At 66.0% G+C, this 113,598-nt stretch carries 103 protein-coding genes and 1 other RNA gene; 66 read left to right on the forward strand and 38 right to left on the reverse strand.

The genetic code is table 11. The annotated features are described in order from the left end of the window. Window positions 1-485 precede the first annotated feature (485 nt). The gene (locus tag ACH2CY_RS15825; protein WP_395020271.1) at window positions 486-1,073 is read left to right on the forward strand and encodes a GNAT family N-acetyltransferase; all 588 of its coding nucleotides are present in this window, start codon (window positions 486-488) and stop codon (window positions 1,071-1,073) included. Between the two features lie 41 nt (window positions 1,074-1,114). Here the strand turns inward: ACH2CY_RS15825 and ACH2CY_RS15830 are convergent, their stop codons facing one another. Next, on the reverse strand, window positions 1,115-2,095 hold the full coding sequence (locus ACH2CY_RS15830; protein WP_395020272.1) for a threonine/serine dehydratase: 981 nt from the start codon (window positions 2,093-2,095) through the stop codon (window positions 1,115-1,117). Between the two features lie 378 nt (window positions 2,096-2,473). Here ACH2CY_RS15830 and ACH2CY_RS15835 point away from each other — a divergent pair, with 378 nt between their 5' ends. Together ACH2CY_RS15835 and ACH2CY_RS15840 are read left to right on the forward strand one after the other, a co-directional pair. Then, window positions 2,474-4,402 carry a PAS domain S-box protein gene (locus ACH2CY_RS15835; RefSeq protein ID WP_395020273.1) on the forward strand — a complete coding sequence of 643 codons (1,929 nt, stop codon included), beginning with the start codon at window positions 2,474-2,476 and terminating at the stop codon, window positions 4,400-4,402. 200 nt (window positions 4,403-4,602) lie between these two features. Beyond that, entirely contained in the window at window positions 4,603-6,546 is a 1,944-nt protein-coding gene (locus tag ACH2CY_RS15840; protein ID WP_395020274.1) for a PAS domain S-box protein, read from the forward strand. A 51-nt stretch (window positions 6,547-6,597) separates the two neighbouring features. Here the strand turns inward: ACH2CY_RS15840 and ACH2CY_RS15845 are convergent, their stop codons facing one another. The 4 genes from ACH2CY_RS15845 to ACH2CY_RS15860 all read right to left on the reverse strand — a co-directional run bounded on the left by ACH2CY_RS15845 (window position 6,598) and on the right by ACH2CY_RS15860 (window position 14,097). After that, window positions 6,598-8,112 carry an aldehyde dehydrogenase gene (locus ACH2CY_RS15845; RefSeq protein WP_395020275.1) on the reverse strand — a complete coding sequence of 505 codons (1,515 nt, stop codon included), beginning with the start codon at window positions 8,110-8,112 and terminating at the stop codon, window positions 6,598-6,600. Between the two features lie 165 nt (window positions 8,113-8,277). Further along, window positions 8,278-10,827 (reverse strand): cation:proton antiporter, encoded by a 2,550-nt coding sequence (locus ACH2CY_RS15850; RefSeq protein WP_395020276.1) that lies wholly within the window; start codon window positions 10,825-10,827, stop codon window positions 8,278-8,280. 164 nt (window positions 10,828-10,991) lie between these two features. Beyond that, window positions 10,992-13,265, reverse strand: coding sequence for a CHASE2 domain-containing protein (locus ACH2CY_RS15855; protein WP_395020277.1), 2,274 nt, complete (start codon window positions 13,263-13,265; stop codon window positions 10,992-10,994). A gap of 94 nt (window positions 13,266-13,359) precedes the next feature. Further along, window positions 13,360-14,097: a hypothetical protein gene (locus ACH2CY_RS15860; protein WP_395020278.1), complete on the reverse strand. Its 738-nt coding sequence runs from the start codon at window positions 14,095-14,097 to the stop codon at window positions 13,360-13,362. 136 nt (window positions 14,098-14,233) lie between these two features. Here ACH2CY_RS15860 and leuD point away from each other — a divergent pair, with 136 nt between their 5' ends. From leuD to ACH2CY_RS15895, 7 genes are all read left to right on the forward strand, one after another. After that, window positions 14,234-14,857: a 3-isopropylmalate dehydratase small subunit gene (gene leuD, locus ACH2CY_RS15865; protein ID WP_395020279.1), complete on the forward strand. Its 624-nt coding sequence runs from the start codon at window positions 14,234-14,236 to the stop codon at window positions 14,855-14,857. Window positions 14,858-14,923: 66 nt separating this feature from the next. Further along, complete coding sequence (leuB, locus tag ACH2CY_RS15870; RefSeq protein WP_395020280.1) at window positions 14,924-16,033, forward strand: 3-isopropylmalate dehydrogenase; 1,110 nt, start codon at window positions 14,924-14,926, stop codon at window positions 16,031-16,033. Window positions 16,034-16,152: 119 nt separating this feature from the next. After that, a complete protein-coding gene (locus tag ACH2CY_RS15875) occupies window positions 16,153-17,034 on the forward strand; it encodes a universal stress protein (protein WP_395020281.1) in 882 nt (293 codons plus the stop codon). A 131-nt stretch (window positions 17,035-17,165) separates the two neighbouring features. Beyond that, window positions 17,166-17,321, forward strand: a complete 156-nt coding sequence (locus tag ACH2CY_RS15880; protein WP_395020282.1) for a hypothetical protein — start codon at window positions 17,166-17,168, stop codon at window positions 17,319-17,321. Window positions 17,322-17,411: 90 nt separating this feature from the next. Beyond that, window positions 17,412-18,437: an aspartate-semialdehyde dehydrogenase gene (locus tag ACH2CY_RS15885; RefSeq protein WP_395020283.1), complete on the forward strand. Its 1,026-nt coding sequence runs from the start codon at window positions 17,412-17,414 to the stop codon at window positions 18,435-18,437. Window positions 18,438-18,441: 4 nt separating this feature from the next. After that, window positions 18,442-18,783 carry a hypothetical protein gene (locus tag ACH2CY_RS15890; protein WP_395020284.1) on the forward strand — a complete coding sequence of 114 codons (342 nt, stop codon included), beginning with the start codon at window positions 18,442-18,444 and terminating at the stop codon, window positions 18,781-18,783. Next, complete coding sequence (locus ACH2CY_RS15895) at window positions 18,780-19,256, forward strand: GNAT family N-acetyltransferase (RefSeq protein WP_395020285.1); 477 nt, start codon at window positions 18,780-18,782, stop codon at window positions 19,254-19,256. Before ACH2CY_RS15890 ends, ACH2CY_RS15895 begins: the two co-directional genes overlap by 4 nt. Before the next feature lie 12 nt (window positions 19,257-19,268). Here the strand turns inward: ACH2CY_RS15895 and pdxY are convergent, their stop codons facing one another. After that, window positions 19,269-20,117, reverse strand: coding sequence for a pyridoxal kinase (gene pdxY / locus ACH2CY_RS15900; RefSeq protein ID WP_395020286.1), 849 nt, complete (start codon window positions 20,115-20,117; stop codon window positions 19,269-19,271). Between the two features lie 110 nt (window positions 20,118-20,227). Here pdxY and ACH2CY_RS15905 point away from each other — a divergent pair, with 110 nt between their 5' ends. From ACH2CY_RS15905 to ACH2CY_RS15955, 11 genes are all read left to right on the forward strand, one after another. After that, entirely contained in the window at window positions 20,228-20,563 is a 336-nt protein-coding gene (locus ACH2CY_RS15905) for a DUF6883 domain-containing protein (protein WP_395020287.1), read from the forward strand. A 9-nt stretch (window positions 20,564-20,572) separates the two neighbouring features. Continuing rightward, window positions 20,573-20,791, forward strand: a complete 219-nt coding sequence (locus ACH2CY_RS15910) for a DUF4926 domain-containing protein (RefSeq protein ID WP_395020288.1) — start codon at window positions 20,573-20,575, stop codon at window positions 20,789-20,791. Between the two features lie 27 nt (window positions 20,792-20,818). Then, window positions 20,819-21,880 carry a MaoC family dehydratase gene (locus tag ACH2CY_RS15915; RefSeq protein ID WP_395020289.1) on the forward strand — a complete coding sequence of 354 codons (1,062 nt, stop codon included), beginning with the start codon at window positions 20,819-20,821 and terminating at the stop codon, window positions 21,878-21,880. Window positions 21,881-22,045: 165 nt separating this feature from the next. Continuing rightward, a complete protein-coding gene (sdhC, locus tag ACH2CY_RS15920; RefSeq protein ID WP_395020290.1) occupies window positions 22,046-22,441 on the forward strand; it encodes a succinate dehydrogenase, cytochrome b556 subunit in 396 nt (131 codons plus the stop codon). Continuing rightward, window positions 22,441-22,851 carry a succinate dehydrogenase, hydrophobic membrane anchor protein gene (sdhD, locus tag ACH2CY_RS15925; RefSeq protein ID WP_395020291.1) on the forward strand — a complete coding sequence of 137 codons (411 nt, stop codon included), beginning with the start codon at window positions 22,441-22,443 and terminating at the stop codon, window positions 22,849-22,851. Before sdhC ends, sdhD begins: the two co-directional genes overlap by 1 nt. Before the next feature lie 26 nt (window positions 22,852-22,877). Next, window positions 22,878-24,704, forward strand: coding sequence for a succinate dehydrogenase flavoprotein subunit (gene sdhA / locus ACH2CY_RS15930; RefSeq protein WP_395020292.1), 1,827 nt, complete (start codon window positions 22,878-22,880; stop codon window positions 24,702-24,704). A gap of 9 nt (window positions 24,705-24,713) precedes the next feature. Then, a complete protein-coding gene (locus ACH2CY_RS15935) occupies window positions 24,714-25,490 on the forward strand; it encodes a succinate dehydrogenase iron-sulfur subunit (RefSeq protein ID WP_395020293.1) in 777 nt (258 codons plus the stop codon). 28 nt (window positions 25,491-25,518) lie between these two features. Then, the gene (locus ACH2CY_RS15940; protein ID WP_395020294.1) at window positions 25,519-26,565 is read left to right on the forward strand and encodes a diguanylate cyclase domain-containing protein; all 1,047 of its coding nucleotides are present in this window, start codon (window positions 25,519-25,521) and stop codon (window positions 26,563-26,565) included. Between the two features lie 316 nt (window positions 26,566-26,881). Continuing rightward, complete coding sequence (gene rnk / locus ACH2CY_RS15945; RefSeq protein WP_395020295.1) at window positions 26,882-27,307, forward strand: nucleoside diphosphate kinase regulator; 426 nt, start codon at window positions 26,882-26,884, stop codon at window positions 27,305-27,307. 231 nt (window positions 27,308-27,538) lie between these two features. Next, window positions 27,539-29,116, forward strand: a complete 1,578-nt coding sequence (locus tag ACH2CY_RS15950; protein ID WP_395020296.1) for a hypothetical protein — start codon at window positions 27,539-27,541, stop codon at window positions 29,114-29,116. A gap of 132 nt (window positions 29,117-29,248) precedes the next feature. After that, window positions 29,249-29,686 (forward strand): hypothetical protein, encoded by a 438-nt coding sequence (locus ACH2CY_RS15955; RefSeq protein ID WP_395020297.1) that lies wholly within the window; start codon window positions 29,249-29,251, stop codon window positions 29,684-29,686. A gap of 57 nt (window positions 29,687-29,743) precedes the next feature. Here ACH2CY_RS15955 and ACH2CY_RS15960 read toward each other — a convergent pair whose 3' ends face one another. After that, complete coding sequence (locus ACH2CY_RS15960) at window positions 29,744-30,394, reverse strand: TetR/AcrR family transcriptional regulator (protein ID WP_395020298.1); 651 nt, start codon at window positions 30,392-30,394, stop codon at window positions 29,744-29,746. A 69-nt stretch (window positions 30,395-30,463) separates the two neighbouring features. On the opposite strand from ACH2CY_RS15960, the gene ACH2CY_RS15965 reads away from it, so the two are divergent. The 14 genes from ACH2CY_RS15965 (at window position 30,464) to lpdA (ending at window position 49,878) form a co-directional block, all read left to right on the forward strand. After that, window positions 30,464-31,372 carry an NAD(P)/FAD-dependent oxidoreductase gene (locus ACH2CY_RS15965; protein WP_395020299.1) on the forward strand — a complete coding sequence of 303 codons (909 nt, stop codon included), beginning with the start codon at window positions 30,464-30,466 and terminating at the stop codon, window positions 31,370-31,372. Between the two features lie 55 nt (window positions 31,373-31,427). Beyond that, the gene (locus ACH2CY_RS15970) at window positions 31,428-32,291 is read left to right on the forward strand and encodes a class I SAM-dependent methyltransferase (protein WP_395020300.1); all 864 of its coding nucleotides are present in this window, start codon (window positions 31,428-31,430) and stop codon (window positions 32,289-32,291) included. 117 nt (window positions 32,292-32,408) lie between these two features. Then, on the forward strand, window positions 32,409-32,846 hold the full coding sequence (locus ACH2CY_RS15975) for a MarR family winged helix-turn-helix transcriptional regulator (RefSeq protein ID WP_395020301.1): 438 nt from the start codon (window positions 32,409-32,411) through the stop codon (window positions 32,844-32,846). Between the two features lie 66 nt (window positions 32,847-32,912). Then, window positions 32,913-33,728, forward strand: a complete 816-nt coding sequence (locus ACH2CY_RS15980; RefSeq protein ID WP_395020302.1) for an oxidoreductase — start codon at window positions 32,913-32,915, stop codon at window positions 33,726-33,728. Window positions 33,729-33,798: 70 nt separating this feature from the next. After that, on the forward strand, window positions 33,799-34,908 hold the full coding sequence (locus ACH2CY_RS15985) for an efflux RND transporter periplasmic adaptor subunit (RefSeq protein WP_395020303.1): 1,110 nt from the start codon (window positions 33,799-33,801) through the stop codon (window positions 34,906-34,908). Next, on the forward strand, window positions 34,905-38,003 hold the full coding sequence (locus tag ACH2CY_RS15990) for an efflux RND transporter permease subunit (RefSeq protein ID WP_395020304.1): 3,099 nt from the start codon (window positions 34,905-34,907) through the stop codon (window positions 38,001-38,003). Before ACH2CY_RS15985 ends, ACH2CY_RS15990 begins: the two co-directional genes overlap by 4 nt. A 269-nt stretch (window positions 38,004-38,272) precedes the next feature. Continuing rightward, entirely contained in the window at window positions 38,273-39,418 is a 1,146-nt protein-coding gene (zapE, locus tag ACH2CY_RS15995) for a cell division protein ZapE (RefSeq protein WP_395020305.1), read from the forward strand. 174 nt (window positions 39,419-39,592) lie between these two features. Further along, window positions 39,593-40,555 (forward strand): malate dehydrogenase, encoded by a 963-nt coding sequence (gene mdh, locus ACH2CY_RS16000; RefSeq protein WP_395020306.1) that lies wholly within the window; start codon window positions 39,593-39,595, stop codon window positions 40,553-40,555. A 394-nt stretch (window positions 40,556-40,949) separates the two neighbouring features. Further along, a complete protein-coding gene (sucC, locus tag ACH2CY_RS16005) occupies window positions 40,950-42,116 on the forward strand; it encodes an ADP-forming succinate--CoA ligase subunit beta (protein ID WP_395020307.1) in 1,167 nt (388 codons plus the stop codon). Window positions 42,117-42,118: 2 nt separating this feature from the next. Continuing rightward, entirely contained in the window at window positions 42,119-42,994 is an 876-nt protein-coding gene (sucD, locus tag ACH2CY_RS16010; protein WP_395020308.1) for a succinate--CoA ligase subunit alpha, read from the forward strand. 341 nt (window positions 42,995-43,335) lie between these two features. Continuing rightward, window positions 43,336-46,197: a 2-oxoglutarate dehydrogenase E1 component gene (locus ACH2CY_RS16015; protein WP_395020309.1), complete on the forward strand. Its 2,862-nt coding sequence runs from the start codon at window positions 43,336-43,338 to the stop codon at window positions 46,195-46,197. A gap of 163 nt (window positions 46,198-46,360) precedes the next feature. Then, window positions 46,361-47,617: a 2-oxoglutarate dehydrogenase complex dihydrolipoyllysine-residue succinyltransferase gene (odhB, locus tag ACH2CY_RS16020; protein ID WP_395020310.1), complete on the forward strand. Its 1,257-nt coding sequence runs from the start codon at window positions 46,361-46,363 to the stop codon at window positions 47,615-47,617. Beyond that, window positions 47,578-48,282 carry a peptidase C39 family protein gene (locus ACH2CY_RS16025; protein WP_395020311.1) on the forward strand — a complete coding sequence of 235 codons (705 nt, stop codon included), beginning with the start codon at window positions 47,578-47,580 and terminating at the stop codon, window positions 48,280-48,282. The genes odhB and ACH2CY_RS16025 overlap by 40 nt, the downstream gene beginning before the upstream one ends. A 186-nt stretch (window positions 48,283-48,468) precedes the next feature. Further along, complete coding sequence (lpdA, locus tag ACH2CY_RS16030; RefSeq protein ID WP_395020312.1) at window positions 48,469-49,878, forward strand: dihydrolipoyl dehydrogenase; 1,410 nt, start codon at window positions 48,469-48,471, stop codon at window positions 49,876-49,878. Here lpdA and ACH2CY_RS16035 read toward each other — a convergent pair. Further along, complete coding sequence (locus tag ACH2CY_RS16035; protein WP_395020313.1) at window positions 49,875-50,114, reverse strand: hypothetical protein; 240 nt, start codon at window positions 50,112-50,114, stop codon at window positions 49,875-49,877. The genes lpdA and ACH2CY_RS16035 overlap by 4 nt on opposite strands. A 140-nt stretch (window positions 50,115-50,254) precedes the next feature. On the opposite strand from ACH2CY_RS16035, the gene ACH2CY_RS16040 reads away from it, so the two are divergent. Then, complete coding sequence (locus ACH2CY_RS16040) at window positions 50,255-51,100, forward strand: exodeoxyribonuclease III (protein ID WP_395020314.1); 846 nt, start codon at window positions 50,255-50,257, stop codon at window positions 51,098-51,100. A 42-nt stretch (window positions 51,101-51,142) separates the two neighbouring features. On the opposite strand, the gene ACH2CY_RS16045 is transcribed toward ACH2CY_RS16040, so the two are convergent. Together ACH2CY_RS16045 and ACH2CY_RS16050 are read right to left on the reverse strand one after the other, a co-directional pair. Next, window positions 51,143-51,445 (reverse strand): GIY-YIG nuclease family protein, encoded by a 303-nt coding sequence (locus tag ACH2CY_RS16045; RefSeq protein WP_395020315.1) that lies wholly within the window; start codon window positions 51,443-51,445, stop codon window positions 51,143-51,145. 244 nt (window positions 51,446-51,689) lie between these two features. Next, window positions 51,690-54,182, reverse strand: a complete 2,493-nt coding sequence (locus tag ACH2CY_RS16050) for an excinuclease ABC subunit A (RefSeq protein WP_395020316.1) — start codon at window positions 54,180-54,182, stop codon at window positions 51,690-51,692. 120 nt (window positions 54,183-54,302) lie between these two features. On the opposite strand from ACH2CY_RS16050, the gene ACH2CY_RS16055 reads away from it, so the two are divergent. From ACH2CY_RS16055 to ACH2CY_RS16070, 4 genes are all read left to right on the forward strand, one after another. Then, complete coding sequence (locus tag ACH2CY_RS16055; RefSeq protein WP_395020317.1) at window positions 54,303-55,967, forward strand: M20/M25/M40 family metallo-hydrolase; 1,665 nt, start codon at window positions 54,303-54,305, stop codon at window positions 55,965-55,967. Window positions 55,968-56,068: 101 nt separating this feature from the next. After that, window positions 56,069-57,307: an ABC transporter substrate-binding protein gene (locus tag ACH2CY_RS16060; protein ID WP_395020318.1), complete on the forward strand. Its 1,239-nt coding sequence runs from the start codon at window positions 56,069-56,071 to the stop codon at window positions 57,305-57,307. Window positions 57,308-57,312: 5 nt separating this feature from the next. Further along, on the forward strand, window positions 57,313-58,203 hold the full coding sequence (locus tag ACH2CY_RS16065) for a carbohydrate ABC transporter permease (protein WP_395020319.1): 891 nt from the start codon (window positions 57,313-57,315) through the stop codon (window positions 58,201-58,203). Next, window positions 58,200-59,024 (forward strand): carbohydrate ABC transporter permease, encoded by an 825-nt coding sequence (locus tag ACH2CY_RS16070; RefSeq protein ID WP_395020320.1) that lies wholly within the window; start codon window positions 58,200-58,202, stop codon window positions 59,022-59,024. The genes ACH2CY_RS16065 and ACH2CY_RS16070 overlap by 4 nt, the downstream gene beginning before the upstream one ends. Here ACH2CY_RS16070 and betC read toward each other — a convergent pair. Continuing rightward, the gene (gene betC / locus ACH2CY_RS16075; protein WP_395020321.1) at window positions 59,021-60,538 is read right to left on the reverse strand and encodes a choline-sulfatase; all 1,518 of its coding nucleotides are present in this window, start codon (window positions 60,536-60,538) and stop codon (window positions 59,021-59,023) included. The two genes, ACH2CY_RS16070 and betC, sit on opposite strands and share 4 nt — an antisense overlap. 76 nt (window positions 60,539-60,614) lie before the next feature. On the opposite strand from betC, the gene ACH2CY_RS16080 reads away from it, so the two are divergent. Then, window positions 60,615-61,541, forward strand: coding sequence for a LysR substrate-binding domain-containing protein (locus tag ACH2CY_RS16080; RefSeq protein ID WP_395020322.1), 927 nt, complete (start codon window positions 60,615-60,617; stop codon window positions 61,539-61,541). On the opposite strand, the gene ACH2CY_RS16085 is transcribed toward ACH2CY_RS16080, so the two are convergent. Genes ACH2CY_RS16085 through fsa form a run of 4 tightly spaced genes read right to left on the reverse strand, consistent with a single transcriptional unit; the run spans window position 61,531 to window position 64,382 of the window. Beyond that, window positions 61,531-61,992 (reverse strand): GNAT family N-acetyltransferase, encoded by a 462-nt coding sequence (locus ACH2CY_RS16085; RefSeq protein WP_395020323.1) that lies wholly within the window; start codon window positions 61,990-61,992, stop codon window positions 61,531-61,533. The two genes, ACH2CY_RS16080 and ACH2CY_RS16085, sit on opposite strands and share 11 nt — an antisense overlap. Window positions 61,993-62,005: 13 nt before the next feature. Then, window positions 62,006-62,980: a tyrosine recombinase XerC gene (locus tag ACH2CY_RS16090; RefSeq protein WP_395020324.1), complete on the reverse strand. Its 975-nt coding sequence runs from the start codon at window positions 62,978-62,980 to the stop codon at window positions 62,006-62,008. Then, window positions 62,956-63,687, reverse strand: coding sequence for a DUF484 family protein (locus ACH2CY_RS16095; protein ID WP_395020325.1), 732 nt, complete (start codon window positions 63,685-63,687; stop codon window positions 62,956-62,958). Before ACH2CY_RS16095 ends, ACH2CY_RS16090 begins: the two co-directional genes overlap by 25 nt. A gap of 38 nt (window positions 63,688-63,725) precedes the next feature. Beyond that, window positions 63,726-64,382 carry a fructose-6-phosphate aldolase gene (fsa, locus tag ACH2CY_RS16100; RefSeq protein WP_395020326.1) on the reverse strand — a complete coding sequence of 219 codons (657 nt, stop codon included), beginning with the start codon at window positions 64,380-64,382 and terminating at the stop codon, window positions 63,726-63,728. Between the two features lie 144 nt (window positions 64,383-64,526). Here fsa and ACH2CY_RS16105 point away from each other — a divergent pair, with 144 nt between their 5' ends. Beyond that, the gene (locus tag ACH2CY_RS16105) at window positions 64,527-66,677 is read left to right on the forward strand and encodes a primosomal protein N' (RefSeq protein WP_395020327.1); all 2,151 of its coding nucleotides are present in this window, start codon (window positions 64,527-64,529) and stop codon (window positions 66,675-66,677) included. Window positions 66,678-66,999: 322 nt separating this feature from the next. Here ACH2CY_RS16105 and ACH2CY_RS16110 read toward each other — a convergent pair whose 3' ends face one another. Then, window positions 67,000-67,188, reverse strand: coding sequence for a hypothetical protein (locus ACH2CY_RS16110; protein ID WP_395020328.1), 189 nt, complete (start codon window positions 67,186-67,188; stop codon window positions 67,000-67,002). A gap of 435 nt (window positions 67,189-67,623) precedes the next feature. Here ACH2CY_RS16110 and ACH2CY_RS16115 point away from each other — a divergent pair, with 435 nt between their 5' ends. The 6 genes from ACH2CY_RS16115 (at window position 67,624) to ACH2CY_RS16140 (ending at window position 73,454) form a co-directional block, all read left to right on the forward strand. Continuing rightward, entirely contained in the window at window positions 67,624-68,184 is a 561-nt protein-coding gene (locus tag ACH2CY_RS16115) for a F0F1 ATP synthase subunit delta (RefSeq protein WP_395020329.1), read from the forward strand. Beyond that, the gene (atpA, locus tag ACH2CY_RS16120; protein ID WP_395020330.1) at window positions 68,184-69,713 is read left to right on the forward strand and encodes a F0F1 ATP synthase subunit alpha; all 1,530 of its coding nucleotides are present in this window, start codon (window positions 68,184-68,186) and stop codon (window positions 69,711-69,713) included. The genes ACH2CY_RS16115 and atpA overlap by 1 nt, the downstream gene beginning before the upstream one ends. A 33-nt stretch (window positions 69,714-69,746) precedes the next feature. Next, a complete protein-coding gene (locus ACH2CY_RS16125; RefSeq protein WP_395020331.1) occupies window positions 69,747-70,628 on the forward strand; it encodes a F0F1 ATP synthase subunit gamma in 882 nt (293 codons plus the stop codon). A gap of 15 nt (window positions 70,629-70,643) precedes the next feature. Beyond that, window positions 70,644-72,062 (forward strand): F0F1 ATP synthase subunit beta, encoded by a 1,419-nt coding sequence (gene atpD, locus ACH2CY_RS16130; RefSeq protein ID WP_395020332.1) that lies wholly within the window; start codon window positions 70,644-70,646, stop codon window positions 72,060-72,062. A 5-nt stretch (window positions 72,063-72,067) separates the two neighbouring features. Further along, a complete protein-coding gene (locus ACH2CY_RS16135; protein WP_395020333.1) occupies window positions 72,068-72,484 on the forward strand; it encodes a F0F1 ATP synthase subunit epsilon in 417 nt (138 codons plus the stop codon). A gap of 157 nt (window positions 72,485-72,641) precedes the next feature. Further along, window positions 72,642-73,454, forward strand: a complete 813-nt coding sequence (locus ACH2CY_RS16140) for a ferritin family protein (protein WP_395020334.1) — start codon at window positions 72,642-72,644, stop codon at window positions 73,452-73,454. 3 nt (window positions 73,455-73,457) lie between these two features. On the opposite strand, the gene ACH2CY_RS16145 is transcribed toward ACH2CY_RS16140, so the two are convergent. From ACH2CY_RS16145 to ACH2CY_RS16155, 3 genes are all read right to left on the reverse strand, one after another. Further along, window positions 73,458-74,189, reverse strand: coding sequence for a DUF599 domain-containing protein (locus ACH2CY_RS16145; protein WP_395020335.1), 732 nt, complete (start codon window positions 74,187-74,189; stop codon window positions 73,458-73,460). 10 nt (window positions 74,190-74,199) lie between these two features. Continuing rightward, on the reverse strand, window positions 74,200-74,562 hold the full coding sequence (locus tag ACH2CY_RS16150; RefSeq protein WP_395020336.1) for a PilZ domain-containing protein: 363 nt from the start codon (window positions 74,560-74,562) through the stop codon (window positions 74,200-74,202). Between the two features lie 115 nt (window positions 74,563-74,677). Next, a complete protein-coding gene (locus tag ACH2CY_RS16155) occupies window positions 74,678-76,441 on the reverse strand; it encodes an ArnT family glycosyltransferase (protein WP_395020337.1) in 1,764 nt (587 codons plus the stop codon). Between the two features lie 103 nt (window positions 76,442-76,544). Between ACH2CY_RS16155 and ACH2CY_RS16160 the strand changes: the two genes are divergently transcribed. Further along, a complete protein-coding gene (locus ACH2CY_RS16160) occupies window positions 76,545-78,005 on the forward strand; it encodes a leucyl aminopeptidase family protein (protein ID WP_395020338.1) in 1,461 nt (486 codons plus the stop codon). On the opposite strand, the gene ACH2CY_RS16165 is transcribed toward ACH2CY_RS16160, so the two are convergent. The 8 genes from ACH2CY_RS16165 to ACH2CY_RS16200 form a co-directional block, all read right to left on the reverse strand. Next, a complete protein-coding gene (locus tag ACH2CY_RS16165) occupies window positions 78,002-78,307 on the reverse strand; it encodes a hypothetical protein (RefSeq protein WP_395020339.1) in 306 nt (101 codons plus the stop codon). The two genes, ACH2CY_RS16160 and ACH2CY_RS16165, sit on opposite strands and share 4 nt — an antisense overlap. A gap of 48 nt (window positions 78,308-78,355) precedes the next feature. Next, window positions 78,356-79,291, reverse strand: coding sequence for a 2-hydroxyacid dehydrogenase (locus ACH2CY_RS16170; RefSeq protein WP_395020340.1), 936 nt, complete (start codon window positions 79,289-79,291; stop codon window positions 78,356-78,358). After that, on the reverse strand, window positions 79,288-80,901 hold the full coding sequence (locus ACH2CY_RS16175; protein ID WP_395020341.1) for an ABC transporter ATP-binding protein: 1,614 nt from the start codon (window positions 80,899-80,901) through the stop codon (window positions 79,288-79,290). Before ACH2CY_RS16175 ends, ACH2CY_RS16170 begins: the two co-directional genes overlap by 4 nt. After that, a complete protein-coding gene (locus tag ACH2CY_RS16180; protein ID WP_395020342.1) occupies window positions 80,898-81,968 on the reverse strand; it encodes an ABC transporter permease in 1,071 nt (356 codons plus the stop codon). Before ACH2CY_RS16180 ends, ACH2CY_RS16175 begins: the two co-directional genes overlap by 4 nt. Next, window positions 81,965-83,074, reverse strand: coding sequence for a microcin C ABC transporter permease YejB (locus ACH2CY_RS16185; protein ID WP_395020343.1), 1,110 nt, complete (start codon window positions 83,072-83,074; stop codon window positions 81,965-81,967). The genes ACH2CY_RS16180 and ACH2CY_RS16185 overlap by 4 nt, the downstream gene beginning before the upstream one ends. A 32-nt stretch (window positions 83,075-83,106) precedes the next feature. After that, on the reverse strand, window positions 83,107-85,173 hold the full coding sequence (locus ACH2CY_RS16190) for an extracellular solute-binding protein (protein WP_395020344.1): 2,067 nt from the start codon (window positions 85,171-85,173) through the stop codon (window positions 83,107-83,109). A gap of 118 nt (window positions 85,174-85,291) precedes the next feature. Further along, window positions 85,292-86,077, reverse strand: coding sequence for a histidinol-phosphatase (gene hisN, locus ACH2CY_RS16195; RefSeq protein WP_395020345.1), 786 nt, complete (start codon window positions 86,075-86,077; stop codon window positions 85,292-85,294). Window positions 86,078-86,081: 4 nt separating this feature from the next. After that, window positions 86,082-87,122: a c-type cytochrome gene (locus ACH2CY_RS16200; protein WP_395020346.1), complete on the reverse strand. Its 1,041-nt coding sequence runs from the start codon at window positions 87,120-87,122 to the stop codon at window positions 86,082-86,084. A gap of 221 nt (window positions 87,123-87,343) precedes the next feature. On the opposite strand from ACH2CY_RS16200, the gene ACH2CY_RS16205 reads away from it, so the two are divergent. Continuing rightward, entirely contained in the window at window positions 87,344-88,081 is a 738-nt protein-coding gene (locus ACH2CY_RS16205; protein WP_395020347.1) for a 3-deoxy-manno-octulosonate cytidylyltransferase, read from the forward strand. Between the two features lie 16 nt (window positions 88,082-88,097). Next, on the forward strand, window positions 88,098-88,946 hold the full coding sequence (locus tag ACH2CY_RS16210; protein ID WP_395020348.1) for a prephenate dehydratase: 849 nt from the start codon (window positions 88,098-88,100) through the stop codon (window positions 88,944-88,946). Window positions 88,947-88,955: 9 nt separating this feature from the next. On the opposite strand, the gene ACH2CY_RS16215 is transcribed toward ACH2CY_RS16210, so the two are convergent. Genes ACH2CY_RS16215 through nudC form a run of 3 tightly spaced genes read right to left on the reverse strand, consistent with a single transcriptional unit; the run spans window position 88,956 to window position 92,183 of the window. Beyond that, window positions 88,956-90,830, reverse strand: a complete 1,875-nt coding sequence (locus tag ACH2CY_RS16215) for a hypothetical protein (protein WP_395020349.1) — start codon at window positions 90,828-90,830, stop codon at window positions 88,956-88,958. Beyond that, window positions 90,827-91,273, reverse strand: coding sequence for a GtrA family protein (locus ACH2CY_RS16220; protein ID WP_395020350.1), 447 nt, complete (start codon window positions 91,271-91,273; stop codon window positions 90,827-90,829). Before ACH2CY_RS16220 ends, ACH2CY_RS16215 begins: the two co-directional genes overlap by 4 nt. Window position 91,274: 1 nt before the next feature. Further along, window positions 91,275-92,183: an NAD(+) diphosphatase gene (gene nudC, locus ACH2CY_RS16225; protein WP_395020351.1), complete on the reverse strand. Its 909-nt coding sequence runs from the start codon at window positions 92,181-92,183 to the stop codon at window positions 91,275-91,277. 131 nt (window positions 92,184-92,314) lie between these two features. Between nudC and ACH2CY_RS16230 the strand changes: the two genes are divergently transcribed. The 9 genes from ACH2CY_RS16230 to ACH2CY_RS16270 all read left to right on the forward strand — a co-directional run bounded on the left by ACH2CY_RS16230 (window position 92,315) and on the right by ACH2CY_RS16270 (window position 99,419). After that, window positions 92,315-92,947, forward strand: coding sequence for a DUF6134 family protein (locus ACH2CY_RS16230; RefSeq protein WP_395020352.1), 633 nt, complete (start codon window positions 92,315-92,317; stop codon window positions 92,945-92,947). A gap of 13 nt (window positions 92,948-92,960) precedes the next feature. Beyond that, window positions 92,961-93,668 (forward strand): DUF6134 family protein, encoded by a 708-nt coding sequence (locus ACH2CY_RS16235; RefSeq protein ID WP_395020353.1) that lies wholly within the window; start codon window positions 92,961-92,963, stop codon window positions 93,666-93,668. A gap of 82 nt (window positions 93,669-93,750) precedes the next feature. Then, window positions 93,751-93,849: signal recognition particle sRNA small type (gene ffs / locus ACH2CY_RS16240), an RNA gene on the forward strand. Window positions 93,850-93,932: 83 nt separating this feature from the next. Then, window positions 93,933-95,696, forward strand: coding sequence for a DNA polymerase III subunit gamma/tau (locus tag ACH2CY_RS16245; protein ID WP_395020354.1), 1,764 nt, complete (start codon window positions 93,933-93,935; stop codon window positions 95,694-95,696). Then, complete coding sequence (locus tag ACH2CY_RS16250) at window positions 95,693-96,016, forward strand: YbaB/EbfC family nucleoid-associated protein (RefSeq protein ID WP_395020355.1); 324 nt, start codon at window positions 95,693-95,695, stop codon at window positions 96,014-96,016. The genes ACH2CY_RS16245 and ACH2CY_RS16250 overlap by 4 nt, the downstream gene beginning before the upstream one ends. Next, entirely contained in the window at window positions 96,016-96,609 is a 594-nt protein-coding gene (recR, locus tag ACH2CY_RS16255; RefSeq protein ID WP_395020356.1) for a recombination mediator RecR, read from the forward strand. The genes ACH2CY_RS16250 and recR overlap by 1 nt, the downstream gene beginning before the upstream one ends. A gap of 4 nt (window positions 96,610-96,613) precedes the next feature. Further along, a complete protein-coding gene (locus tag ACH2CY_RS16260) occupies window positions 96,614-97,294 on the forward strand; it encodes a phytochelatin synthase family protein (RefSeq protein ID WP_395020357.1) in 681 nt (226 codons plus the stop codon). 2 nt (window positions 97,295-97,296) lie between these two features. Continuing rightward, complete coding sequence (locus tag ACH2CY_RS16265) at window positions 97,297-97,752, forward strand: thiol-disulfide oxidoreductase DCC family protein (RefSeq protein ID WP_395020358.1); 456 nt, start codon at window positions 97,297-97,299, stop codon at window positions 97,750-97,752. A gap of 2 nt (window positions 97,753-97,754) precedes the next feature. Beyond that, window positions 97,755-99,419 carry a DUF4166 domain-containing protein gene (locus ACH2CY_RS16270; protein WP_395020359.1) on the forward strand — a complete coding sequence of 555 codons (1,665 nt, stop codon included), beginning with the start codon at window positions 97,755-97,757 and terminating at the stop codon, window positions 99,417-99,419. Here the strand turns inward: ACH2CY_RS16270 and ACH2CY_RS16275 are convergent. Beyond that, window positions 99,408-100,160 (reverse strand): SDR family NAD(P)-dependent oxidoreductase, encoded by a 753-nt coding sequence (locus ACH2CY_RS16275; RefSeq protein WP_395020360.1) that lies wholly within the window; start codon window positions 100,158-100,160, stop codon window positions 99,408-99,410. The genes ACH2CY_RS16270 and ACH2CY_RS16275 overlap by 12 nt on opposite strands. A gap of 86 nt (window positions 100,161-100,246) precedes the next feature. Here ACH2CY_RS16275 and ACH2CY_RS16280 point away from each other — a divergent pair, with 86 nt between their 5' ends. Continuing rightward, the gene (locus ACH2CY_RS16280; RefSeq protein WP_395020361.1) at window positions 100,247-101,029 is read left to right on the forward strand and encodes a cyclase family protein; all 783 of its coding nucleotides are present in this window, start codon (window positions 100,247-100,249) and stop codon (window positions 101,027-101,029) included. Window positions 101,030-101,032: 3 nt separating this feature from the next. On the opposite strand, the gene ACH2CY_RS16285 is transcribed toward ACH2CY_RS16280, so the two are convergent. From ACH2CY_RS16285 to ACH2CY_RS16295, 3 genes are read right to left on the reverse strand one after another with little or no spacing between them, the layout of a single operon-like run. Next, window positions 101,033-101,713: a B3/4 domain-containing protein gene (locus ACH2CY_RS16285; protein WP_395020362.1), complete on the reverse strand. Its 681-nt coding sequence runs from the start codon at window positions 101,711-101,713 to the stop codon at window positions 101,033-101,035. A gap of 14 nt (window positions 101,714-101,727) precedes the next feature. Continuing rightward, on the reverse strand, window positions 101,728-102,153 hold the full coding sequence (locus ACH2CY_RS16290; RefSeq protein ID WP_395020363.1) for a hypothetical protein: 426 nt from the start codon (window positions 102,151-102,153) through the stop codon (window positions 101,728-101,730). A 30-nt stretch (window positions 102,154-102,183) separates the two neighbouring features. Continuing rightward, window positions 102,184-102,789 carry a helix-turn-helix domain-containing protein gene (locus ACH2CY_RS16295; RefSeq protein WP_395020364.1) on the reverse strand — a complete coding sequence of 202 codons (606 nt, stop codon included), beginning with the start codon at window positions 102,787-102,789 and terminating at the stop codon, window positions 102,184-102,186. Between the two features lie 108 nt (window positions 102,790-102,897). Here ACH2CY_RS16295 and ACH2CY_RS16300 point away from each other — a divergent pair, with 108 nt between their 5' ends. Further along, the gene (locus ACH2CY_RS16300) at window positions 102,898-103,542 is read left to right on the forward strand and encodes an FMN-binding negative transcriptional regulator (RefSeq protein WP_395020365.1); all 645 of its coding nucleotides are present in this window, start codon (window positions 102,898-102,900) and stop codon (window positions 103,540-103,542) included. Between the two features lie 18 nt (window positions 103,543-103,560). Here ACH2CY_RS16300 and ACH2CY_RS16305 read toward each other — a convergent pair whose 3' ends face one another. Beyond that, window positions 103,561-104,226: an O-methyltransferase gene (locus tag ACH2CY_RS16305; RefSeq protein ID WP_395020366.1), complete on the reverse strand. Its 666-nt coding sequence runs from the start codon at window positions 104,224-104,226 to the stop codon at window positions 103,561-103,563. 94 nt (window positions 104,227-104,320) lie between these two features. On the opposite strand from ACH2CY_RS16305, the gene ACH2CY_RS16310 reads away from it, so the two are divergent. Then, complete coding sequence (locus ACH2CY_RS16310; RefSeq protein WP_395020367.1) at window positions 104,321-104,959, forward strand: TetR family transcriptional regulator; 639 nt, start codon at window positions 104,321-104,323, stop codon at window positions 104,957-104,959. On the opposite strand, the gene ACH2CY_RS16315 is transcribed toward ACH2CY_RS16310, so the two are convergent. The 3 genes from ACH2CY_RS16315 to ACH2CY_RS16325 all read right to left on the reverse strand — a co-directional run bounded on the left by ACH2CY_RS16315 (window position 104,926) and on the right by ACH2CY_RS16325 (window position 106,701). Continuing rightward, entirely contained in the window at window positions 104,926-105,213 is a 288-nt protein-coding gene (locus tag ACH2CY_RS16315; RefSeq protein WP_395020368.1) for a hypothetical protein, read from the reverse strand. The genes ACH2CY_RS16310 and ACH2CY_RS16315 overlap by 34 nt on opposite strands. A 291-nt stretch (window positions 105,214-105,504) precedes the next feature. Next, entirely contained in the window at window positions 105,505-105,981 is a 477-nt protein-coding gene (locus tag ACH2CY_RS16320; RefSeq protein ID WP_395020369.1) for a tetratricopeptide repeat protein, read from the reverse strand. Between the two features lie 45 nt (window positions 105,982-106,026). Beyond that, window positions 106,027-106,701: a sulfite oxidase-like oxidoreductase gene (locus tag ACH2CY_RS16325; protein ID WP_395020370.1), complete on the reverse strand. Its 675-nt coding sequence runs from the start codon at window positions 106,699-106,701 to the stop codon at window positions 106,027-106,029. A 234-nt stretch (window positions 106,702-106,935) separates the two neighbouring features. On the opposite strand from ACH2CY_RS16325, the gene ACH2CY_RS16330 reads away from it, so the two are divergent. The 3 genes from ACH2CY_RS16330 to ACH2CY_RS16340 all read left to right on the forward strand — a co-directional run bounded on the left by ACH2CY_RS16330 (window position 106,936) and on the right by ACH2CY_RS16340 (window position 113,542). Next, window positions 106,936-110,412: an FAD-dependent oxidoreductase gene (locus tag ACH2CY_RS16330; RefSeq protein ID WP_395020371.1), complete on the forward strand. Its 3,477-nt coding sequence runs from the start codon at window positions 106,936-106,938 to the stop codon at window positions 110,410-110,412. A 272-nt stretch (window positions 110,413-110,684) separates the two neighbouring features. Next, window positions 110,685-112,856, forward strand: coding sequence for a catalase/peroxidase HPI (gene katG / locus ACH2CY_RS16335; RefSeq protein WP_395020372.1), 2,172 nt, complete (start codon window positions 110,685-110,687; stop codon window positions 112,854-112,856). Between the two features lie 68 nt (window positions 112,857-112,924). After that, window positions 112,925-113,542 (forward strand): glutathione S-transferase family protein, encoded by a 618-nt coding sequence (locus tag ACH2CY_RS16340; RefSeq protein ID WP_395020373.1) that lies wholly within the window; start codon window positions 112,925-112,927, stop codon window positions 113,540-113,542. The last annotated feature ends 56 nt before the right edge of the window (window positions 113,543-113,598 follow it).

The raw sequence follows: 113,598 nt of genomic DNA on the forward strand, positions 1-113,598 counted from the left end.
GCTTCTTCAGCCGATCGCTGCTCCGACATGCCTGGCTGGCTACATTGGTACAATCACCACCGACCCCATGCCGGGATCATGGCCGCTCCCCCAGCTCACCGACTGAACAACCTGCTTGGCAACGACATCTAGCGCGGGCAGACGCGTTTGATCGGCGGGTGGGGTTGGCGACAGCCCCGCCCGTTTCTTTTCCGCAACACTCGCGCCGTGCCTGGCGCAAGAATTCGTGAAGAAAGTCGGATACCTTCTTGACCCGGCAGGCTTTCTCGCTATATACGCAAGCATCGCCAACAGCCGAAAGGCTACAAGGTTGTCCAGTCTGCGCCTCCGACGACGATACATGGCGCCCGTTGCTACGGGCCGCGAAGTCGGGTGCGCGCATGACTGTGGGAGAACCTTGAGCTGACCGCCTCGGCGGGATCCCACAGCGGCGCACCGGCTCCAAAGCCCGGTCCGATCACCGCTTTAAACCAGAGGATCCTGCGATGAACACCACCGAAGCCCAGTTCACCATCAAGCCTGAATCCGCCGCGCTGGCCCCGCGCGTCGAGTTGCTGCTCGACCGGGTGTTTGGCGCGGAACGACGCGAGAAGGCCTCCTATCTTTTCCGCCAGGGCGTTGCTCCGGTGGCCGCCCTCAGCTGGGCGGCGTTCGACCGCCACAAGAAGCTGGTCGGCTCGATCCGCTACTGGCCGATCCAGGTCGGCGAGACCGGCCATCCCGCCCTGCTGCTCGGGCCCCTGGCGATCACGCCGCAACTGGCCGGCAAGGGCATCGGCCGCGCGCTCACCTTCCGCACTTTGGAGATCGCCGCCGAGATGGGCTACGACCTGGTGCTGCTGGTCGGCGACTATGACTACTACAAGAGATTCGGCTTCGTGCCGGCGACGCCCTACGGCTTCGTCATGCCGACCGAGAAGCGGCCGGAACGGTTGCAGGTGACCGAGCTGCGCCCCGGCGTGCTCGGCCGCGTCAGCGGCGAGATCCGCCATGTGAAGGAAGAGAACGGCTCGGTTGTCGCGATGCCGGTCCAGCCCCGGAGGCGGGTTCGACGAACCGCCGCGCGAGCCTGAGTGATGAGCTGGATGCCCGGGTCAAGGCCCGGGCATCCCGCCTAACTGACTGATACCCCGAACCTCTGCACCCAGCCCGCGACGTCGCTGAAGGCGACGTTGCCGCCGCAGATGACGAGGCCGAGCTTGGCCTCCGCACCCACGCGTTCGATCACCTGCTCGGCCGCCGGGATCAGGCACCCGGCCGCCGGCTCGGCGAAGAGCTTCGCCTCTTCCGCCAGGGTGAGGACGCCGCCGACCGCTTCCGCATCGGAGACGGTCAGCACGGTCTCGACCAGCGCCTGCACGTGAGAAAGCGTGCGGTCGGTGACCGAGGGTGCCCCCAATGTCGTTGCGATCGAGGTCACCGCGATCTTCTCCGGGGCGCCTTTCGCCAGCGCCTTGGTCATCGCATCGGCGCCCTCTGTCTCGACGCCCCAGATCCGGATCGCGGGGTTTGCCGCCTTCAAAGCCACCGCGCAGCCCGAGATCAGCCCGCCGCCGCCGATCGAGACCAGGACATCGGTCAGGTCCGGCTGGTCGGCGATGAACTCGCGCCCGACCGTGCCGTGCCCGGCGATGATCTTCGGGTCGTCGTAGGAATGGATATAGGTCATGCCCTTTTCGGCGCATTCCTTCTCCGCCAGATCGAAGGCGGCGCCGGCATCGGGGGTCAGCAGCAGAGTGGCGCCGCTGGCCTTGATCCGCGCCTGGGAGCGCAGCGGCGCCTTCTCCGACATGACGACCGTGATGGCGATCCCCATCTCCTTGCCGATCGCGGCGATGGCGATGCCGTGGTTCCCGCCGGAGACGGTGATGAGGCCGCGCTTCTTCTCCGCGTCGCTGAGGGAGAGCAGCTTGTTGGTGATGCCGCGCGGCTTGAAGCAGCCGGTCTTCTGCATCAGCTCCAGTTTCAACGCCACGCGCGCGCCGAGCCTGGCGCCCAGCGCCGGGCTCCAGAGGCTGGGGGTGCGCTGCACCCAGCCTTCGATGACGCGCTCCGCCGCGACGATGTCGTCGTTGGTCACCAGATTCATGGACATGCAGTCGTACCCCAACCTGATCCTTCCCCGAATCGGGAAAGGGAATTGTAGCGAGCCTGCCGACCCAAAGAAAAACCTCCCGCGCCGGGAAAGCCCAATCCTCCTCCTCGAATCGGGGGCGGGGCTGCAGCCGGCGCGGGATCGATTCGCAAGCCGGCACAACGCATTGCCGGATATGCCGGGCGGGATAATGGCCGGATTTGATGCAAAAGCCCCGCGTGATCTGCGGCGGCGAAGAACCCTCTCTTAAGGAATCCCGTCATATACGGAACAAGCGATCTGACGGATGATGGCGATCCGCTCAACAAAGAGCGTGGGCGACGGGGGATGCGGAGGGCTGGGGCCGGTCAGATAAATCGGGCGCGGCCGACGGGAGCGATGTCGAAGGACACCAAGCATTTCGGCCCCGAGCCGACCGATCTTTATGCGCAGCCGCCCTTCGCGCTCGACCTCGGCCTGTTCCGCGACGCCTTCGAGCAGGCGGCGATCGCCATCTGCATCTGCAGCCTCGACGGCCGCTTCCGCCACATCAATCCCAAATTCGCCGGCCTGCTCGGCTACACCGCGGCCGATCTGTTTGGCCGGCATTTTCAGGACATCACCCATCCCGACGACCTGGCGGACAGCCTCCGCGTCCTGGACCAGCTGCGCGCTGGCCAATCCCGTTCGCTCGCCCTGGACAAGCGCTACCTGCAGAAGACCGGCGCCGTGGTCTGGGTGCATCTCACCGTCTCGATCGCGGTGACGGAATCCGGCGAGCCCAGCTGCCTGGTGGTCACGGCCGAGGACTTCACCGAGAAGGAGCTCATCTCTCAGCGCCTCGAGGCCAGCCTGCTCCGGAACAGCGACATCCTCTCCAGCATGAACGACGGCTACTTGGCGCTCAACGGCGACTGGGTCTACACCGACCTCAACGACCGCGCCGCGGAGCTGCTCGGCAAGACCCGCGCGGAAATGCTGAACCGCCATATGTGGGACGTCTTCCCCGAGGCGCGCGAGAGCGTCTGGCTGCGCCGGTTCCGCCTGGTCAGGGAAACCGGCCAGCCGATGCAGACCTATGAATACTATGCCGGGATGGACCGCTGGTATGCGGCCAGCATCAACCCGTTCGGCGACGGCGTCTCGGTCTTCTTTCGCGACATGACCGATCTGCGGCGCAACGAGAAGGCGCTGCAACAGCGTGAAAGCCTGCTGCGGCAGGGCGCCCAGCTGGCGCGTTTCGGCACCTGGGTCTGGGACATCACCGAGGATCGCTGCCTGGTCTGCTCGGATGAGATGGCTGCCCTGTTCGGCATGTCGGTGGAGGAGTACCTGGCGGACCGCGGCACCCTGCGCCAGATGCGCGCGCGCATCCACCCGGAGGACCGGCCGATCTTCGACTCGACGGTCAGCGTGGGGCCCGGCGACACCTACAGCATCGAGTTCAGGATCGCCAACAAGTCCGGCCTGTGGCGTCACGTCCGGGAAATCGGTCGCGCCTATCGCGAGGAAGACGGCACGCATGTGCATTGCATCGGCGTTTCCCAGGACATCACCGATATCAAGGCCACCGAGTTCGAGCTGCGCCACCTCGCCGAGGAAGCCTCGCAACTGGCCCGGCTCGCCGAGGAGGCCAACCGCGCGAAGTCGGATTTCCTCGCCAGCATGAGCCACGAGCTGCGTACCCCGCTCAATGCCATCATCGGCTTCTCCGAGATGCTGCTGCTCGAGGACACGCTCGGCCGGGACCAGGTCAAGGATTACCACCTCACGATCCGCGAAAGCGGCCGGCACCTGCTGGACCTTATCAACGACATCCTGGACCTGGCCAAGGTCGAGGCGGGCCGGGTCGAGATCGGCGTCGATCACGTGGATCTCGCCGCCGTGGTCACCGAATGCGCCAAGTATCTCGATCACTCGGCGCGCCAGCGCTCGGTCACCATCGCTACCGCCATCGACTGCCCCGGGCTGCGCAGCGACCGGCGCCTGGTGAAGCAGATCCTGCTGAACCTCGCCGCCAACGCCGTGAAGTTCAACCGGCCCGGCGGCCGTGTTGCCATCGTGACGCGCCGCCGCGGCAACATGGTCGAGCTCGAGGTCACCGACACCGGCATCGGCATGACCGAGGACGATCTGAAGCGGGTCCTCAAGCCCTTCGTCCAGCTGGAATCCGCCTATCAGCGCAGCCGCGAGGGCAGCGGGCTTGGACTCTCGCTGGTCGATCGCTTCGCCCGCCTGCTCGGCGGGCGGCTCGAAATGCGCTCCGAGCCCGGCGTCGGCACCGCCGCCTGCGTCTTCCTGCCGGTCGAGGACGAGTCCGGCGACTAGCTGCAGGCGCGCCCCGCGATGCATCTGCCGATATGCCGGACAGGGATACCGGCAGATGATCTACATCAAGCACACGGAATGTCGCATCCCTGACCCTGCGCTGGCCTCGGGATTGGAATCCTGGATAGAATGCCGAACGCTCGGGAGGCCAGCCATGTCACGCGCAATTGCTGGGATGCCACCGGCGCCGGGGGACTGACGTGTCGCGACATCAGGGTGGACGTGACCCGACGAGCGCCGCGGTTCGGCTCGCCGCCAGCGAGACCTGGCTGTTTCGCGCCATCTTCGAGCAGGCGGCGATCGGCATGTGCTGCTGCGATTTCGAGGGCCGCTTCCTGCTCGCCAATCGTCCCTTCTGCGCGCTGACCGGTTACAGCGAGGCCGAGCTGGCCAACCTCAGCTTCGGCGAGATCACCCATCCCGACGATCTCCAATCCAATCTCCATCTGGTGGAGGAGTTGCGCAGCTGTGGCCGCGAGACGGTGAGCATCGAGAAGCGCTACGTCCGCAAGTCGGGCGAGACGGTCTGGTCGCGCACCTCCCTGTCGCTGGCCCGGGTGCCGGGCGAGCGGCCGCGCTACGTCATCGTCACCGCCGAGGACATCACCGACCAGAAGGCGGTCGAGCAGCGCCTCGCTGCGAACGAGGCCCGGCTCGCCAGCGCCCAGCGGATTGCCGGCGTCGGCTCCTGGGACCTGGACCTGGCGACCCGTCGCGTGATTCTCGATGAGATCGCCATGCAGATCTACGATGTCGATCCGGCCGGATTCGACGGCAGCTACGATGCCTTCATCGACCTGGTTGACCCGATCGACCGGGAGCGGATGCGCCGCGCCGACATGCGTGCGATCGAAACCGGCGAGCCGGCGCAGAACGAGTATCGCGTCATCGACCGCCAGGGACGCGTGCGCTATGTGGTGGAGCGCAGCGGCCCGGGGCTGAACGCACAGGGCCGGCGGGTCGCGGTGCGCAGTGCGGTCCAGGACGTGACCGAGCTGCACCGCATCGAAGCGGCGCTGCGCGAGCGCGAAAGCCTGCTGCGCCAGGGCGCGGCGCTCGCCCGGTTCGGCACCTGGGTGTGGGACACCACCGCCGACTGCTGCCTGTTCTGCTCGGACGAGCTGGCCGCCCTGTTCGGGATGACCCCGCGCGAGTTCGTGCTCGAGCGCGGCAGCAGCCGCCAGATGCGCGCCGCCGCGCCGCCCGACGACCGCGCCGCCTTCGATGCGATCATGACATTGGATTCCGGCCAGACCTATGACATCGAGTTCCGCAACCCGACCAAGGACGGCGCGCTCCGGCACTTCCGCGAGGTCGGCCGAACCTATCGAGACGACGCGACCGGCCATGTCCACAGCCTGGGCGTCACCCAGGACATCACCGCCGCCAAGCAGACCGAACTAGACCTGCGGCGCGCGCTCGACGACACCGAGGCGGCCAACCGGGCGAAATCGGAATTCCTGGCGACCATGAGCCATGAGCTGCGCACGCCGCTCAATGCCATCATCGGCTTTTCCGACATGCTGCTGACGCTGGGCGGCGGCCTGGCTTCGGACAAGCTGCAGGACTATTACCAGAGCATCCACGAGAGCGGCCAGCACCTGCTGGCGGTGATCAACGACATCCTCGATCTCGCCCGGATCGAAGCCGGGCGGGTGGAGACCAGCCGCGAAGCGGTCGACCTCGCCGCGGTGATCGGCGAATGCGCCGGCTACCTGGAGGGCCTGGCCGCGGAACGGCAGGTCGCGATCGAGACCGACATCGCCTGTGCGCCGCCGACCACCGACCGCCGCCTGGTCAAGCAGATCATCCTGAACCTCATGGCCAATGCGGTGAAATTCAACCGCGCCGGCGGCAAGGTCCGGGTCGAGGCGCGGACGGTCGGTTCAAGCGCGGTCATCACCGTGTCCGACACCGGGATCGGCATGACGGCGGAAGAGATTGCGCGCGCCCGGCAGCCCTTCGTCCAGCTCGAGCCCGCCTATCACCGCAGCCAGGAGGGCAGCGGGCTCGGCCTCACCCTGGTCGACCGCTTCGCGCGGCTGCTCGGCGGGCATCTCGACATCCGTTCCGAGAAGGGCGTCGGCACCACGATGTCCATCACCTTGCCGCTCGCGCCCGGTCCCGGTCGATCACCGCAATGAAAACGGACGGGACCGCCGGTCCCGCCCGTTGGCTCAGCGCCTCTATCGATCTCAGCCGAGATGCATCCAGACCGACTTGGTCTGGGTGACGGTGGTCAAGGTCTCCAGGCACTTGTCGCGGCCCATGCCGGACTGCTTGAAGCCGCCCCAGATCGAGGTCATGTCGCCGTGGTCGAAGCAGTTGACCCAGACGATGCCGGCCTCGATGTCGCGGGCCGCCTTGTGCGCGGTCGAGACGTCCGAGGTCCAGATCGAAGCGGCGAGGCCATAGATCGAGTCATTGGCGATGGCGATCGCGTCTTCCAGCTTCTTGTAGGGAATGACGCCGGTCACCGGGCCGAAGATCTCCTCCTTGGCGATCCGCATGCTGTTCTTCACCCCGGTGAACAGCGTCGGCGAGACATAGCAGCCGGCATCGAGTCCCTTCGGCCGGCCGCCGCCCAAGGCCACCTTGGCGCCTTCCTTCTTGCCGATGTCGATATAGCCGAGCACGCGCTTCTGCTGCTCCTTGGTGACCAACGGGCCCATCGTGGTCGCGGGATCGAGCGGGTCGCCCGGGTTGAAGCTGGCCTTGGCCTTCTTCAGGAACAGGTCGACAAAGTCGTCGTGGATCTTCTGGTCGACGATCAGCCGCGAGCCCGCGTTGCAGACCTCGCCCTGGTTGCCGTAGATGCCGTTGACCGCATATTGGACCGCGGTCTCGAGATCCGGCACGTCGCCGGTCACGATCTGCGGGGTCTTGCCGCCGCATTCGGTGGTGACGCGCTTCATGTTCGACTGGCCGGCATAGACCATCATCAGCTTGCCGATCTCGGTCGAGCCGGTGAAGCCGATCTTGTCCACGTCCATGTGCAAGGCCAAAGCCTTGCCGGCTTCCTCGCCGAGGCCCTGGACCACGTTGAAGACGCCGGCCGGGCCGCCCGCTTCCATGAACAGCTTGGCCATCAGCGCGCCGGAAAGCGGCGACTGCTCGGCGGGCTTCAGGATCACGGAGTTTCCGGCAGCAAGCGCCGGCGCCACCTTCCAGGAGGCCATCATCAGCGGATAGTTCCAGGGCACGATGCAGCCCACCACGCCCAGCGGCTGGCGCAGGATGTAGTGGAACTCGCTCGACGCCGTGGCGGTGACCTGGCCCTCGATCTTGTCGACCGTCTCGCCGAAGTAGTTGAAGGTCATCACCGCGCCGGGGATGTCGATGTTCAGCATCTCGCTGATCGGCTTGCCCATGTCGGTGGTGTCGAGCAGCGCGAATTGCAGCGCGTTGTCCTCGATCAGCTTGGCGAACTTGTAGATCACCGCCATCCGGTCGCGCGGCGCCATCTTCGACCAGACGCCCGACTTGAACGCCGCGCGGGCGGCTTTCACGGCGGCGTCGACATCGGACGCATCCGAGCGCGCGACGCTGGCGATGACTTCGCCGGTCGCGGGGTTGATGGTCTCGAACTTGCGGCCCTTCTTGGCATCGACGAACTTGCCGTTGATGAAGTTGCGGGTCTCGGGCTTCAGCTTGCCGGCGAATTTCTGGAATGCCTTCTTGTCCAAGCCACGCGCTTGTTCAAGGTTCATGGTCGTCTCTCCTCTTCGAAAGGCGTCTCCGTCGTTATGGGCCGTTCAAATTGAGAATGACGGCGGCGGAGATCGCGAAAATGGGCAGGTGCAGAGCTTATAGCACCGCCATTTCAACCCGTCATCGCCGGGCTTGACCCGGCGATCTATTGCCGCATGGGACGGCTATTTTGCCGCAGCGACGCTGACGCCGAGGCGTTGGTTGGCGACGCTTTCGATCTGCGCCTTCAAGGCCGGGTCCTTGGCCAGCAGGGCGCGGAAATCGGCGGCGCCCAGCTCCAGCAGCTGGCAGAAGCCGAGCGAGATCACGTCGGTGACGCGCGGCCGTCCGGTGATCAGCGCCAGCTCGCCGAAGAAGTCGCCGGAACCCAGCTCGACGTCGCCGTCCGGGATCACGATCCGGACCGCGCCCGAGGCGATGAAGAACATCGACTCCCCGCGCTCGCCTTTGCGCACGATCAGCTCTTCCGGCAAGGTCAGCCGCGGCCGCAACTGGCGCACGATGCGGCTCGACGCGTCCTCGGAGAGGTTGGCGAACAGCGGAACGCCGGCGACCAGGTCGCGGGCGCTCATCCGGGTGTCGAGGCGCGGGCGGCGGTCGATGTCGGGATAGCGGTCGGCGGCCTGCTCGGTCAGCGCCTGCGCCACCTCGCCGCCGATCACACCCTGGCTCAGCAGCGCGTGATAGCCGCGGTCTTCCCAGACCCGCGCCAGGCGTTCGAGATGCTGGCGCTGCAGCGCCTCGGCATAGATCGGGTATTGCAGTTTCAGCGCCAGCAGCGCGTCCTCGACCGCCTTGGCCCGGTCGGCGTTGAGGGCGATCAGCTTCTCGGTCGCTTCTTCGCCGAGCAGCGCGCCCAGTCGGTCGCGGGCGAACGGCCCCATCTCGCCCAGCAGCCGGCGCTGGTTCACCAGCAGCTCGAAACGCTCGGCCAGGGCATTGGCCAGGATCCGATCGAAGCCCAGGCGGTTCTGCAGCGCGAGCGCCAGACGGAACGCGGGTCCATAGCGCAGGTTGCGCTTCCAGGCCTTGGCGAAGGCCTTGTCGGCCTCCCAGCGCTTGCGCTCGGCCTCGGCGCCGCGCCCGGTCGCGCCCTGCTGCCGGACGCTGTCCCGCAGCGTCTGCGCATGGGCCAGCAGCTGCTCGGCGATCCGGCGATCGACCACCCGGGCATGCAGCAGCTCGAGGCAGCGCGCGCTTTCCCGCGCGGTCATGACGGTGAGGCCGACCCGCATGGTCTGGCGCTTGCCGAGCACGCCGCCTTCGGCGCCCAGCGGTGCGCAGTCCGAGCGCTCGACGGCGAGCCGCGCATCGAGATCGCCGAGCACGGCGTCGGTCACGTTGCGGTCGAACCGGCCGGTCTCGGCGGCCTCGGCCACATGGTCGCGGACCTCCGCCAGGGTCATCACCGCGGCGCGGTCGCGCACGCCGGCGCCCACCGCGGAAAGGCGGTTGAGCTGGAAGAAGCGGATCAGCGGCCGGAGCGTGGTGCCGTTGATGAACAGCGTCATCAGCACCAGCCCGGTGACCGAGGCGGCGACGAAGTCGCGGATCGCTTCCGGCAGGGCGCGGTTCTCGGTCACCGCCAGCGCCAGCGCGAGGGAGATGGCGCCCCGCAACCCGCCCCAGAGCATCGCGCCCTTGAAGCGGCTGTCGATCTGCTGCGAGAGGCGCAGCCGCTCGAACAGCGGCAGCAGGCCGAACACCGTGACCGCCCGCGCCGCCATGACCGCGAAGTAGAGCAGGATGACAAGGCCGATATCGGTCCAGGTCATGTTGCCGACGAAGCGCGGCACGAACATCGCGGCCAGCAGGAAGATCAGGGAGTTGGCCCAGAAGCCGATCTGGCCCCAGGCACCTTCGAGCTGCTCCGAGGTCTCCTGGGTGAGGCGGGTCTTGCGCGCGGCGCCGATGACCAGGCCCGCGGCGACGCAGGCGACCACGCCGGAGAGATGCAGGTAATGCTCCGAGATGAAGTAGGAGAGATAGGCCAGTGCGATGGTGAGCGTGATCTCCGCCCGCGGCCAGCCGTTCAGGATGCGGAACAGGCTGGTGGTGGCGATCCCCATGCCGAGCCCGACCACCGCGCCGCCGATGGCGCTCACCAGGAAGGAGACCACGGCGCCCGCCGGACCGACGCTGCCGGGATAGAGGATCGCGGCCACCAGCAGGGTGAAGATCGAGATCGCCGCGGCGTCGTTCAGCAGCGACTCGCCCTCGACCAGTGTCAGCAGCCTTCGCGGCGCGCCCACTTCCTTGAAGATGCCGATGACCGCGGCGGGATCGGTGGTGGCGACGATGGCCCCCAGCAGCAGGCAGGCCAGCAGCCCGTAATCGGAAGCACCCGCCAGGGAGAAGCCGACCACCAGGGTGCAGATCACCACGGCGACCACGGCCATGGTGAGGATCGGCGCGATGTCCTCGAGCAGGCTGCGGAGATCGACCGAGAGCGCCGCCTCGAACAGCAGGGCGGGCAGGAAGATGACGATGATCGCCTCGGCCGAGATCTCGAACTGCTGCAGCGCGGTCATGAGATCGCTGGCGACCGCGGAATGCGATTGCGGCTGGACCTGGATCAGCAGCCCCAGCGCGCAACCGGCCAGCGCCAGCAGCACCGAATAGGGCAGCTTCACCCGGGCCGCGAGCGGCGGCAACAGGCTGACCAGGCCGAGCAGGGTGACCAGGCCGAAGACGATGAGCGCGGCTGAGGACATCTTTATCCTCCCTCCCCCGTCCGCGAATGCGGACATGCGTCCGCGGTCTTCGGGGGAGGGCACTCTTTTTCTCCCTCCCCCGTCCGCGAATGCGGACATGCGTCCGCGGGCTTCGGGGGAGGGCTGGGGTCGGGGTGCCACACACTCAATTCCAACAAACTACTTCACCCGGTCTTCGATTGTGCGACGTAGACGCCGTCCCAGCCGGAGCCGGGCGGAGAGATCTTGAACTCGCCGATCCGCGTGCCGTAGAGCGTGTAGAACGGATGCAGCCGCTCCGGCCCGACCTTCAGGCATTCGTCGCGCGCGGCCTCGGCCGCCTCCCAGTCCTGGCGGCGATAGGCCTCCAGCATGCGGTCGTGCTGCGCGCGCAGAGCCCGGTATTCCGGGCGCGCGGCATAGCCTTCGGTGCCGAGGCAGGTGAAGATCCGGATCGGGACCGCCTTGCCCTTCACCTTGACCTGGTCGAGCTCGAGCAAGGCGAAGTCCTGGACGTCGGCCGCCGTCTCCTCGCCGATCACCAGGTCGACGAAATAGGCCGGCGACAGGGATTCCAGGCGCGAGGCGATATTGACGGTGTCGCCGAGCGCCGAATAGGCCAGCCGCTCCTCCGACCCCATGTTGCCGACGCAGCCGATGCCGGTGTTCAGGCCCACGCCGGCCCTGAGCTTGACCGGCTTGCGCCCGGCCGCGGTGGCTTCCGCCGCGAACTGCTCGTTGAGGCGCTTCAGGGTGCGGCGCATCTCGACTGCCGTCCGCACCGCCTCGCGGGCGTGATGCGGCACGTCGAGCGGCGCGTTCCAGAACGCCATGATGCAGTCGCCGATATACTTGTCGATCGTGCCCTGGTGATCCTTGATCAGCTTGCTCATCGGCGTGAGGAAGCTGTTGATCACATGGGTCAGTTCCTGCGGGTCGAGTCCTTCCGAGAGCTTGGTGAAGCCGCGGATGTCGGAGAACATGACGGTGAGCTCGCGATTCTCGCCGCCGAGCTTGGCGAGCTCGGGCCGTTCCGCCAGCTGCTCCACCATCGCCGGCGACAGATACATCGAGAAGGTGCCGCGGATGCGCGCCTTGTCCTGCTCGGTGCGGATGAAATTGATCGTGGTCGCCGCCATCACCAAAATCAGCGCCGTTCCGGCGGGATAGAGCGGATCGACCAGCCAGCCGCGGGTGTGGAACAGATACCAGCTGCCGCCGACGGCGAGAGTGATGGAGCCCACGGCGACGGCGATCCCGAGAATGGCGCCGGCCCGGAAGGCCAGGCCGATGACCAGCAGGCCGAACACCACGAGGAGGCTCTTCTCCGCGAAGTCGCTCCAATAGGGGCGCCACAAGCCCGTCGCGCCGCCCATCGCCGCTTCCAGGATCTGCTCAATGGTCTCGGCATGGATTTCCACGCCGGCGATGCGCGCTTCCAGCGGCGAGGTCTGGATATCCTTCAGCCCTTCCACCGTCGTGCCGATCAGGATGATATGCCCTTCGACCAGCTTGCGCGGGAAGTCTGCGTTGAACAGGTCGGCGATCGAGACGAAGCGCTGCGCCTGATGCCCGGTGTCGTGCAGCAGCAGTTGCCCGGCGCGGTCGGTCCGGATCACCACCGGCGTGTCCTCGATGCGCAGCGCGCCGATGCCGTCGGCGACGGCGCTGGCCCAGACGTCGCCGCTCGCGCTGGACGAACGGATTGTGTAGCCGGACGCCTTGTTGCTGGGATCGACCATGGCGACTCGGAGCGCCTCGAGCGCCAGCGCCGGCAACAGGCCGTCGATCGGGTTTTCCACCTTGTCGGCGTTGTAGTCCAGGATCAGCGGCACGCGGCGGATGACGCCGTCTCGATCGGGAGCGGCATTGACGGCGCCGTTGCCCAAGGCCGAGGCCTGCAGCACCGGCAAGGCGGCGACCACATAAGGCAGCTTCGCCGTGAACGTGAGCGGGCTGGCGCCGGCGGCGGCGAAGCCGCCGACCGGCTTGGGCCGGGCTTGCGGCCGCTGCGGGTCGTAATCCAGCAGGGCGAATCCCAGGACGCTCCGGGTGCGCGCAATGGATTCGGCCAGTTGCGCATCCGGATCCGGCAGGGCGGTCATCCGGGCCTTCACCTCGGCGAAGGCGGAATCCGCCGGGAGATTGGCGATCAGCGCCTGGGGCGAGGTGCGATCCGGCTCGGCGTACAGAACGTCGAAGGCGATCACCCCCGCGCCGAGCTCGCCCAGCCGATCGACCACCTTGGCCATAGTGGCGCGCGACCAGGGCCATTGCCCGAACTTGAGCAGGCTCTTTTCGTCGATATCGGCGATGCGGACCGGCAGATCGGGATTGTAGGGCCGGGGCTCCAGCCGCTGGTAGTTGTCGAAGACGAAGTTGCGGACGGCTTGGATCGGCGCCGGATCGGCCTCGCGCAGAAACCAGGCGCCGACCAGCAGCAGACCCGGTATCGCCATCCCCCAAGCTTTGTGCATCCGGCCTGATTCGTCTCGCTATTTCAGCTCGCGCGGTAGTCTAATCAGGCCTACCGGCAAAGGACAGTGGCCCTCGTCACTCCGCCGTATTCGCGATCCGGGTGATGGACAGGTATTTGCCGGGGAACAGGTCCAGAGTGGCCCCCACGATATGGTCCTTGTCGGCGCCGTAGAGCTGGCCGCAGGTCATCTGCGCCCGCCCGTCGATCGAATCGACGCAGACCTTCTCGCCCTTCAAGGACCAGGTCGCCTGGTGGAACCCGTCGCCGGTATCCCAGAGATAGGCCCTACTGTCGCCGCGCAGACTGATGATCATCTGGCCGTCCGGCGTCATCGCCGCAAAACGTCCGGGTGCAATCTCCGCTGGGTCCTTCACGCTCAAGACCGGCGGGGCCGGGTTCGGGGTGTCGAAATCGCCGTCGCTCCAGGTGCGATAGGGCTGGTTGACCTGGCCGTTGCGGTCGAAGACCAGGCAGCGGTTGGCGGGGTCCTTCTGCGGCACGCCGAGATTGCAGCGTGAGATCGCGCGATCCGCGACCTCGTCGTCGGAGAGCAGGCAGTCCGGGTGGCGGCAGAAGCGGTATTCCACCCGGTTGCCGTTGGGCGAGATCGCGAAGACGCCGCTGACATCGGGCGAAAGCTGCTCGAGATAGCCGGCATAGATCCCGGCCACCCGGGGGCTGATCTGGATCGGCGCCGGCGCCTGCCTTGCAATGTCGGCGGGGCTGATCTGCGCCTTGGGGGCGGGCGGCGATCCGCAACCGGCGAGGAGGAGGGTGGCGAGGAGGCCGAGAGCCGCAAATTTCCTAGGCAATTGAGCGTATTCCTGCTTGTTCTGCCGCCTGCGCCTGAATTCGAACCGGTGAATCGGCGCCCGGCGGGGGCTCTTGAGAGCCGGTCATACCCATGCCATAACAGCCGCCGCTTTGTCACCGGAAGGCGCTCTAAAGATGGACAAGTTCAAGACCTTGACCGGGGTTGCGGCCCCGCTGCCGATGATGAATGTCGATACCGACATGATCATCCCGAAGCAGTTCCTGAAGACCATCAAGCGGACCGGTCTCGGCAAGAACCTGTTCGACGAGATGCGCTACACGCCCGAGGGCAAGGAGATTCCGGACTTCGTCCTCAACAAGCCGGCCTACCGGCAGGCGAAGATCCTGGTGACCGGCGACAATTTCGGCTGCGGCTCCTCGCGCGAGCATGCGCCCTGGGCACTGCTGGATTTCGGCATCCGCTGCGTGATCTCCACCAGCTTCGCCGACATCTTCTACAACAACTGCTTCAAGAACGGCATCCTGCCGATCAAGGTCTCCAAGGAAGAGCTCGACAAGCTGATGGACGATGCCTCGCGCGGCTCGAACGCGATCATCAGCATCGACCTTGAGAAGCAGGAGATCACCGGCCCCGACGGCGGCCGCATCCGCTTCGACATCGACGCCTTCCGCAAGCATTGCCTGCTGAACGGCCTGGACGACATCGGCCTCACGCTGGAGAAGCGCAAGTTCATCGACGGCTTCGAGGAGAAGAACCAGCTCTCCCAGCCCTGGCTCTGGCAAGGCACCGCCGCTTAAACGATTCGTTTTGATATCCACGGCCCGGCGCAATGCCGGGCCTTTTCTTTTCTGAAAGACAGGAAAATGGCCGCCAACAAGAAACTGCTCATCGTCGCCGGCGACGGCATCGGCCCCGAAGTGATGACCCAGGTGAAGCGCGTCATCCAATGGTTCGACAAGCGCCAGGGCCTATCCTTCGATGTCGGTGAAGAGCTGGTGGGCGGCATCTCCTACGACAAGCACAAGACTCCCCTGACCGACGAAGTGATGGAGAAGGCGCTGCAGGCCGACGCGGTGCTGCTGGGCGCGGTCGGTGGCCCGAAATGGGACAACCTGCCCTTCGCCGACAAGCCAGAGCGCGGGCTGCTCCGCCTCCGCAAGGACATGGAGCTGTTCGCCAACCTGCGCCCCGCGCTGGTCTTCGACGCCCTGGCCGAGGCCTCGTCGCTGAAGACCGAGCTGGTCAAGGGCCTCGACATCATGATCGTCCGCGAGCTGACCGGCGGCGTCTATTTCGGTTCCCCGCGCGGCATCGAGACGCTGCCGAACGGCGAGCGCCGCGGCATCAACACCCAGGTCTACACCACCTCGGAGATCGTGCGCGTCGCCAAGGTCGCCTTCGAGCTGGCGCAGAAGCGCAGCAAGAAGCTCTGCTCGGTCGAGAAGGCCAATGTGATGGAAAGCGGCGTGCTCTGGCGCGAGGAAGTCACCAAGCTGGCGCCGGAATACAAGGACGTGGCTCTGAGCCACATGTATGCCGACAACTGCGCCATGCAGCTGGTGCGCCAGCCCAAGCAGTTCGACGTCATCGTCACCGACAACCTGTTCGGCGATCTCTTGAGCGATTGCGCCGCGATGCTCACCGGCTCGCTCGGCATGCTGCCCTCGGCTTCCCTGGGTGCCGCCGACCAGCAGGGCCGCCGCCGCGCGCTCTATGAGCCGGTCCACGGCTCGGCGCCGGACATCGCCGGCCAAAGCAAGGCCAATCCGCTGGCCGCCTTGCTCTCCTATTCGATGATGCTGCGCTATTCCTTCGACCTCTCCAAGGAAGCCGACCTGCTCGACAGCGCCGCCAAGAACGTGGTGGCCAAGGGCTTCCGCACCGGCGACATCATGAGCCCCGGCGCCACCCTGGTCTCGACCGTGGGCATGGGCGACGAGATCCTGAAAGAACTGGATCGCCTGGGCGCCTGACAGGTTCCGCGGCCGCTCGCGTCGGCATGTTGATTTGTGTCAAGATGCGCGACGGCGGGATTGTCTAGAAAGAATCGGACTCCCGATCCCCATTGCCCCGCCCAAGTCGGAGGACGACCATGGCTTTCAAGCACATCCTGGTTCCGGTCTTCGGTTATGACGCCGACCGCACCGCGCTCGACGCCGCGCTGACCCTGGCCAAGCGGGGCGGCGCGCATATCTCCGCCCGCCACATCAAGGTGGACCCGATGGAATCGGTGCCGCTGATGGTCGATGTCGGCGTGGCCGCGACCGAGCTCATCGAGGCGGTCGAGCGCCATGCCGAGACTCGCGCCAAGGCAGCGGCCGCGACCTTCGAAGCCTGGCGCAGCGCCCACAACCTCAACGTCGACGACACACCGAGCCTGCGCACCAACACGATCAGCACCGCCTTCAAACTGCTGGAAGGCGCGGAAGACGAGCTCATCATCAAATACGGCCGCCTGACCGACATCGTCGTCATGGGCCGTCCCAGCGGCGAGGAAGCCGGCGACCAGGTGCTTAGCCGCATGGAAGACGCGCTGTTCGGGGCCGGCCAGCCGGTGCTGCTGATGCCGAACGGGATGGCGCAGGCGGCACTCGACAAGCTGGTCACCGGACCGGCGCTCATCTCCTGGAACGGCAGCATCGAGGCGACGCGGGCGATCTCGCAGGCGCTGGATCTGCTGCGCGGCATGAACGACGTGCGTGTGCTGTCGGTGGTCGAGGGCAAGAAGGACCGCCACCCGGCCTCCGACCTCGTCCGCTATCTCGCCTGGGAAGGCGTCACCGCCGCGATGATCGAATCCTCGCAGAGCACCGGCAGCGCCGCCGAGCAGATCCTCGCCACCGCGAAGTCGCTGGGCGCCGGCTTCGTGCTGATGGGCGGCTACAGCCACGGCCGCCTGCGCCAGCTCATGCTGGGCGGGGTCACCAGCCATATGATGGACCACGCCGACCTGCCTGTGCTCATGGCGCACTAGGCCGGAGGATTCGGGGTCGGAAGGCCCGAAACCCGGCGAATCGCCGGGTTGACCGTCAAAATAACGCTTCTCCCCCGGGATGACCGGGGGTAGACTGCGCTCCCTTGAAAGATCGGGCGGAGGGCCGGATCATGGTGCGTAGACTCGTTCTGGGACTGGTGACGCAGCTGGCTTTGGCCGATGCCGCGTCCGCTTGCCCGTTCAGCGCGTCCAACACCACCGACGACAGCACGTCGACCAGCCAGCTGCCGACCACCACCCAGACCGAGACCAAAACCGGAGGGTGACCTGCGGCCTGTCGAGTTTTCGAACGGCCGCACCCTCGTGCGGCCGTTTTGCTTTGCGTGAAATGATTCTGAGAAAGATGTGAGGAAGAGATGAGTTACCGAGTGGCAGTGGTGGGCGCGACCGGCAATGTGGGTCGCGAGATGCTGAATATCCTGGCCGAGCGCCAGTTTCCGGTGAAGGACGTGATCCCGCTCGCGTCCGAGCGTTCGATCGGCTCCGAGATCTCGTTCGGCGAGGACGACGTCCTCAAGGTCCGCGCCCTGAACAACTTCGACTTCAAGGGCGTGGACATCGTCCTCAGCTCCGCCGGGGCGAAGATTTCGGCGGACTTCGCGCCGAAGGCCGCCGCGGCCGGCGCCATCATCGTCGACAACACCAGCTTCTTCCGCATGGACCCGGACGTGCCGCTGGTGGTGCCGGAGGTGAACCCCGAGGACATCGCGCTCTATCGCAAGAAGGGCATCATCGCCAACCCGAACTGCTCGACCATCCAGATGGTGGTGGCGCTGAAGCCGCTGCATGACCTGGTGAGGATCAAGCGCGTCGTGGTCTCGACCTATCAGTCGGTCTCGGGCGCGGGCAAGGAGGGCATGGACGAGCTCTTCAACCAGACCCGCAACGTCTTCACCAACGGCTCGCTCGACCACAAGAAGTTCACCAAGCAGATCGCCTTCAACGTGATCCCGCATATCGACGTCTTCATGGAGGACGGCTACACCAAGGAAGAGTGGAAGATGGCGGTCGAGACCCGCAAGATCCTCGATCCGGATATCCCGGTCTCGGCGACCTGCGTGCGCGTGCCGGTGTTCATCGGCCATTCCGAGGCGGTCAACGTCGAGTTCGAGAGCGAGCTGTCGGCCGAGCATGCCCGCGCCGCGCTGAAGACCGCGCCAGGGGTGAGCGTCATCGACCACCGTGCCGACGAAGGCTATGTGACCCCGGTCGAAGCCGCCGGCGAGGACAAGGTCTATGTCAGCCGCATCCGCAAGGACCCGACGGTGAAGCACGGCCTCAACCTCTGGGTGGTCTCCGACAACCTGCGCAAGGGCGCCGCCTTGAACGCGGTTCAGATCGCGGAAGTGCTGATCCGCGACCACCTGAAGAAGGCGGCCTGACGTGATGACGCGGCGCCGGCTGCTCCTGGCCGGCGCCGTTCTCATCCTTCTGTTCAGCGGCAGCGCCGGCGCCACGCAGCTCTGCAGCGAATCCGTCGCCCGCGAACGCCTGGCCCAGCTGCGCCAGGCGCTGACGCGGCCGGAGGCCATGGCGGCGATCGACTCGGCCAAGGCCGATTTCGCCGTCGACGGCGACTACGACAACCTGCGCAACGCGCGCGTGCTCGCCGCGGCCAAGCTCTATTTCAAGCTGGAAAGCCAGCTCGATGCCGGTGATGTCGCGGAAGCCTGCCTGTTGCTGGGACAGGGCCGCTCATTGATCGACGGGGTCGTGTCCGGCAAATGACCGCGCCATCCTTCACCATCCGCCCGGCGGTAGCGGCCGACCGCGCCTTCCTGGAATCGCTGAACGACCGGCTGGTCGCGGAAGCGTCGGGACCGGGCCTCACCCGCGAGAATTTCGCGGCCTTCCAGGCAGCTTACACGAAATCCGCCCTGGACCAGTCCTCGCCGCGGTCGGCGACACTGATCGCCCTCGACGAAGCCGGCACGCCGCTTGGCTACATCCACCTGGAATCGACCGACGACATGCTCTCCGGCACGACCGCCGGCTATGTCTCGATCCTGGCGGTCACCGCCGAAGCGGAAGGAAAGGGCGTCGCGACCCGGCTGATGGAAGAAGCCGAAGCCTGGGCGCGCGCCCAGGGCTATCGCTTCCTGCTGCTCGATGTCTTCGGCAGCAACGCGACCGCGCAGCGCTTCTACGCGCGCAAGGGCTATGCCGCGGATTCGCTGCGGCTGCGCCGGCCCATTGATTAGCAGACTCGGCGACTAGCCGATCTTCTGCGCGACCGCGTTCGGATCCTCTTTCGACCAGATTTCCTGGCTCTCGACGATCCTGAGCTCGTCGGCGTTGGTGGACGCAGTCAGCGCCGCGATCTTGCTCATCCCCTCTACCGCGTTACCGAGCGCCACCGGCAGATCGCGATGGCCGAGATAGCGGCCGAGAAACAAGGCTGCGAAACAGTCGCCGTTGCCGGAGGCGCCCATCGGATGCCGCTTGGCCTTGGCCTGCCAGAAGCCGCTGTCGTCCAGCGCCAGCGCGGTGATCAGCCCGCGATCCGCCTCGTCGGGAATGCCGGTCGCGATCACCAGGGCGTTACGGGTCTTCTTGCGCAAGGCCTCCATCGCCGGCCGCACGTCCTTCAGGCCGGTCACGGTCAGCCCGGTCAGGTGCTGCAGCTCGAAGATGTTGGGGAACAGGATGTCGGCCCGCGGCACCAGGTCGCGGGCGATCGATTCCGCCAGCGCCTGCGAGACATAGAGTGCGCCGTCGTCGCCCATCACCGGATCGCAGGCGAACACCACCTCGGGCTTGGCCGCCCGCGCCGCCTCGAGTGCGGCGATCGCCATCGGCACGATCGGCGCGTCGCCGAGATAGCCGGTCAGCACCGCGTCCAATCGCCCCAGCAGGTCGAGCTTCCGGAGGCCCTCCAGCAACTCGTCGATGAAATGCGCATCGAGCTTGCGCCCGGTGAAGGAGGGATGCGCCAGGTGGTTGGAATAGAGCACGGTCGGCAGCGACCAGACCTCGTGCCCCAGCCGCTGCAGCGGAAAGGTCGAAGCCTGATGCCCGACATGGCCATAGACCACGTGGGACTGGACGGAGAGGATGTTCATGACGGGCTGGTAGGGATCCTTGGCGAGGCGAGACCCCCGCACTCTTTAGAAACTCAGGGTCGATTTCAAGGACCGGATTGTTCGCGTACAATGGGTCCAGAGAGAGGGACGTGGCCCAGCAATTCTTCAAGATCGCCGTTTCAGTCGAGAAGCTGCGGGATTATTGCCTGTCGGAGATGCATCCCCGTGGCCGGCACAAGGCGAGGGTCTTCAAATCCCGGCTGGGCATTGGGGCCGACGATGCAGAGCTCCTCGCGCTCGCGCTCGAAGAGGCCGCGTCCGAGCGGCAGGACCAGATGCTCCGTGGCGAGATCGACGCCTTTGGTGCGCGCTATACAATCGATTTTCCCCTGGTCACCGCCTTCGGCAGCGGCACGATCCGTTCCGCCTGGATTGTTCGCACCGGCGAGGACGTGCTAAGGTTTGTCAGTTGTTTCGTCCTCTAGGAGCGCTGGATGCCTAGCCAAATCAAATTGCTCGACGTGGTGGCCCTCACCGTCGACCTGCCGGAGAAGCAACTCCTGCGCGGTCAGGTCGGGACCGTCGTTGAGATGCTGGCGCCGGCCGTTCATGAGGTTGAATTTTCCGACGATCAGGGCCGGACTTATGCCGCTGTGGCCGTCCGCGCAGACCAGCTGATGGTGCTGCATTACCGGCCTGAGAAGGCAGCTTAGAAACTCGGCCCGCGCCGAGAATCGAGTATGAAGACCAATCCCGGGAATTTCTTCGAGGATTTCAAGCTCGGCCAGGTGATCCGGCATGCGGTGCCGCGCACCATCACGGCAGGCGATGTCGCGCTCTATATCGGCCTCACCGGATCCCGGTTCGCGCTGCCGTCCTCCGACAGCTTCGCCCAGTCGATCGGCTTTGCCCGGGCGCCGGTCGATGACCTGCTGGTCTTCCACATGGTGTTCGGGCGGACCGTCGCCGACATCTCGCTGAACGCCGTCGCCAATCTCGGCTATGCCGATTGCCGCTTCGGCGCGCCGGTCTTCACCGGCGACACTTTAAGTGCCACTTCGATCGTGATCGGGCTCAAGGAAAATTCCAACAAGGAAACCGGCGTCGTCACCGTGCGCTCGACCGGTGTCAATCAATGGGACGAGACGGTGCTCGACTACATCCGCTGGGTGATGGTGAGGAAGCGCGACAAGGCCGCCCTCGCGCCGGAAGCGGTGACGCCAGATCTCCCGCCGGAAGTCGGCGCCCGGAATTTCACCGTGCCGGCCTCGCTGGACTTCCAGGATTACGACATGGATCTCTCCGGCTCGCGGCATCTCTGGGATGATTATGCGGTCGGCGAGCAGATCGACCATGTGGACGGGATGACCCTTGAGGAATCCGACCATATGACCGCGACAAGGCTCTACCAGAACAATGCCAAGGTGCATTTCAACCAGCATTCCGAGGCCAAGGGCCGGTTCGGCAAACGGCTGATCTACGGCGGCCACATCATCTCGCTGGCCCGCGCGCTATCCTTCAACGGTCTCGGCAATGCCTTTCGGATCGCGGCGATCCACGGCGGCCGGCATGTCGCCCCGAGCTTTGCCGGCGACACCGTCTATGCCTGGAGCGAGGTCACCGCCAAGACCGAGCTCCCCGGGCGGAATGACCTCGGCGCGCTGCGCCTGCGCACCATTGCCGCCAAGGACCACCCTTGCACGGATTTTCCGAAACCCGGCAGCGATGGAAAATACCCCGAGGCTGTGGTGCTGGACCTCGACTACAGCGTGCTGATGCCCCGGGGGAAGCTCAGGCGCTGAGGACAGGCGCGGTTAACCAGAGGTTTACCATCTACCCCCGTATGATTGACGCTCTGAGGTGAAAGGCGTATCTGTCGGGGGCTTTGCTGCACTGCAATCGCGCCCGTCCGGCGCACCGCTGCCTAACCCCCGAATTGCCTCAAAGGGACGAGCAGAAGCACGATCATGGCCGGCCATCCCAGACCGCTGTCGCCGCATCTCCAGATCTATCAGCGCCAGCTCACTTCCGTCACCTCGATCCTGCACCGTTTCACCGGTATCGGTCTCGCGGTCGGGCTGCTCTATCTCGTCTGCTGGCTCACCGTCGCGGCGAGCGGGCTCGACGCCTTCGACAGGCTGCAGAGCTTCAACGGCTCGATCATCGGCCGGCCGCTGCTGCTCGGCTGGACCGTCGCCTTCTTCTATCACCTGCTGAACGGCATCCGGCACCTTGCCTGGGATGCCGGCTGGGGCTTCGAGCTGCCGACCGCCTACAAGTCCGGCTACGCGGTCCTGATCGGCACGGCTGTGCTGACCATCGCCGCCTGGGTGATCGGCTACTACCAGATGGGTGCGTTCTGATGGCCGAGGCATCCCACAAATCCCACGGGACATCGCTGCGGACTCCGATCGCGCGGGTGCGCGGCCTCGGTGCCGCCAAGGAAGGCGTCGGGCATTGGTGGATGCAGCGCATGACCGCGCTGGCGCTGATCCCGCTCGGGCTCTGGTTCGTGGCCTCGGTGGTCTGCCTCGCCGGCGCCGATCACGCGGCGATCACCCAGTGGCTCAGCGCGCCGTTCACCTTGGGCGCGCTGGCGCTGACGCTGTTCGCGGCCTTCTATCACGCGGTGCTGGGCTTGCAGGTGGTGGTCGAGGACTACGTCCACGGCAAGTTCGCCAAGCACGCGCTCGTCATCCTCATTCAATTCGCCGGCTTCGGCTTCGCGACCGCGGCGATCATCGCGCTGCTGGTGGCGGCTTTCGCCGGCTGAGCCCAACAACGAAGTCCTGACCTGCCATGGCTGACACCCCGAGCAACGGCGCACCCAGAATCAACGGCGACGCCTATCCCTTCGTCGATCACCAATATGACGTGGTGGTCGTGGGGGCCGGCGGCGCCGGCTTGCGCGCGACCTTCGGCATGGCCGAGAAGGGGCTGAAGACCGCCTGCATCTCCAAGGTCTACCCGACCCGCAGCCATACCGTCGCGGCACAGGGCGGCATCTCGGCCTCATTGGGCAACATGGGGCCGGATGACTGGCGCTGGCACATGTACGACACCATCAAGGGCTCGGACTGGCTCGGCGACCAGGACGCGATCGAATACATGGTGCGCGAGGCGGTGCCTGCGATCATCGAGCTCGAGCATTACGGCGTGCCGTTCAGCCGCACCGAAGCCGGCAAGATCTACCAGCGCCCGTTCGGCGGCATGACCACCGAGTTCGGCAAGGGCATCGCGCACCGAACTTGCGCCGCCGCCGACCGCACGGGACACGCGATCCTGCACACGCTCTACCAGCAGGCCTTGCGCCATCACGCCGAGTTCTTCGTCGAGTATTTCGCCATCGACCTCATCATGGATGAGAGCGGTGCCTGCGTCGGCGTGGTGGCCTGGAACCTCGACGACGGCACCATCCACCGCTTCCATGCCAAGCTCGTGGTGCTCGCGACCGGCGGCTATGGCCGGGTCTATTTTTCCTGCACCTCGGCGCATACCTGCACCGGCGACGGCAATGCCATGGCCTTGCGCGCGGGTCTCCCGCTCCAGGACATGGAATTCATCCAGTTCCACCCGACCGGCATCTACGGCGCCGGCTGCCTGATCACCGAGGGCGTGCGCGGCGAAGGCGGCTATCTCACCAATTCCGAGGGGGAGCGCTTCATGGAGCGTTATGCCCCCTCGGCCAAGGACCTGGCGTCGCGCGACGTGGTCAGCCGTTCCATGACCATGGAGATCCGCGAAGGCCGCGGCGTCGGCGAGGGGAAGGACCACATCCATCTCCACATCGAGCACCTGGACCCGAAGGTGATCCACGAGCGCCTGCCCGGCATTGCCGAGACCGCGCGCATCTTCGCCGGCGTCGATGTGACCCGCGAGCCGATCCCGGTGCTGCCGACCTGCCACTACAACATGGGCGGCGTGCCGACCAACTACCGCGGCGAGGTCGTGACCAAGAACGGCGACGACGCCAACGCGGTCGTCCCCGGCCTGATGGCGATCGGCGAGGCGGCCTGCGTCTCGGTGCACGGCGCCAACCGCCTCGGCTCCAACTCGCTGCTCGACCTCGTGGTGTTCGGCCGCGCCGCGGCGATCCGCGCCGCCGAAATCCTTTCCCAGAACGAGCCGCACCGCCCGATGCCCAAGGACGGCGGGCAATACGCCCTGCACCGGCTGGACAAGCTCCGCAACGCCAAGGGCGATATGCCGACCGCGAAGCTCCGCCTCGAGATGCAGAAGACCATGCAGAACGACTGCGCGGTGTTCCGCACCGGCGAATCCCTTGGGGTCGGCGTCAAGAAGATGCGCGAGATCTTCGGCATGAAGGACCGGGTCAAGGTCGAGGACCGGTCGCTCATCTGGAACAGCGATCTCATGGAGACCCTGGAGCTGGACAACCTGATGGTCCAGGCGGTGGTCTCGATCGAATCGGCGGCGAATCGGGAAGAGAGCCGCGGCGCCCATGCCCGCGAGGACTTCCCGGACCGCAACGACCAGACCTGGATGAAGCATACGGTGACCTGGATGGACGGTGAGGGGAAGACCCGGATCGACTACCGCCCGGTCCACCTGCAGCCGCTCACCAACGACGTGCAATCCTTCCCGCCCAAGGCGCGGGTTTACTGAGCGAAGATCATGGCCGAACTCGTCCTCCCCGCAGAGAGTCGTCCCAAGCCCGGCAAGAGCTTCAAGGCGCCGGCCGGCGCGAAGCGCGTCAAGACCTTCAGGATCTATCGCTGGGATCCGGATGTCGGCGGCAACCCGACGATCGATTCCTACGAGATCGATCTCGATCAATGCGGGCCGATGGTGTTGGACGCGCTCATCAAGATCAAGAACGAGATCGATTCCACGCTGACCTTCCGCCGCTCCTGCCGCGAGGGTGTCTGCGGCTCCTGCTCGATGAACATCGACGGCTCCAATACCCTGGCCTGCACCAAGTTCATCAGCGAGATCAAAGGCGACGCCAAGATCTACCCGCTGCCGCATATGTCGGTGATCAAGGACCTGGTGCCGGATCTGACCCAGATCTTCGCCCAGTACCAGTCGATCGAGCCCTGGCTGAAAACCGAGACCCTGCCGCCGGAACGCGAAAGGCTGCAGACGCCGGAGGACCGGGCCAAGCTCGACGGCCTCTGGGAATGCATCCTCTGCTTCTCCTGCTCGACCTCTTGCCCGAGCTACTGGTGGAACGGCGACCGCTATCTCGGTCCGGCGGTGCTGTTGCAGGCCTACCGCTTCATCGCCGATTCCCGGGACGAGGCGACCGGCGAGCGGCTGGACCAGCTCGAGGATCCGTTCCGGCTCTACCGCTGCCACACCATCATGAACTGCACCAAGACCTGCCCGAAGGGCCTCAACCCGGCGAAGGCGATCGCCGAAATCAAGAAGCTGATGGTGGAGCGGCGCTGAGCCGAGCTTCCAAGGATCGGGGCGACGGTTGAACGAGATCTCCGACAAGAAACTGATCTCCCAGCTTTCCTCCGCCCTCGCGGAGGAGACCTCCTTCGAGGGCCTGGTCCGCGAGCTGCTGGGTTTGCTCGAGCTGGTGACCGACCTCGAATCCACCTATCTCACCAAGATCGATCTGGTCGCCAACGCGCAGCAGATCCTGTTCTCCCGCAACAGCAAGAAGATGGTGATCCCGGAAGGGCTTTCGGTGCCCTGGGGCGACACCCTGTGCAAGCGGGCGATCGACGAAGGCCGGCCCTATACCGACGACGTCGCCGGCTGCTGGGGCGATTCCCAGGCGGCCAAGGCCCTCGGCATCACCACCTATGCCAGCGTGCCGGTGCGCCTGGAGGACGGCAGCCTCTACGGCACGCTGTGCGGCGCCAGCTCCGAGAAGAAGCCGATGACCGAGCGCGGCGCGCAGGTCCTGAAGCTGTTCGCCAAGCTGATCTCGCAGCAGATCGAGAGGGACCTGCTGGTGAAGGAGCTGCAGGCCGCCAACGCGGCCCTGCGCAACCAGTCCTACACCGATGCGCTGACCGGCCTGCCCAACCGGCGCGCGGTCCTGGAAAATCTGACCCGGCAATTCGCCACCGCCCAGCGCAACAAGCAGCGCGTCGTGCTGGCCTTCATCGACCTCGACTACTTCAAGCAGATCAACGACCAGTTCGGCCACGACACCGGCGACGCCTTCCTGATCGAGGTCGGGCACAAGCTCACCGCGGCGATCCGGACCGACGACCTGCTCGGCCGGCTGGGTGGCGACGAGTTCGTCGTATCGGGCTTTGTGACCCCGCCGGGTGAGGTGGATTCGCTCGGCGCGGTCAGGCGGCGCCTGCAAACCGCGTTGCAGAGCCGCTTCGATCTTCCCGGCCTCAGCTTCGAATATCTCGGCGCCAGCATCGGCGTCATCGCCGTCGAGCCCGGCAAGGCGAGCCCGGCGCAGGCCCTGAGCGATGCCGATGCGGCGATGTATTCGGAGAAGAAGACGCGCAAGGAACAGGGCCTCGCCGGGCTTCGCCGCATCGGCGGCTGAGCCGCGGCGTTGACATTGCGGAGCGGATGACTATCTCTAGGTGATCATGTTGCGCAAAGCTGCATTCCGACGAGGCCTGTGTCACGCAGGCAATCCGATCGCGGGCCAGTAGCCCCGGGCTCAGCGTGCGCCGTCGCACCCCGAGTTCGGGGGGCTCCACAACACAGGCTGGATTTCACCCTCCCGGAGTTTGCGGTTGCGCCCACAACTGCATCCGGCCTGCCTGCACGGCGCGATATCCAGAACAACCAGACGATGTGATTTCCGGAGGCCGCCGCGCGAGTTTGCGCCGCCCTGGAAGAAGGAGATTGAATTGATGTCGATGAAAGACAAGGCGACGGCGCGCGCTGGCCAGGTCAAGCCGCGGATCCTCCTCACCGCCGAGGACTACGACCGGCTCTCGGATTTGGCGCGCGCGGCAGCCGACGCCATGCCCGACCAGGTCGCGGTGCTGACCGAAGAGCTGGAGCGCGCCGAGATCGTTGCGGTGGGCCGTCCGGAAGAGACCGTCTGCATGGGCGCCGAAGTCACTTTCCGCGACGACTCCACCGGCAAGGTCGAGACCATAACGCTGGTCTATCCAGGGGATGCCGACATCTCGCGGCGCCGGATTTCCGTGATGACGCCGATCGGCACGGCGCTGATCGGCCTCGCCACCGGCCAGTCGATCACCTGGGCGACCCGCAGCGGGGAGGTCCGGCTGCTGACGGTGCTCGACGTCGGACTGCCGCAACTTGCTTGAGATCATGCAGCATGCCGATCGCATCGGTGGCGCGGAGCGTGAACCATCCGCCCGCCGGTGCGACAATTCCCAAGACTTGATGCATCTGGTGAGCGCGATTAACCAAAGCCGGGAGAGTGACAAGCATCGCTAGGCTGCGGTCGCGGCTTTGCTATAGTGCCGCCGAATCGATGACGCAGCCTGGGCTTCCCTGGCTTCAACCGGGACCAGGCTTTTTCTTTGGGGATTGGAATGAACAGGCTCGAGCTCGACACCCGCAACCGCTTCGGCAGCAAGATCTGGCGCGGCATGGCCGCGGCGAGCCTGGCCGCCTTGCTCCTCGCCGGCTGCGGCGATTCCGGCGCGGAGCGCCAGAAGGAGGCGGCCGAGATCGCCAAGGGCATCGAGGATTACCTGGCCCTGATCGAAGTCCCCAGCCAGCCGATCCGCATCCGCCACGACAAGGTCACCGTCACCCCGACCGTCGAGGGCAAGAGCTTTGACGTCGCCATCACCGGCATCCGCTACGGCACGGAGCAGCAGGCCCAGGCGACATTCGGCGAGATCGACTATCGCCTGACTCCCGACGGCGCCGACCAGTACCAGGTCAGCGACCTCAGGATGCCGGGCGAGTTCGCGCTCAACGGTCCGGACGGCAAGCCGGAAGCCAACGTCAAGTTCCAGACCACCGCTTTCACAGCGACCTGGTCGAAGCCGCTGCAGAACTTCCTGAAGTTCGACTGGCAGGCCAAGGACATCGCCGTCACTTCGGCCGCCGACCCGAAGGAGACCTTCACCATCGCCACCGCCTCGATCACCGGCGACGGCAAGGAGAACGGCAAGGGCCTGCTCGACCAGGTCTCGACCATCACCTTGAGCAGCCTGGCCGGGACCGATCCCATGGACGGCACCACGGTGAAGCTCGACAAGCTGCTGGGCACCGTTACCGTCGCGCAGCTCGACTTCCCCGCCTATCGCAAGATGATGGCGAAGATCAACGAGTTCGCGGCGAAATACGAGCCGATGGCCGAGGCCGGCGCCTCGGTCCCGCCGCCGGCCATCACCGACGAGGACCGCAAGGCGCTGGCCGACCTGGTGCGCGGCTTCCCGAAGCTGATGGCGGCCTACGGCTATGACTTCAGCGGCGAGGGCCTGACCGTCACCGATGCCAACGGCGCGGTGACGGTGCAACTCGCCCGGGGCGGCATGGCTCTGGGCTTCAAGGGCATCAACACCGACCAGGCGCAGGCGAATTTCAGCATCAACCACGACGGCCTGGTGGTGAACGACCCCACCTTCCAGGACCCGATCGCCAAGGCGGTGCTGCCGAAGAAGGGCAACCTCTCGCTGCTCGCGACCGACATCCCGGTGCCGAGCCTGGTCGAGGGCCTCGCCCAGGCCTTGCCCGAGATGACCAGCGCCGATCCGCAGGTCGCCCAGGGCGGCCAGTTCATGATGATGGGCGCGCTGATGTCGGCGCTCTCCAAATCGACCCTCAAGCTCACCATCGAGCCCTCCGGCATCGAGACCGAGAAGGCCAAGCTCTCCGCCGACGGTGCGCTGAAGCTCGCGCTGGAGACGCCGCAGAAGGCGGTGGGTGTCGTCAACTTCGCGCTGCTCGGTCTCGACGACCTGATCGCGCTGGCCCAGGGCATGGCGAATGAGAGCCCGGAGGCGCAGCAGGCGATAGGCATGCTCTCGATGCTGCAGGCGCTGTCGCAACGCGAGACCGGTGCCGACGGCAAGCCGGTCGACAAATACAAGGTCGATCTGACCGAGACCGGGAAGGTCCTGGTCAACGGCAAGCCCCTGGACGGTATTGCGCCCTGACGCCGGGGCGCGACATCCGGAGCAATTAGCCTGCATTTGCAACAAGATGATCTCGTTCGGTGCTAACGCCTTCTTCATCTCTCGGGCGTGGAATTGATCTCCATCAGCGGGTGCTCCCGCATGGAGGTTGAGATGTTGCGGCGTTCCAGGATGGCGCTCATCCGCGTCGTGTTGCTCACAGTCCTCACGACGTTGATCGCCGGCTGCGGCGATCCGGTGAAGGAAGCCAAGACCGCGGCGCAGCTGCGCGGCCAGATCGAGAAGGCGCTCTCGCGCATGGAGGGGACCGGCGAAGTGCCCGGCCTCGCCCATCGTCATGTCACCGTCGATCCGGATTCCGAGGTCGATGGCTTCGCGATCAAGATCTACGACCTGAAGCTCGGCACCCCGGAGATCGGCTTCCAGGCATTCAAGGCCATGACCTTCAGTCTCTCGCGCAGCGGCGAGACGCATTTCATGGCGTCGAACTTCAAGCTGACGCCGCCGCCGGTCGCCAACGGCCCGAAGACCAGCGCCGAAACGCTGATCGAGCAGCTGAAGAACGAGACCGCGACGATCAAAGCCGAGTGACGCGGATCCGCCGGCGCGGCCGCGGAAAGACGGCGATCCTTCCCGGCCTCGTCTAGGCTATCCGCCCGCGGGGTCCTTGCTACCGTGCGCGCCGATGAACATGGCGACGGCCGACCGGCAATAGGATTCAATTTCGTTGTCGTCCTCTGCTCTCGCCTGATCGAAGCGTGCGATCATGAGGAGATCGCATCCTTTGAAAAGCGCGGCAAACAGGCGGGCGGACCGGAGAGGATCGGGCACGTTCAGAACTGCCTTCGCGTGCAACTGACGCAACAGAGCCTCGATTTCGGCGATGACATGGGCGGGGCCGGCTTCGAAATGGAGCTTGCTTAACGAGCTTTGGCTCGTTTTGTCGGCCATGACCATGGCTTCGACACTGCGGACGTCCGGGCTCAACAGCGTGCGAAGCAGCAATGATCCCACCACCATGAGCTGGTCTTCGACCGAACCGTCGGCTTCTTCAAGAAGCGCCTGTGGTGCAAACAACTGACGGCATCCGGCCGCCATGGCCGCGCTGAACAGCGCCTCCTTGTTCTCGAAGTGCCGATAGATGCTGAGCTTGGAGATCTTCGCGCGCTGGGCGACCTTGTCCAAGGTCGTCGCTTGAAAACCCAATTCCACAAAGAGCTCGCGGGCGGCGTCGACGATCGTTTGGCCAAGCGCCTCGTTGGCGGGCCGGCCGCGCCGGACCTGGCTGTTTTCGGTCACGACAATTCCAGTACTTGACAGTATCTAAATTCTCGCATTATGATACCACGCAGTATCTGAAATATGCAAGTGAACCCGTTCACCATGGATGACGTCATTATCATCGGCGGCAGCTTTGCCGGTCTCGCCGGTGCCTTGCAGCTCGGCCGTGCCCGCCGCAAGGTCACCGTTCTGGATACCGGCCTGCCGCGCAATCGATTCGCCGGCCACTCGCATGGTCTGCTCGGGCACGATCACAAGCCGCCGCTCGACATCCTGGCCCAGGCGCGGCACCAGCTGGCGCGTTATCCCACGATCAAGCTGGTCAGTGCCCGGGCCGACAGCATCTCCGGCGCCATCGACGATTTCTCCGTCCTGACCGGCGATGGCAAAAGCCTTGGGGCGCGCCGCCTGATCCTGAGCTATGGCGTTGTCGACCAGATGCCGGATGTTCCGGGCTTTGCCGAAAGCTGGGGCACGTCCATCGTGCCCTGCCCCTATTGCGACGGCTTTGAAGTCGCCGGCGAGCATTGGGGTCTCGTCTGGTCCGGCCCGCCTTCGCACAATTATGTCCGGCTGTACCACGATTGGACCGACAGGTTGACGGTCTTCGCCGATGGTCACGATATTGCACCCGATGTCCGGGCCGATCTGGCGCACCGCAAAATTCCTGTCGTCGATGGCCGCATCATCGAGATCGCCCGTTACGGGGGCCATAACGCCACCGTCAAGCTCGGCACCGCTCCCAATGTCGAAGTCGACATCCTGTTCGCCCATCCGCGCACCAAGCCGTCCGCAAGCCTGCATGAATCGCTGGGCCTCGCCACGGTCGATACGCCCGTCGGCATCGTCCTCAAGGTCGACGAGCGTCGCCAAACCAGCATGCCCGGCATCTATGCCGCCGGCGACCTCGCCACGCCCTTCTTGCCCTCGGTCACCCAGGCATCATCGCAGGGCGCGATGGCGGGCATCTTCGCCCAACAGTCGATGCTGGTTTGAGAGCTCTCGCGTGAGGGGAGCGCCTACCCAAGATCGATCAGGACAAGGATAAATCATGGCGGAGCAAAACGCCGATCGGGTCGCCGATTGGACTGACCAAAGCGGGGAGCGCTGGGTCGCCCACCAGGACCGGCTCGACGCCATGCTGGCGGTGTTCGGCCAGGCCGCGATCGAAGCCGCCGCGCCCGCGACAGGCGAGCGCGTGCTGGACGTCGGCTGCGGCTCCGGCGCGTCGAGTCTGGCTCTGGCCGCGCGCGTCGGCGCGGGCGGCCAAGTGCTGGGCGTGGACATATCCGAACCGCTGATCGCCCGGGCGCGCGCGCTTGCGCCACAGGATACGCCGGCTCAGTTCCGGGTGGCCGACGCCAGCAGCGCCGAGCTGCCCGAGGGCGCGTTCGACATCCTGTTCTCGCGTTTCGGGGTAATGTTCTTCGACGATCCGACGGGCGCCTTCGCCCACATGCGCCGCGCGCTCCAGCCGGGTGGGCGGGTCGCCTTCGTCTGCTGGCGCGGCGCGGCCGAGAACGATTGGATGCGCCTGCCGATGGGCGCGATCAAAAGCATCGTGCCGCCGACCGCGCCGCCCGATCCCGAAGCGCCCGGGCCGTTCTCGTTCGGCGGCCGGGGGCGGGTGGTGCGCATCCTGACGGCGGCGGGCTTCACCGATATCGCACTCGCGCCCTTCGATGCTTCCGTCCCGTTCGGCGAGGGCGCGACGCGGGACGCGGCGCTCGACGACGCGGTGCAGATGGCGCTCGAGGTCGGTCCGCTGTCGCGCATGCTCGCCGATCGGACCGACGACATCCGCGCCCGCGCCGCGGCTGCGGTTCGCGCCGCCTTCGCGGGGCGTCCCGGCGAGCGGTCGGTGATGATCGACGGCGCGGCGTGGATCGTCATAGCGCGCAATCCGGCAAGCTGACGGGGATCAACAGGCGAGACCGTCCCGCCGAGTCTCAAACATTGTCGGATCAGCTCTTGACATATGCGCATATACGCACATATTCGGCGTATATACTCTCAATATTGGGCCAGCAAGATGACGCCGGAAGCCGCAAAGAAGTATGAATACTGCAATTGCCTGGCTATTCGTCAGGCCGCCCGATACCTCACGCAATTCTACGACCAGTTCCTGGCGCCATCGGGATTGCGCTCCACCCAGTTTTCTATCCTCGGCAAGTTGATGGGTTACGGCCCCCTTTCGATCAACGCGCTGGCGAAGGAGTTGGTCATGGATCGGACGACCTTGGGGCGGAATATGCTGCCGCTGCGGCGCGAAGGCCTGATCGAAATCGTTGCCGGCACGGCGGACCGTCGCACCAAGGAATTGCGGCTGACGGAGGCCGGTGTCAAACGGTTGCGCGCGGCGGCCCCGGGATGGGCTCAAGCCCAGGCCCGATTCGAGCAAGCATTCGGACGAAAGCGATCGGCGGAGCTGCGTGCTCTATTGGGCGAAGTCGTGGCTTCCGAGCTCTGAACGACGCAAATCCTTCACCGAAGACGTTGTGAAACAGCGGGCAGAAACCCTGCCATTGGAGAAACCATGAACGCGCATTCCGGGAAGACGGCCATCGTGACCGGCGCATCCACCGGTATCGGCCGGGCCACTGCCGAAGCCCTGGCGAAAGCGGGCTTCCGGGTTTTCGGCACCAGCCGCCGGGCGGTGGAGGATGAACCGCGTGGCGTCGCCATGCTGACCTGCGATGTCACCGACGACGCGGCAGTGCTGGCCATCGTCTCGACGGTACTGTCGCGAACCGGCCGGATTGACCTCCTGGTCAACAATGCCGGCATCGGCTTGCTGGGCGGCGCCGAGGAATCCTCCATCAGCCAGATCCAAGCGCTGTTTGACGTGAACCTGTTTGGCGTCATTCGCCTGACCAACGCCGTCCTGCCCCTGATGCGGCAGCGCGGACAGGGACGCATTGTCAACATCAGCTCGGTGCTGGGCCTCATACCGGCCCCTTACTCTGCGCATTATGCGGCGACCAAGCATGCGCTCGAGGGTTACTCGGAATCGCTCGACCATGAAACGCGCGCCTTCAATGTGCGCATTGCCCTGGTGGAGCCGGCCTATACGCGCAGTGCCTTCGAGCAGAACACCCTCGCGGCAGATTCCACGCTGAAGGATTACGAAGATGCCCGCGCCCGAGCCCGCGCGGTGATGAAGGAGGCGACGGCCATCGGCGATACGCCGGAGAGCGTGGCCGCAGCCGTGCTGCTGGCCGCAACGGACGAGCACCCGCGCCGGCGCTATCCCGCCGGCAAGATGGCGCGGCAAGTCAGCGTGCTGCGGCGCCTCGTGCCCGCGAAGGCTTTCGACAAGAGCCTGCGCAAGCAGATGCGCCTGCCCGTCTGAATCGCATCGCGATCGACAAGAACCAGCCGAGGATTCTGGATTGAGCAAACTCCCACATAGGGTGCGGATCGTGCTGCCCGATCGCAGTCTCGCCGCGCGCGCGCTTCTGACACTGGGTGCCGTTTCAGCCCTTTTTGTCGCCGGCTGCGACCATCCGATATCGGCAGCGAAGCCCCCCGAAACACTGGTGCGGATCGTCTTGGTGGCGCCGGCCGCGGCCGAGGCAACCGCCTTCTCCGGAACGGTCGCGGCACGGGTGCAAAGCAACCTGGGTTTCCGAGTCAGCGGCAAGGTCATCGCGCGCCTGGTGGATACCGGCCAGATGGTTCGAGCCGGAACGCCGCTCTATCGGATCGACCCGACCGACTACCAGCACGCGATCGCCGCCCAGCTCGGCAATGTCGCCGCCGCCAAAGCGCGGCTCATTCAGGCGACGGCGGATGAGAAGCGCTATCGCAACCTGCTGCCGACCAAGGCCGTTTCGGCCTCGGACTACGATGCCGCCAAGGCCGCTATGGACAGCGCGCGCGCCCTGCTGGATGCCGCCCAAGCGCAGCTCCAGGTCGCGCAGGACGACCGCGGCTACACTACCCTCCTCGCCGATGCGGATGGCACCCTGGTGGAGACGATGGCCGAGCCCGGCCAGGTGGTCAGCGCCGGGCAGATCGTGGCGCGCATCGCGCATACCGGCCCGCGCGAAGCATCGATAAACCTCCCCGAAACCATGCGGCCGGCCATCGGCTCAACAGCGCAAGCCCAGCTCTATGGCAGCGAGGGTCGCTGGCCTGCGCGTCTGCGGCAGCTCTCGGATTCGGCCGATCCGCAGGCCCGCACCTTTGAGGCGCGCTATGTGCTCGAAGGCGATGCGGCGGCAGCGCCCTTAGGGGCCACCGTGACCATTCTTCTCCCCAACGGCGCGTCGGCTCAGCAGACATCCGTGCCGCTCGGCGCCCTGACCGACGAAGGCAAGGGGCCCGGGGTCTGGGTCTTCGACGGGAAGACGTCCACTGTGGCCTTCCGGCCGGTACGGATCGATCAGCTCGGCGCCGAGACCGCCGTCCTGCACGGCGGGCTTTCGGTCGGCGAGCCGATCGTGGCGCTCGGCGCGCATCTGCTGCATGACGGGCAACGCGTCCGCACCGACCCAGCGACCGGCGAAGCCCAGGCGAGCCTGCCGTGAGCCGGTTCAATCTCTCGGCCCTGGCGGTCCGGGAACGCGCCATCACGCTGTTCCTGCTGGTCGCCATCAGTGCCGCCGGCGCCTTCGCCTTCCTGCAGCTCGGCCGCGCCGAGGATCCCGCCTTCACCATCAAGGTGCTGACCGTCACCGCCGCCTGGCCCGGCGCCACCGCCGAAGAGATGCAGAACCTGGTCGCGGAGCCGATGGAGAAGCGTCTCCAGGAGCTGCGCTGGTATGATCGGGTGGAGACCTCCACCCGGCCCGGCCTCGCCTTCCTGACCCTGTCGCTCCAGGACAAGACCCCGCCGGCCGCGGTCGAGGGCGAGTTCTATCAGGCCCGCAAGAAGCTCGGCGACGAGGCCCGCAATCTGCCCGCCGGCGTGCTGGGGCCGTTCATCAACGACGAATATTCCGACGTCCAGTTCGCGCTCTATGCGCTCAAAGCCCCGAGCATGCCGCCGCGGCAGCTGACCCGGGAAGCGGAGTCCTTGCGCCAACGCCTGCTGCATGTTCCCGGCGTAAAGAAGGTCGATCTCTTCGGCGAACGGCCGGAACGGATCTTCGTCGAGTTCTCCTATGCCCGGCTGGCCAACCTCGGCGTCAGTGCGCAGGAGATCTTCGCTGGATTGCAGCGCCAGAACCTGGTGACACCGGCGGGCTCGATCGAGACCCAGGGACCGCAAGTCTTCATGCGCGTCGATGGCGCCTATGACGATCTGCGGAAGATCGCGGACGCACCCATCGTCGCCGCCGGACGGACGCTCAAGCTGTCGGATATTGCCGACGTGCGGCGCGGCTACGAGGATCCGGCAACCTTCCTGATCCGGCATGAAGGCGAGCCGGCGATGGTGCTCGGCGTCGTCATGAAGGAAGGGTGGAATGCTCTCGACCTGGGGAAGGCGCTGGATGCGGAGGAGGGCAAGATCGCGGCAGAGCTGCCGGCCGGCCTCTCGTTCACCAAGATCAGCGACCAGGCGGTGAACGTCACCGAAGCGGTCGACGAGTTCATGCTCAAGTTCTTCGTCGCCTTGGGCGTGATCATGGTGGTGAGCCTGGTCAGCCTCGGCTGGCGGGTCGGCATCGTCGTGGCGGCCGCCGTGCCGCTGACCTTGGCCGCCGTGTTCGTGATCATGCTGATCACCGACCGGGTGTTCGACCGCATCACCCTCGGCGCCCTCATCATCGCGCTCGGACTCCTGGTCGATGACGCCATCATCGCCATCGAGGTGATGGTGGTGAAAATGGAAGAAGGGTGGGACCGCATCAAGGCCGCCGCCTATGCCTGGAGCCATACCGCAGCACCCATGCTCTCCGGCACCCTGGTCACCATCATCGGTTTCCTGCCGGTCGGTTTCGCGCGCTCGACCGCGGGCGAGTATGCCGGCAACATCTTCTGGATCGTCGGCTTCGCCTTGATCGCTTCCTGGGTCGTGGCTGTGGTCTTCACGCCCTATCTGGGCGTCAGGCTCCTGCCCAATATCGAACCCGCTGCGGGCGGCCACGAGGCCATCTATGCGACGCCCCGATATGAAAGGTTCAGGCGGGTAGTGACCTGGGCGGTCAATCACAAATTCCTGGTCGCCGGCGCCGTCATCGTCGCCTTCATGGCGGCCGGTGCGGGCATGGGGCTGGTGAAGCAGCAGTTCTTCCCGGCCTCGGACCGGCCGGAAGTGCTGGTCGAAGTGCAGATGCCCGAAGGCACCGGCATCGAGGCGACGACCGCCGCGGCGAAGAAGGTGGAAGACTGGCTGAAGCAGCAGCCGGAAGCGAAGATCGTCACCGCCTATATCGGCCAGGGCGCGCCGCGCTTCTTCTTCTCCTACAATCCCGAGCTCCCCGACGCGTCCTTTGCCAAGCTGATCGTGCTCACCCCGGATGCCGCGTCACGCGAGCGCCTGAAGCTCCGGCTGCGGGCTGCTGGGGCGGAGGGCCTGGTCCCGGAAGGGCGGCTCCGGGTCACCCAGCTGGTGTTCGGGCCCTATTCGCACTTCCCGGTCACCTTCCGGGTGATGGGACCGGATCCCGCCAAGCTGCGCGACATCGCCGACGAAGTGCAGGCGGTGATGCGCGCCAATCCCAACACCCGGCAGGTCAATCAGGATTGGGGCGAGCGGGCGCCGACCGCGCGCTTCGTGCTCGACCAGGACCGGCTGCGCGCGATCGGCCTCAGCTCTGCGGATGTGGCGCAGCAGCTGCAATTCCTGCTGACCGGCGTCCCGGTCACCCAGATGCGCGAAGATATCCGCACCGTCGAGATCGTGGCGCGGAGCGCCGGCCCGGAACGGCTCGATCCCGCCCGGCTCGGCGACCTCACCCTGACCAGCCAGGATGGCCGGATCATTCCTCTGAGCCAGATCGGCAATATAGAGGTCCAGCCCGAGGATCCCGTGCTGCGGCGGCGGGATCGCACGCCCACCATCACCGTCCAATCGGACATCGCCGAGCGGCTGCAGCCGCCGGAGGTCTCGCAGGAAATCGCGACCGCGCTGAAGCCGGTCATCGATCGTCTGCCCTCAGGCTACAGAATCGAAATGGGCGGCAACATCGAGGACGCCGGCAAGGCGAACAGCGCACTCGCCCCGGTCTTCCCCGTCATGATCGCCCTCACCCTGCTGGTCCTGGTCATTCAGGTCCGGTCGCTGTCCGCGATGGTCATGGTCTTCCTGACGGCGCCGCTCGGCTTGATCGGGACGGTGCCGATCCTGCTGCTGTTCCACCAGCCGTTCGGCTTCAATGCCATTCTCGGCCTGATCGGCTTGTCCGGCATCCTGATGCGCAACACCCTGATCCTGATCGGGCAGATCCAGACCAATCGTGAACAGGGTCTCGACCCCTATCGCGCGGTCATCGAAGCCACCGTGCAGCGCGCCCGCCCCGTCGTCCTGACCGCACTGGCGGCCGTGCTCGCCTTCACGCCGCTGACCCAATCCGTGTTCTGGGGCTCGATGGCCTACACGCTGATCGGCGGCACCGCCGTGGGCACAATTCTGATCCTGCTATTCCTGCCGGCGCTCTACGCCATCTGGTTCCGGATTCGCCCTGTCTTCGTTGAGCAAAGGGGTAGCGTCGCAGGCGAGATTCGCACGGCGACCTGAGGGCCAAGATCAGCTTTGTCTACTCCTTCGCTCGACTGATCGAGCTGCCGCGCGATATGCCTTCAACCACAGCGCCAATCGATTGCGGCGCCGATTTCTTGCGCGGCGTTCTGTTGCACCGATGACTCATGCGCGCGGCATTCGGGTCGGTACGGAAAGCGTTTGTTAACTTCGCAATGGATAAAAATAAAAAAATATGTTCACATCCGCGCAATATGCATATTGACCGAGTCGCAAATCTGCATTCCCTCGGACCTCTGGTCGCTTCAATGACGACGGAAGACGGACCGCTCGCCGCCTATCGCGCCTTGAAGTCGAGCGGTCGTCTGGAGCATGACGCGGCGCAGGAGCTCGCGGCCGAGAAGCTGCAGTCCGTTGCGAATGCGCTGAAGGGTTATCAGCCGAGCGGCAACGGCAACTGGCTGGAGCGCTGGGGTGCGCGCCTCGGCATCGGCCGCCGCCGCGACGATGTCGAAGGCGATCTGCCGAACCAGGGCCTCTACATCTACGGCGCGGTCGGCCGCGGCAAGTCGATGCTGATGGACATCTTCTTCGGGACGGCACCGGTCGAAAAGAAGCGCCGGGTCCATTTCCACGCCTTCATGCTGGAAGTGCACGAGAGCCTGCACCGCTGGCGGCAGGACAAGCAGGCGGGAGCCGAGTTGATCCCGGCTTTGGCCGACAAAATCGCCGCCGAGACCTGGCTGCTCTGCTTCGACGAATTCCACGTCACCAACATCGCCGATGCGATGATCCTCGGCCGCCTCTTCACCGAGCTGTTCGAGCGCGGCGTCGTGGTGGTGGCGACTTCGAACTGGGCGCCCGACGATCTCTATTCCGGCGGGCTGCAGCGCGACCGCTTCCTGCCCTTCATCGCGCTCCTAAAGCAGAAGCTCGACGTGTTGGAGCTGGATGGCGCCCGCGACTACCGGCTGGCGCGCCTGAAGGACCTCGCGCTCTATCACTCGCCGCTGGGCGCCGCGTCCGAGGACAAGATGCGCGCGGCCTTCACCCGCCTCTCCGGCGGCCTTGCCCCGCAGCCGGGTTCGCTGACCGTGCAGGGACGTCGACTCGACGTCTCACGCCAGGCGGGACCGGTCGCCTGGTTCGACTTCGAGGAGCTCTGCGCCCGGCCTTTGGGCGCCGCCGACTACATGGCGCTCGCGACCCATTATCCGGTCATCCTGATCGACCGGGTCCCGCGCCTGACGCCCGAGGTTCGGGACCAGGCGCGGCGCTTCATGACCTTGATCGACGAACTCTACGAACATCGCGTGACAGCCGTGATTTCAGCGGCTGATCGGCCCGAGCGGCTCTATCCGGAAGGCGAGGGTTCGATCGAGTTTCAGCGCACGGTTTCGCGCCTCAATGAGATGCAGTCGACCGACTATCTGGGCCGACCGCATTTGACGTGACGAACGCTGTTGACGGTAGTCGATGGCGGGATTGGAACAGACTCCGTTAATAAGTCTTGTGCTTGTGGTGAAATGAGAGTATCTACTCTAGATCTAGGGTCATCTAATATGGGGCGATGTGCCTTGCCGTTTTGGGGATACGGCAATGCGTAAGCTGATCGGAATCAAACCCTAATGGCACGGAAGAAAATAGCGCTCATCGGCGCCGGCCAAATCGGCGGCACCCTCGCGCTCCTGGCGGGTCTGAAGGAGCTGGGCGACATCGTCATGTTCGACGTTGTCGACGGCGTTCCCCAGGGCAAGGCGCTCGACATCGCGGAAGCCTCGCCGGTCGAAGGCTTCGACGCGGTCTATTCGGGCGGCAGCAATTACGCCGGCATCAAGGGCGCCGACGTGGTGATCGTCACCGCCGGCATCCCCCGGAAGCCGGGCATGAGCCGCGACGATCTCATCGCCACCAACGCCAAGGTGATGGACACGGTCGGTGCCGCGATCAAGAAGCATTGCCCGAAGGCCTTCGTCATCTGCATCACCAATCCGCTCGACGTCATGGTCTATGTGTTGCAGCAGGCCTCGGGCCTGCCGACCAACCGGGTCGTCGGCATGGCGGGCGTGCTCGACTCCGCGCGCTTCCGCTATTTCCTGGCCGAGGAATTCAAGGTCTCGGTCGAGGACGTCACCGCCTTCGTGATGGGCGGGCACGGCGACACCATGGTGCCGCTGACGCGCTATTCCACGGTCGCCGGCATCCCGGTCCCCGATCTGGTGAAGATGGGCTGGACCACCAAGGAAAAGCTGGATGCGATCGTGCAGCGGACCCGCGACGGCGGGGCCGAGATCGTCAATCTCCTGAAGACGGGTTCCGCCTTCTATGCGCCGGCGGCTTCGGCGATCCAGATGGCCGAATCCTATCTGAAGGACAAGCGACGCGTGCTTCCCTGTGCCGCCATGCTGAATGGCGAATATGGGGTGAAGGGACTCTATGTCGGCGTGCCGGTCGTGATCGGCGCTGGCGGCGTAGAGCGTGTGGTCGAAATCGACTTGAACAAGTCTGAAAAGGCGATGTTCGACAAGTCGGTTGCGGCCGTTAGGGGCCTCATCGATGTGGTGAGGAAGCTTCAAAGAGGAGAGAAGTAAATGGCAAAGTTGATGGAACTGGCTGCGAAGAAAGCGGCCAAGAAGTCGGGCAAGAAGGTGGCGAAGAAGGCTGCCAAGAAGTCCGCGAAGAAGAAGAAGAAGTAGTCATCTAGGCGACGCCCCCCGCGAACGTAGGTTCGCCTGCGTAAAGGGGAAGGGCGTCGCACCTGCTTCGCGACGGCGACAGCCCTGCTATCCGCGAGGGCGGGTTCAAGTTCAATTGGCTTGAACCCGTCGGTCAAGGTGGTAGAGTGCGGCTTGCTGCACCACAGCATTCCGCCGGTTGTCGCCGTCGTTTGCTTTTTGAGGGAACGCTCTCCAGCGTGCAAAAAGCGACCCGCCAGAAGACCCGGCTGTTGACGTCTCCAGTTCGCTTCTCGGGAACCCGCACCGCATGAACATTCACGAGTATCAGGCCAAGGCCCTGATCAGTAAGTATGGCGTCGCGACGCCGCCGGGCCATGTCGCCTACACGCCGGAAGAGGCGGTCCAGGCGGCCGAGAAGCTCGGCGGCAAAGTCTGGGTGGTGAAGGCCCAGATCCACGCCGGCGGCCGCGGCAAGGCCGGCGGCGTCAAGGTGGTGAAATCGGTCGCCGACGTGAAGACGGCCGCCCAGGCCATGCTCGGCATGACCCTGGTGACCCACCAGACCGGCCCGGCCGGCAAGGTGGTGAAGCGGATCTATGTCGAGGGCGGCTGCGACATCAAGCGCGAGCTCTATCTCGGCATGCTGGTCGATCGCGCCACCTCGCGCATCACCATCATGGCCTCCTCCGAGGGCGGCATGGAGATCGAGGAGGTCGCCGCCAGGACCCCGGAGAAGATCCTCAAGGTCGCGGTCGATCCCGCCACCGGCATCCAGCCCTTCCATACCCGCAAGATCGCCTTCTTCCTCGGCCTCGAAGGCAACCAGATCGCCTCGGCCGCGAAGTTCATCACTGCGCTCTACACCACGTTCAACGCGCTGGACTGCTCGATCGTCGAGATCAACCCGCTGGTGGTCACCGGCGCGGGCGACGTGCTGGCGCTCGATGCCAAGGTGAACTTCGACGACAACGCGCTGTTCCGCCACAAGGACGTCGAGGAGTTGCGCGATCCCGACGAAGAGGATCCGGCCGAGCTCGAGGCCGCCAAGCACAGCTTGAACTACATCAAGCTCGACGGCTCGATCGGCTGCATGGTGAACGGCGCCGGCCTCGCCATGGCGACCATGGACATCATCAAGCTCTATGGCGGCTCGCCGGCCAACTTCCTCGACGTCGGCGGCGGCGCCACCAAGGAGCGCGTCACCGCGGCCTTCAAGATCATCCTCTCGGATTCCAACGTCGAAGGCATTCTGGTCAACATCTTCGGCGGCATCATGCGCTGCGATGTCATTGCCGAGGGCGTGGTCGCCGCGGCCCGCGAGGTCTCGCTGCACGTGCCGCTGGTCGTGCGTTTGGAAGGCACCAATGTCGAGTTGGGCAAGAAGATCCTGGCGCAGTCGGGCCTGAAGATTCTCTCCGCCGACAACCTGGCGGACGCCGCTGAGAAAGTGGTCAAAGCGGTGAAGGAGGCCTGAGAATGTCGGTTCTGGTCGACAAGAATACCAAGGTCATCTGCCAGGGCTTCACCGGCGCGCAGGGCACCTTCCATTCCGAGCAGGCCATTGCCTATGGCACCAAGATGGTCGGCGGCGTGACGCCCGGCAAAGGCGGCACCAAGCATCTCGATCTCCCGGTGTTCGACACGGTCGGCGAGGCGGTCGCCAAGACCGGCGCCAATGCCAGCGTCATCTATGTCCCGCCGCCGTTCGCGGCCGACGCGATCCTGGAAGCGATCGACGCCAAGATCCCGCTCGTCGTCTGCATCACCGAGGGGATCCCGGTCCTGGACATGCTGCGGGTCAAGCGCGCGCTGGGCAATTCCGGCACGCGGCTGATTGGCCCGAACTGCCCCGGCATCATCACGCCGGAAGAATGCAAGATCGGCATCATGCCCGGCCATATCCACAAGAAGGGCAAGATCGGCATCGTCTCCCGCTCCGGTACGCTCACCTACGAGGCGGTGGCGCAGACCACCGCGGCGGGCCTCGGCCAATCGACCTGCATCGGCATCGGCGGCGACCCCGTCAACGGCACCAACTTCGTCGATTGCCTGGACCTGTTCCTGGGCGATTCCGAGACCCAGGGCATCGTCATGATCGGCGAGATCGGCGGCAGCGCCGAGGAAGAGGCCGCGGCCTTCCTGAAGGCTTCCAAGGTCAAGAAACCGGTGGTCGGCTTCATCGCCGGCGTGACCGCGCCCCCGGGCCGGCGCATGGGCCATGCCGGGGCGATCATCTCCGGCGGCAAAGGCGGGGCCGGCGACAAGATCGAGGCCATGAAGTCGGCCGGCATCAGCGTCGCGGAAAGCCCCGCCTCGCTGGGCAGCGCCATGCTGAAGGCGCTCGGCAAGTAAGCCGCGTCCTCAATCAGATGAAATCATTGTGGGGCACCCCCACCCAACCCTCCCCCAAAGTTGGGGGAGGGCTCTCTTCTCCCTCCCCCATCTTTGGGGGAGGGTCGGGGAGGGGGTGCCCCAAACTCCGCGCGCGCCAATCCGGGCTAATATCCCTCAGGACTGTCGAAAAACCGTCGCGATTTACCTATATTTAATCAAACCGCCGTCTTGTGACGTGCAGGGGTTGCATAGCTGTACGACCATTGGACCGATTGTCGGCCGGACCCCGACTGGCAATAAACGGGCCCGGCCATAACCGGTCTCCAACCGGAACTCACTGCCAACGCACGAGTGTCCTCATGAGCACCATTCCCGCCTCCTTCCTGTCCGGCCCCAACGCCCCCTTCATCGAAGAGCTCTACGCCAAGTATCTGGAGAACCCGGCGACGGTCGATCCCAGCTGGCGCAAGTTCTTCTCCGAGCTCCAGGACGACAGCGCGATCGTCCTCCAGGACATCCGCGGCGCCTCCTGGGCGCCCCGCGACCGCAGCGTCGAGATCGGCAACGGCAGCGAGGAGAGCTACGCCTCGACCGAGACCAGCGTCCGCCCGGCCCCCGCGGTCAAGGACCTGACCCGGGCCGCGCGGGATTCGCTGCGCGCCATGATGCTGATCCGCGCCTACCGCGTGCGCGGCCATCTCGAAGCCAACCTCGATCCGCTGGACCTGAAGCCCCGGCACAAGCATTCGGAGCTCGACCCGCGCAGCTACGGCTTCACCGACGCCGACATGGACCGCGAGATCTACATCGACAACGTCTTCGGCTACCAGCAGGCGACGCTCCGCCAGATCGTCCACGCCGTGCGCGAGACCTATTGCGGCTCGATCGGCGTCGAGTACATGCATATCGAGAATCCCGAGCAGAAGAAGTGGCTGCAAGCCCGCATCGAGGGCTCGCGCAACCAGCGGGAATTCACCCCGCGCGGCAAGCAGGCGATCCTCGAGCGCCTGACCGCCGCCGAGATGTTCGAGAAATTCCTCGACAAGAAATACACCGGCACCAAGCGCTTCGGCCTCGACGGCGGCGAAAGCATGATCCCGGCCTTGGAGCAGATCATCAAGCGCGGCAGCCAGTTGGGCGTCAAGGAGGTGGTCATCGGCATGACCCACCGCGGGCGCCTGAACGTGCTCGCCAACTTCATGAACAAGCGCTTCGCCGCGATCTTCTCCGAGTTCCAGGGCAACGCCGCGAATCCTGAGGACGTGCAGGGCTCGGCCGACGTGAAGTATCACCTCGGCACCTCGGCCGACCGCGAGTTCGACGGCCGCGTGGTCCATCTCTCGCTCACCGCCAACCCGTCGCATCTGGAATGCGTGAACACCGTGGTCCTGGGCAAGGTCCGCGCCAAGCAGGACCAGCGCAAGGACAAGAACCGCGAGCAGGTCATGGGTCTGCTGCTGCACGGCGACGCCTCCTTCGCCGGCCAGGGCCTGGTCCCCGAAGCGCTCGATCTCTCGGAGCTCGACGGCTACAAGACCGGCGGCACCATCCATTTCATCGTCAACAACCAGATCGGCTTCACCACCAACCCGGTGGCGTCGCGCTCCGGCCCCTATTGCTCGGACATCGCCAAGGGCGTGCAGGCGCCGATCTTCCACGTGAATTCCGACGACCCGGAAGCCGTGCTGTTCTGCTCGGGCCTCGCCGTCGAGTTCTGCCAGGAGTTCAAGCGCGACGTCGTCATCGATCTCTTCTGCTATCGCCGCTTCGGCCATAACGAGAGCGACGAGCCGGCCTTCACCCAGCCGCTGATGTACCAGAAGATCGCCGCGCATCCGACCACGCGGCAGATCTACGCCCAGCAATTGCTGGAAGAAGGCTCGATCTCCCAGGAAGAGGCCGACAAGATCATCCACGACTTCCAGTCCCGGCTGGATTCCGAGCTCGAAGTCTCGCAGAGCTACAAGCCGAACAAGGCCGACTGGCTGGAAGGCGCCTGGAGCGGCCTGGAGATCGCGTCCGGCGACGACCGCCGCGGCGCCACCTCGGCCGAAAACGACAAGCTGGAGTTGGTCGGCAAGGCCCTGACCACGGTTCCCGCCACCTTCAACGCCAACCGCAAGATCGCCCGCCAGCTCGCCCAGAAGGAAGAGGCGCTGAAAAAGGGCGAGGGCATCGACTGGGCGACCGCCGAAGCATTGGCCTTCGGCACCCTGCTCGACGAAGGCTATACCGTCCGCCTCTCCGGCCAGGACTGCAAGCGCGGCACCTTCAGCCAGCGCCACGCGGTGCTGGTCGATCAGGAGAACGAGGATGAATACATCCCGCTGAACAACATCCGCGACGGCCAGGCCCAGCTCGAGGTCATCAACTCGCCGCTCTCCGAAGCCGGCGTGCTCGGCTTCGAATACGGCTTCAGCCTCGCCGACCCCAAGGCATTGGTGCTCTGGGAAGCGCAGTTCGGCGATTTCGCCAACGGCGCCCAGGTCATCATCGACCAGTTCATCTCGTCGGGCGAAAGCAAGTGGCTGCGGATGAGCGGTCTCGTCATGCTGCTCCCGCACGGCTACGAAGGCCAGGGCCCCGAGCATTCCTCGGCAAGGCTGGAGCGCTATCTGCAGCTCTGCGCCGAGGACAACATGCAGGTCGTGAACGCCACCACCCCGGCCAACTATTTCCATGTGCTGCGGCGCCAGCTGCACCGGGCCTTCCGCAAGCCGCTGATCATGATGACGCCGAAGTCGCTGCTCCGGCACAAGAACGCCGTCTCGAAGCTCGCGGAGATGGGGCCGAACACCAGTTTCCACCGCGTGCTCTGGGACGACCGCGCGGGCCTGGACGAGAAGCGGATCCGCCGCGTCGTGCTCTGCTCCGGCAAGGTCTATTACGACCTGCTGGCCGAGGCCGAGACCCGCGAGCAGGACCAAGTGTACATCATGCGCGTCGAGCAGCTCTATCCCTTCCCGGCCAAGGCGCTGGCGACCGAGCTCGCACGCTTCCCCGGCGCCGAGGTGGTCTGGTGCCAGGAAGAGCCGAAGAACATGGGCTCCTGGACCTTCATCGCGCCGGAGATCGAATCCGTGATGGAGAGCCTGGGCTCGAAACAGGCGCGCCTGCGCTATGTCGGCCGCCCGGCCGCGGCCTCGCCCGCGACCGGCCTCTTCAAGCGGCACGTCAAGGAACAGAACAAGCTGGTGAATGAAGCTTTGACGCTGAGCTAGTCATGAATCTGATGGAGCGAGTCTGCGGCACCCCCTCCCAACCCTCCCCCAAAGCTGGGGGGCTCTTGAGTTCGGTGTCGCCGGCTCCCTCCCCCGTCTGCGGGGGAGGGTTGGGGAGGGGGTGCCCCGCAATGACTCCGTCGAGCCAACAAAGGACGAAACGATGAGCGTTCAGATCGTGGTGCCCGCCCTGGGCGAATCGGTGACCGAAGCGACGGTCTCGAAATGGATGAAGAAGGTCGGCGATGCGGTGAAGGCCGACGAGCCGCTGCTCGAGCTCGAGACCGACAAGGTCACCCAGGAAGTCTACGCGCCTTCCGCCGGAACCCTGGGCGCCATCAATGCCGAGACCGGAGCCGTGGTCCCGATCGGCGCCGTGCTCGGCACGATCAGCGAAGGCGGTGCCGCTGCTGCTCCTGCTGCACCCGCTCCGGCAGCGCAAGCCGCCGCGCCGGCCCCGGCACCCGCCGCGGCACCTGCACCCGCTGCCGCGCCGGCCGCGAATGACGACCGCAACGGCCCGGCCGTGCGCAAGATGACCGCGGAAGCCGGCATCAACCCGGCCGATGTCCCCGGCACCGGCAAGGACGGCCGCGTCACCAAGGCCGACGTCATCGACTTCAAGGCCAAGCCCGCCGCACCCGCTGCTGCACCGGCCCCCGCCGCGCGTCCCGCCGCGCCCGCGGCACCGGCCGAGCCGCATGTGCCGCGCCCGCTGGGCGAGCGCGAGGAGCGCGTGCCGATGTCGCGGCTCCGCCGCCGCATCGCCGAGCGCCTGAAGGCGGCGCAGAACACCGCCGCCATGCTCACCACCTTCAACGAGGTGGACATGGGTGCCGTGATGGCGCTCCGCGACAAGTACAAGGACGGCTTCGAGAAGCGCCACAAGGTGAAGCTCGGCTTCATGGGCTTCTTCGTCCGCGCCTGCATCCAGGCGCTGAAGGAGATCCCCGCCGTCAACGGCGAGATCGACGGCAACGACATCATCTTCAAGAACCACTATGACATCGGCGTCGCAGTCGGCACCGAGCAGGGCCTGGTCGTCCCCGTCGTGCGCGACGCGGACCGCATGTCCCTGGCCGAGGTCGAAGGCAAGATCGCCGAATTGGGGCGCCGCGCCCGCGAAGGCAAGCTCTCGATCGACGAGCTGACCGGCGGCACCTTCACCATCACCAACGGCGGTGTCTTCGGCTCGCTGATGTCGACGCCGATCCTGAACCCGCCGCAGTCGGGCATCCTCGGCATGCACAAGATCCAGCAGCGGCCGATGGCGGTCGACGGCAAGGTCGAGATCCGCCCGATGATGTATCTGGCGCTCTCTTACGATCACCGCATCATCGACGGCCGCGAAGCGGTCACCTTCCTCGTGCGAGTCAAGGAATGCCTCGAAGATCCGCAACGCCTGCTGCTCGAACTCTGAAATCCAAAGTCGCGAAGCGCGCGGCCGGCGCAAAAGTCGGCCGCAAGCTCCCGTACTACAACCAGAGCACCGATTTCACCTGCGGGCCTTCGTCGCTGATGATGGCGATGACCGCGCTCGACAAGAGCCAAGCGATCGACCGCGCCCATGAACTCCAGCTCTGGCGCGAGGCCAACACCGTCTTCATGGGCAAGGGCCATCCGGGTTCCAGCCCTTACGGCCTGGCGCTCGCCGGCTGGCGGCGTGGTTTCCAGATCACGCTCTGGCTCAGCAAGCGCGGGCCCTATCTCCTGAAATACCAGAAGCAGGCCGAGCGCCGGAAGGTCTCGGACCTGATGCAGCGCGAGGACGAGAAGCTGGTCAAGGCGGCGCGAGTCCCGATGCTGCTGAAGAAATGGACGATCGCCGACCTGAAGGCCGCGATCGAGGCGGGCGCGGTGCCGCTGGTCCTGGTCTCGACCAACGTCTTCCACGGCGACAACGGCCCGCATTGGGTGGCGATCGCCGGCGTCGATGACGAGCACGTCTATGTCAACGATCCCTGGATCACGAAGAAGAAGCGCCAGACCGCGAAGTCGCAGACCGCGCGCCCCGCGAGCCACGCGGATTTCCTGAAGATGGCGATCTACGACGGCGAACGCGCCGTCGTGCTGGTTTCCAACTGATCATGCGCGGAGCTTGCGGCACCCCCACCCAACCCTCCCCCAAAGATGGGGGAGGGCTTCGCATCGCACCCCTAACTCCCTCCCCCGTCTTCGGGGGAGGGCCTTTATCTTCTCCCTCCCCCGTCTTCGGGGGAGGGTGGGGGAGGGGGTGCCCCGCAATGACTCTCTCCAACACGGAATAACCAAATGCCCGAACAATCCTTCGACGTGGTGATCATCGGTGGCGGGCCGGGCGGCTATGTCTGCGCCATCAAATGCGCACAGCTCGGCCTGAAGACCGCCTGCATCGAGAATCGCGGCGCGCTCGGCGGCACTTGCCTCAACGTCGGCTGCATTCCCTCGAAGGCGCTGCTGTCCTCGTCGGAGGAATTCGACAAGGTCTCGCACCATCTCGCCGCCCACGGCATCACCGCCGAGAAGATCGGCCTCGACCTCGCCAAGATGATCGGCCGCAAGGACAAGGTGGTCGCCGACTTCACCAAGGGCGTCGAGTTCCTGTTCAAGAAATACAAGGTGACCTACCTGAAGGGCACCGGCCGCCTCCTGGGCGGCGGCCGCGTCGAGATCCTCTCGGCGCCCGGCCAGGCCGAGCAGGTCTCGGCCAAGCATATCGTCATCGCCACTGGTTCCGAGCCGACTCCGCTCCCCGGCATCGAGATCGACGAGAAGAAGATCGTCTCCTCGACCGGCGCGCTCACGCTGGAGAAGGTGCCGAACCACCTGGTGGTGATCGGCGGCGGTGTCATCGGCCTGGAGCTGGGCTCGGTCTGGCGCCGCCTCGGCGCCAAGGTGACCGTGGTCGAGTTCCTCGACCGCATCACGCCCACCATGGATCTCGAGATCGGCGCGCAGTTCCAGAAAGTCCTCACCAAGCAGGGCCTCGCCTTCAAGCTCTCGACCAAGGTGACCGGTGTTAAGTCCAACGGCGACGCGCTCGACGTCGCCATCGAGCCTGCGAAAGGCGGCGCTGCCGAGACCATGCAGGCCGACGTCGTGCTGGTCGCGATCGGCCGCCGGCCCTACGTCATGGGCGTCGGCCTGGAGATGGCCGGGGTTCAGCGCGACGAGAAGGGCCGGGTGAAGACCGACGGCCATTTCAAGACCAACATCGACGGCATCTACGCGATCGGCGACGTGATCGCCGGCCCGATGCTGGCCCACAAGGCCGAGGAGGAGGGCGTCGCCCTGGCCGAGATGATCGCCGGCCAGAAGGGCCATGTGAACTACGAGACCTGCCCCAACATCGTCTATACCGCGCCGGAATTGGCCTCGGTCGGCAAGACCGAGGAGGAGCTCAAAGCCGCCGGCATCGAATACAAGATCGGCAAGTTCCCCTTCATCGCCAACGGCCGCGCCAAGGCCGCGGGCGAGACCGACGGGTTGGTGAAGCTGCTGGCCGACGCCAAGACCGACCGTCTCCTGGGCGCGCATATCCTCGGCCCGCAGGCCGGCACCATGATCCACGAATGCGTCATGGCGATGGAGTTCGCCGGCTCCGCCGAGGACGTCGCGCGGGCCTTCCACGGCCACCCGACCCACAGCGAAGCCATCAAGGAAGCCGCGCTGGCGATCACCAGCTCGACGATTCACCTCTAGAGACCGAGCGACCCCTGGCCCCAAACCTCTCCCGCAAGGGGAATTAAATACTTGAAGAGTGCGAAGCTGCCGGAGGCAAAGAAGTGATGCTGAAGGAGTTTGAGAGAGAGCGGGATGGACATATCCGGTCCAGAAAAACGCGGCACCTCTCTCCCGGCACGAAGATATTTATCAATCTCACTCTCATCGCGCTCGGCGCGCTTGCTTTCCATTTTCTTGAAACCGAGGGCGCGCAATCGCACTCCGCCCCTAAGGCAATCGACGCGCCAACCTCAAACTGAACTCGGCTCTCCCGTAGCTGGATACGTCTATGCGTTTGTAAAAGAGATAACTACCCCCGCAAGGGGAGAGGGCTAGGGTGAGGGGTCGAAGACTCGTGCCGACGTTGCGCATCGCCACCTACAACATCAACGGCATCACCGCCCGTCTCGACAATCTCCTCGCCTGGCTGAAGGAGACACAGCCCGACATCGCCTGCCTCCAAGAGCTGAAATGCCCAGACGAGCGCTTCCCCGCCGCCGCCCTGAAGAAAGCCGGCTACAACGCCGTCTGGCACGGCCAGCAATCCTGGAACGGCGTCGCCATCCTCGCGCGCGGCGCAACACCCGTTGAAATCCGCCGCGGCCTCCCCGGCGATTCGCGCGACACCCACAGCCGCTACCTCGAAGCGAAAGTGGGCGACCTCACCATCGCCTGCCTCTATCTCCCCAACGGCAATCCCGCGCCCGGGCCGAAGTTCGACTACAAGCTCATGTGGTTCGCGCGGCTGATCGTCCATGCGAAGACTCTGGTGAAGAGCAAACAGCCCGTGATCCTCTGCGGCGACTTCAACGTCATGCCGACCGATCTCGATGTCTACAAGCCGGAGAACTGGGAGGGCGACGCGCTGTTCCGCCCCGAGGTGCGCGAGGCCTATCGCCTCCTGCTGAAGCAAGGCTGGACCGATGCCATCCGCAAGAAACACCCGAAGGAACGCATCTACACCTTCTGGAAATACTGGCGGAATTCCTTCGCCCGCGACGCCGGCCTGCGCATCGACCATCTGCTGCTGACGCCGGATCTCGCGAAGAAGCTGAAAGCCGCCGGTGTCGACAAGGCGACCCGCGGCCAGCCCCACAGCAGCGACCACGCCCCGGCCTGGATCGAGCTCGGCGTGACGGCGAAGAAGAGGGCGGCGAAGAAGGCGAAGAAGCCAGCCGGTACACCTAGAAAGCCCAAATAAAAGTTCGTCGTGGTCCGCGAAGGCGGACCACCCACGAGTTTGTCACCGCTGCAGGGTCGAAGCGATTATGAGATCAAAGAGATCATCCCATGCGGGATTGTCTCGATTGATCAGCCGCACCTTCCAAGCACGATTCCAAGTTTTCAATCGCTTCTCGCGCGCGATCGCCAAAGGCATTGTGGCATGCGCCTCAACATAGACGAGCCGACGCAAGCGGTGCTGTCTAACAAACTCCGATCCAACACCATTTCGATGATCGAAGATTCGCCGAGCCAAGTCGGACGTTACGCCGATATACAGCGTCCCATTCTTCCAATTGGTCATGATGTAGACCCAGGCGCTCATTCACACCCACCAAACTCGTGGGTGGTCCGCCTTCGCGGACCACGACGAAACTAGGGAGGGGAGAGGGGGCCGAGGAGGCGCAGCGGAAGCCCGGATTCTTCTGGGATTCCCTTTCGCAACTCCGGAGGTCGACAAGACCGTACCCGATATGTTCTCAGATGTCAAGTGCCGCCTAAGTCCTTGACCAGGCTCGCCAACCCGCCGTGCTGGACGCAAGATTGTTTCGCGCCCGCGCGAAGCGGCGTCAAAGCACCTTGGCGAGATAGCCCGCGGTCCGGCTGCCCTTGGCCGCCGCCAGCTTCGCCGGGGGGCCGGCCGCGACCAGCTTGCCGCCTTCGTCGCCCGAGCCCGGACCGATGTCGATCACCCAGTCCGCCGCCGCGACCAGGCTCATGTCATGCTCGACCACGACCACCGTGTTGCCTGCATCCACCAGCCGCCGCAGCTGCTCGATCAGCCGCACCACGTCCGACGGGTGCAAGCCGGTGGTCGGCTCATCCAGCACATAGAGCGTGTTGCCGTGCTGGATCCGCTGCAGCTCGGTCGCGAGCTTGATGCGCTGCGCCTCGCCGCCGGAAAGCTCGGTCGCCGGCTGCCCCAGCCGCAGATAGCCCAAGCCCACCTCCTGCACCACGGCGAGCGCCCGCTGCAACGTCGGTTCGTCTTTGAAGAACTCGGCCGCTTCGTCGACCCGCATGCCGAGCACCTCGGCGACATTCTTGTCCTTGTACTGGATCTCGAGCGTCTGCTTGTTGTAGCGCGTGCCGGCGCAGACTGGGCAAGGCGCGTAGACGCTGGGCAGGAACAGCAGCTCGACCATGACCCAGCCCTCGCCCTTGCAATTCTCGCAGCGCCCCTTGGCGACATTGAACGAGAAGCGTCCGGCATCGTAGCGCTTGGCCTTCGCCGCCTTGGTCGCGGCGAAGAGCTTGCGCACATGGTCGAACAGGCCGGTATAGGTCGCGAGGTTGGAGCGCGGCGTGCGGCCGATCGGCTTCTGGTCCACGACCACCAGCCGCTTCACCCGCTCGAGATCGCCGCCGATCCTGCCCTCGGTCGGGATCGCGGTCTCTCGCTCCAAGAGATCGACCTCTTCCTCTTCCGTCGCATGGCCAAGCCTGGCCGCCACCAACTCGACCATCGCCTGGCTGACCAGGCTCGACTTGCCCGACCCGGAAATGCCGGTGACCGCGGTCAGCACGCCGACCGGCACATCGACATCCAGCTTCTCCAGGTTGTTCCGGGTGATGCCTTGGAGCTTCAGCCATTGCTTCGGGGCGATGGGTGCGCGGCGCGGCGCTGTCTTCTCCGCGAAGAGATAGCGCCTTGTCTGCGACGGCTCGATATGTTCCAGCCCTTCCAGCGGCCCGCTGTAGAGAATCCGCCCGCCTTTCTCGCCGGCGCCGGGACCCACATCGACGATCCAGTCGGCGGCGCGCATGACATCGACCTCATGCTCGACCACGAACAGCGAATTGCCGGCGGCCTTGAGCTTGCCGAGCGCACGCAGCAGCGATTCGGTATCGGCCGGATGCAACCCGGCCGAAGGCTCGTCCAGCACATAGACGACGCCGAACAGGTTGGACTTCACCTGGGTCGCCAGCCGCAGCCGCTGCAGCTCGCCTGGGGAAAGCGTCGGCGTGCTGCGCTCCAGGGTGAGATAGCCAAGCCCAAGGTCCAGAATGACGCCGATCCGTCCCACCAGGTCCTCGGCGATACGCTGCACCACGGTCGCCTGTTCCGGATGGTCATGGCTCATCTTCGGCACGGTCTTGCCCGCGGCGTAGGGCGCGAAGACGGCCGCAACCCGCTTCAGCGGCAGCCGCGACATTTCGGTGATGTCGAGCCCGGCGAACTTCACCGACAAGGCCTCGCGCTTCAGCCGCTTGCCGTGGCAGAGCTTGCATTCGCTGTTGATCATGTATTGCATCGCCCGTTTCTTCATCATCGGGCTTTCAGTATTGGCGAAGGAACTCAGCACATGCCGCCGGGCGCTGGTGAACGTGCCCATGTAGCTCGGCTCTTCCTTGCGCTTCAGCGCGCGCCTTGTCTCCGCCGGCGTGTATCCGGCATAGACCGGCACCACCGGCTGCTCCTCGGAGAACAGCAGGAAATCGCGATCCTTCTTCGGCAGGTCGCGCCAGGGGATGTCGACGTCGATCCCCATGGTGACCGCGATGTCGCGCTGGTTCTGCCCGCCCCAGGCCAAAGGCCAGGCGGCGATGGCCCGCTCGCGGATGGTCTTCGAGGGGTCCGGCACCATCGACTGCTCGGTGACGTCGTAGATCCGCCCCAGCCCATGGCATTTCGGGCAGGCGCCCTCCGCCGTGTTGGGCGAGAAGCCCTCGGCGTAGATCAGCGCCTGGCCTTTCGGATAATCGCCGGCCCGCGAATAGAGCATGCGCAGCAGATTGGAGAGCGTGGTCACGCTGCCGACCGAGGAGCGCGTGGTCGGCGAGCCGCGCTGCTGCTGCAAGGCGACCGCCGGCGGCAGCCCGTCGATCTCGTCCACCTCCGGCACCGACATCTGGTGAAACAGCCGCCGCGCATAGGGCGAGACCGATTCCAGGTAGCGCCTTTGCGCCTCGGCATAGAGCGTCGAGAAGGCGAGCGACGACTTGCCCGAGCCCGAAACGCCGGTGAACACCACCAGCTTCTCCCGCGGAATCGCGACGTCGATATTCTTCAGATTGTGCTGCCGCGCGCCGCGGACGCGCACCATCCCGTGATCCGACATTCAGGTCCTCTTATCCCCGGAGGAACGCTATTCCCGCGGGGTCGTTGCCGTTGCGCGCTTTGCATAAGGCAAATCGTGGCGCCCCGACTAGTCTCTTGCCAGAATAAGGGGAGGACTTGCGTGCAAACGACCCATAACCTGGAGCCGGCGCTGCAGACCCGGCCCGACCGCGCCGAATATTGGGCGCTCCGCATGACCGAGCTGCCGAGCGTCAGCGGCAGCGCCGAGGAAGCCGCCTTCCCCCAGAAGCTGACCGAGCTGCTGCGCAAGGCGCCGCCTTTCCGGGACCATCCGGAAAACGTCTGGACCATCCCGGTGCCGGGCGGCAAGCACCAGCGCGGCTGCGTCGCCGCCCTGGTGCGGGGCAGGGGCCGCCGCACCGTCGTCCTCACCGGCCATTTCGACACCGTGCCGATCGAGGACTATGGCGACCTGAAGCCGCTCGCCCGGCAGGCGGAGGATCTTCGGCAAGGGCTGCTGTCGCGCTTGCGGCAGAACGCCGTCACCCGCGCCGAGAAGCTCGCCTTGCTCGATCTTTCGACCTCGGACTACCTGCCGGGCCGCGGCCTGCTCGACATGAAGGCAGGGCTGGCTGCCGGCCTCGCCGTGCTCGAAGCCTTCGCCGAGCTGCCGGAGCGCGAGGGCAACCTGCTCTTCCTCACCGTGCCGGACGAGGAAGTGAACTCCGCCGGCGCCCGCGCCGCGGCGCCCGCTCTGCCCGAGATCTGCGCCAAGCACGGCCTCGACATCGTCGCCGCCATCAATCTCGACGCGATCCACGACGAGGGCGACGGCTCCACCGGCCGCGCGGTCGCCCTGGGCACGATTGGGAAGCTGCTGCCGAGCGCCATGGTGGTGGGGCTCCCGACCCATGCCGGCTATGCCTTCAACGGCCTCAATGCCTGTGTGCTGGCGGGCGCCCTGGCCGCCGAAGTCGAATGGGCCGAAGCGCTCACCGAACGCGCCGGCGAGCAGACCGGCGCGGGGCCAACACTCCTCGGCATGAAGGACTCCAAGACCGCCTATGACGTGACCATGCCGGACAAGGTCTGGATGTTCTGGAACGTCATGCTCTACCGTCACACCGCCGCGGCAATCCTCGAGGCGCTGCAAGGCCTGGCCGAAAGCGCGGTTGCGAAAGTGCAAGCCGCACTCGCACGACGCCGCATCGCGGCGCTGGGCACCGCGGCGCTGCCGGAAGTCACGGTCACGACCTTCGAGGCCCTGCGCCGCGAAGTCTGTGCCGCACGCCCGGATGCCGCTGCCGCGCTCGATCGCTATGCCAAGGAGATCGCCGCGCAGAACCTCGATCTTCCTGAGCAATGCCGGCTCATCACCAGCGAGCTCTGGAAGCTCAGCGGCCGCGGCGATCCGGCGATCATCCTCGGCTTTGCCTCGACCCCCTACCTCGCGACGCAGCTCGGCGCGGACGCCGATGCGCGCAACCTCGCGCGGGCGACCGAGACCGCCGCCGAGATCATCGCGGCGCGCCACAACACCACCATCGCGCTGCCGGCCTATTTCCTGGGAATCTCCGACATGAGCTTCCTCGGCCAGGCCGACGAGAGCGAGATTCCGCTCGTCGCCGCCAACACGCCGGCTTGGGGCGCCGGCCTGCACTGGCCGCAAGGCAACGCCTTCGCCGGGATCCCCATCGTGAATGCCGGACCCTGGGGCCGCGACTATCACACCGTGCTCGAACGGTTGCACACGCCTTATGCCTTCAAGGTGCTGCCGGACCTGATCGGCGAGATCGTGAGCGGGGTTTTTCGGAGCAAGCGCTAGGTCTTTCACACCCCGGTTGAGCGGAACCGAACCAAGCCCGCGCGGTTTCCCCTAGGCCGCCGCGCCGAGAAGAGCGCGCGTGACCGAATGGGAGAATCTCCATGCTGCGCACCGCTTCGCTGCTCGCCGCTTCGCTTGCGCTCTCCGCCGCCCTCATCCATCCGGCGCAGGCCAAGGTCACCGTGTCGATCTCCTGCTCTTCGCTCGGCATCGAGATGGAGCTTTGCCGCGACGGCGCGCAGGCCTGGGCGAAGCAGACCGGCAATGAGGTGAAGCTGGTCTCGACGCCCGCCGATGCGCAGGAACGGCTGGCGCTCTACCAGAGCCTGCTCGCGGCGAAATCCGACAAGATCGACATCTTCCAGATCGACGTGGTCTGGCCCGGCATCCTCGCCAACCAGTTTCTCGATCTCAATCAGTTCATCGAGCCCGCCAAGCTCGACGGCTATTTCCAGACCCTGATCGCCAACAATACGGTCGACGGCAAGCTCGTTGCGGTGCCGTGGTTCGTCGATGCCGGCATGCTCTATTACCGCAAGGACCTGCTCGACAAATACGGCCTCAAGGCGCCGGAGACCTGGGCGGATCTCGAAGCGGCGGCGAAGCAGGTGATGGCAGGCGAGCAGGGCATCGAGGGCTATGTCTTCCAGGGCCGATCCTATGAAGGCCTGGTCTGCAACGCGCTGGAATGGATCGTCAGCAATGGCGGCGGCGGCCTGCTCGACAACGGCGGGCAGGCGAGTTTCAACAACCCGCAGGCCACGGCGGCGGTCGATCGCGCCAAGACCTGGATCGGCGGGATCGCGCCGCAAGGCGTGCTCTCCTATGACGAGGAACAGGCCCGCGGCGCCTTCCAGTCCGGCAAGGCGGTGTTCATGCGCAATTGGCCCTATGCCTGGGCGCTGGTGAACGCGCCGGATTCCCCGGTCAAGGACAAGGTCGGCGTGGTGCCGCTGCCCAAGGGCGACGGCGACAAGGCTGTGCATACCGGCACGCTCGGCGGCCAGTCGCTCGCGGTCTCCAAATACTCCGCGAACCCCAAGGAGGCGGTCGACCTGGTCCTCTATCTCGCCGGTGCCGAGGAGGAGAAGCGCCGTGCGGTCAAAGGCGCGTTCAACCCGTCCTTGAAGAGCGTCTACAATGAGCCCGAGCTCAAGGACGATGCCTTTTTCTCGACCTTCAGCAAGATACTGGAGAGCGTCGCCACCCGGCCGGCCGCCGTGGCCGGCAAGGGCTACAACCAGTTCTCCAGCCAATTTGTCCGCGCGGTCCACGCCACCCTGCAGGGCCAGGGCAGCGCCGCCGATAACTTCGCCAGCATTCGCACCAGCTGGAAATAGGAAAGATGCGCACGCTCGCCGGCCGGCGGGCGCTGACCGCCTGGGCGTTCCTCACGCCGATGCTGCTCGTGCTGGCGCTGGTCGCCGGTTGGCCGCTCCTGCGCACGATCCTCTTGGGCTTCACCGATGCCGGCCTCGGCGACTTCGCCGAATCCCAGTTCATCGGCTTTGCCAACTACCGCGGCCTCGCCTCGGACCCCGCCTGGTGGCGCGCGGTCTGGAACACGCTCGGCTTCACGCTGATCTCGGTCTCGATCGAGACAGTCCTGGGCCTCGTCATCGCGCTCACCTTGAACGCGCATCTCAAGGGCCGCGGGCTGGTGCGCGCCGCGATGCTGATCCCCTGGGCGATCCCGACCGTGGTCTCGGCGCGGATGTGGGGCTGGATGCTGAACGACCTCTACGGCGTGGTGAATGCCGTGCTGCTGGGGTTGGGGGTGATCGACAAGCCCTGGGCCTGGCTCGCCGATCCGGTCCTCTCGATCGCCTCGGTGATCGCCGTCGATGTCTGGAAGGGCACACCCTTCATGGCCCTGCTGACCCTGGCCGCGCTGCAGGTCCTGCCGCGCGAGATATACGAGGCGGCGCGGGTCGATGGGGTCTCGCCGGTGAAAGTCTTCTTCCAGGTCACCCTGCCGCTGATCCGCCCGGCCTTGCTGGTCGCGATCCTGTTCCGCAGCCTAGACGCGCTGCGGGTCTTCGACGTGATCTACGTGCTGACCGGAGACAACCCCGCTACCGCCTCGATGTCGGTCTATGCCCGCCAGCAGCTGATCGACTTCCAGCAGGGCGGCATGGGCTCGGCCGCGGCGACCGCGCTTTTCCTGATCGTCGCGGTCTTCGCCACCGCCGTGGTCACCGCCGGCCGCCTCAAGATCGGCGGGGTGGCGCGATGAGGGTGTTGGGCCGGATCGGCCTCTACCTGCTGGTGGCGCTGATCGTGTTCTACGCGGTCTTCCCCTTCTATTGGGCGATCGTGACTTCGCTGAAGACCGGCAGCGGCCTCTTCGCCGCCGATCTCATTCCCGCCAGCCCCACGGTCGAGAACTATGTCGCCCTGTTCCGCGAACAGCCCTTCACTGCCAACATCCTGAACTCCGCCATCGTCGCGATCGTGACCACCGCGATCTCGCTCGGCCTGGCGGCAACCGCGGCCTATGCGCTCGGCCGCATGGCCTTCCGCGGCCGCACCGCGATGTCCTTCGGGATCCTCTCCGTCTCGATGTTCCCGCAGATCGCGGTGCTGACCGGCATGTTCGAGCTGATCCAAGTGACCGGCCTCTATGACAGCCTCACCGGCCTGATACTTGCCGACCTGATCCTCACCTTGCCGTTCTCGGTCTGGGTGCTGACCGCCTTCATGGGCGACCTGCCGCGCGAGCTGGAGGAGGCCGCGATCATCGACGGCGCGCCGCCCTTGCGCATCCTCACCGACGTCTTCGTCCCGGTGATGGCGCCGGCCTTGGTCGCGACCGGGCTGCTCGCCTTCATCCTGGCCTGGAACGAGTTCCTGTTCGCGCTGACCTTCACCCTCTCGCCGGAGCAGCGCACGGTCCCGGTGGCGATCGCGCTGATCTCCGGCGCGGGCGGCTACGAGATCCCCTGGGGCCGCATCATGGCCGCCTCGGTGATCGTCACCGCGCCGCTGATCCTGCTGGTGCTGGCGCTGCAGCGCCGGATCGTGTCGGGGCTGACGGCGGGGGCGGTGAAGGGCTAGGAGACCCGCGGCAGCCTGGTGCGCGCCTCGAGGTCGTCCAGCACCACGTTGTTGCGCATATAGGCGGTCCCGGCGTCGCGGATCGGCTGGTAGTCCCAGCTCCGGTGCCGGCCCTGGGCCAGCGCCTCGTAAACGATGCGGCGGCGGCGCTGGCTGTCGATCACCTGGTCCTTCAGCTTGGCGAGGTCCCAGCGCTGCTTCACTTCCTTGCGGAAGGCCTCGACGGTCGCGGCGTGTTTCGGATCGGTGGCGAGGTTCTGCTTCTCCAGCGGATCGGCCTTCAAGTCGTAGAGCTGGTCGGGATCGCTCGGCGTGTGGACGAACTTGAGGCTGCCGCGACGAATCATCACCAGCGGCGCGATCGCACCCTCGCCGCAATATTCGCCGATCGCCTCGTCGTGGCCCTGGCCGCCGGAAAGCGCGCCCAACAGGCTCCTGCCGTCGATCTCGGCCGCGGGCTGGAAGGCGCCGCCTTCGTTGGCGATCTCCGCCAGGGTCGGCAGCAGGTCGAGATGCGAGGCATTGCTGGCGATGCGGCCCGCCTTGAACTTGCCGGGCGCCGAGATGATCAGCGGGATGCGGCAGGCATTCTCGAACCAAGTCATCTTGTACCAGAGCCCGCGCTCGCCCAGCATGTCGCCGTGATCGGCGGTCAGCATCACCACCGTGTTGTCGGCGAGGCCGGATTCCTTCAGCGCCTGCATCAGGATCCCGACTTGGCGGTCGACATAGGAGATCGAGGCGAAATAGGCGCGGCGGGCGCGGCGCACGTCGGCATCGGTGATCGTATAGCTGTCCATGTCGGAGACATGGCGCAGCCGCGCGCTGTGCGGGTCCAGGGGCACGTCGCTCTGCTTCACCGACGGCATCGGGATGTCTTCGTCGCGATAGAGGTTGAAGAGCTCCGGCAGGTTGGCATAGGGATCGTGCGGATGGGTCCAGGAGACGGTCAGGAAGAACGGTCGCTCCTCGCTGCTGCGCGCAAGATCGTAGATCTGCCGGCGCGCGGCATAGGTGACCTCGTCGTCGAAATCGAGCTGGTTGGAGCGCACGCATGTCCCGCTCTCGGTGACCGAGCCCATGTTGTGGTACCAGCTGGGGCGGATACCCGGCTGCTCCCAGTCGGGGGTCCAGCCGAAATCGGCCGGGTAGATGTCGGTGGTCAGCCGCTCCTCGAACCCGTGCAGCTGGTCGGGCCCGCAGAAATGCATCTTCCCGGCCAGCGCCGTGCGATAGCCCGCCGCCCGCATGTAATGCGCGAAGGTCGGCACTTCCGAGGCGAACTCCGCCGCGTTGTCATAGGCGCCGATCCGCGAGACATGGGCGCCGGCCATCATGGTGAAACGCGACGGCGCGCAGAGCGGGCTGGCGCAATAAAAGCTGTCGAAGGTGACCCCCTTCTCCGACAAGGCGTCGATATGGGGCGACTTCACCACCTTGTTGCCATAGGCCGGCAGGAAGGCCGCCGCCAGCTGGTCGGCCTGGAGCAGGAGGACGTTCAGACGCTTAGCCATTGCTCGGGTGGTCCTGTCATGAGTTATGCTTATGAGTGTATCCGCAGAAACCAAGGCGTCCAGGCGTGGTCGGCTCATGAGGGATATGATCAAGGATTATGTCAGGGGCGATTTGCCGTCGCTCTCGTCCCTGCTGGCGGTGGTCGCGGCGGGCGAGCGCGGCGGCTTCACCGCGGCGGCCCAGGCGCTCGGCGTCACCCAATCGGCGGTCAGCCGCGAGATCCGGCAGATCGAGCAGCGCTTGGGCTGCGCCCTGTTCCGCCGCAGCCCACGCGGCGTCGAGCTGACCCCGGAAGGGAAGCAGTTCCTGGAGGCGGCGCAGCAGGGGCTGCAGGTCATCGGCGAGGCGGTGGCGCGGGTCCGCGCCCAGGATGCGCCGCGGCAATTGACCATCGGCGCCGACTTCGCCTTCTCGGCGCATTGGCTGGTGCCGCGCTTGCCGCTGTTCACTGCGCTGGAACCGCAAGCCGATGTTCGCGTCATCACCGCCCAGCATGTCGAGCGGGCGATCGCCGATTGCGACATTGCGATCATCTTCGGCGCCGGCGCCTGGCCCGGCATCGAGGTGAAGCGCCTCAATCAGGAGGCTGTGTTCCCGGTCTGCGCGCCGAACTACCCGAGCGGCCCCGCCGACGGCAAGCCGGACTGGCTCACGGACGCAAACCTGCTGCGCCTGATCGACACCGCCGACGGCAGCGACTGGTTCGACTGGCCGGGCTATTTCAGCGCCGCCGGTGTGACACCGCCGGAGCGCATCCGCGGCCAGGGCTACAGCAACTATCCCCTGGTGCTGCAGGCGGCCTTGGCGGGGCAGGGGATCGCGCTCTCCTGGTCGCCCTCGATCGACGATCTGCTCGAGGCCGGCCAGTTGAAGCGCGCGCATAATTTCACGGCGCGTTCGACCCGCGGCTATTTCCTGGCCCGGCCGCAGAATGCCGGCCCCAACCCCATGGCCGAGGCATTCGAGCGCTGGGTGCTGGCGGAGTTCGGCACTAAACCTTGAGGGTCATCCAGTCGAGCTCGGCGGTCTCCTGGCCGCCGATCCTGTCGTAGAACTGCCGCGCCAGCGTGTTCGGCTTGTAGACCGACCAGAGCAGGTAGCCGCAGTTGCGCTGCCGCGCGAGATCGGCGGCGGCCCCCATCAGCTTCCGCCCGACGCCCAGGCGCCGGGTCCAGGGCCGGACCCAGAGGTCGATCACGAACAGCACCCGGCAGGCCATGTCGCTGTCATAGGTCGGGGTGTGCAGCAGATAGCCGAGCGGCTGCGCGGCCTCCTCGGCGATGAAGCCGCCGAAGGCCGGGTCGGCGCCGAAACCGTCCTCGATGAACCGCGCCTCGGAGAATTGCGGAGCCCACCGGTCGCCGAGCGAGATCAGATAGGCGCCGAACTCCTTGGTCATGCCGGTGACGGCCTCGGCGTCCTCGCGCCGGATCGGGCGGATGGTGACGGTCATGGGGTGGCTCTCGCTATCGGGCGCGGGGATGCGCGGCGTTATAGACGGCGAGAAGCTGCGCCGCGTCAACCTCGGTGTAGCGCTGGGTGGTCGAGAGCGAGGAATGGCCGAGCAGCTCCTGGATCGCCCGCAGATCGGCGCCGCCGGCCAGCAGATGGGTGGCGAAGGAATGCCGCAAGGCATGCGGCGTCGCGGTCTCCGGCAGGTTGAGCTGCATCCGAAGCTTCTGCATGGCGAGCTGCACCAGCCGCGGCGAGAGCCGCTTGCCCTTGGCGCCGAGGAAGAGCGGGCCTTCGGGCTCGCAAGGTATCGGCAATGCCTTTAGGTAATCGTCGATCGCCTCGGCGACCACGGGCAGCACCGGCACCACCCGGGTCTTGTTGCCCTTGCCGCGGATGCGCAACGTACCGTTGGGCTTCGGCGCATCGCGCCGTGCCAGGCCCAGCGCCTCCGAGATGCGCAACCCGCAGCCATAGAGCAGGGTCAGCACCGCGAGATCGCGGCGGCCGATCCAGTCGGTCTCGTGGAGATCGGTCACCGCCTCCAGCGCATCGTCAGCCTCGACCGCGTTCAAGGGCTTCGGCACGGAGCGCGGCAGCTTCGGGTTGCGGATGGCCGCGAGGGCCATGTTCTGGCCCAGCCCGCGTTTCACCGAGAAGCGGACGAAGTTCTTGACGGCGCTCAGCGCCCGCGCGGTGGAGGCGGGCTCCAGCCGGCGCTTGTTGCGGTCGGCCATCCAGGCGCGGAAGTCGTTGCGGTCGGCGGTGGCGAAGGCGGCGAGGGTCGAGGTCTCGCCGCGATACTGCTCCAGGAAGCGCAGCAGGTCCTTGAGGTCGCGCGCATAGCCGTCGACGGTATGCGCCGAGCTGCGGCGCTCATGGGTGAGCCAGCTCAGCCATTGCTCGATGGCGGAGGCAAGGTCCGGGCGCGCCGCGAACCGAAGATCGCGGGCTGCGTCTTCTTCTATGGTTTGGGCAGGTCCAGCCATGTGCGGATGCCGAACTCGATCACCCGTCCGAGGAAGCTCATGAGCTCGGTGCCCTGGCCGGCATGGAAATAGCCGGGATGCCGCGCGCCGAAGGCGATCAGGCCGGCCGGCGCATGGGAGCTGATGTTGAGCCGCAGCAGCGCGTCGGAGCGGACCAGCTCTGCCCCGGCGCCGAAGATCTCCGGGTCGCCGATTGCCTCGTCGCGCAAGACGACATGCTTGTCCTTGCCGCCCAGCGCGCGATCGACCGCGCCGCGGCCGAGGAACTGGATGCCTTCATGCTTCGGGCGCTTGGCGGTGTGATCGGAGAGCTCGACGCAGAGACTGACCACGTCCACTTCCAGCAGCAGGCCGAGATCGCCGGTGATGATGTCGATGAACTGCTCGAAGCTCTCGGCCTCCAGCAGCTCGACCACCGCCTTGTGGATCCGCTCCTGGGTCGAGAGATTGTCGCGGGTATTGGCGAGGATCTCGTCCTGGTCGTTCCTGAGCTTGTTGATCTCGCCGCGCAGGCGCTCGACCATGAACTGCTGCAGATCGACCACACCCTTGCCGGATTCATTATGCCGGCCCGGTGAGAGCTGCAGGTCCAGAAGCTCGGGATGCCGCGCCAGGAAATCGGGATGGCGGCGCAGGTAGGCGACTACCTGTGCGGCCGTGGCCGTGGTGGTGCCGGTCTTGCTGCGGTCCGCTGCCTGGTCCGCCATCGTGGTCCCCGATCGCTTCGCCACTATAAGAACCGCCCCTACAAAATGGACTGGCCGGTCTTGGCCCAATCCGCGAGGAAGGCGGCCAGGCCCTTGTCGGTCAGCGGGTGATTGAACAGCTGGCGGAGCACGGCGGGCGGCAGGGTCGCGACATGGGCGCCCATCTTCGCGCTCTCGATGATGTGGATCGGGTGGCGCACCGAGGCGACCAGCACCTCGGTGTTCAAGTTGTCGTAGGCGTTGTAGATCTGGACGATGTCCGAGATCAGCAGCAGGCCTTCCTGGCCGATGTCGTCGAGGCGGCCGACGAAGGGCGAGATGAAAGTGGCGCCCGCTTTCGCGGCGAGCAAAGCCTGCGCCGCCGAGAAGCACAGGGTGACGTTCACCTTGGTGCCGTTGTCGGAGAGCGCCTTGCAGGTCTTCAACCCATCGACGGTGAGCGGCACCTTCACGCAGACATTCTTCGCGATCTTCGCCAGCTTCTGGCCTTCCTGAAGCATGGTCTTGTGATCGGTCGCGGTCACTTCGGCGCTGACCGGCCCTTCGACCACTTCGCAGATCTGCTTGATCACATCGAGGAACTTGCCGCCCGACTTCGCGACCAGCGAAGGATTGGTGGTGACGCCGTCCACCAGACCGGTGGCGGCGAGGTCCTTGATCTCGTTGATGTCGGCGGTGTCGATGAAGAACTTCATCCGTCTGCTATCCGTGCGTGAGAACTCGAGGTCTGCCCCTTCGCCGCGGCGGCTTTGCAGTCTCGCTTGCCGGGGGGCGCGAATCGGGAAAGATTCTAGACGATGGATTCCGAAACCGCCAGTTCGTTGCCGCGAGAAATCAGAATGTCGAGACGCGTGAGCGTCCTGATACCGCTGGCCTTGTTCACGGCCTATGACTACGCCATTCCGGACGGTCTCTCGCTGGCGCCGGGCGACTTCGTCGCGGTGCCGCTCGGCCGCCGCACGGTGATGGGTGTCGTCTGGGGCGCGGGCGACGACAGCGTGCCGCCGGAGAAGCTGCGCGCGGTCGAAGCGCGGCTCGAGATTCCCGCGATGCCAGAGGTTTCGCGGCGTTTCATCGACTGGGTCGCGAACTACTGCATGGCGCCGATCGGCTCGGTGCTGCGCATGGCGATGAGCGTACCCGAAGCGCTAGAGCCTGAGAAGCCGATCAAGGCTTGGCAAATTGGCAATCCGGATTCGGGGAAAATGACAGCGGCGCGGCAGCGCGTGCTCGACGTCCTGCGGGATGGGCCGCCGCTGACCTCAGGCGATCTTGCGCGCGCCGCGAGTTCTTCTCCGGGCGTTGTTGCCGAAATGGCACGGTTGGGCATGCTTCAGGCCGTCGCCTTGCCGGCGCGTCGCCCTTTCGGACGGCCCGACGCCGATCGAGCCGGCCCCGCGCTCTCCAAGGCGCAGCAGGATGCGGTCGACGCGCTGCGTCCGCAGACGCCGGGTGTGACGCTGCTGCACGGTGTGACCGGATCGGGAAAGACCGAAGTCTATTTCGAGGCGATCGCGGCCTGTCTTCGCGCCGGTCGGCAGGCGCTGGTGCTGCTGCCGGAGATCGCATTGAGTGCGCAATGGCTCAGCCGTTTCGAGGACCGCTTCGGCACTGCGCCCGCGCAATGGCATTCCGAGCTCACGCAAGTCGAGCGGCGCGTCACCTGGCGCGCCGTGCTCGACGGCGAGGCCAAGGTCGTGGTCGGTGCGCGCTCCGCGCTGTTTCTTCCCTATGACAATCTCGGCCTGATCGTCGTCGATGAGGAACATGAATCCGCCTTCAAGCAGGAGGACGGCGTCATCTACCAGGCGCGCGACATGGCGGTGGTGCGCGGGCATCTGGCGAAGATCCCGGTGGTGCTCGCCTCGGCGACGCCGTCGCTGGAATCAACCGTCAATGCCGAGCAGGGCCGCTATCGATTCCTGGAACTGCCGGACCGGCACGGCGACGCCGAATTGCCCGAGGTGACTCTGATCGATCTCCGCCGCGACAAGCCGGAGCGGCAGCAATGGCTCTCGCCAAGCCTGATCCGCGCGGTCAACGAAACGCTCGCCGACCACGGTCAGGCGATCCTGTTCCTCAATCGCCGCGGCTACGCCCCTCTGACCCTGTGTCGCGATTGCGGGCATCGGATGCAATGTCCCAACTGCACGACTTGGCTGGTCGAGCATCGCTATTCGCAGCGGCTGCAATGCCATCACTGCGGCTACCAGATCCAGATGCCGAAAGCCTGCCCGGCCTGCCAGCATGAAGGCACCTTCGCCGCCTGCGGGCCCGGGGTAGAGCGGCTGGCGGAGGAGGCGGCGACGCTCTTCCCCAACGCGCGGCGGCTGATCCTTACCAGCGACACGGTGGGCGGGCCGAAGAAGGCGACCGAGCTCATCCGCATGGTGACCGAGCGCGAGGTCGATCTCATCATCGGCACCCAGATCATCGCCAAGGGGCACCACTTTCCGCATCTGACGCTCGTGGGCGTGGTCGATGCCGATCTCGGCCTCTCAGGCGGCGACCTCCGGGCGGCGGAGCGCACCTATCAGCTCCTGCACCAAGTGGCGGGCCGCGCCGGTCGGGCGGAGCGGGCGGGAAAGGTGCTGGTCCAGACCTATGATCCCGGCCGCCCGGTCATGCAGGCGCTCAAAGACCACGACCAGGCCGCCTTCCTGAAGATCGAGGAGGAGGACCGCCGCATCGCCGGCATGCCACCCTTCGGCCGGCTCGCCGCTCTTATTGTCTCGGGCAGTAATGACGCCGCGGTCGAGACCCAGGTGCGCGCGATGGCGGCACATGCGCCCAGGGTAGAGGGCGTTTCGGTGCTCGGCCCGGCCCCCGCGCCGCTCGCAATGTTGCGGGGGCGACACCGGCGCCGCTTCCTCATCAAATGCCGCCGCGACGTGGCGCCGCAGGGCTTTATCCGGCAGTGGTTGCGGGGCCTGAAATGGCCCGGCGACCTCAGACTTCAGATCGACATCGACCCTTATAGCTTTTTGTGAGGACCGCTCGCGGCTAGCCGGCGTTTCCGCGTTTCTGTCCCGGGCCAAAAACGAGTTCGACGATGACGCTCCCGTCTGACTGAACCGTAAACCTCACGGCATAGCGATGGATGATTGCCAACCGAGAGCCGGGTTGATCTGGGTCGACGGGATGCCGTGACGCGCTCATTGCCAGACCCGCGATGCCTTGGTGAATATCTCTAAAGTTGCGGTGCGCGACGACGCCGGAGCCTGGTTGCGTCAACCATTCCACCACGTCGCTCAGGTCATCAAGCGCGCGGCGGCCGTCAGTACGACGGGCTTCGACATGAGACTGGCTAAACTAGAGTTTGCGCGCCTTCGGCTTCGGTCGCTCGATCCCGTCGACTTTGTCGTGGAGCCAAGCAAAAGCCTCATCGAGCGGGATGCCGATGCCGGCCTTGGCGTCGCGCTTTGCTTCCGCGTCCCGGCGGGTATCTTCCACCGGCGTGAGGGCAGGCATCTGTTGGGTGCGTTGCTTGAGATTTGCCATAGATTCTCTCAGGTTAGGCTTTCGACTATACCACCGGCGCTTTCACGGCAAAACAACTCTCCCCAAGAGAAATGGGTTGCCGGGTGAGTGAATCACGCTGTTTCCGGGATGCCGGCAGCCGATCGTCAACGGCACCCGCGACGTGGCGCCGCAGGGCTTCATTCGGCAGTGGTTGCGCGGCCCGAAATGGGGAGATGATCTGCGAGTTCAGATCGACATCGACCCCTATAGTTTCTTATAGAAATCAGATTCTTAAGTCCCCTGCCGCAGTGCGTTAAAACTTGCTTACCACGCGGTTGATTAGCCCCAATCCATATGTTACACACCGCGCGCCTGACGCGGGGAGCCTCGCGCCAGGGGGTGAAAATGCGGCCGCGGTAACTCACCGATAAGGCCGCTCCAGACAACGACTTTTTGACCGGGAACGGGGGCAACTTGGCGGCCCAGACATCAGAACAAGGCGGGCTGGCGACGCGGTATGCCGCGGCGCTGTTCGAATTGGCGGATTCCAAGAAGGCGCTCGACGCCGTCGCCGCCGACCTCACGTCGCTCCAGAAGATGGTCGCGGATTCCGACGATCTCCGTCGCCTGATGAACTCCCCGGTCCTCGGCCGCGCCGAGCAGACCAAGGCGATCGGCGCCGTGACCAAGGCCGCTGGTTTCAACGACCTCACCCAGAAATTCACCGGCCTGGTGGCGCAGAATCGCCGCCTGTTCACGCTCAGCGCGATGATCAAGGCCTTCCTGAAGCTGCTGGCCGACCGCCGCGGCGAGATGTCGGCGGAAGTCACCGCCGCGCGTCCGCTGACGGCTGACCAACAAGCGGCTGTCGCCGAGGCGATCAAGCGCGCCGTCGGCTCCAAGGTTTCGATCGACGTCAAGGTCGATCCCAGCTTGCTCGGCGGGCTCGTCGTTCGGGTCGGCAGCCGCATGATTGATTCTTCGCTCAAGACGAAGCTGCAGAAGCTGCAGCTTGCCATGAAAGGGGTTGCCTAATGGAAATCCGCGCCGCCGAAATCTCTGCGATCCTCAAGCAGCAGATCGAGAATTTCGGCAACGAAGCCGATGTCACCGAAGTGGGCCAGGTGCTCTCGGTCGGCGACGGCGTCGCCCGCGTGCATGGCCTGGACAAGGTCCAGGCCGGTGAGATGGTCGAGTTCCCCGGCGGCATCCGCGGCATGGCGCTCAACCTCGAGAGCGACAATGTCGGCGTCGTGATCTTCGGCGACGACCGCACCATCAAGGAAGGCGACACGGTGAAGCGCACCGGCGCCATCGTGGACGTGCCGGTCGGCAAGGGCCTCTTGGGCCGCGTGGTCGACGGCCTCGGCAACCCGATCGACGGCAAGGGCCCGATCCAGGGCGCCGAGCGCAAGCGCGTCGAAGTGAAGGCCCCCGGCATCATCCCGAGAAAGTCGGTGCATGAGCCGATGCAGACCGGCCTGAAGGCGATCGACAGCCTGGTTCCGGTCGGCCGCGGCCAGCGCGAGCTGATCATCGGCGATCGCCAGACCGGCAAGACCGCCGTCATCATCGACACCATCCTGAACCAGAAGGCGATCAACGCCTCCGGCGACGAGTCGAAGAAGCTCTATTGCATCTACGTCGCGGTCGGCCAGAAGCGCTCGACCGTCGCGCAGATCGTGAAGACCCTGGAAGACCAGGGCGCCATGGAATATTCGGTGGTGGTCGCCGCGACCGCCTCCGAGCCGGCGCCGCTGCAGTTCCTGGCGCCCTACACCGGCTGCACCATCGGCGAGTTCTTCCGCGACAACGGCATGCATGCCGTCATCTTCTACGATGATCTCTCCAAGCAGGCCGTCGCCTATCGCCAGATGTCGCTGCTGCTGCGCCGTCCTCCCGGACGCGAAGCCTATCCGGGCGACGTCTTCTACCTCCACAGCCGCCTGCTCGAGCGCGCGGCGAAGATGAACGACAAGAACGGCAACGGCTCGCTGACCGCGCTCCCGGTCATCGAAACCCAGGCCGGCGACGTCTCGGCCTACATCCCGACCAACGTCATCTCGATCACCGACGGCCAGATCTTCCTCGAGACCGGCCTGTTCTACCGCGGCATCCGTCCGGCCATTAACGTCGGTCTCTCGGTCAGCCGCGTCGGCTCGGCCGCGCAGATCAAGGCGATGAAGCAGGTTGCGGGCCGCATCAAATTGGAACTGGCTCAGTATCGCGAAATGGCGGCCTTCGCGCAGTTCGCTTCGGACCTCGACGCCTCGACCCAGAAGCTGCTGGCGCGCGGTGCGCGCCTGACCGAGCTGCTGAAGCAGGGCCAGTATCAGCCGATGCCGGTCGAGGAGCAGGTGGTCTCGATCTTCGCCGGCGTCCGCGGCTTCCTCGACACCGTCGCGGTCAACGACGTCAACCGCTTCGAGGCGGCGGCGCTGGAAGAGATCCGCGCCAAGCACGGCGACATTCTGAAGTCGATCCGCGAGGAGCGCGAAATCTCCAAGGCGACCGAGGACAAGCTGACGGCTTTCTACACTGCGTTCTCGAAGACCTTCGCCTGATCCACGAGAGACGGCGAAAGGAAAGGGTGAGGGATGCCCAGCCTTAAGGACCTCAAGGTCCGCATCAACTCGACGAAGAGCACGCAGAAGATCACTTCGGCGATGAAGATGGTCTCCGCGGCCAAGCTGCGCCGGGCCCAGGAGCAGGCCGAGGCGGCCCGCCCCTATGCCGAGCGCATGAACCGCGTGCTCGGCCGTCTGGCGGCCGCCGCCGCCGGCAAGGACGGGGCGCCCGCTTTGCTCGCCGGCAACGGCCGGGACCAGACTCACCTGATCGTGGTGATGACTTCCGACCGCGGCCTCTGCGGCGGCTTCAACTCCTCGATCTCGCGCGGCGCGCGCAAGCTCGCCCGCGATTTGAAGACCCAGGGCAAGACGGTCAAGATCTTCTGCATCGGCCGCAAGGGCCGCGACCAGCTGAAGCGCGAGTTCGGCGCCGACATCATCGGCACCGTCGAGGACGTGGGCAAGCCGCGCCTCACTTTCGCCGCCGCCGAGGCGATCGCGACCAAGATCCTGCACATGTTCGAGCATGGCGAGTTCGACGTCTGCGAGCTGGTCTACAACCAGTTCAAGTCGGCGATGACCCAAATCGTCACCATCCAGCAGCTGATTCCGTTCGCGCCCGCCGCGGCCAACGAGAACGAGCCGGGTGGCAGTGCCTATTACGAGTACGAGCCGGACGAGCTCGAGATCCTCTCGGCGCTGCTGCCGAAGAATCTCGGCATGCAGGTGTTCCGCGCGCTGCTCGAGAACGCCGCATCGGAGCAGGGCGCGCGCATGACCGCGATGGACAGCGCCACCCGCAACGCCGGCGACATGATCAACAAGCTCACCATCACCTACAACCGCTCGCGCCAGGCCGCCATCACCAAGGAGCTGATTGAAATCATCTCCGGCGCCGAAGCCCTGTAAGGAAGGACGTAACTCATGGCTCAGAATCGTGTCGGCAAGGTCACCCAGGTGTTGGGCGCCGTGGTCGACGTTCAGTTCGACGGCGACCTGCCGGCGATCTTGAACGCGCTGCATGTCGATAACCAGGGCAAGAAGCTGGTCCTGGAAGTGGCGCAGCATTTGGGCGAGAACACCGTCCGCACCATCGCCATGGACACCACCGACGGCATGGTCCGCGGCCAGGAAGCCGTGGACACCGGCGCTGCCATCACCGTGCCGGTCGGCCCGGAGACCCTGGGGCGCATCATCAACGTGATCGGCGAGCCGGTCGATGAGCGCGGCCCGGTCGTCGCCAAGAAGAGCTACGAGATCCACCGCCCGGCTCCCGAGTTCGTCGATCAGGCGACCGAGCCGCAGGTCCTCGTCACCGGCATCAAGGTCGTCGATCTGCTGACCCCGTATCCGAAGGGCGGCAAGATCGGCCTGTTCGGTGGCGCCGGCGTCGGCAAGACCGTGACCATCATGGAGCTGATCAACAACGTCGCGAAGGCCCACGGCGGCGTCTCGGTGTTCGCCGGCGTCGGCGAGCGCACCCGCGAAGGCAACGACCTCTATCACGAAATGATGGAGTCGAAGGTCATCAACCTCGACGGCGAGTCCAAGGTCGCGCTGGTGTACGGCCAGATGAACGAGCCGCCGGGAGCCCGCGCCCGCGTGGCGCTCACCGGCCTCACCCAGGCCGAGTACTTCCGCGACGAAGAAGGCCAGGACGTCCTGTTCTTCATCGACAACATCTTCCGTTTCACCCAGGCGGGCTCGGAAGTGTCGGCGCTCTTGGGCCGTATTCCTTCGGCGGTGGGTTATCAGCCGACCCTCGCGACCGACATGGGCGCGCTGCAGGAGCGCATCACCACGACCAAGAAGGGCTCGATCACCTCGGTGCAGGCCATCTACGTGCCCGCCGACGACTTGACCGATCCCGCGCCGGCGACCTCGTTCTCGCATTTGGACGCGACGACGGTGTTGTCGCGTCAGATCGCCGAGCTCGGCATCTTCCCGGCGGTCGATCCGCTCGACTCCACCTCGCGCATCCTGGATCCGCGCGTGGTCGGTGAAGAGCATTACCAGGTCGCCCGCGACGTGCAGCGCGTGCTGCAGAGCTACAAGTCGCTGCAGGACATCATCGCCATTCTGGGCATGGACGAGCTCTCGGAAGAGGACAAGCTCACCGTGGCCCGTGCGCGCAAGATCCAGCGCTTCCTGTCGCAGCCGTTCCACGTCGCCGAAGTCTTCACCGGCACGCCGGGCGCGCTCGTCTCCCTCGCCGACACCATCAAGGGCTTCAAGGGCATCGTCGCCGGCCAGTACGACGACCTGCCGGAATCGGCCTTCTACATGGTGGGCACCATCGAGGAAGCGATCGCCAAGGCCGAGAAGATGGCTGAGGCGGCCTAACGCGCATGGCCGGGCAACTGCAGTTCGATCTCGTTTCGCCGGAGCGCCTGCTGCTCTCCGAGCCGGTCGATCAGGTGATCGTCCCCGGTATCGAGGGTGACTTCGCCGCCCTGCCGGAGCACATGAACCTGATCTCGCTGATCCGGCCGGGCGTGCTCTACGTCTACAAGGGCGGGTCCGCACCCGAGCGGATCTTCGTCGGCGGCGGTTTCGCCGAGGTGACCGCGACGGGCTGCACCGTGCTCGCCGAGCAGGCGGAGCCGGTCGGCGAGATCGACCGCGCCGCGGCCGAGCGGGCGATCGCCGATGCCCGCGAGGACGTCGAGGACGCCAAGGACGAGGTCGCCAAGGCGGTCGCGCAGAACGAGCTCAAGGTCGCCGAGGCGCGTCTCGCCGCGGCGGTGGAACCGAGCAGCTATTAACGAATTAGTTCGAGTCCGCCGAAGGCCGCTTTCGGGCGGTCTTTGGCGTGGCCGGCCGTCTTGTCACAATCGGGCCAACCGGTTTAGTCTCTCGCCGGGGTTAACGGAAATTGCCCGACGAATCGGCGACTATTCGCACCGACTACGGATTCACGCGATGCCGCATTGGACGCTCGAAAGCATAGACTGGGACCGTTTCGATCCGGCCGCAGTCAATCCTGACGTGCTGAAAGCCATCAAGGCGTCCGCCATGGTCGAGGCCAACGGCGAGGATTACGGCGAGTATCTCTGCAAGGTTTTCCACGACGACCCGGAGTTCCAGGCGGTCGCCCGCGAATGGGCCTTGGAGGAGCTGCAGCACGGCCAGGCATTGGGCCGCTGGGCGCAACTCGCCGACCCCAGCTTCGACTACGCGGCCAGCTTCAAGCGCTTCACCGACGGCTACCAGATCCCGCTCGACGTCGAGAAGTCGGTGCGCGGCTCCCGCGCCGGCGAGTTGATCGCACGCTGCATCGTCGAGACCGGCACCTCGACCTATTACACCGCCCTCGCCGACGCGACCGACGAGCCGGTGCTGAAAGCCATCTGTCGCAACATCGCGGCCGACGAGTTCCGCCACTACAAGCTCTTCTACTCGCATATGAAGCGCTATCAGGCGCGTGAGAAGCTCGGCGTCTGGGGCCGGCTCAAGGTCGTGCTCGGACGCGTCTTCGAGAGCCACGACGACGAGCTCGCCTATGCCTATTACGCCGCCAACAACACCGGCGAGACCTATCGCCGGGCGGATTGCTCGCGGGCCTATGCGCGCTGCGCCTATCCGCTCTACCAGCGTCCGCATGTCGAGCGCGGCATCGCCATGGCGCTGAAGGCCTGCGGGCTCAACGCCACCGGCCGCCTCTCGCGCTGGCTGGCCAATGCCGCCTGCGGCTTCCTGCGCTATCACGCCAAGCGCCTCAACGCGGCGTCGTAAGCGCTATTTCTTTTCCAGCATATCCAGATAGGTCATCACCGCCGCCTGGCTGCGCGACTGCGTCTGGCGCTTGAACAGCACCGCAACCATCAGCGCCGTCGTGCCGATGAAGGCGTAGGGGTGGACGAACCAGGCGAGCCAGGCGACGGCGAAATAGAAGGCGCGGATCCCGCCGTTGAAGCTGGTCAAGGCCAGCGACAGCATGCGCGAGGCATGCTCGGCGAAGCGGTCGACCTCGGCTTCGGTCGGGTGCGATTCATGGCCCGGCGCCGCGCCGATCAGCGCGCAGAGGAAATTGTATTGCCGCAGCGCCCAGGTGAATTTGTAGAAGGCGATCACGAACATCCCGATCAGGCCGATGATCTTCATCTGGAAAACGAACTCGGTCGTCACCTGCGCAAAGCTCAGGCTCTCCAGCACCCGGAAGGCGCTGCCCGAACCGCCGAGGGTGCCGACCAGGCCGGCGATCACGATCATCGAGGTCGAGGCGAAGAAGGCCAGCGAGTTGACGGTGTGGCCAGTCAGGATCACGTCGATGACGCGTTCCTCGCGGCGCACCATCTGCTTCATCCACTGCTTGCGGACGCGGTGCATCGCCATGTTGAGATTGCGCGGGCTGCCGCTGAGCGGTGTCCCGGCCGACGGCAGGGTGTCGGCGAAATAGCCATAGGCATGCCAAGCGACGATCAGGAAGCCCAGGGCCACCCAGTCCGCGATCTGGAAGTCGGCGAGCATGCGAGAGGGGTCAGCGCAACCGGTTGCGGAAACGCTGGGCGAAGCTGCGCTCGAAGAAGTCGTAGATTACAGGACTCATTTCCTCGAAGCGCAAGGCGATGGTCTTGTTCTTCTGATCGACCCGGACCACCCGCGCGCTCAGTTTCAGCGCATAGTCACCGGTCGTGTCCTTGATCTTGATATCGACGTCGATCAGGTCTTCGGGCTTGTGCTGGCCCTCATAGCCCGAGACCAGCAGCCCGCCCAAGGACCAGTTCAGGGTGTTGCAGACCAACCCGTCGAGCCGGATGGTGAAGACCGGCAGGGGCAGGCGCTTGTCGCGCCGGTTCTCCCGGTTGCCGACCTTGCGGTAGCTCATGGTGAAAGACGACATCGACGGCTCTGCCTCCCGGTGGGCATCCTGGCCCGTATTCCTTAACGACATCCTATCTGAGTCGACCCCGGCTGTCTCCAAACCCTTCGGATTCGGGGTATTCAGCGGGCTTCGCTCAGAATGTCGAGGCCAGGACCGCGCCCTTGGTGTCGAGGACGGCGCTGGTCGGCCAGATCGCGACCCAGCGGTCGCGGGCGACACCGCGGTAATAGGGCAAAGCCGGCAGGTCCAGGGCACTGCCATCGAATCGGGTGACGATGGCGCCGCGCGGATGCGCCTTGGCCCAGTCCAGCGCCTCGCTCTCGGTCATCAGCACCTTGGGCGCGGCGCTGAGGCGGCCGTAGAAATCGTATTCGCCGCGATAAGGGCCGTAGACCGCGATCTCCTGCCCGGCATCCTGCAACTCGCGCATCTTCGAGCCGATCGGCTTCAAATCGAAGAAGGCGCCGAGGCTGTTCGCGAACTCGATGTTGGCGCAGGTGATCAGCAGCACCGGCATGCAGGCGACCTGCAGCGTGCGCGAGAGCTGCTGCGAGGGCGACATCTGAGCCAGGATATAGCCGCCGAAGAACAGCAGGATGCCGGAAGCGAGCCCGCTGCCGCCGAGCCAGATCGGCAGGGCCGCGCCGAAGAACTGCCGCCACAAGGCATCGAGATGCGCGGTCGGGATCATGTTCATGAGGAAGAAGAAGAGGCCGAGCATCAGCGCGATGAAGCCCGGCACCACGGCGTGGAAGTCCTTCGGCTTGATCGCCTGATTGGCCAGCAGCCGCGCGCCGACCAGCGCCAGGGGCACTCCGATCGGCAGCATGCCCTGCAGTTGAACCCCCGAGGCGATGCCGGAGACGGCCGCCGCGGCGAGGAAGATGAGGCACAGCCGGAAGCCGAAGCCGTAGCCGTCGCGGGTTTGCCTTGCGAGGGCGCGCCACAAGGTCTTCCAGACGATCCAGGGATAAAGCAGCATCGGCGTCAGGATCAGCGTCCAGGGCGCGTTGCGGGTCGCCTCGCTGTTGCTGTTGGTCCAGCCGAAGCCGAAGTTCAGCACGTCGGCCACGCCGACCGCGCGGCCCTGGGTTGCAAAGGAGAGCCAGAGGCAGGCCAGCGCGACCGCGACCGCCGTGCCGCCCAGGGCCGCGATCCGCCATTGCACGCGGCGCCAGCCGCGCGGCCGTGCTTCGGGATCGCCGAGCGCATCGCGCAGATGCGGCGCCAGCACCGCGATCGGCGGCAGCAACAGCAAGGCGGTCCAGCCGATCAAGAAAAGATCGGCGGTGACGCAGAGCGTGAACAGGACCCAGAGTGCCGCACCCCGCAACAGGCCATGGCGATTCTGCCGCAGCATGCAGATCGCCTGGAAGCCGGCGAGCTCGATCGGCAGCGCCACCACTTCCGGCGCGATCATGCTGGCGGTGATGATGAATCCGCCCAGCCCGGCCATCAGGATGCGGGAGAATATCTGTGTGGTCGCCCGGTGCGGCCAGAGCGTTCGTGCCGCGGTGCCGACCAGGAACAGCGTGGCCAGCGCGGACAGCGCCGCGAGCAGCCGCGGCCAGATCTCGGAGACGCCGAAGAGTTGCCAGCCGGCGAGGATCAACCAGTCGTGCAAGGGCGGCGTGGTGGCGGCGATCTCGCCGTTGAGCAGCGGGACGGGGCTCCCGGTCTGCAGCATGTGCCAGGCGGTGGACAGGGTCTCGAGTTCGATCGGCGCGGTCGGCGGCCGGCTCAGGAAGGCGCCGAGGATCACCACCGCCCAGATCGCGAACGGCCCGACCCGCGCCATGGTCAGCAGCAGGGGCGATGCGCCGCCGGCCTCCTCCACGGAAACCGAGGGGGCGGAAGCGGCTGGGGGCACGGGATTGCTGTCCGCGGCGGTCGCCATGGCGGCCTTCCTAGCATGTTTCCGCCCTGTGGAGGAGCTATGCCCGGCCGCGCCCCGCCGTTACAATCGCCGCCTTCCGGAACCGATACCCCACGAGGATTCCTTGCTCGATCATCTCATCCAGCGCGCCGGCAAAGCCGTGCCGGTGACGCCGCTCAGCGAGAAGCGCCTGCTCACCTGGCTCAAGGAACAGCCCGCGCAGCTGCAATCCTGGCTGAAGGCGGCCGCGTTCAAGGCCAAGCCCGGCAGCTGGTGCCTGGTGCCGGACGGGCGCGGCCAGCCGGCGCGGGTGCTGGTCGGCGTCGAGGAGGGGCTCGACCGCTGGTCGGTGGGTGTGCTGCCGGGCGCGCTGCCGCCGGGAACCTACCGTCTGGATGACAGCATTTCGGCCAGCGAGGCGACCGCCTATGCCTTCGCCTGGGCGATGGGCTGCTACCGCTTCGGCCGCTACAAGAGCGACGGCAAGGAGTTTGCGCGGCTGGTCTGGCCGAAGGCCGCCGACCGCGCCTTGGTCGAGCGCCTGGCGAGGTCGATGGCGCTGGCGCGCGATCTCATCAATACCCCGGCCGAGGACATGGGCCCGCCCGAGCTCGCCGAGGCGGCGAAGAAAGTCGCGCAGGAGTTCAAGGCGAAGTTCTCGGTCATCGTCGGCGACGATCTCCTGAAGCAGAACTTTCCGACCATCCATGCCGTCGGCCGCGCGGGACCGAAGCCGCCGCGTCTCATCGAGCTGAAATGGGGCACGACCGGGCCGAAGCTCGCCTTGGTCGGCAAGGGCGTCTGCTTCGATTCCGGCGGACTCGACTTGAAGCCCTCCAGCGGCATGCTGATGATGAAGAAGGACATGGGCGGCGCCGCCCTGATGCTGGCGCTGGCCCGCGCGATCATGGATGCGAAGCTGCCGGTGCAGCTTCACCTGCTGATCCCCGCGGTCGAGAACAGCGTCTCGGCCAATGCCTTCCGCCCCTGGGACGTGATCAAGACAAGAAAGGGCATTACCGTCGAGATCGGCAACACCGATGCCGAGGGACGCCTCATCCTCTGCGACGCGCTCAGCGAGGCGGAGAGCGGCCATCCCGATCTCATCATCGACGCAGCGACCCTGACCGGCGCGGCGCGCGTCGCACTCGGCCCGGAGCTGCCGGCCTTGTTCTCCAACGACGACGACACCGCGGCCGCGCTGCTGCGCCACGGCAAGCTGGAAGGTGATCCGCTCTGGCAGCTGCCGCTGTGGAAAGGCTACCGGCGGATGCTGGACAGCAAGGTCGCCGACATCAACAACGTCTCCGACGGCGGCTTCGCCGGCGCGGTGACGGCGGCGCTTTATCTCGCCGAGTTCGTGGCGCCCACCACCAAGTGGATGCATATCGATACTTATGGCTGGAACGGCCGCGCCCAGCCGGGCCGGCCGGAAGGCGGCGAGGCCTTGGCCTTCCGCGCGCTGCTGGCTTACGTCGCGGAATGGGCGCGCACGGCGACACCGGGCCCGAAGATCATCACCAAGAAGCCGGCGCCGAGGGTCGCGCCCCGGCGCCAGGCTCTGGCGAGATTGAGAAGGCGCTAAGCGCCGCGCCGCATGCGGCCGGAGAGGCGGCCGCGGCGGGCGGTGGCGGGTGGGCTGACCGCGACTTGCTCCAGCAGCCTGTGGAGCTTCACGATCGGCAGGGCCTCGTCCTTACCGGACAGCCGCGCGGTGTAGCGCGGCAGCAGTTCCTGCGCGGCCGCGGCCGGCGGCTGGTCGGCGCCCAGGCTCAGCAGCCAGGAGAGCAGCAGGTCCTCGGCCGGCCCGGGGAACTCGTCCTCCATCTCGAAGGCCTGTTCCAGGATCGATTTCGGGTCGAGCGGATTGGTCGCGGTCTGGGTCATGGCCGCATGAAACAAGGCGCCCGGCGCCCCGTCCAATGATTTTTGCGCCTAGTAGCCGCGCTTTCGGTCCGCGACATGCTCCAGCGCCTGCCCGGCCTCGGCCCGCTCGATCTGTTGCCGGATGGCGAGGGCCGAGCTTTCGGGATCGACGTCGGAGGCCAGATGCGGCGTCACCAGGATCTTCGGGTGTCGCCAGAAGGGATGCGGCGCCGGAAGCGGTTCCGTATGGAAGACATCGAGGCTGGCGCCGGAAAGCTGCCCGGAATCCAGCGCCGAAAGCAGGTCCGCCTCGTTGAGCTGCGCGCCGCGACCGACATTGATGAGGCCCGCCCCCGGCGCCAGATGCCAAAAGAGATCGGCGTTGAGGATGCCGCGCGTCTCCGGCGTCAGCGGCAGCAGGCAGACGAGGATCTCCAGCCCATCGAGGAAGTCTGCGATCTTCTCGCCGCCGGCGAATACCGTAACGCCCTCGATCGCCTTGGCGCTGCGGCTCCAGCCGCGCGTCGCGAAACCAAAGCCTTGCAGCTTGCGCGCCACCGCATCGCCCAGCGTGCCGAGGCCCATGACCCCGACCTTGCGGTCCCAGGGTGCCGGATAGGTCTGGTCGATCCAGCGGACCTCGCGCTGCGCCGTCGCCAGCGCGCGGAAGCCGCGATGCAGTTCCAGCACCTGCCAGAGCACATAATGCTCCATCGCCTGCGTCAAGCCCGGCTCGGCCATCTTCACGATCTGCACCTGGAGCGGGATCGTCGCATCGCCCACGAAGCGCTCGACCCCGGCGCCGAGCACGAACAGGGCCTCGAGGTCCGGCATGCGTGCATAGACGCCGGGCAGCGGCTTCCAGGTCATGCAATAGCGGATGCCGCGCAGATCGCGCTCCGGCTCGTCGCGCACCAGCACGACTTCCGGCGCTGCCTTGCGGAAGGCGCTCTCCCAGGCGGCGAAGCTGGCGCCGGTATCGGAGAGGACGAGGCTCGCGCTCATTGCCGCACCACGCCGCCTTCGGTGGTCTCGAGGTTGAGCGCCGCCCGCAGCAGCGCTTGCGTATACGCCTCGCGCGGATGCTCGAAGATCTGCGCGACCGGCCCTTGCTCCACCATATGGCCGTCTTTCAGCACGATCACCCGGTCGGCCATGGCGCGGATGACGCGCAGGTCGTGGCTGATGAAGAGATAGGCGAGGTCGTGCTTCGACTGCAGGTCGCGCAGCAGATCGACGATCTGCGCCTGCACCGACATGTCCAGCGCCGAGGTCGGCTCGTCCAGCACGATCAATTTGGGTTTCAGGATCAGCGCCCGGGCAATCGAGATGCGCTGGCGCTGGCCGCCGGAGAACTCATGCGGATAGCGATGCCGCGTTTCGGGGTCGAGGCCGACTTCCTTCAGTGCCTCGATCACCGCTTGCTCGCGCTCCGCCGGGTCCTTGGCGAGGTCATGCACCTCCAGTCCCTCGGCGACGATCTCGCCGACCGAGAGGCGCGGCGAGAGCGAGCCATAGGGATCCTGGAACACGATCTGCATGTCCTCGCGCAACGGCCGCATGTCGCCGCGGTCGAAGCCGTCGATTCGCTTTCCGTCGAAGACGATCTCGCCCTTGCTGTCGATGAGACGCAGCAGCGCCAGGCCGAGCGTGGTCTTGCCCGACCCGGATTCGCCGACCACGCCGACCGTCTCGCCCTCGCGGATCTCGACGGTCACGTCCTCGAGCGCCCGCACGTGATCGACGACGCGGCGGAACACGCCCGCCTTGATCGGAAACCAGACCCTGAGGTTCTTGACCGCGGCCAGCGTCCTGGCATCGGCCCGCGGCGGCACCCCGTCACCCTTGGGCTGCGCGGCGAGCAGCATCTGGGTATAGGGATGCTCCGGATGGGCGAACAGCGCCTCGGGCGTCTTGGCTTCGACGATCTTGCCCTTCTGCATCACTGCGACCTGATCGGCGAACTTCTTCACGATGCCGAGGTCGTGGGTGATCAGCAGGATCGCCATGCCGAGCTTGGCCTGCAGCTCGCGCAGCAGTTTGAGGATCTGCGCCTGCACCGTCACGTCGAGCGCCGTGGTAGGCTCGTCGGCGATGAGAAGATCGGGATCGTTCGCGAGCGCCATCGCGATCATCACCCGCTGCCTCTGCCCGCCGGAAAGCTCATGCGGGAAGGCGCGCAGCCGCTGCTCCGGGTTGTTGATTCCGACCAGCTTCAGGAGTTCCACGGCGCGGGCGCGGGCGACGTTGGCCGGCACCTTCTTGTGCAGCAGCATGGCTTCGGTGATCTGCCGCTCGACCCGATGCACTGGATTGAGCGAGGTCATCGGCTCCTGGAAGATCATCGAGACCCGCCCGCCGCGGATCTCACGCAGCACCGCATCCGGGGCCTCCAGCAGGTCCTGGCCGTCGAGCTTGATGCTGCCGGAAGAATGGTGCGCCAGCGGGTAGGGCAGCAGCTGCAGGACGGAAAGGGCGGTCACCGACTTGCCCGAACCGGATTCGCCGACCAAGGCCAGGGTCTCGCCCTTGTTCAGCGAGAAGCTCACGTGATCGACGGCCAGGGTTTCGCCGAAGGCGACGCTGAGGTCGGTGACTTCGAGGAGTGCGCTCACTTGAACACCTTCCGGGGATCGAAGGCGTCGCGGATCGCCTCGCCCATGAAGACCAGCAGCACCATTAAGCTTGCGATGACGACGAAACCGGTGATGCCGAGCCAGGGTGCCTGCAGGTTGTTCTTGCCCTGGCTGAGGAGCTCGCCGAGCGAGGGCGAGCCCGGCGGCAGGCCGAGCCCGAGGAAATCGAGAGCCGTCAGCACGCCGACCGATGCGCTCAAGGTGAACGGCAGCAGCGTCAGTGTCGTCACCATGGCGTTAGGCAGGATGTGCTTCACCATCACCCGCCAGTCGCTCATGCCAAGGGCCTTCGCCGCTCGCACGTATTCAAGATTCCGGACCCGGAGGAACTCGGTCCGCACCACGCCGATCGGCCAGGTCCAGCCGAAGATCAGCATGATGACGAACAATGTGATGATGCTGGGCGGAATGATCGCGGAGAGGATGATCAGGATATAGAGGGTCGGGAGGCCGCCGAAGATCTCGAGGAAGCGCTGGAACAGGAGGTCGGTCCAGCCGCCGAAATAGCCCTGCACCGCGCCCGCCAGCACCCCGATGATGGTGGTGCAGATGGTGAGGGCGAAGCCGAACAGCACCGAGATGCGGAAGCCGTAGATAACCCGCGCCAGCACGTCGCGCGCACCGTCGTCGGTGCCGAGCCAGTTGACACCGTCCGGCGCGCTGGGTGCGGGGTCAGGCAGATCGGTGATGACGGTGTCATAGCTGAACGGAATCGGCGGCCAGATCATCCAGCCGCCAGCCTCGATTTTCTGGCGCACATAGGCGCTCCGGTAGTTCGCCTCGGTCACGAAGGTCCCGCCGAAGGTGGTCTCCGGGTAGGTCTTGAAGGCGGGGAAGTAGAGTCCGCCCTGGTAGCTGACGAGAACCGGTTTGTCGTTGGCGATCACCTCGGCGAACAGGCTGAAGATCAGCAGGCCGAGAAAAATGAAACTCGAATAGTACCCGCGCTTGTTGGCGCGGAATTTCTCGATCCGCCGCCGGGTCAGCGGCTTGATCTTCATGCCGAGAAGACGATGCTCGGCGAGCGGCGGCGTCATGGTGGTCATACGTCGCGCGCCTCGAAATCGATTCGCGGGTCGATCAGCATCTTCATGACGTCGCCGATCAGCTGTAGCACCATGCCGATCAGAGTGAAGATGTAAAGCGTCGCGAAGAAGGTCTGGTAGTCCCGGTTGATCACGGCCTGGTAGCCGAGCAGACCCAGGCCGTCGAGCGAGAAGATGATCTCGATCAGCAGGACGCCGGTGAACAGGATGCCCACCAGCGCCGCCGGAATGCCCGAAATCACGATCAGCATGGCGTTGCGGAATACGTGCTTGTAGAGCACATTTCGTTCGGTCAGGCCCTTCGCCCGCGCTGTCACCACATATTGCTGGTTGATCTGGTCGAGGAAGGAGTTCTTCGTCAGCATGGTCAGGCCGGCGAAGCTGCCGACGACCATTGCGGTCAAGGGCAGCGTCATGTGCCAGAAATAATCCAGGATCTGACCATACCACGGCAGAAGATCGAAATTCGGCGAGGTTAGTCCGCGCAGCGGAAACCAGTTCCAGTATTGGCTGCCCGCGAAGATGACGATGAGCAGGATGGCGAACAGGAACTCCGGAATGGCCGCACCGGCGATGATCACCGAGCTGGTCCATACGTCGAAAGGCGTGCCGTCGCGCACCGCCTTCGCAATGCCGAGCGGTATGCAGACCAGGTATGAGATGATCGCGGTCCAGAGTCCCAGCGAGATCGAGACCGGCAGCTTTTCAATCACCGTATCGATGACGGGCCGGCCGCTGGTGTAACTGTTGCCGAAGTCGAAGCGGATGAAGCTGCTCATCATCAGGGTGAAGCGCTCGAGCGGCGGCTTGTCGAAGCCGTAAAGCTTCTCGATCCGCTTGATGGTCTGCGGATCGATGCCTTGCGCGCCGCGGTAGATCGTGGCCCCACTCTGGCCGGCGCTTTGGGTCGTCTGCGGTCGTCCCGGCGTATCGCCGCCGCCGCCCGACATCCGCTCGGTTCCCGAAACATCGCTGCCCTTGATCTTCTGGATCATCTGCTCGACCGGGCCGCCGGGGGCCGCCTGCACGATCACGAAGTTCAGCACCATGATCCCGAACAAGGTCGGGATCATCAGCAGCAGGCGTCGGACGATATAGGCGAGCATCGAGGGCTAGGCGACCGATCCGTGTATCTGGGTCATTTCCTGCGCCCGCGCCGGACGAGGACGAAAGCAATGATGGCGAGGGCGATGCCGCCGAGGATGTAGGGAATCGGCGTGCTGCCGCGGGTGTCCGGCGGCGTTGCCGGCTCCGCCGATGCTGGAGCGGGCGCAGGCGCTGCGGGTGCCTGAGACGTCGGGGCTTGGTCCGTGGGTGCCGGGGTGGCGGGTGCCGGCGCTTGCTGCGCGTCGGCGGGCGCGGTCGTTTTCTTTTGCTGCAACGCCGCTTCCTTCTCGGCATCGACCCACCAGGTGCTGAGGGTTAGCCCGTAAGGCGGCATGTTGCTGGGATGCGAGAAGCGGTTCCAGTAGGCGACCCGGTCGAAGGGCGCGTTCCAATGCGGGATGTAATAGAAGCCCCATTGCAGCACCCGGTCCAGGGCACGCGCCGAGGTGACTAGGTCGTCGCGGTCCTTCGCCGCGATGATCTTCTCGACCAGCTCGTCGACCACCGGATCCTTGATGCCGGCGAGGTTGCGGCTGCCGTTCGTGTCGGCGCTCTTCGTGGTCCAGAACTCCCTTTGCTCGTTCCCGGGCGAGAGCGACTGGCCGACGAGATCGACGGTCATGTCGTAGTCGAACTGATCCATCCGCTTCTGGTACTGCGCCGGATCGACCGTCCGCATCGTGGCCTTGACGCCAATCTGTGCCAGGTTCTGAATGAACGGCTGGGTGACCCGCTCGAAGGTCGGCTGGTTGAGCAGGATCTCGAACTCGAGCTTTAGGCCGTCTTTGGTCCGCACCCCGTTCTCGATCTTCCAGCCGGCATCATCGAGGATCTTGCTGGCGGTCTCGAGATTGGCGCGGGCATCGCCGGAGCCGTCGGTCTTCGGCGGGTTGTATTCGGTGGTGAAGACCTCATCCGGGATCTTGCCCTTGTATGGGTCGAGGATCTTCAGCTCCTCCGGCGAGGGCGTGCCGGTCGAGCCCAGCTCCGACGGCCCGAAATAGCTCCGGATGCGCACGTACTGCCCGTAGAACAGCGCCTTGTTGCTCCATTCGAAGTCGAAGGCATAGGCCAGCGCCTCGCGCACCTTGCGGTCCTGGAACATCGGCTTGCGCAGGTTGTAGACGAAACCCTGCATGAGATTCCGGCCTTCGGTCGGAATCTTCTCCTTGATGATCCGACCGTCGAACACGGCGGGGATCTCGTAGGCGGTGGCCCAGTTCTTGGCGCTGGACTCCAGGTTGATGTCGAAGGTGCCGGCCTTGAAGGCTTCGAGCGACACCGTCTGGTCGCGGTAGAAGTCGTAGCGGATGGTGTCGAAGTTGTTCTGGCCGACATTGACCGCCAGGTCTTTGCCCCAATAATCCTTCACCCGCTCGAGCGTGATCGAACGCCCGGCCTCGTACTTGGCGATTTTGTAGGGACCGCTGCCCTCCGGGACATCGAGCGATGGCTGGGTGATGTCCTTGTCCTTCCAGAGATGCTGGGGCAGGACGGGCAGCTGGCCGAGGATCAGTGGCAGCTCTCGATTATCCCCGGGTGCGAAACTGAACTTCACCTTGAGGTCGCCCAGCTTCTCCGCCTTGGCAACGCTGCTGTAGTAGCTCTGATAGAAGGGCGGTCCTTTCTCCTTCAGGATATTGAAGGAGAAGACCACGTCGTCGGCGGTGATCGGCGTGCCGTCGTGGAAGTGCGCTTCCTTGCGCAGGTTGAAGATCACCCAGGATCGATCCTCCGGCACCTCCATGCTTTCGGCGATCAGCCCATACTCGCTGAAGGGCTCGTCGAGCGACTGCGTGGTCAGCGTCTCGTAGCTGGCGCCCACGCCGTAGTCGCCCTGCAGGGTATAGGGATTGAAGCTGTCGAAGCTGCCGATCCCGGCATAGACGACGCTGCCGCCTTTGGGCGCATCCGGGTTCGCATAGTCGAAATGCTTGAAGTCCGGGCCGTATTTCGGCGCGCCATGCATGGCCATGCCATGCACCGGCTTGACGTTCGGGTCTTGGGCTTCCGCCGATCGGATGGAGGGGGGCAGTGCGAAGGCGGCGCTCCACGCGAGGAGGGTTGCGAAAGCCAGACCCAGCGTCGAGCGCGTCATGCCGATTTCCCTAGTCCCATATGGTTTTATGGTGAGCCGCTTTGGCGCGGCTTGCCGCCATCCTAGCGGAGACTTTCCCCGCAGGGAAACAAGGTCGTGTAACGCAGATTAACGCCGATCAGGCGGCAAGCGTTGCGACCGCCTGGTCCAGGATGCGCCGGTCGCCGGCCGCGACCACCGCGCCTTCGGACTGCATGGTCAGGGCCTTGCCCTGCCAATCGGTGATGCAACCGCCGGCGCCCTCGATCACGGGAACGAGAGCGAGATAGTCGTAGATCCCGAGCCCGCGCTCGACCACCAGGTCGATGAAGCCCATCGCCACCATCGCGTACTGATAGCAGTCGCCGCCGAAGGTGGTGGACTTGACGCCATCGCGCAGCCGCTCATAGGGGGCGAGATGCTCGCGCTGGAACCAGACCGGCGAGATGGTCGAGAAATAGGCGTCGCTCAGCGCGGCGCAGGCGCGGCTCTGGATCACCTCGCCGTTCAAGGTGCTCTTCTCGCCGGCGACGCCGAGGAAGAGATCGCCGAGGATCGGCATGTCGATCACGCCGAGGATCGGCCGGCCAGCCCGGGTGAGCGCGATCAGCGTGCCGAACAGCGGCCGGCCGGTGATGAAGGAGCGGGTGCCGTCCAGCGGATCCAGGACCCAGACATGCTCGGCATCGGCGCGCTCGGCGCCGAACTCCTCGCCGATGATGCCGTGCGACGGGAAGGCGGCGTTGATCTTCTCGCGCAGGGCCGCCTCGCATTCCCGGTCGGCCTTGGTGACCGGGCTCTCGTCGGCCTTGTCGATGATGTCGAGCTTCTTGCGATAATAGCGCCGGAGGATCGGCCGGCTGACTTCCGTCAGCCGGCGCGCCAGATCGACGAACTCGGCAGGTACAGTCTCGCGATCGCCCAAGATCTTACTGCGGCAGCGGAACCGGGCTGTCGCTCTGGTCCCTGAGCCAGCGCAGCAGGTTGGCGCGGTCCTGCGGCTTCGGCAGCCCCGGGAACGCCATCTTGGTGCCCGGCGCGAACTTCTTCGGGCCGGCGATGAACTTGTCGAGATTCGTGAAGTCCCAGGTGATGTGCAGGTTCTTGATCGCGTCGTCGTAGTTGAAGTCTTCCTTATGCGCGCTCGGGCCGCCGACCACGCCCCAGAGATTGGGGCCGACCTTGTTCGGGCCGCCCTTGCTGAAGTCATGGCAGGCCTTGCACTTGGCGGCGACCTTCTCGCCCGCGGCCGGATCGGCCGCAGCGATCAGCGCGACGGCATCGGCGCCCGCCGCAGGTGCGGCGGCCGGCGCGGCAGCAGGCTCGGCCGGTGCCGCGGCCTCGGGTTGCGCGGCAGCAGCCGCTTCGGCGGCGGGCGCGGCGCCTTCGGCCGGCGCTTCCGCCGACTTGCCGGCCTCTTCCGCCGCCTTGATCTCTTCCGGCGTCGGCAAGGCCAGCGGGCTGTCGGCCTTGCTGCGCAGGAAGGCGATCACGTTGGCGCGGTCCTGGGCCTTGGGCAGGCCGGGGAAGCTCATCTTGGTGCCCGGCGCGAAGGCCTTCGGGCTGGCGATGAAATGGTTGAGGTTCTCGTAGGTCCAGGTGGTCTTCAGGTTCTTGATCGCGTCGTCGTAGTTGAAGTCTTCCTTATGCGCGGTCGGGCCGCCGACCACGCCATAGAGGTTCGGACCGACCTTGTTCTGCTCGCCCTTCCCGAAAGTGTGGCAGGCCGCGCATTTGGCGGCGGTCTTCTCGCCGGCCGCGACGTCGGCGCTGGCCAACAGGCCGCTGATCGGCTCGACCGCCGCCGGCTTCGCGCCGGCCGGGGCCGCCGCTTCGCCGCCGGCCGCACGCTCGCCGCCGCCTTCATGGCCGCCGCCCTCGAAGATCATGTTGGCGATCAGTCCGCTGCTCAGCGTCAGCATGCCGCCAACCAGAATGGCGGCGGCGATCTTGTTGGCTTCCAAAGACATGCAGGCAACCCCTCGTGGCAGGACCGGGGCGCGGTCTGGTGGACCGGGCCCGGCAATCGGCGCGGAATTTAGCGAGTTCCGCCCGCCCTGTCCAACTGCCCGTGGGGCCGGTAAATGCCCTTTGCGGCTGGCATTTCCGCTCGGTTTCCGGGCTGGTCTTTCCCTTTCGAGCGTCATAATGTCGCGGGCTTTTCCACCCAAAAGCCGAGATGATCCGCCCGATGAACCCGGTGGTCCTGATCCCCGCCCGCCTCGCGTCCACGCGTCTCCCGGACAAGCCCCTGGCCGACATCGCGGGCAAGCCGATGATCGTCCATGTCTGGCAACGGGCCAAGGAGGCGGGGATCGGCCCGGTCTATGTCGCCGCCGCCGAGCCCGAGATCTGCGCCGCGGTGAAGGCCGCGGGCGGCGAGGCGGTGCTGACCCGCCCGGACCATCCTTCGGGCTCGGACCGCATCTTCGAGGCCCTGGGCGAGATCGATCCGGAAAAGCGCTTCGACGTCATCGTCAACGTCCAGGGCGACCTCCCGACCCTCGACCCGAAGATTGTCCGCCGCGCCCTGGAGCCGCTCGCCAATCCGAACGTGGATATCGCGACGCTCTGCGTCGAGATCACCCGCGAGGCCGAGCGCAACGACCCCAATGTGGTGAAGGCGGTGGCCGCCCTGGCGCCGGACCAAGGGCGCTCGATCGCCCGCACGCTCTATTTCAGCCGCGCCACCGTGCCGGCCAATGCCGGTCCGCACTATCACCATGTCGGCCTCTACGCCTATCGACGCGCCGCGCTGGAGCGTTTCGTGTCGCTGCCGCCGGGCCTGCTCGAGCAGCGCGAGAAGCTGGAGCAGCTGCGGGCGCTCGAGGCCGGCATGCGGATCGACGTGGCGCTCGTTGACACTGTTCCGCTCGGTGTCGATACTCCGGCCGAACTCGAGCGCGCCCGCGCCGCGCTTCGCGCCTAAACTCGAGAAGAAGATCGTGACCGCGAACAACGTCATCGCCTTCCAGGGCCGTCCCGGCGCCTATTCGAATCTCGCCTGCCGCGGCGCCTATCCCGAGATGCAGACGCTGCCCTGCGAGAGCTTCGAGGACATGTTCGCCGCGGTGCGCGACGGCAAGGCATCGCTCGCGATGGTGCCGATCGAGAACTCGGTTGCCGGAAGGGTGGCCGACATCCACCACCTGATGCCGGAATCCGGCCTCCACATCATCGCCGAGAAGTTCCAGCGGGTGAATCACCAGCTGATGGCGGTGAAGGGCGCGAGCCTGAAGGACCTGAAGACGGTGCGCAGCCATGTGCAGGCGCTGGCGCAATGCCGCAACACGCTCCGCAACATGAATCTGACGCCGATCATCCGCCCCGACACCGCGGGCTCCGCGGCGGAGATCGCCGAGCTCGGCGACAGGTCGATCGGCGCGATCGCCTCGTCGCTGGCGGCGGAGATCTACGGTCTCGATATCCTGAAGTCCGACATGGAGGATGCCGAGCACAACACCACGCGCTTCGTGGTGATGTCGCGCGAGCCGATCGATCCGGACCCGGCCAAGGGCACGGTCGTCACCAGCTTCGTCTTCAAGGTGCGCTCGGTGCCTGCCGCGCTCTACAAGGCCCTGGGCGGCTTCGCCACCAACGGCATCAACATCACCAAGCTCGAAAGCTACATCCTCGACGGCGCCTTCACCAACGCGCAGTTCTACGCCGATATCGAAGGCCATCCCGACCAGCGCTCGGTGAAGCTGGCGCTGGAGGAGCTGTCGTTCTTTTCGCGCGAAGTCCGCATCCTCGGCGTCTATCCCGCCGATCCCTTCCGGCATAACCCGAAGTAAGGTCGGGCCTCAGCGCCCGTTCACTTCGTAGATCCGGTAATGCGGCGAGAGATCGATCGGCAGCTCGATGCGGGTCAGCCAGGCCGGCACATGCGCGCGGCCGAGATCGGCATAGAAGTTGAAGTGGTCCGGCGTATGCAGCCGCGGAATCACCACGTCGATGCAGCGGATCACCAGCGAGACCTGGCGCTTCTCCAGGATGGCCCGCGCCGTCTCGCCGCTTGGGTCGCGCATCGCATCGGCGGTGTCGAAGATCGCCTGCGGGTTGCGGTGATAAGGCCCGGCGACGAAGCGATAGGGCGTGCGGAAGGCGAGCTCCGGCGCGTAGGAAATGTCGTCGGTCATCACGATCGGCGCTTGGCCGTCCGCCGCCCACTTGCCGGGCCGCGCGCTGTTCAGCCATTCCGCCAGCATCGGCGTGGGGCAGCCGCCGCCGGCGGGTCCCGAGGGCAGCAGCTGCGCGGTGAACAGCGGCCCGCAGGTCAGCCCGACCGCGACCAGCACCAGGACCGGCGTGCGCAGCAGGCGTGATCTGCCCGCGAGCTTCTGCTCGGCGAGAAAGAAGAAGCCGGCGCAGATGATCGCAACGGTCGGCGCCAGCTCGACGCCGAGCCTGGCATGCATCAGCGCGCCGATCAGCATGAAGCCGAAGGCCATGACCAGCAGCAACGCCGCCCAGCGGTTGCCGCCGTGGCTGGTCCGGTTCCAGGCCCGGAAAGCGAACGGCAGCAGCACGATCGCCGTCACCGATTGCCCGGCCAGCGGCAGGAAATTGCGCAGCCGGCCGATGCTGGTCGGCCAGAGCGGCTGCATCTCGTTGACGGTGTCGAGGAAGTCGGCTTTGAGGCGCGGATCGACGCTCAAGGGTCCGAGCAGCAGATCCGGATAGAGCAGCAGCAGCGCCGCGAGGCCGATGACGCCCAATCCCGCCCCGGCCAGGCCGCGCAGCAGCACGCCGCCGCGCACCCGTTGCGCCGCCAGGAACACCGCGGCCCAGAGCAACGGCAGGACCAGGTAGGGGATCGAGACCTTGTCGTATTCGGGCGTCAGCCATTGCGAGGGCGGATGCTCGATCGGGATCGCGAGCAGGATGACCGCGCCCATCGCCAGCGAGAAGGCGCTGCCCAGCGCCGCCCAGTCGCGCGCGGGCTGACCGGCCAGCCGGCGTTGGTCGAGCGGCGCGTCCAGCCAGAACAGGCCCAGCGTCACGATGACCGGGACGATCGGCACCATCATCTCCGGGCTGACCCAGACGCCGAATCCGGCACAAAGACCCGCGATTGCCGCCCAGCGTCGTTGCTGCGACGGCTCGGTTCCCGCCAGCGCCGCGCGCAGTATCGCGCCCAGCATCAAGGTGGTGAGCAGCAGCAGCAGGGTGTGGTGGTCGGGGCGGCCGAACATGCCGTAGCCGAAGGCCGCGGCGTTGGTCAGCAGGATCACCGCCGCGAAGCGATAGCCGGGCTTCGGCCAGAGCGGCTTGGCGGCCCAGGCCGCGGCGAAGGAGGCGAGGATGTGGCCGGCGGTGGAGAAGGAGGCGCCGATCCAATAGACCGCGCGATCGACCGGTGCGCCGAACAGATGGGCGAACAGCGCCGGCAGCAGGATCAGGACATCGACCGGCCGGGTCCAGTGCAGCGACAGGCCTTCCGGCGCGCCGAGCCTCTGGGTCACGGTGTCGTACCAGCCGCCGCCGTTGTAGAGATCCATGATGCGCAGCACGCGCATGTAGCTGTCGGTATCGCCGAGCCCGTGCTCGCGCAAGACCACGCCGTTCTTGTAGGCGAAGAAGAGGTGCTCGGCGACGGCGAAGGCCAGGAACAGGCCGACCAGCAGCCAGCCTACCGCGCGGGAGGAGGATGCCTGCTGCGATCCCGCTTCGCTCACGGCCGCGCCTTGCGCTCGAAGACCATGGTCTTCGAGGTCCAGAAGTTGATCGCCATGCCGGCGAGCGAGCCCAGGGCGACGCCGATCACCGGATGCTTCGCCACCGGCTCCAGGAGCGCCACCGCCGCCGCATAGGTTCCGTAATTCACCAGGCCCCCGATCACCATCAGCCCGAGATAGGCCAGCCATTCGCCCATGGGATGGACTGGCGCCGGATGCGTGTCGGAAGGACTGTCGCGGCGAAAGGTGAAGGATCGGTTGAGAATCCAGGTCGCGGTCGCGGCGGCGAGGAAGGAGACCACGCGGCCGCTGTAAGGATCGAGGCGGAGTGTCAGCATCCCGGTGAGAACCCCCGCGTCGACCAGGAAACCGATGCCGCCGACGATCCCGAAGCGCAGCATCTGTCCCAACAGCTTGCCCTCGGGAAGCCCGGCGCCCGGCATGTCAGAATTTCAGCCGCAGCCAGTCTTCGATCAGCCGCCGCGAAATCGAATCCTTGCGCGGCAGCTTGAAGGTCTCGTCCTCGGGCGAGTTCAGCAGGTCCTGCCGCGTCATCCAGCGCGCGGATTCGAGCTCGTCCTCATCGACCTTGAACTGGTCGCTGGTCGCCTCGGCGCTGAAGCCGAGCATCAGCGACGAGGGAAACGGCCAGGGCTGGGAACTGAAATACCTGATCCGGGTGAGCCGGAGGCCGACCTCTTCATAGACCTCGCGGGCGACGGCGTCCTCCAGGCTCTCGCCCGGTTCGACGAAGCCGGCCAGGATCGAATGCATGCCCTGCGGCCAGACCGCCTGGCGCGCCATCAGGATCTTGTCGCCATGGGTGATCCGCATGATGACCGCGGGGTCGGTGCGGGGGAACTGCACCACGCTGCAATCCGGGTTGGTGCATTGCCGCTGGTGCCCGGCGGATTTGGGCTCGGTCGGCGATCCGCAGACGCCGCAGAACTTGTGCCGGTCGTGCCAGTAAGTCAGCCCCCGCGCATAAGCGAGCAGCGCGCCTTCGCGCTGCGGCATCAGCGCGCCGACCGCCCTGAGATCGACCGCGTGTCCGAGCGCCAGCGCCTCGGCTTCGTCGAGGTGGGAGATATCAATCAGGAAGTGGGCGGTTTCCTGCTCGGTGCCGAGCAGTACCACGTTCCGGGCCGCTTCGATGAAGGCGGCCCGGAGCTCCGGGTCCAGCACCAGGGCGTGGGGCGCCTCCGGATCGGACACATAATTCCGCAGTCGCCATATGGGATATAGGCGGGAGGCCGGATCGGCCAGCTTTTCCCGGATCCAGGCTACGTCCTCGCGGCGCTCCACCGCCCGGTTGAATTCTCCGGTGGCGTAGAAATTGACACGTCTAGCCATTACATTGAGGGCTGTTTTGAGAACAGTCTGAGTACGTACATGCGTGAAGCGCCATCATGGTGACCGAATCGACCTCGCGGCAAGCCTCATTCTCACGCGGGGGGATTGCGCGTGCGGCGGGGGCTGTCCTTTTGGGCCTGTTGCTGTCGATTCCGGTCAGCCGCGCGGCGCGCGCCGACGGCGCCCCCACCGGCATCTATATCTACACGATCATTCGCGAAGGCGAGCCGGTCGGGCAGCAGCGCATCGAGTTCGTCAATGACGGGGAGCGGCTGCGCGTGCTCAGTCATATGGAGCTCAGCGTGACCCTGCTCGGCATGACCCTCTATGCCTTCAACCAGCAGGTCGAGGAAGTGCATCAGGACGGCAAGATCACCTCGCTGGTTTCGGAAGCCGATGACGACGGCAAGGATCGCAAGGTCAATCTTTCGCTGCAGGGCGATCTCCTGAAGGGCGAATATAACGGCGGCGCCCGCGCGGTCGAGCCGACGCTGGTGACCAGCCTGTTCTGGCAGAAACCGGCGCTCGGCGAGACCCAGGTGCTCGACACGGTGCGCGGCAAGGTCCGGGACGTCACGGTGAAGGATCTCGGCGTCGAGACGCTGACCTTGCCCGTCGGCCGGATCGAGACCCATCACTACCAGCTGACCGGCGAATGGAAGCGCGACCTCTGGTACGACGCGAACGGCACGCTGGTGGCTGGGCAGCGCAGCGACTCGCCCGACGGCAGCGTCGTGCGGCTGGAATTGCAGCAGCGGCCGTAGCAGCGGAATATCCATGCGAAAATCGCTCGCCCTCCTGGCCGCCTGCGGCCTGCTGCTGCTGAGCGCCAGGATCGGCGCGGCGCAGGATGCGCCGGCCTGGCCCGGCCGGCTTGGGGCCTATGTCTTCGAGGTGACGCGCGACGGCGATCCGATCGGCACCCAGACCGTCACGCTGAAACAGGACGGCGAAAAGCTCATCGTCACGACCGAAAGCGCGATAGCGGTCCGGATGCTGGGTATCACCGTCTACCGCATGCACCAGGTCCTGACCGACATCTACCAGGACAACCGCCTGATCGAGGTCGCGGCGGAGACCAAGGATCCCGAGGGACTGCGCGCCGGCAAGATCACGCGCGAAGGCGACCGCTGGACCGGAAAGATCGGAAGACAGCACCGCGATTTCGAGTGCGGCTGCGAAGTCAGCAGCACGATGTTCCAGATGGCCGTCCTCAAGGGCGCGAAGATGATCGAGGCTTCGCCGCTCGAGTTGCGCTCCGTCAGCATCGAGGACAAGGGGCCCGAGACCCTGGATCTTCCGGAAGGCCGGGTCGAGACGCGCCACTTCGCAGTCACCGGCGAGATCGAGCGCGAGGTCTGGTACGACCCCGCCGGCAACCTGGTCTCGGCGCGCCAGCGTGGCAGCGACGGTTCCCTGATCCAGCAGAACCTGCTCAGCGACCCGCAGGCCAGCCGCGCGGCCGGTTCCGAGGTCAGCGACTAGCCGTTTTCTGCGACGGAATGGCCGCCAAGCGGGGGATGCCGAGGGGTTGCTATTGTCCTTCCGATCGCCGATATAGTGCCCCGGGAGGTTGGCGATGGACGGGCGTCTCGCCAACCCGGTCAGGTCCGGAAGGAAGCAGCCGTAACGAGTTTCCGCTCGGGTCGTTGTCCAGCCTCCCACCTTTCCCCGCATATCGTAACCCACTGACTCCACGCGACTATCCGCGCGCTTCCCTTGCGCCCCGGGATTCGCTACCAAGGGTCCATGCCCAATGACAGTGCGCCTCGCGATTCTGCGGCAGCCTCCGCCCCCTACCGGGTGCTGGCGCGCAAATACCGGCCGAGCGACTTCGCCGGCCTGATCGGCCAGGAGGCGCTGGTCCGCACCCTGACCAATGCGATCGCGCAGGGGCGGCTCGCGCATGCCTTCATGCTGACCGGCGTGCGCGGCGTCGGCAAGACCACCACCGCCCGCATCCTGGCGCGCGCCTTCAACTGCATCGGTCCCGACGGCAAGGCCGGTCCCACCGCCAGCCCCTGCGGCCAGTGCGAGCATTGCACCGCCATCGCCGAGGACCGTCACGTCGACGTCATCGAGATGGACGCGGCAAGCCGCACCGGCGTCAACGACATCCGCGAATTGATCGAAGGCGTGCGCTACCGCCCGGTCAGCGCGCGGTTCAAGATCTACATCATCGACGAAGTCCACATGCTCTCGTCGAGCGCCTTCAACGCGCTCTTGAAGACCCTCGAAGAGCCGCCCGAGCATGTGAAGTTCATCTTCGCCACCACCGAGATCCGCAAGGTGCCGGTGACGGTGCTCTCGCGCTGTCAGCGCTTCGACCTCCGCCGCATCGAGGCCGACAAGCTGGCGCAGCATCTGGGTTCGATCGCCGCGTCAGAAGGCGCGAAGCTTGCCTCGACCGCACTCGCGCTGATCGCCCGGGCCGCCGACGGCTCGGCGCGCGACGGTCTCTCCCTGCTCGACCAGGCGATCACCCTCGCCGAGCCGGGCCAGGAGGTGAGCGAGGAGCAGGTCCGCGCGATGCTCGGCATCGCCGACCGCACCCAGCTCTTCGAGCTCTACGAATCCGTGATGGCGGGCAAGGCCGCGGAAGCGCTGGGCCAGCTCCGCCGCATGTACGAGGCCGGCGCCGACCCGATCGTCGTGCTGCAGGACCTGCTCGACCTCACCCACTGGCTGACCCGCTGCAAGCTGACGCCGGAGGTGCTGAACCAGCCGGCCGTGCCGGAGGCCGAGCGCAAGCGCGGCGGCGCGCTGGCGAAGGACCTCTCGCTCCCGGTTCTGGCGCGGACCTGGCAGATGCTTTTGAAAGGGCTCGGCGAGGCGCAATATGCGCCGCAGCCTTTGGCCGCGGTCGAGATGGCCCTCATCCGCCTGATGCATGTCGCTGACCTGCCGACGCCCGGCGATCTGGTGAAGCATCTCGCCGGCCAGGGAGCTGCATCCGCGCCGGCGCCGACGCCTTCGCCGCGCGGCCCGTCGAACGGTCCGACCAACTATGGTGGTCCCGTCACCAGCGCGATCTCGACCCAGGCGGTGGCGCGCGATCCGGCCGCGCAGCCGGCGCCGGTACAGGCCGCTTTGCCGAAGATCGAGACCTTCGATGCGATGGTCGAGCTCTTCAAGGAGAAGAAGGAAGGCATCCTTCTCACCCATCTCATCAACGATGTGCATCTGGTGCGTTTCGAGGCCGGGCGGATCGAATTGCGGCCGACCCCGAAGGCGCCGGCGGATCTGCCGAATCGTGTTGCCGCCTGCCTGCTGAAATGGACCGGCGCCCGCTGGCTGATCAGCGTCTCCGGCGATCTCGGCGCGCCGACCCTGAAGGAGCAGGCCCAGGCCGTGGAGGCCGAGCTCCGCCGCCGCGCCGCCGAGCATCCGTTGGTGAAAGCGGTGCTCGACGCCTTCCCCGGCGCCACGATCGACGCGGTGCGCGATCTCAAAGTGACCGAAGAATCCGCCGCTGAAGAAGAGGCGGCGCCATTACCTGAGGAAGATCAATGAAGAATCTCGGCCAGATGATGAAGCAGGCGCAGCAGATGCAGGCCAAGATGGCCGAACTGCAGGCGGCGCTGGATCAGGCTGAAGTCACCGGCCAGTCCGGCGGCGGCATGGTGACCATCGTGACCTCGGCCAAGGGCGATCCGAAGAAGGTGAAGATCGACCCGACCCTGATCAATCCCAGCGAGGCCGAAGTGCTGGAAGACCTGATCGTCGCCGCGCTGCGCGATGCGCGCCAGAAAGGCGAAGCGATGGTCCAGGAGGAGATGGGCAAACTGACCGGCGGCCTCTCGCTCCCGGCCGGATTCAAGCTGCCGTTCTGATGCCGCTCTCCGAGATCGACAAGCTGATCCAGCTGCTCTCGAAGTTGCCCGGGCTCGGTCCCCGCTCCGGGCGACGCGCGGCGCTCGCGTTGATGAAGCGGCGCGATGCCATGCTGCTGCCGCTGATCGACGCGCTGGAGCGGGTCGCCGACACCGTGCGCGCCTGCTCGACCTGCGGCAATCTCGACGATGCCGACCCTTGTGCGATCTGCCGCGACCCGCGGCGCGATCCCGCTTCGGTCTGCGTGGTTGCCGATGTCGCCGATCTCTGGGCGCTCGAACGCGCCAATGCCTTCAAGGGCCGCTATCATGTGCTGGGCGGCGTGCTCTCGGCGCTGGACGGCGTTGGCCCGGAGCAGCTCAGCATCGGCCCGCTGCTGCGAAGGGTGGAAACCGGCGATGTCAAAGAGGTGATCCTGGCCCTGGGCGCCACGGTCGATGGCCAGACCACCGGCCACTACCTCGCCGACCGGCTGCATGATTTCGACGTCGCGATCTCGCGCCTCGCCCATGGCGTCCCGGTCGGCGGCGAATTGGACTATCTCGACGACGGCACGCTGATCCAGGCCTTGAAGGCCCGACAGAAGGTGTGAAGTCATGAACGAGCTGAGCAACGCCAAGACCACGCATCTCTCGCCGCTCTCGCTTGATCACGCGTATATCCAGGACAATCCGGCGCCGGCCTACTGGGCACTCTCGCCCTATCTCCTGCACCAGCACACCGACTGCTCCTGCTCGCTGGCCACGGCAACCATGCTCCTGAACGGCGCCCGTGCCATGGACGGCCACGCCCGGATCGGCCAGTTCGTCAGCGAGCGCGGCTTGCTGGAGCGGATGGGTGATGCGGAATGGGAGAAAGGCATCACCCCGCCCGATGGCGGCGGCGCCTCTCTCGCCGAGCTGCGCGACAAGCTGGAGCGCGCCGTGGCGCTCTACGGCCTTTCCGGCTGGTCGGTCGAGCATTGCACCGTCACCGCAGACGATGCCGCGACCGGCGCGGCATTCCGCGCCCATCTGGTGGCGATGGAGCAGGCCGGCGACCGGCTGATCGGCGGCAACTATCATCTCGCCACCACCTATGGCGACCAGTGGGACATCGGCCATTTCTCGCCGATCGGCGCCTATGACGCGGCGACCGATCGCGTCCTCCTGCTCGACGTCTGGAAGGCGGATTACGAGCCCTATTGGGTCGATCGGATGCGCCTCTTGAAGGGCATGGTGCCGATCTCGCCGATCAGCGGCAGCCCCCGCGGCTATCTCGTCCTCAGACGCGGCTGACCATGCCGCCGCCGCGCCCGGTCTCGGCTGAGGATCTGGCGGCGGCGCATCTTTCCGATCTCAGGAAGCCGCTGATCGTGTTCGACGGCATCTGCCATCTCTGCACCGGCTTCGTGCATTTCGTGATCCGTTGGGACCGCGAAGCGCTGTTCCAGTTCCTGCCCGCCCAGTCGCCGCGCGGCGAGGCGCTCTATGCGCGCCTGGGCTTGAAGAGTGGAGATTGGGATTCGAACCTGCTGGTGCTCGAAGGCCGCGTCTATACCGAGCTCGATGCCTTCATCGAGATCGCGCGGCGCTTCGGCGGCCTGTGGCGGCTGATGCCGATCCTCTACGTCATCCCGCGGCCGCTGCGCGATTGGCTCTACCTTCGCATCGCCCGCAACCGCTATGCCTGGTTCGGCAAGCGTGAGGCCTGCTATCTCCCGACGCCCGCGCTGGCTTCCCGGTTCCTCGATTGAGCATGCGGCGCATCCTGATCCTCGGCGGTTATGGCACCTTCGGCAGCCGCATCGCGCGCCTGCTGGCCAAGCGCAAACGCTGGTCGCTGCTGGTCGCCGGGCGATCGCAGGAGAAGGCGCAAGCCCTGGCGCAATCGCTCGGCGATGCGAACGTGTCGGCCATCGCGCTCGACCGCGAGGCGATCACGGCGGTCAAGCTGAAGTCTCTGGAGCTTTGGCTGGTGATCGACGCCTCCGGTCCGTTCCAGGGCGACCGGGCACTAGACTATCCGGTTGTGCGCGCCGCGCTGGATGCGGGTGCGCATTACATCGACATCGCCGACGCGCTGGGCTTTGTCCGCGGGATCGGCCGCTTCGATGCCGAGGCCAGGACCCGCGGCCTCACCGTGATCGCCGGCGCCAGCAGCGTGCCGACCTTGTCTTCCGCCGTGATCGCCGAACTCACCCGAAGCCTCGATCCCCTCGAAGTCGAGATCGCGATCAGCTCCAGCAACCAGGCGACCCTCGGCCGCTCGGTGCATGCGGCCTTGCTCTCCTATGCCGGCCAGCCGATCCGCGTCCGCCGCTTCGGCGCCTGGCGGGAGATCGCCGGCCTGCAGGACTGGCATCCGGTCGCGATCGCCGTGCCCGGCCACGCGCCGCTGCGCCGGATCGTGGCCGCCTGCGAAGTGCCGGATCTGGAGCTGCTGCCGGCGCGCTATCCAAGCCTCCGCAAGGTGATCTTCCGCGCCGGCACGGAGCTGGCGATCCTCAACCGCAGCGCCGGCGTTCTGGCTCGGCTGGTTTCGGCGCGCCTCTTGAAATCGCTGTCGCCTTTCACCGCGCTCGCCGGCAGCGCCTTCGGCCTGTTGCGTGGCTTCGGCAGCGCGCGTTCGGGCATGCTGGTGACGGTCGCCGGTCGCAACGGCGAGGCCTGGGAGCGCCGCCGCTGGAACATCCTCGCCGAGGACGGCGATGGCCTCTGGGTCCCGGCGCTCGCTTCCGCTTTGCTGACCGAGCAGCTCGACCGCGGCGAGATCGCGTCCGGCGCGCGGCCCGGAATCGATGTGCTAACCCTTGCGGATTTCCGCGCCGCCTTCGCCGCCTTCAAGATCGAGGATGCCAGCGAGGTGGAGCGCCTGCCGCCTTCGCCGTTCCGCCGCTGGCTCGGCGCCGCGGTCGATATCCTGCCGCAAGCCATCCGCGAACTGCACGATGATCCGCTGGAGCGCAGCGTCTCCGGCACGGTCACTGTCACCCGCGGCACGCATCCGATCGCGGCTTTGATGGGCCGGGTGCTCGGCTTTCCGCCGGACGCCGAGAACCTGCCGCTCACCGTCGCGTTCGAGCCGCGCGGTGACGGCGAGATCTGGCGCCGCATCTTCCCGACCAGCACCTTCAGAAGCCATCTGAAGCCCTGGCCCGGCAGGGCCGGCGCGATGCGCGAATGCGTCGGACCGTTGGCCTATGGCTTCCGCCTCGACACCGACGCGCAGGGCCTGCGCATGGTATTCGAGCGCTGGTGGTTCTGCGGCATGCCGCTGCCCCGCGCACTCGGTCCCCGGGTCGCGGCGGCGCAATGGCAGGAAGGCGAGGACTATTGCTTCTCGGTCGATGTCTCGGGCGTCGGGCTGGGGCGCGTCATCGCCTATCGCGGCCGCCTGCGCCTCAATCCCTCACGTCAATGACTGCCCGCCATCGACCACGATCGTCTGCCCGGTGATCCAGCCAGCGAGATCGCTGGCGAGGAACAGCGCGACATTGGCGATCTCCTCGGGCGCGCCGAGCCGGTCCCAGGGAATGCCGTCCAGGATGCTCTGATAGAGCTTGGGGTCCGCCGTCTTGCGGTCTTCCCAGAGGCCGCCGGGAAATTCGATCGAGCCCGGGGCGATGCAGTTGGCCCGGATCCGCTTCGGCGCCAGCGCCAGCCCCTGGCTCATCGTGTAGTTGATGAGCGCCGCCTTGACCGCGGCATAGGCGACGGAACGCGCCGAGGCCATCAGGCCCGAGATCGAGGAGATATTGATGACGCTGCTGCCCTTCGACTTCTCCAGATAGGGCAGCGCGGTCCGCGTCGCGCGCGCCGTGCCGAGCAGGTCGACATTGACGCTGGCCTGCCAGCCGCTCTCGTCGTCCTTCAGCCCCAGGCCGGAGGCGTTGTTGACCAGCACGTCGAGCCCGCCCAAAGCCGCCGCGGCCGCGTTCACCATGGCGGTCACCTGCTTCTCGTCGCCGAGATCGCAGGCCGTGCCGAAGACCTTGGCTCCATGCCGCTTCAGCTCGGCCTCGGCTTTGCGCACGCCGGCTTCGCCCCGCGCGCAGATCGCCACGTCGGCGCCGTTCGCGGCGAAGGCCAGGGCGATCGAGCGACCGATGCCGCGGCTGCCGCCGGCGACCAGCACCTTCTTGCCTTTGAACGAAATCTCCATGCGACCTCTCCCCCAAGATGCTTCTTCGGCGCGCCCCGCTGTCCTAGAGTGGCGCCGGAATCGTTGTAACAGCACTGGGCGCCAGAATGAACACGGCATCGCCGCTCGCCGATATCGGTCTATGGTCGCTGCTGCAGCGGCTGCGCGGCCAGCGCTGGGTCGATCTCACCCACACCTTCTCCGCCACGACGCCGCATCACCCGAGCTTCCGACCGGCCGAGCTCAGGAAAACCGTCGACCACGAGGACCTGATCGACGGCCAGCGCGCCGGATTCATGACCCATGAATACCGCTTCGCCGGGCAATGGGGCACGCACGTGGATCCGCCGGTGCACTACCATGCCGGCCTCCGCTATCAGGACGAGATCCCGGTCGCGGAGATGCTGCTGCCCCTGGTGGTGCTGGATATCTCCGCGCGCGCCGCCACCGACCCCGACAGCTGCGTGACGCTCTCCGACGTCGCGGCCTGGGAAGCACGCTGCGGCAGGATCCCGGAAGGCGCCTTCGTCGCCTTGCGCAGCGACTGGTCGAAGCGCTGGCCGGACCAGGCGCGGATGCTGAACGCCGACCGGGAAGGCATCAGCCATTTCCCCGGCTGGTCCCTGCCGGTCCTGAAGCTGTTGTTCGAGGAACGCGCGATCTGCGCCTGCGGCCACGAGACCACCGACACCGATCCCGGCATCGCGTCCAGCCGCGGCGACTATGGGCTGGAACGCTACGTGCTGGGGCGGAACTGCTGGCAGATCGAGATGCTGGCCAATCTCGATCAGGTGCCGGAGGCGGGTGCCTTGATCGTCGCCACCTGGCCCAAGGCCGAGAAGGGCTCCGGCTTCCCGGCGCGCGTCTTCGCGATCTGCCCGGAAGCTTGAGTATCAGGCTGCCGTGATGAGCTGCGCCTCGATCCGCGCCTGCGGTGACATCTCCTGCAAGCCGGCGACCAGCCGGTCGCTCGCCTCTTGCAGCGCCTCGAGCGGCATCGGGGCGAGGCTCTCCAGGATGAACCACATCCGGCGCGCATCCCCGTTCAGCCGCGTGCGCACGCCTTGCCGCCAGTTCCAGCGCCGGCAGGTGACGCCGTTGTCGTCGCGCCAGACCACCTCGCCGGGTTCCGGTGCTTCGATCGCCGGGTTGCCGTCCTTCATCGTGTCGAAGAGTTCCGACCCGTCGGCGATGGTCAGCCGCGGTAGCCCGGCATAGGCGTCGAGATTCTCGCCGCCGACCGGCACGGCATAGCGCAGGCTGATCGCGTTATAGAGGTCGACCACCGGGTTGACCCGCGGCAGCGCGCCGTCGCGCAGGAAGCGCTTGCGCAGCGCTTCGGCCGAGCAGGGCGTGCGCTGCGGCTTGGCGCCGAACTTCTGGAAGACCTGCGCCCAGGCGGCGAGGTGCGGCTGGGCCCAAGCCGGCTCGCCCCCGGCCGCGGCACGATAGGCCTCCGCAAGCGCCGCTTCCGCCGCCGCGCCGCTGACCGGCGCGCCGGTCTCCATGACAATGCTCATGGCGCGGAAATCCGGCGCCAGCGCGGCGATGCGCGGGTCGATGGATGCCATCATTTCGAATGTCCCTGTCATCGCTTGATCACCACCAGCCCGGCGCCCGCCAATGCCAGCGCCAAGCCGGCGAGCTGCCAACCGTTGAGGCTTTCGCTGAACAGCAGCAGGCCGAGGACCGCCAGCAGGATCACGGTCGAGGTGCTGGCCACGCTGAAGGCGGTCCCCACCGACCAGCCGTGCCGGTAGGCCAGGAGATAGCCGATCTCGATGCCGACCACCGAGGCCGCCAGCAGCAGGGTCGGCCAGCTGAGCAACGGCTTCAGGTCGGCGGTCGTCATCGGCTTCGCGCCGACCACGGAGAGGCCGACGCAGGAAAGCGTGGCCATCGCGTAGACGATCGCCAGCAGCAGGAAAGGCCGGTTGCCCGACGGCACCGCTTTGAGGGCGATGTGATAGAGGACCTGCGACAGGATCACGATGGAGATGCTGAGGGGATACATATCGGCTCGGCTTCAGGCTTTCTCGGGGCTTCAGGCTTTTGCCGCGTTCTCGTAGACCACCATCGCGAAGCGGAGCTTCTTCTTGCCGTGGCAGGCATAGGAATGGGCGCAGTCGGTCCGCGCCGAGGCCGCCGCTCCGGCGCCGACCAGGTGGACTTGGCCGTCGATCTCCAGCGCGAGCGTGCCCTCGATCACGTTCAGCAGCTCCTGCGTGCCCGCGGGATGCGGGCGCGATTCGAATTTCTCGCCGGGCAGCATGCTCCACTCCCAGAGCTCCAGCATGTCCGGACCTTCCGACCCCACCAGCAGGGTCGCCGCGCCGCCCTTCGACCCCTGCCAGAGAACCGGCGCGCTGCCCGGTGCCACGATCCGGACCGCGCGGTGCGGATGGTCGCCGCCGTCCACCAGGTCGGCGACCGAGACGCGCAAGGCCGCCGCCAGCTTGCACAGGGTCGAGATGCTGGGATTGGCGCGGCCCTGCTCGATCTGCACCAGCATGCCCTTGCTGATGTCGCTGCGCGCCGCGAGCGCGTCGAAAGTCAGCTGGTTGCTCTTCCGGAGCGACGCGACCCGGCGCGCGATCGCCTCATTCATCGCGTCGCCGGTCTCAGGCTGGTTGGGTTTCGCGTTAGTCATTATATTGACCTCATCAGTCAATATAAGTATCAATTTCCAGGGCCTGTCAATGCCGCGCGAAAGCATGCTGGAATCGCGCCCCTATGCCCGACGCCGAAGGAATCGACCATGTATGTACCCGCGCATTTCGACGAACCCCGGGCCGAGGTGCTGCACGCGCTGATCGAGAAGGCGCCGCTCGGCATCCTGTTCACCAACGGCAAGAGCGGCATGGATGCCAACCATCTGCCGTTCCACCTCAGCCGGGATGAGGGGCGCGCCGGCGTCCTGCATTGCCATGTCGCGCGCGCCAACCCGGTCTGGCAGGACATCGCCAGCGGCGATGAGGTGCTGGTCGTGTTCCGGGCGGCGGACGCCTATATCTCGCCGAACTGGTATCCGAGCAAACGGGAGTTCAAGAAGCAGGTGCCGACCTGGAACTACCGGGTCGCGCATGTGCACGGCCGCGCCACGATCCGCGACGACGAGCGCTATGTGCGCAAGGTGATCGCACGCCTCACCAAGACGCATGAGTCGCCACAGGCCAATCCCTGGAAGATGAGCGACAGCCCCCGGGACTTCATCGACATGATGGTGAAAAACATCGTCGGCATCGAGGTCGAGATCACCCGGCTGGTCGGCAAGCTGAAGCTCAGCCAGAACAAGGAGACCCGCGACATCCTCGAGGCCGGCGAGACCCTGAAGCGCCGCGGCGACGTGGCGATCGGCGAGGCGATGCTGGCGGCGGGCGCGGCCAAGGCCGAGCAGGGCTAGCGTCGCGCGCCCCTCGCCCTAGACCAGCCGCATCGAGACCTCGACGTCGCCGCCGAACGGCGTGGACATGTAGCCCAGCGCCGCCGAGCGGACCCGCGCGAGGTAATCGGGGCTGTATTCGGCATTGTCGGCGACGATGAAAGCGCCGGGCCGCAGCCGGCTTTCCACCAGGCCGAGGATCTCCGGATAGAGCGCCTTGGCGCCGTCCAGCAGCAGCAAATCGATGCTGTCGGGAAGATCGCGGCTGAGGGTCTGAAGCGCATCGCCTTCGCGGATCTCGACCAGGTCGATGACGCCGCCGGCGGTCAGGTTCTCGCGCGCCCGCGCCGCCTTGCCGGGTTCGAACTCGCTGGTGATCAGCCGGCCGCCGCCGTTGTCCTGCAAGGCCGCGGCGAGATGCAGGGTCGAGATCCCGAACGAGGTGCCGAACTCGACGATGCTGCGCGCGCAGGAGCTGCGCGCCAGCATGTAGAGCAGCCGCCCGGTCTCGCGCGAGACCGCGAGCGGATAATCCTTCAGGGCGGCGTAGAAGTCGCGATACTCGGTCTTGCTGCGCATCAATCGCCCGCGCTCCTCGGCGGAGACGTGGGCAAAGGCCGGGCTGGTCGCCGGCGAGGAAGCTTCGACCTCGTCGAACAGCCGCTCGAGGAGCAGGGCGAAGGGATAGCTGGTGAGCGTGGCCATGGCGGTCTCCGGTCTTGGGGTCGGCGCGGTATTGCGCCGCCGAAGAAATACGAATAATCCTTCATGTTTCCAATTCGCATTGCCGGAGCCCAGCATGCCGACCCGCCGGAACCCGCGGATTTCCTCGCGAAAGCAGCCGCAACAGGCCCGCTCCGCCGACCTGGTCGCGGCGATCCTGGAGGCGGCGGTTCAGGTTTTGGCGAAGGAAGGTGCCGCGCGTTTCACCACCGTGCGGGTCGCCGAGAAGGCCGGCGTCAGCGTCGGCTCGCTCTACCAGTATTTCCCCAACAAGGCGGCGATCCTGTTCCGGCTGCAGAGCGACGAATGGCGCCAGACCACCGACCTGCTGCGCCGCATCCTCGAGGATCAGCGCCGGCCGCCGTTGCAGCGGCTGCGCGTCCTGGTGCACGAGTTCATCCGTTCGGAATGCGCGGAGGCCGCGGTCCGGGTGGCGCTCGACGACGCGGCGCCGCTCTACCGCGACGCGCCGGAAGCCAAAGCCGCGAAGGCTTCCGGCGAGCGCACGATCCAGCGCTTCATGCAGGAGGCGCTGCCGAAGGCCTCACCCGCCACGCGCGCGACGGCCGGCGAGCTGATCAAGACCACACTCAGCACAGTCGGCAAGGAATTCTCGGAAAAGCCGCGCAAGGCCACGGAGATTGCGGCCTACTCGGAGGCGATGTCCGATATGTTCTGCGCTTATCTCGGCAGTCTCGCCCGCTCGGTGGGATAGTTGGTGCCGGGAGCATCGGCGTGGCTCTGGAGATCTTCCCCGGCCCGCGATGCCTGCTCGTCGCCCAGGGGATCGTCGGTAACCGAGTCGCCGAACCACCAGACCACCAGCCAGAGCAGCACGAAGCCCACGGCGATCCAGATCAGGTAGCTCCAGGCCGGCAGGTCCGCAGCCCGGGCGCCGAAGGTGCCCAGCACGATGACAAGCCCCAGCAGGGCGGTGCCGATCAGCTTCGTTTTAGGCGAGGCAGGCATCTTCACTCTCGGTCTGGTCGGCCAGGCGCACTGCCCCGGCCGGGTCCGAGTTTCACTCCCGCTTCCGTAATATTTCCGCAATTAGACAAATAACGCTTGAGCGCGTGGATCTAGTCCACACGCGAGAGCGAAATCTCCGAAAAATGGTAAAGACCCCCAGTTGGGGGAAATCGCTCGGGAAAAAAGTCAGGCGCCGGCTTGATCCGCCGGCGCCCCGCACGCCTTCAGTCGAGTGAAGAGCGTCCTCCCAGACGGCCCCGCTTCTTGACGGCGGGGCTGCCCAAACTCCGCTTAATTGCTGGCCACGATCTTGGCTTCCAGCTCCTTAGCTTCCTCGCAGCTGCCGCAGGCCTTCTTCAGCACGGCGAGGCGCTCCTTGGCCTCGGCCGGCATCTTCATCTCGACATAGAGTTCGCCGAGATATTCGTTGGCGCCGAGATGGTCCGGCTCCATGGCCAGGGCTTGGTTGTAATAGTCGAGCGCGGTCTTCTGGTCGCCGCTCTTGCGATAGGAGTAGCCGAGCAGGTTCAGCGCATCGGCATAGGCGCCCTTGTCCTTGATCAGCTTCTGCAGGATCGGGATCGCGTCCGAATATTCCTCGTCGTCGATCAGCTCCTTCGCCTTCTTGTAGGGATCGGGCTGCGCGTTGTCGTCATCCGAGCTGCCCATGGCCCAAGCTTGTCCGAATAGGGCGGAGCCGGTGATGAGCAGGACCGCGGCGAAGCCGGCGATACCCGTGGCGAACCCTGTGATGATGTTGCGTGTCATGTTCTGCTCCTTCAATTGAAGACTCCCGACCCCAATTCAAATCACTTATCCGTAACGCTGCTCGCGCCAAGGGTCGCCGTGGTTGTGATAGCCGCGCTCTTCCCAGAAGCCCGGCTGGTCGCCGGCGTGGAACGCGATGCGCTTCACCCATTTGGCACTTTTCCAGAAGTAGAGCTGCGGCACCACCGCCCGCATCGGGCCGCCATGCTCGAGGGTGAGCGGCTCGCCGTTCCAGTGGGTGGCGAGCAGCGCGTCTTCGACCGCGAATTCCTCCAGCGGGAGGTTGCTCGTGTAGGTATCGTAGCTGTGCAGGGTAACGAAGCGCGCCTCGGGTTTCGGCTGCACCCGCGCCAGCAGGTCCCGCACCGCGACGCCGCGCCAGCGATTGTCGAAGCGCGACCAGGCGGTCACGCAATGGATGTCGCTCTCGACATCGGTCTGCGGCAGATCCTGGAACGCGGCCCAGTCGAGCCGCATCGGTTGCTCGACCAGGCCATCGACCTGGAGCCGCCAGCGGTCGAGCGGGATGTTCGGCTTCACGCCGAGATCGAGCACCGGCCAGGCGGCGGTCTTGCGCTGGCCCGGCGGCAACCGGTCTTCCTCGCGATGTGAGGGTCGGCCGGTCAGCAGCCGGCCTTCCTCGGCCCAGCGCTGTTTGGTCGCGATCAGCTTGTCCTTGAAACTGCCCTTGGTGTCCTGGGGGGAGCCGCCGTCGTTCATGCCGTCATCCGCCGCGTGGTTGCCCGAAGTATTTGGAATCCCGCTCGAAAGGCCAAGGCTCGCAACCTGACATCAAGCGGAATTGAGATACCCCTTCCGCTCGGGTTATACTAACTTTCAGTGTTGATTTAACTGACGGACTTTCCTTGCCTTTCCGAAATTCAGCCGGTAGAACCGAATCGGACCGCAGCGGCTATTTACGCTCGCCTGCCTGTAATTAGTGACGTGGTTGTGATGTCCGAACTTCGCCTGGCGCATGGACTGCGCTTCGAGGACCTCTACGAGCCTGCCGGCCTCGCGGCGGTCGACTCTCACTTCATCGCCGGCCTGAAGGCCGGGGACGAGGGCCTCGCCGGCCGTCTGCTCGCCGCGCGCGCCGAACCCGCCGCACTCGACCAGAAGGCGGAATCGCAGCTCATCCTCGACCTCGCCGGCCATGTCGAGGATTTCGTCGGCGAACTCTTCGGCATCGAGACCGAACTCAAGGAGCTGCAGGCGCGACACAGCGACCTCGCGCCCTTGTTCACGGTGAAGCGCCTGTTCGTACAGCGCCGCGCCTTGAAGGCGCACCGCGAGCAGGAGGCGGAGACCTTCGACGGCGATGCCTTGCGGGCCGAATTGACCACGGCCTTCGGCGGCCAGTTCGACGAATTGACCTTCGCGCGCCATGTCGATCACTGGCTCGCCCACGAAGCCGATCATGCGCAAGAGCTCGACCTCGCCACCCGCTACGCCGCCTGGGCGGCGCAGAGCGAGGCTGGCAGGAAGCTCCACAAGAAGGGCGTGCTGTTCAAGGCGCCGCGCAAGATCGACCCGATGCACCTGGTGCATTTCGAGACCGAGCTCCGCCACGGCATTCCGATGGTGAAGCTGCCCGACGAGCATCTGCGCCGCCGCGAAGGCTTCGCCCTCACCGATATCGGCACCGATCTCAAAGGCGCGCTCGATCAGGCGAATTACTGCATCTGGTGCCATAACCAGGGCAAGGACAGCTGCTCGCGCGGCCTGACCGAAAAGGACGGCGCCTACAAGAAGAGCGTGTTCGGCGTGACCCTGGCCGGTTGTCCCTTGGACGAGAAGATCTCCGAGATGCACACCGCGAAGGCGAACGGCCAGCCTTTGGGCGCGGTCGCCATCATCGCCATCGACAACCCGATGATGGCGGCGACCGGGCATCGCATCTGCAACGACTGCATGAAAGCCTGCATTTACCAGAAGCAGGAGCCGGTCGACATCCCGCAGGCGGAAACCCGCAGCCTCAAGGACCTGCTCAACCTGCCCTGGGGCTTCGAGATCTACGGTCTGTTGACGCGCTGGAACCCGCTCAACATCCGCCAGCCCGTCGCCAGGACTGCCAGCGGCCGCAAGGTACTGGTGGTCGGCCTCGGCCCCGCCGGCTATACGCTGGCGCATTACCTGCTGAACCAGGGCCATACCGTGGTCGCGATCGATGGCTTGAAGATCGAGCCGCTGCCGCCGGCGCTCTCCGGCGTCGATGCCGCCGGCAAGCATGTGCCGTTCCAGCCGATCCGGACGTTCTCCGATCTGCAGGAGGATCTCGGCAACCGCGTGATGGCCGGCTTCGGCGGCGTCGCCGAATACGGCATCACCGTGCGCTGGGACAAGAACTTCCTCAAAGTCATCCGCCTGCTGCTGGAGCGCCGCAACAGCTTCTCGATGTTCGGCGGGGTCCGCTTCGGCGGCACCTTGACGCTCGACCAGGCGTTCGAGCTCGGCTTCGATCATGTCGCGCTGGCTTTGGGTGCGGGCAAGCCGACCCTGCTCGACCTGCCGAACGGCTTGGCCCGCGGCGTGCGCATGGCGTCGGACTTCCTGATGGCGCTGCAACTCACCGGTGCGGCGAAGACCGATTCCATCGCCAACCTGCAGCTGCGTCTCCCCGCCGTGGTGATCGGTGGCGGCCTGACCGCGATCGACACCGCGACCGAGGCGATGGCCTATTACCCGATCCAGGTAGAGAAATTCCTGCATCGCTACGAGACCTTGACCGCCGAGATCGGCGAGGCGGCTTTGCGCAGCGAATGGTCCAAGGCCGAGACCGAGATCGCCGACGAGTTCATCAACCATGCCCGCGCCATCCGCATGGAGCGCGACCGCGCGAAAATGGCGGGTGAGAAGCCGAAGCTCTCCGATCTCATCAACAATTGGGGCGGAGTCACGCTGGCCTATCGCCGCCGCCTGATTGATTCGCCGTCCTACACCTTGAACCACGAGGAGGTGGAGAAGGCGCTGGAGGAGGGGATCCGCTTCGCCGAAACGCTGACCCCCAGCGTGATCGACGTCGACCAGATGGGGCATGTGGAAGCGATCCGCCTGAAGGATGCCGAGGGCAAGCTGCATGTGCTGCCGGCCCGCGCCGTGCTGGTCGCGGCCGGCACCAAGCCCAACACCGTGCTGGCGCGCGAGGACGCGGAGAACTTCCCGCTCGACGGCCAGTATTTCCAGGCCGTCGATGACGACAATAACGTGGTGAAGCCGGAGCGGGTGGCCAAGCCCGACGAGGTCCGGGTCATCACCCGCTATCGCCCGGACGGCCGCGCCATCAGCTTCTTCGGCGATCTCCATCCCTCCTTCGCCGGCAACGTGGTGAAGGCGATGGGCAGCGCCAAGCAGGGCTGGCCGGTGATCCAGGCGGCGCTGGAGCGCCTGCCCGCGGCCGAAGGCAACGCCGATCACTCGGCCTTCCTCGCCGAGCTCAATCGTCGTCTGCGGGCGCGGGTGCGCGCGGTCAACCGCCTGACGCCGACCATCGTCGAAATCGTGGTCGAGGCGCCGCAAGCCGCGGCCAATTTCGAGCCGGGCGAGTTCTATCGCCTGCAGAATTTCGAGACCCTGTCGCAGCGCACGGCCGACACCACGCTGACCATGGAAGGCCTGGCGCTGACCGGCGCCTGGACCGACATCGACCAGGGCCTGGTCGGCTTGATCGTGCTGGAGATGGGCGGCTCTTCGGACCTCTGCGCCTGGCTGAAGCCCGGCGAGCCGGTGATCCTGATGGGCCCGACCGGCACGCCGACCGAAACGCCCTCCGGCGAGACCGTGCTGCTCGCGGGCGGCGGCCTCGGCAACGCGGTGCTGTTCTCGATCGGCCGCGCGCTCCGTGCGGCAGGCTCGAAGGTGCTCTACTTCGCCGGCTACAAGAAGCTGGTCGACCGCTACAAGGTGGCGGAGATCGAGGCCGCGGCGGATGTCGTGGTCTGGACCTCCGACGAGGCGCCGGGCTTCGCGCCGGCGCGGCCGCAGGACAAGATGTTCGTCGGCAACATCGTCGAGACCATGCTCGCCTACGCAGAGGGCCGGCTCGGCCCGACCGAGATCAAGATGCAGGATGTCGACCGCATCATCGCCATCGGCTCCGACGGCATGATGGCGGCGGTCGCCCGGGCGCGCCACGGCGTGCTGCAGGAATATCTCAAACCCCATCACCACGCAGTCGGCTCGATCAACTCGCCGATGCAGTGCATGATGAAGGAAATCTGCGCCCAGTGCCTGCAGACCCACCGCGACCCGGTGACCGGAAAGGAGACCGTGGTCTTCTCCTGCTTCAACCAGGACCAGAACCTCGACGCGGTCAACTTCGAGGCCCTGCGCTCGAGGCTGCAGCAGAACCGCGTCCAGGAAAAGCTCACCGTCGCCTGGATCCGCCACGCCCTCAAGGACGTCGCCAAGAGTGAGCGCAAGACGGCTTAAGCAGACCGGCTATTGAAAACTCTTTGACTCGTCATCCTCCGCGCAGGCGGAGGATCCACGAGTTTGCATCCGTCGCACGATAGAGACTCGTGAATGGTCGGCCTTCGCCGACCATGACGATTTGGTGGTGGCGGTAATCTAGCTTTTCCAGGATACGGGGCGCCATCAATCGACCCAGTCGATGGCTATGTCCCAGAAAGGCAATTGGACCGCTCCGCTGCCGAGGCGCAGCATCGCCCCAGGTTCAAACGCTGGCTGAAAGGGAGATCGTCATGGCGGCGGAACGGAAATGCCCGATGGGGCACGGCGCGCGTGCTCAGACCAACACCGATTGGTGGCCGAACCAGCTGAAGCTCAACGTGTTGCATCAGCATTCCGCGCGGGCCAATCCGATGGGCGAGGCCTTCGACTACGCGGCGGAGTTCAAGACTCTCGATCTCGACGCGCTGATCAAGGATCTCAGAGCGCTGATGACCGACAGCCAGGATTGGTGGCCGGCGGATTTCGGCCATTACGGCCCGTTCTTCATCCGCATGGCCTGGCACAGCGCCGGCACCTACCGGGTTCAGGACGGCCGCGGCGGGGCCGGGGCGGGCGACCAGCGTTTCGCGCCGCTCAATTCCTGGCCCGACAACGTCAACCTCGACAAGGCCCGCCGCCTGCTCTGGCCGATCAAGGCGAAGTATGGCCGCAAGATCTCCTGGGCCGATCTCCTGATCCTGACCGGCAACGTCGCCCTGGAATCGATGGGCTTCAAGACCTTCGGTTTCGCCGGCGGCCGCGTCGATACCTGGGAGCCGGGCGAGGACATCTATTGGGGCCCGGAGGGCAAGTGGCTGGCCGATGAGCGCTACAGCGGCGAGCGCGATCTCGCCAACCCGCTCGCCGCCGTGCAGATGGGCCTCATCTATGTGAACCCGGAAGGCCCGAACGGCAACCCCGATCCGCTCGCCGCGGCGCGCGACATCCGCGACACCTTCGCCCGCATGGCGATGGATGACGAGGAGACCGTGGCGCTGATCGCCGGCGGCCACACCTTCGGCAAGACCCACGGCGCCGCCAATCCCGCCGAGCATGTCGGCCTGGAGCCGGAGGGCGCCGATATCGAGCTGCAAGGCCTCGGCTGGAAGAACAGTTTCGGCAAGGGCCATGGCGGCGACACGATCGGCAGCGGCCTCGAGGTCACCTGGACCACCACGCCGACCAAGTGGAGCAACAACTTCTTCTGGAACCTGTTCGGCTATGAATGGGAGCTGACCAAGAGCCCGGCCGGCGCCCATCAGTGGAAGCCGAAGCATGGCATGGGCGCCAACACCGTGCCCGATGCGCATGATGCGGCGAAGAAGCACGCGCCGCAGATGCTGACCACCGACTTGGCACTCCGCTTCGATCCGGCCTACGAGAAGATCTCGCGGCGCTTCATGGAGAATCCCGACCAGTTCGCCGATGCCTTTGCACGGGCCTGGTACAAGCTGACCCACCGCGACATGGGGCCGGTTGCCCTGCATCTAGGGCCCTTGAAGCCGAAGGAAGTGCTGATCTGGCAGGACCCGATCCCGGCGGCCAGCGGGCAGCCGATCAACGCCGAGGACATCGAGTCCCTGAAGGCCAAGCTCTTGGCCTCCGGTCTCTCGATCGCGCAGTTGGCGACCACCGCCTGGGCTTCGGCTTCCACCTTCCGCGGCTCCGACAAGCGCGGCGGCGCCAATGGCGCGCGCATTCGCCTCAGCCCGCAGAAGGACTGGGCGGTCAACCAGCCGGCCGAGCTTCAGAAGGTGCTCGGCAAACTGGAGGCGATCCAGAAGGAGTTCAACGCGAGCGCCGGCGGCAAGCAGCTGTCGCTGGCCGACCTGATCGTCCTTGGCGGTTCCGCCGCAGTCGAGGCGGCGGCGAAGCAGGGCGGCGTCGCGGTGACCGTGCCGTTTACGCCGGGCCGCACCGATGCCGGCCAGGACCAGACCGATGTCGACTCCTTCAAATGGCTGGAGCCGACCGCCGACGGTTTCCGCAACTATCTCCGCGGGCCGCAGCGGGTCTCGCCGGAAGAGCTGCTGGTCGATCGCGCGCAGCTGCTCACCCTCTCGGCGCCGGAGCTGACGGTGCTGCTGGGCGGGCTGCGCGCTCTCAACGTCGGCCAGCCGGCGCACGGTGTCTTCACCGCCAGGCCGGAGACCTTGAGCAGCGACTTCTTCGTCAACCTGCTTGACATGGGCACGGAATGGCAGAAGTCCGCGACTGAGGGCATCTATGAAGGCCGCGACCGCAAGACCGGCGCGGTGAAATGGACGGGAACGCGCGTCGATCTCATCTTCGGCTCGCATTCCCAGCTCCGGGCGCTGGCCGAGGTCTATGCCTCGGCGGATGCCAGGGAGAAGTTCGTGAAGGATTTCGTCGCGGCCTGGACCAAGGTCATGAACCTCGACCGCTTCGATCTGCAGCGATAGGGCGAAAAGCCCGTTTCGCGCCTGCCGGCGATCGCCAAACCTCTGCCTGAAAAGGTGGAGGTTAGGCGATGCTCAAATTCTTCTTCGGCCCGCAATCTTGCGCTCTTGCTTCGCATATCGCGCTGGAGGAAGCCGGCGCCAACTATGAAGCCGTCAAACTCGACCTCCGCGCCGGCGATCAGCGCAAGCCGGAATATTTGAAGGTCAATCCGAAGGGCCGGGTGCCGGCGCTGGTCACCGATCGCGGCATCCTCACCGAGAATCCGGCGATCCTCGCCTACATCGCGCAGACCCATCCGGGGAAGAAGCTGGCGCCGCTCGACGATGCCTTTGCGTTCGGGAAGATCCAGGCGTTCAACGCCTATCTCTGCGCCACCGTCCACGTCGCCCATGCGCATAAGCTGCGCGGCTATCGCTGGGCGGACCAGCAGTCTTCTTTCGACGACATGAAGCAGAAGGTGCCCGAGACCGTCGCCGCCTGCTTCGAGCTGATCGAGAACGAGATGTTGGAAGGGCCCTGGGTAGCGGGCGCGGACTTCTCCATCGCCGACCCCTATCTTTTCACGCTCTCGAGCTGGCTGGAGGGCGACGGCGTGGACCCCCAGCGCTTCCCCAAGGTGCTCGACCATCGAAACCGCATGGCGCAGCGTCCGGCTGTGCAGCGGGTCTTGCCGCTGCACCAATAGCGGAATCGACACGCGCCAATTCCCCGCATTCTGTCAGGCATTTCCCGGCGGCCTGG

Source organism: Dongia sp., from assembly GCF_041905885.1.
Classification (GTDB): Bacteria; Pseudomonadota; Alphaproteobacteria; order Dongiales; family Dongiaceae; genus Dongia.

Bases quoted from the DNA above. Each gene is read 5' to 3' on its own strand.
- sucC (WP_395020307.1), top strand. From the start codon at position 40,950: ATGAACATTCACGAGTATCAGGCCAAGGCCCTGATCAGTAAGTATGGC.
- ACH2CY_RS16025 (WP_395020311.1), top strand. From the start codon at position 47,578: ATGCCTCGAAGATCCGCAACGCCTGCTGCTCGAACTCTGAAATCCAAA.
- mdh (WP_395020306.1), top strand. From the start codon at position 39,593: ATGGCACGGAAGAAAATAGCGCTCATCGGCGCCGGCCAAATCGGCGGC.
- ACH2CY_RS16165 (WP_395020339.1), bottom strand. From the start codon at position 78,307: ATGACCCAGACCGCGACCAATCCGCTCGACCCGAAATCGATCCTGGAA.
- sdhD (WP_395020291.1), top strand. From the start codon at position 22,441: ATGGCCGAGGCATCCCACAAATCCCACGGGACATCGCTGCGGACTCCG.
- ACH2CY_RS16070 (WP_395020320.1), top strand. From the start codon at position 58,200: ATGAGGGTGTTGGGCCGGATCGGCCTCTACCTGCTGGTGGCGCTGATC.
- ACH2CY_RS16300 (WP_395020365.1), top strand. From the start codon at position 102,898: ATGTATGTACCCGCGCATTTCGACGAACCCCGGGCCGAGGTGCTGCAC.
- rnk (WP_395020295.1), top strand. From the start codon at position 26,882: ATGTCGATGAAAGACAAGGCGACGGCGCGCGCTGGCCAGGTCAAGCCG.
- ACH2CY_RS15895 (WP_395020285.1), top strand. From the start codon at position 18,780: ATGACCGCGCCATCCTTCACCATCCGCCCGGCGGTAGCGGCCGACCGC.
- ACH2CY_RS15855 (WP_395020277.1), bottom strand. From the start codon at position 13,265: ATGGCGATACCGGGTCTGCTGCTGGTCGGCGCCTGGTTTCTGCGCGAG.
- ACH2CY_RS16185 (WP_395020343.1), bottom strand. From the start codon at position 83,074: ATGCTCGCCTATATCGTCCGACGCCTGCTGCTGATGATCCCGACCTTG.
- leuB (WP_395020280.1), top strand. From the start codon at position 14,924: ATGGCCGCCAACAAGAAACTGCTCATCGTCGCCGGCGACGGCATCGGC.
- ACH2CY_RS16170 (WP_395020340.1), bottom strand. From the start codon at position 79,291: ATGAGCGCGAGCCTCGTCCTCTCCGATACCGGCGCCAGCTTCGCCGCC.
- nudC (WP_395020351.1), bottom strand. From the start codon at position 92,183: ATGGCTAGACGTGTCAATTTCTACGCCACCGGAGAATTCAACCGGGCG.
- ACH2CY_RS15835 (WP_395020273.1), top strand. From the start codon at position 2,474: ATGTCGAAGGACACCAAGCATTTCGGCCCCGAGCCGACCGATCTTTAT.
- ACH2CY_RS16315 (WP_395020368.1), bottom strand. From the start codon at position 105,213: ATGCCTGCCTCGCCTAAAACGAAGCTGATCGGCACCGCCCTGCTGGGG.
- ACH2CY_RS16110 (WP_395020328.1), bottom strand. From the start codon at position 67,188: ATGGCAAATCTCAAGCAACGCACCCAACAGATGCCTGCCCTCACGCCG.
- leuD (WP_395020279.1), top strand. From the start codon at position 14,234: ATGGACAAGTTCAAGACCTTGACCGGGGTTGCGGCCCCGCTGCCGATG.
- lpdA (WP_395020312.1), top strand. From the start codon at position 48,469: ATGCCCGAACAATCCTTCGACGTGGTGATCATCGGTGGCGGGCCGGGC.
- ACH2CY_RS16125 (WP_395020331.1), top strand. From the start codon at position 69,747: ATGCCCAGCCTTAAGGACCTCAAGGTCCGCATCAACTCGACGAAGAGC.
- ACH2CY_RS15970 (WP_395020300.1), top strand. From the start codon at position 31,428: ATGGCGGAGCAAAACGCCGATCGGGTCGCCGATTGGACTGACCAAAGC.
- fsa (WP_395020326.1), bottom strand. From the start codon at position 64,382: ATGAAGTTCTTCATCGACACCGCCGACATCAACGAGATCAAGGACCTC.
- ACH2CY_RS15935 (WP_395020293.1), top strand. From the start codon at position 24,714: ATGGCCGAACTCGTCCTCCCCGCAGAGAGTCGTCCCAAGCCCGGCAAG.
- ACH2CY_RS16050 (WP_395020316.1), bottom strand. From the start codon at position 54,182: ATGTCGGATCACGGGATGGTGCGCGTCCGCGGCGCGCGGCAGCACAAT.
- atpA (WP_395020330.1), top strand. From the start codon at position 68,184: ATGGAAATCCGCGCCGCCGAAATCTCTGCGATCCTCAAGCAGCAGATC.
- ACH2CY_RS16090 (WP_395020324.1), bottom strand. From the start codon at position 62,980: ATGGCTGGACCTGCCCAAACCATAGAAGAAGACGCAGCCCGCGATCTT.
- ACH2CY_RS16295 (WP_395020364.1), bottom strand. From the start codon at position 102,789: ATGACTAACGCGAAACCCAACCAGCCTGAGACCGGCGACGCGATGAAT.
- odhB (WP_395020310.1), top strand. From the start codon at position 46,361: ATGAGCGTTCAGATCGTGGTGCCCGCCCTGGGCGAATCGGTGACCGAA.
- zapE (WP_395020305.1), top strand. From the start codon at position 38,273: ATGACGACGGAAGACGGACCGCTCGCCGCCTATCGCGCCTTGAAGTCG.
- ACH2CY_RS15875 (WP_395020281.1), top strand. From the start codon at position 16,153: ATGGCTTTCAAGCACATCCTGGTTCCGGTCTTCGGTTATGACGCCGAC.
- ACH2CY_RS15910 (WP_395020288.1), top strand. From the start codon at position 20,573: ATGCCTAGCCAAATCAAATTGCTCGACGTGGTGGCCCTCACCGTCGAC.
- ACH2CY_RS16145 (WP_395020335.1), bottom strand. From the start codon at position 74,189: ATGCTCGCCGACTTCCAGATCGCGGACTGGGTGGCCCTGGGCTTCCTG.
- ACH2CY_RS16270 (WP_395020359.1), top strand. From the start codon at position 97,755: ATGCGGCGCATCCTGATCCTCGGCGGTTATGGCACCTTCGGCAGCCGC.
- ACH2CY_RS15885 (WP_395020283.1), top strand. From the start codon at position 17,412: ATGAGTTACCGAGTGGCAGTGGTGGGCGCGACCGGCAATGTGGGTCGC.
- ACH2CY_RS16205 (WP_395020347.1), top strand. From the start codon at position 87,344: ATGAACCCGGTGGTCCTGATCCCCGCCCGCCTCGCGTCCACGCGTCTC.
- ACH2CY_RS16060 (WP_395020318.1), top strand. From the start codon at position 56,069: ATGCTGCGCACCGCTTCGCTGCTCGCCGCTTCGCTTGCGCTCTCCGCC.
- betC (WP_395020321.1), bottom strand. From the start codon at position 60,538: ATGGCTAAGCGTCTGAACGTCCTCCTGCTCCAGGCCGACCAGCTGGCG.
- ACH2CY_RS15890 (WP_395020284.1), top strand. From the start codon at position 18,442: ATGACGCGGCGCCGGCTGCTCCTGGCCGGCGCCGTTCTCATCCTTCTG.
- ACH2CY_RS16330 (WP_395020371.1), top strand. From the start codon at position 106,936: ATGTCCGAACTTCGCCTGGCGCATGGACTGCGCTTCGAGGACCTCTAC.
- ACH2CY_RS16285 (WP_395020362.1), bottom strand. From the start codon at position 101,713: ATGATGGCATCCATCGACCCGCGCATCGCCGCGCTGGCGCCGGATTTC.
- ACH2CY_RS16080 (WP_395020322.1), top strand. From the start codon at position 60,615: ATGAGGGATATGATCAAGGATTATGTCAGGGGCGATTTGCCGTCGCTC.
- ACH2CY_RS15845 (WP_395020275.1), bottom strand. From the start codon at position 8,112: ATGAACCTTGAACAAGCGCGTGGCTTGGACAAGAAGGCATTCCAGAAA.
- ACH2CY_RS16260 (WP_395020357.1), top strand. From the start codon at position 96,614: ATGAACGAGCTGAGCAACGCCAAGACCACGCATCTCTCGCCGCTCTCG.
- ACH2CY_RS16150 (WP_395020336.1), bottom strand. From the start codon at position 74,562: ATGTCGTCTTTCACCATGAGCTACCGCAAGGTCGGCAACCGGGAGAAC.
- ACH2CY_RS15950 (WP_395020296.1), top strand. From the start codon at position 27,539: ATGAACAGGCTCGAGCTCGACACCCGCAACCGCTTCGGCAGCAAGATC.
- ACH2CY_RS16085 (WP_395020323.1), bottom strand. From the start codon at position 61,992: ATGACCGTCACCATCCGCCCGATCCGGCGCGAGGACGCCGAGGCCGTC.
- ACH2CY_RS16140 (WP_395020334.1), top strand. From the start codon at position 72,642: ATGCCGCATTGGACGCTCGAAAGCATAGACTGGGACCGTTTCGATCCG.
- ACH2CY_RS15975 (WP_395020301.1), top strand. From the start codon at position 32,409: ATGACGCCGGAAGCCGCAAAGAAGTATGAATACTGCAATTGCCTGGCT.
- ACH2CY_RS16320 (WP_395020369.1), bottom strand. From the start codon at position 105,981: ATGACACGCAACATCATCACAGGGTTCGCCACGGGTATCGCCGGCTTC.
- ACH2CY_RS16200 (WP_395020346.1), bottom strand. From the start codon at position 87,122: ATGTCTTTGGAAGCCAACAAGATCGCCGCCGCCATTCTGGTTGGCGGC.
- ACH2CY_RS16325 (WP_395020370.1), bottom strand. From the start codon at position 106,701: ATGAACGACGGCGGCTCCCCCCAGGACACCAAGGGCAGTTTCAAGGAC.
- ACH2CY_RS16180 (WP_395020342.1), bottom strand. From the start codon at position 81,968: ATGACCACCATGACGCCGCCGCTCGCCGAGCATCGTCTTCTCGGCATG.
- ACH2CY_RS16235 (WP_395020353.1), top strand. From the start codon at position 92,961: ATGCGAAAATCGCTCGCCCTCCTGGCCGCCTGCGGCCTGCTGCTGCTG.
- ACH2CY_RS16305 (WP_395020366.1), bottom strand. From the start codon at position 104,226: ATGGCCACGCTCACCAGCTATCCCTTCGCCCTGCTCCTCGAGCGGCTG.
- ACH2CY_RS16065 (WP_395020319.1), top strand. From the start codon at position 57,313: ATGCGCACGCTCGCCGGCCGGCGGGCGCTGACCGCCTGGGCGTTCCTC.
- katG (WP_395020372.1), top strand. From the start codon at position 110,685: ATGGCGGCGGAACGGAAATGCCCGATGGGGCACGGCGCGCGTGCTCAG.
- ACH2CY_RS16290 (WP_395020363.1), bottom strand. From the start codon at position 102,153: ATGTATCCCCTCAGCATCTCCATCGTGATCCTGTCGCAGGTCCTCTAT.
- ACH2CY_RS16105 (WP_395020327.1), top strand. From the start codon at position 64,527: ATGTCGAGACGCGTGAGCGTCCTGATACCGCTGGCCTTGTTCACGGCC.
- ACH2CY_RS16275 (WP_395020360.1), bottom strand. From the start codon at position 100,160: ATGGAGATTTCGTTCAAAGGCAAGAAGGTGCTGGTCGCCGGCGGCAGC.
- ACH2CY_RS16155 (WP_395020337.1), bottom strand. From the start codon at position 76,441: ATGGCGACCGCCGCGGACAGCAATCCCGTGCCCCCAGCCGCTTCCGCC.
- sucD (WP_395020308.1), top strand. From the start codon at position 42,119: ATGTCGGTTCTGGTCGACAAGAATACCAAGGTCATCTGCCAGGGCTTC.
- atpD (WP_395020332.1), top strand. From the start codon at position 70,644: ATGGCTCAGAATCGTGTCGGCAAGGTCACCCAGGTGTTGGGCGCCGTG.
- ACH2CY_RS15880 (WP_395020282.1), top strand. From the start codon at position 17,166: ATGGTGCGTAGACTCGTTCTGGGACTGGTGACGCAGCTGGCTTTGGCC.
- ACH2CY_RS16265 (WP_395020358.1), top strand. From the start codon at position 97,297: ATGCCGCCGCCGCGCCCGGTCTCGGCTGAGGATCTGGCGGCGGCGCAT.
- ACH2CY_RS16220 (WP_395020350.1), bottom strand. From the start codon at position 91,273: ATGCCGGGCGCCGGGCTTCCCGAGGGCAAGCTGTTGGGACAGATGCTG.
- ACH2CY_RS15915 (WP_395020289.1), top strand. From the start codon at position 20,819: ATGAAGACCAATCCCGGGAATTTCTTCGAGGATTTCAAGCTCGGCCAG.
- ACH2CY_RS16310 (WP_395020367.1), top strand. From the start codon at position 104,321: ATGCCGACCCGCCGGAACCCGCGGATTTCCTCGCGAAAGCAGCCGCAA.
- ACH2CY_RS16250 (WP_395020355.1), top strand. From the start codon at position 95,693: ATGAAGAATCTCGGCCAGATGATGAAGCAGGCGCAGCAGATGCAGGCC.
- ACH2CY_RS15850 (WP_395020276.1), bottom strand. From the start codon at position 10,827: ATGTCCTCAGCCGCGCTCATCGTCTTCGGCCTGGTCACCCTGCTCGGC.
- ACH2CY_RS15955 (WP_395020297.1), top strand. From the start codon at position 29,249: ATGTTGCGGCGTTCCAGGATGGCGCTCATCCGCGTCGTGTTGCTCACA.
- ACH2CY_RS16190 (WP_395020344.1), bottom strand. From the start codon at position 85,173: ATGACGCGCTCGACGCTGGGTCTGGCTTTCGCAACCCTCCTCGCGTGG.
- pdxY (WP_395020286.1), bottom strand. From the start codon at position 20,117: ATGAACATCCTCTCCGTCCAGTCCCACGTGGTCTATGGCCATGTCGGG.
- sdhC (WP_395020290.1), top strand. From the start codon at position 22,046: ATGGCCGGCCATCCCAGACCGCTGTCGCCGCATCTCCAGATCTATCAG.
- ACH2CY_RS16015 (WP_395020309.1), top strand. From the start codon at position 43,336: ATGAGCACCATTCCCGCCTCCTTCCTGTCCGGCCCCAACGCCCCCTTC.
- ACH2CY_RS16280 (WP_395020361.1), top strand. From the start codon at position 100,247: ATGAACACGGCATCGCCGCTCGCCGATATCGGTCTATGGTCGCTGCTG.
- ACH2CY_RS16045 (WP_395020315.1), bottom strand. From the start codon at position 51,445: ATGAGCGCCTGGGTCTACATCATGACCAATTGGAAGAATGGGACGCTG.
- ACH2CY_RS16135 (WP_395020333.1), top strand. From the start codon at position 72,068: ATGGCCGGGCAACTGCAGTTCGATCTCGTTTCGCCGGAGCGCCTGCTG.
- sdhA (WP_395020292.1), top strand. From the start codon at position 22,878: ATGGCTGACACCCCGAGCAACGGCGCACCCAGAATCAACGGCGACGCC.
- ACH2CY_RS16340 (WP_395020373.1), top strand. From the start codon at position 112,925: ATGCTCAAATTCTTCTTCGGCCCGCAATCTTGCGCTCTTGCTTCGCAT.
- ACH2CY_RS16095 (WP_395020325.1), bottom strand. From the start codon at position 63,687: ATGGCGGACCAGGCAGCGGACCGCAGCAAGACCGGCACCACCACGGCC.
- ACH2CY_RS15830 (WP_395020272.1), bottom strand. From the start codon at position 2,095: ATGTCCATGAATCTGGTGACCAACGACGACATCGTCGCGGCGGAGCGC.
- ACH2CY_RS15825 (WP_395020271.1), top strand. From the start codon at position 486: ATGAACACCACCGAAGCCCAGTTCACCATCAAGCCTGAATCCGCCGCG.
- recR (WP_395020356.1), top strand. From the start codon at position 96,016: ATGCCGCTCTCCGAGATCGACAAGCTGATCCAGCTGCTCTCGAAGTTG.
- ACH2CY_RS15980 (WP_395020302.1), top strand. From the start codon at position 32,913: ATGAACGCGCATTCCGGGAAGACGGCCATCGTGACCGGCGCATCCACC.
- ACH2CY_RS16245 (WP_395020354.1), top strand. From the start codon at position 93,933: ATGCCCAATGACAGTGCGCCTCGCGATTCTGCGGCAGCCTCCGCCCCC.